Source organism: Bradyrhizobium sp. UFLA05-89, assembly GCF_059803475.1.
Genome location: NZ_JBANBA010000022.1, coordinates 1 through 98512, shown reverse-complemented (window position 1 = coordinate 98512; position 98512 = coordinate 1). Strand labels below are relative to the sequence as shown.

92 protein-coding genes and 3 pseudogenes are annotated in these 98512 nt (G+C 64.0%); 49 read left to right on the top strand and 46 right to left on the bottom strand.

From position 1 onward, the window contains the following. A partial coding sequence (locus SO139_RS14675; RefSeq protein WP_498540181.1) for a thiamine pyrophosphate-binding protein occupies positions 1-1621 on the top strand: 1621 nt, incomplete at its 5' end. Between the two features lie 92 nt (positions 1622-1713). Here the strand turns inward: SO139_RS14675 and SO139_RS14670 are convergent. Next, complete coding sequence (locus SO139_RS14670; protein ID WP_449377508.1) at positions 1714-3093, bottom strand: LLM class flavin-dependent oxidoreductase; 1380 nt, start codon at positions 3091-3093, stop codon at positions 1714-1716. 211 nt (positions 3094-3304) lie between these two features. Here SO139_RS14670 and SO139_RS14665 point away from each other — a divergent pair, with 211 nt between their 5' ends. From SO139_RS14665 to SO139_RS14640, 6 genes are all read left to right on the top strand, one after another. After that, the gene (locus tag SO139_RS14665; RefSeq protein WP_449377507.1) at positions 3305-4690 is read left to right on the top strand and encodes a M20 family metallopeptidase; all 1386 of its coding nucleotides are present in this window, start codon (positions 3305-3307) and stop codon (positions 4688-4690) included. A gap of 81 nt (positions 4691-4771) precedes the next feature. Next, positions 4772-5683, top strand: coding sequence for an amino acid ABC transporter substrate-binding protein (locus SO139_RS14660; protein ID WP_449377506.1), 912 nt, complete (start codon positions 4772-4774; stop codon positions 5681-5683). A gap of 113 nt (positions 5684-5796) precedes the next feature. Continuing rightward, positions 5797-6528 carry an amino acid ABC transporter permease gene (locus SO139_RS14655; RefSeq protein WP_449377505.1) on the top strand — a complete coding sequence of 244 codons (732 nt, stop codon included), beginning with the start codon at positions 5797-5799 and terminating at the stop codon, positions 6526-6528. Between the two features lie 2 nt (positions 6529-6530). After that, complete coding sequence (locus tag SO139_RS14650) at positions 6531-7223, top strand: amino acid ABC transporter permease (protein WP_449377504.1); 693 nt, start codon at positions 6531-6533, stop codon at positions 7221-7223. A gap of 190 nt (positions 7224-7413) precedes the next feature. Next, positions 7414-8145: an amino acid ABC transporter ATP-binding protein gene (locus tag SO139_RS14645; protein ID WP_449377503.1), complete on the top strand. Its 732-nt coding sequence runs from the start codon at positions 7414-7416 to the stop codon at positions 8143-8145. Between the two features lie 194 nt (positions 8146-8339). Beyond that, the gene (locus SO139_RS14640; protein WP_449377502.1) at positions 8340-9200 is read left to right on the top strand and encodes a D-amino-acid transaminase; all 861 of its coding nucleotides are present in this window, start codon (positions 8340-8342) and stop codon (positions 9198-9200) included. 140 nt (positions 9201-9340) lie between these two features. On the opposite strand, the gene SO139_RS14635 is transcribed toward SO139_RS14640, so the two are convergent. The 3 genes from SO139_RS14635 to SO139_RS14625 all read right to left on the bottom strand — a co-directional run bounded on the left by SO139_RS14635 (position 9341) and on the right by SO139_RS14625 (position 12704). Then, a complete protein-coding gene (locus tag SO139_RS14635; RefSeq protein WP_449377501.1) occupies positions 9341-9802 on the bottom strand; it encodes a carboxymuconolactone decarboxylase family protein in 462 nt (153 codons plus the stop codon). A 20-nt stretch (positions 9803-9822) separates the two neighbouring features. Beyond that, the gene (locus SO139_RS14630) at positions 9823-11439 is read right to left on the bottom strand and encodes an MDR family MFS transporter (protein ID WP_449377500.1); all 1617 of its coding nucleotides are present in this window, start codon (positions 11437-11439) and stop codon (positions 9823-9825) included. Between the two features lie 113 nt (positions 11440-11552). Beyond that, on the bottom strand, positions 11553-12704 hold the full coding sequence (locus SO139_RS14625; protein ID WP_449377499.1) for an HlyD family secretion protein: 1152 nt from the start codon (positions 12702-12704) through the stop codon (positions 11553-11555). Positions 12705-12844: 140 nt separating this feature from the next. Between SO139_RS14625 and SO139_RS14620 the strand changes: the two genes are divergently transcribed. Continuing rightward, entirely contained in the window at positions 12845-13753 is a 909-nt protein-coding gene (locus SO139_RS14620; RefSeq protein WP_449377498.1) for a LysR family transcriptional regulator, read from the top strand. Between the two features lie 59 nt (positions 13754-13812). After that, positions 13813-14541 carry a helix-turn-helix transcriptional regulator gene (locus tag SO139_RS14615; protein ID WP_449377497.1) on the top strand — a complete coding sequence of 243 codons (729 nt, stop codon included), beginning with the start codon at positions 13813-13815 and terminating at the stop codon, positions 14539-14541. 58 nt (positions 14542-14599) lie between these two features. Here the strand turns inward: SO139_RS14615 and iaaH are convergent, their stop codons facing one another. Both iaaH and SO139_RS14605 read right to left on the bottom strand, forming a co-directional pair. Further along, entirely contained in the window at positions 14600-16027 is a 1428-nt protein-coding gene (gene iaaH / locus SO139_RS14610; protein ID WP_449377582.1) for an indoleacetamide hydrolase, read from the bottom strand. Between the two features lie 178 nt (positions 16028-16205). Further along, positions 16206-19637, bottom strand: coding sequence for an indolepyruvate ferredoxin oxidoreductase family protein (locus tag SO139_RS14605; protein ID WP_449377496.1), 3432 nt, complete (start codon positions 19635-19637; stop codon positions 16206-16208). Positions 19638-19792: 155 nt separating this feature from the next. Here SO139_RS14605 and SO139_RS14600 point away from each other — a divergent pair, with 155 nt between their 5' ends. Beyond that, complete coding sequence (locus SO139_RS14600; RefSeq protein ID WP_449377495.1) at positions 19793-20248, top strand: Lrp/AsnC family transcriptional regulator; 456 nt, start codon at positions 19793-19795, stop codon at positions 20246-20248. Positions 20249-20393: 145 nt separating this feature from the next. Here the strand turns inward: SO139_RS14600 and SO139_RS14595 are convergent, their stop codons facing one another. Further along, positions 20394-21761 (bottom strand): LLM class flavin-dependent oxidoreductase, encoded by a 1368-nt coding sequence (locus tag SO139_RS14595; RefSeq protein ID WP_449377494.1) that lies wholly within the window; start codon positions 21759-21761, stop codon positions 20394-20396. Between the two features lie 21 nt (positions 21762-21782). Further along, positions 21783-21989, bottom strand: a complete 207-nt coding sequence (locus SO139_RS14590) for a hypothetical protein (protein WP_449377493.1) — start codon at positions 21987-21989, stop codon at positions 21783-21785. Between the two features lie 304 nt (positions 21990-22293). Between SO139_RS14590 and SO139_RS14585 the strand changes: the two are divergent. Continuing rightward, positions 22294-26397: pseudogene (locus tag SO139_RS14585) on the top strand (bifunctional diguanylate cyclase/phosphodiesterase). On the opposite strand, the gene SO139_RS14580 reads toward SO139_RS14585, so the two are convergent. From SO139_RS14580 to SO139_RS14565, 4 genes are all read right to left on the bottom strand, one after another. Then, complete coding sequence (locus tag SO139_RS14580; RefSeq protein ID WP_498540180.1) at positions 26371-26712, bottom strand: hypothetical protein; 342 nt, start codon at positions 26710-26712, stop codon at positions 26371-26373. The pseudogene SO139_RS14585 and the gene SO139_RS14580 overlap by 27 nt on opposite strands. 370 nt (positions 26713-27082) lie before the next feature. Beyond that, positions 27083-27889, bottom strand: coding sequence for a WecB/TagA/CpsF family glycosyltransferase (locus tag SO139_RS14575; protein WP_449377490.1), 807 nt, complete (start codon positions 27887-27889; stop codon positions 27083-27085). Next, positions 27882-30167: a GumC family protein gene (locus tag SO139_RS14570; RefSeq protein WP_449377489.1), complete on the bottom strand. Its 2286-nt coding sequence runs from the start codon at positions 30165-30167 to the stop codon at positions 27882-27884. The genes SO139_RS14575 and SO139_RS14570 overlap by 8 nt, the downstream gene beginning before the upstream one ends. Positions 30168-30488: 321 nt before the next feature. Continuing rightward, complete coding sequence (locus SO139_RS14565; protein WP_449377488.1) at positions 30489-31289, bottom strand: class I SAM-dependent methyltransferase; 801 nt, start codon at positions 31287-31289, stop codon at positions 30489-30491. A 424-nt stretch (positions 31290-31713) separates the two neighbouring features. Here SO139_RS14565 and SO139_RS14560 point away from each other — a divergent pair, with 424 nt between their 5' ends. After that, entirely contained in the window at positions 31714-32742 is a 1029-nt protein-coding gene (locus SO139_RS14560) for a glycosyltransferase family 2 protein (protein ID WP_449377487.1), read from the top strand. Positions 32743-32846: 104 nt separating this feature from the next. On the opposite strand, the gene SO139_RS14555 is transcribed toward SO139_RS14560, so the two are convergent. Next, complete coding sequence (locus SO139_RS14555; RefSeq protein WP_449377486.1) at positions 32847-33833, bottom strand: glycosyltransferase; 987 nt, start codon at positions 33831-33833, stop codon at positions 32847-32849. 244 nt (positions 33834-34077) lie between these two features. Between SO139_RS14555 and SO139_RS14550 the strand changes: the two genes are divergently transcribed. Beyond that, entirely contained in the window at positions 34078-35424 is a 1347-nt protein-coding gene (locus SO139_RS14550) for an O-antigen ligase family protein (RefSeq protein WP_449377485.1), read from the top strand. 170 nt (positions 35425-35594) lie between these two features. Then, entirely contained in the window at positions 35595-36740 is a 1146-nt protein-coding gene (locus SO139_RS14545; protein ID WP_449377484.1) for a GNAT family N-acetyltransferase, read from the top strand. 10 nt (positions 36741-36750) lie between these two features. On the opposite strand, the gene SO139_RS14540 is transcribed toward SO139_RS14545, so the two are convergent. From SO139_RS14540 to SO139_RS14525, 4 genes are all read right to left on the bottom strand, one after another. After that, complete coding sequence (locus SO139_RS14540) at positions 36751-36885, bottom strand: hypothetical protein (protein WP_449377483.1); 135 nt, start codon at positions 36883-36885, stop codon at positions 36751-36753. A 61-nt stretch (positions 36886-36946) separates the two neighbouring features. After that, positions 36947-37546 (bottom strand): NAD(P)H:quinone oxidoreductase, encoded by a 600-nt coding sequence (gene wrbA, locus SO139_RS14535; RefSeq protein WP_449377482.1) that lies wholly within the window; start codon positions 37544-37546, stop codon positions 36947-36949. A gap of 175 nt (positions 37547-37721) precedes the next feature. Then, positions 37722-38420, bottom strand: coding sequence for a pirin family protein (locus tag SO139_RS14530; RefSeq protein WP_449377481.1), 699 nt, complete (start codon positions 38418-38420; stop codon positions 37722-37724). 35 nt (positions 38421-38455) lie between these two features. Next, positions 38456-39208 (bottom strand): SDR family NAD(P)-dependent oxidoreductase, encoded by a 753-nt coding sequence (locus SO139_RS14525; RefSeq protein ID WP_449377480.1) that lies wholly within the window; start codon positions 39206-39208, stop codon positions 38456-38458. 117 nt (positions 39209-39325) lie between these two features. Here SO139_RS14525 and SO139_RS14520 point away from each other — a divergent pair, with 117 nt between their 5' ends. Both SO139_RS14520 and SO139_RS14515 read left to right on the top strand, forming a co-directional pair. Next, entirely contained in the window at positions 39326-40261 is a 936-nt protein-coding gene (locus SO139_RS14520) for a LysR family transcriptional regulator (protein ID WP_449377479.1), read from the top strand. Between the two features lie 194 nt (positions 40262-40455). Then, positions 40456-40978 (top strand): annotated as a pseudogene (locus SO139_RS14515) (REP-associated tyrosine transposase). 41 nt (positions 40979-41019) lie between these two features. On the opposite strand, the gene SO139_RS14510 reads toward SO139_RS14515, so the two are convergent. Continuing rightward, positions 41020-41277 (bottom strand): hypothetical protein, encoded by a 258-nt coding sequence (locus SO139_RS14510; RefSeq protein WP_449377581.1) that lies wholly within the window; start codon positions 41275-41277, stop codon positions 41020-41022. A 190-nt stretch (positions 41278-41467) separates the two neighbouring features. On the opposite strand from SO139_RS14510, the gene SO139_RS14505 reads away from it, so the two are divergent. After that, positions 41468-42454 (top strand): tripartite tricarboxylate transporter substrate binding protein, encoded by a 987-nt coding sequence (locus tag SO139_RS14505; protein ID WP_449377478.1) that lies wholly within the window; start codon positions 41468-41470, stop codon positions 42452-42454. A 96-nt stretch (positions 42455-42550) separates the two neighbouring features. Further along, a complete protein-coding gene (locus SO139_RS14500) occupies positions 42551-42904 on the top strand; it encodes a hypothetical protein (RefSeq protein WP_449377477.1) in 354 nt (117 codons plus the stop codon). Between the two features lie 191 nt (positions 42905-43095). On the opposite strand, the gene SO139_RS14495 is transcribed toward SO139_RS14500, so the two are convergent. The 3 genes from SO139_RS14495 to SO139_RS14485 are packed head-to-tail and all read right to left on the bottom strand — an operon-like array spanning position 43096 to position 45198. Further along, entirely contained in the window at positions 43096-43563 is a 468-nt protein-coding gene (locus tag SO139_RS14495; RefSeq protein WP_449377476.1) for a YbaK/EbsC family protein, read from the bottom strand. After that, a complete protein-coding gene (locus SO139_RS14490; RefSeq protein ID WP_449377475.1) occupies positions 43560-44300 on the bottom strand; it encodes a haloacid dehalogenase type II in 741 nt (246 codons plus the stop codon). The genes SO139_RS14495 and SO139_RS14490 overlap by 4 nt, the downstream gene beginning before the upstream one ends. A 13-nt stretch (positions 44301-44313) precedes the next feature. Beyond that, entirely contained in the window at positions 44314-45198 is an 885-nt protein-coding gene (locus SO139_RS14485) for an amidohydrolase family protein (protein WP_449377474.1), read from the bottom strand. 297 nt (positions 45199-45495) lie between these two features. On the opposite strand from SO139_RS14485, the gene ykgO reads away from it, so the two are divergent. The 3 genes from ykgO (at position 45496) to SO139_RS14470 (ending at position 46763) form a co-directional block, all read left to right on the top strand. Next, positions 45496-45621, top strand: coding sequence for a type B 50S ribosomal protein L36 (gene ykgO, locus SO139_RS14480; protein WP_006611362.1), 126 nt, complete (start codon positions 45496-45498; stop codon positions 45619-45621). Between the two features lie 106 nt (positions 45622-45727). Further along, a complete protein-coding gene (locus SO139_RS14475; RefSeq protein WP_449377473.1) occupies positions 45728-46369 on the top strand; it encodes a tetratricopeptide repeat protein in 642 nt (213 codons plus the stop codon). Positions 46370-46502: 133 nt separating this feature from the next. Then, on the top strand, positions 46503-46763 hold the full coding sequence (locus SO139_RS14470) for a hypothetical protein (protein ID WP_449377472.1): 261 nt from the start codon (positions 46503-46505) through the stop codon (positions 46761-46763). 6 nt (positions 46764-46769) lie between these two features. Here the strand turns inward: SO139_RS14470 and SO139_RS14465 are convergent, their stop codons facing one another. Then, on the bottom strand, positions 46770-46952 hold the full coding sequence (locus SO139_RS14465) for a hypothetical protein (protein WP_449377471.1): 183 nt from the start codon (positions 46950-46952) through the stop codon (positions 46770-46772). Positions 46953-47269: 317 nt separating this feature from the next. Between SO139_RS14465 and SO139_RS14460 the strand changes: the two genes are divergently transcribed. Then, positions 47270-48226: an alpha/beta fold hydrolase gene (locus SO139_RS14460; protein WP_449377470.1), complete on the top strand. Its 957-nt coding sequence runs from the start codon at positions 47270-47272 to the stop codon at positions 48224-48226. A gap of 21 nt (positions 48227-48247) precedes the next feature. Here the strand turns inward: SO139_RS14460 and cycA are convergent, their stop codons facing one another. Beyond that, positions 48248-48658, bottom strand: a complete 411-nt coding sequence (gene cycA, locus SO139_RS14455; RefSeq protein WP_449377469.1) for a cytochrome c-550 CycA — start codon at positions 48656-48658, stop codon at positions 48248-48250. Between the two features lie 228 nt (positions 48659-48886). Here cycA and SO139_RS14450 point away from each other — a divergent pair, with 228 nt between their 5' ends. Both SO139_RS14450 and SO139_RS14445 read left to right on the top strand, forming a co-directional pair. Then, positions 48887-50380: an FAD-linked oxidase C-terminal domain-containing protein gene (locus SO139_RS14450; RefSeq protein WP_449377468.1), complete on the top strand. Its 1494-nt coding sequence runs from the start codon at positions 48887-48889 to the stop codon at positions 50378-50380. A 29-nt stretch (positions 50381-50409) separates the two neighbouring features. After that, positions 50410-51573 carry an acyltransferase family protein gene (locus SO139_RS14445; protein WP_449377467.1) on the top strand — a complete coding sequence of 388 codons (1164 nt, stop codon included), beginning with the start codon at positions 50410-50412 and terminating at the stop codon, positions 51571-51573. Positions 51574-51598: 25 nt separating this feature from the next. Here the strand turns inward: SO139_RS14445 and SO139_RS14440 are convergent, their stop codons facing one another. Continuing rightward, a complete protein-coding gene (locus SO139_RS14440; protein WP_449377466.1) occupies positions 51599-51937 on the bottom strand; it encodes a putative quinol monooxygenase in 339 nt (112 codons plus the stop codon). A 210-nt stretch (positions 51938-52147) separates the two neighbouring features. Between SO139_RS14440 and SO139_RS14435 the strand changes: the two genes are divergently transcribed. The 4 genes from SO139_RS14435 (at position 52148) to SO139_RS14420 (ending at position 56597) form a co-directional block, all read left to right on the top strand. Beyond that, complete coding sequence (locus SO139_RS14435; protein ID WP_449377465.1) at positions 52148-53455, top strand: FAD-binding protein; 1308 nt, start codon at positions 52148-52150, stop codon at positions 53453-53455. Further along, positions 53452-54765: a glycolate oxidase subunit GlcF gene (glcF, locus tag SO139_RS14430; protein ID WP_449377464.1), complete on the top strand. Its 1314-nt coding sequence runs from the start codon at positions 53452-53454 to the stop codon at positions 54763-54765. Before SO139_RS14435 ends, glcF begins: the two co-directional genes overlap by 4 nt. Positions 54766-54853: 88 nt before the next feature. Further along, complete coding sequence (locus SO139_RS14425; RefSeq protein WP_449377463.1) at positions 54854-55201, top strand: hypothetical protein; 348 nt, start codon at positions 54854-54856, stop codon at positions 55199-55201. Between the two features lie 385 nt (positions 55202-55586). Beyond that, positions 55587-56597 (top strand): TorF family putative porin, encoded by a 1011-nt coding sequence (locus SO139_RS14420; RefSeq protein WP_449377462.1) that lies wholly within the window; start codon positions 55587-55589, stop codon positions 56595-56597. A 317-nt stretch (positions 56598-56914) separates the two neighbouring features. On the opposite strand, the gene SO139_RS14415 is transcribed toward SO139_RS14420, so the two are convergent. Beyond that, entirely contained in the window at positions 56915-58678 is a 1764-nt protein-coding gene (locus tag SO139_RS14415) for an ABC transporter ATP-binding protein/permease (protein WP_449377461.1), read from the bottom strand. Between the two features lie 294 nt (positions 58679-58972). Here SO139_RS14415 and SO139_RS14410 point away from each other — a divergent pair, with 294 nt between their 5' ends. Next, the gene (locus SO139_RS14410) at positions 58973-60637 is read left to right on the top strand and encodes an L-lactate permease (protein WP_449377460.1); all 1665 of its coding nucleotides are present in this window, start codon (positions 58973-58975) and stop codon (positions 60635-60637) included. A 133-nt stretch (positions 60638-60770) separates the two neighbouring features. Next, a complete protein-coding gene (locus SO139_RS14405) occupies positions 60771-61169 on the top strand; it encodes an META domain-containing protein (protein WP_449377459.1) in 399 nt (132 codons plus the stop codon). A 131-nt stretch (positions 61170-61300) separates the two neighbouring features. On the opposite strand, the gene SO139_RS14400 is transcribed toward SO139_RS14405, so the two are convergent. The 3 genes from SO139_RS14400 to SO139_RS14390 all read right to left on the bottom strand — a co-directional run bounded on the left by SO139_RS14400 (position 61301) and on the right by SO139_RS14390 (position 64741). Continuing rightward, the gene (locus tag SO139_RS14400; RefSeq protein WP_449377458.1) at positions 61301-62512 is read right to left on the bottom strand and encodes a hypothetical protein; all 1212 of its coding nucleotides are present in this window, start codon (positions 62510-62512) and stop codon (positions 61301-61303) included. 142 nt (positions 62513-62654) lie between these two features. Beyond that, on the bottom strand, positions 62655-64283 hold the full coding sequence (gene groL, locus SO139_RS14395; protein ID WP_498540179.1) for a chaperonin GroEL: 1629 nt from the start codon (positions 64281-64283) through the stop codon (positions 62655-62657). Between the two features lie 161 nt (positions 64284-64444). After that, positions 64445-64741: a co-chaperone GroES gene (locus tag SO139_RS14390; protein ID WP_449377456.1), complete on the bottom strand. Its 297-nt coding sequence runs from the start codon at positions 64739-64741 to the stop codon at positions 64445-64447. Between the two features lie 342 nt (positions 64742-65083). On the opposite strand from SO139_RS14390, the gene SO139_RS14385 reads away from it, so the two are divergent. After that, positions 65084-65605, top strand: a complete 522-nt coding sequence (locus SO139_RS14385; RefSeq protein ID WP_449377455.1) for a hypothetical protein — start codon at positions 65084-65086, stop codon at positions 65603-65605. Positions 65606-65844: 239 nt separating this feature from the next. Here SO139_RS14385 and dapA read toward each other — a convergent pair whose 3' ends face one another. From dapA to trxB, 3 genes are all read right to left on the bottom strand, one after another. Next, a complete protein-coding gene (gene dapA / locus SO139_RS14380; RefSeq protein WP_449377454.1) occupies positions 65845-66816 on the bottom strand; it encodes a 4-hydroxy-tetrahydrodipicolinate synthase in 972 nt (323 codons plus the stop codon). A 455-nt stretch (positions 66817-67271) separates the two neighbouring features. Continuing rightward, positions 67272-68195 (bottom strand): LysR family transcriptional regulator, encoded by a 924-nt coding sequence (locus tag SO139_RS14375; RefSeq protein WP_449377453.1) that lies wholly within the window; start codon positions 68193-68195, stop codon positions 67272-67274. Positions 68196-68200: 5 nt separating this feature from the next. Further along, a complete protein-coding gene (trxB, locus tag SO139_RS14370) occupies positions 68201-69166 on the bottom strand; it encodes a thioredoxin-disulfide reductase (protein ID WP_498540178.1) in 966 nt (321 codons plus the stop codon). 270 nt (positions 69167-69436) lie between these two features. Here trxB and SO139_RS14365 point away from each other — a divergent pair, with 270 nt between their 5' ends. Next, positions 69437-69916, top strand: coding sequence for an Lrp/AsnC family transcriptional regulator (locus SO139_RS14365; RefSeq protein ID WP_027525216.1), 480 nt, complete (start codon positions 69437-69439; stop codon positions 69914-69916). Between the two features lie 8 nt (positions 69917-69924). On the opposite strand, the gene SO139_RS14360 is transcribed toward SO139_RS14365, so the two are convergent. From SO139_RS14360 to SO139_RS14345, 4 genes are all read right to left on the bottom strand, one after another. Continuing rightward, positions 69925-70323, bottom strand: coding sequence for a DoxX family protein (locus SO139_RS14360; protein WP_449377451.1), 399 nt, complete (start codon positions 70321-70323; stop codon positions 69925-69927). A gap of 147 nt (positions 70324-70470) precedes the next feature. Further along, entirely contained in the window at positions 70471-70944 is a 474-nt protein-coding gene (greA, locus tag SO139_RS14355; protein WP_027525218.1) for a transcription elongation factor GreA, read from the bottom strand. A gap of 208 nt (positions 70945-71152) precedes the next feature. Then, entirely contained in the window at positions 71153-74617 is a 3465-nt protein-coding gene (gene carB, locus SO139_RS14350; RefSeq protein ID WP_498540177.1) for a carbamoyl-phosphate synthase large subunit, read from the bottom strand. A 140-nt stretch (positions 74618-74757) separates the two neighbouring features. Next, complete coding sequence (locus SO139_RS14345) at positions 74758-75927, bottom strand: MFS transporter (protein ID WP_498540176.1); 1170 nt, start codon at positions 75925-75927, stop codon at positions 74758-74760. A gap of 122 nt (positions 75928-76049) precedes the next feature. On the opposite strand from SO139_RS14345, the gene SO139_RS14340 reads away from it, so the two are divergent. Beyond that, on the top strand, positions 76050-76427 hold the full coding sequence (locus SO139_RS14340; protein ID WP_474798464.1) for an ArsR/SmtB family transcription factor: 378 nt from the start codon (positions 76050-76052) through the stop codon (positions 76425-76427). 356 nt (positions 76428-76783) lie between these two features. Here the strand turns inward: SO139_RS14340 and SO139_RS14335 are convergent, their stop codons facing one another. Then, complete coding sequence (locus SO139_RS14335; RefSeq protein ID WP_474798466.1) at positions 76784-77488, bottom strand: class I SAM-dependent methyltransferase; 705 nt, start codon at positions 77486-77488, stop codon at positions 76784-76786. A gap of 114 nt (positions 77489-77602) precedes the next feature. Between SO139_RS14335 and SO139_RS14330 the strand changes: the two genes are divergently transcribed. After that, positions 77603-78133, top strand: a complete 531-nt coding sequence (locus tag SO139_RS14330) for a Dps family protein (protein WP_449377446.1) — start codon at positions 77603-77605, stop codon at positions 78131-78133. A 7-nt stretch (positions 78134-78140) separates the two neighbouring features. On the opposite strand, the gene SO139_RS14325 is transcribed toward SO139_RS14330, so the two are convergent. Further along, positions 78141-78917, bottom strand: coding sequence for an outer membrane protein (locus tag SO139_RS14325; protein ID WP_474798468.1), 777 nt, complete (start codon positions 78915-78917; stop codon positions 78141-78143). Between the two features lie 176 nt (positions 78918-79093). On the opposite strand from SO139_RS14325, the gene SO139_RS14320 reads away from it, so the two are divergent. Next, on the top strand, positions 79094-79750 hold the full coding sequence (locus tag SO139_RS14320; RefSeq protein WP_474798470.1) for an AraC-like ligand-binding domain-containing protein: 657 nt from the start codon (positions 79094-79096) through the stop codon (positions 79748-79750). A 23-nt stretch (positions 79751-79773) separates the two neighbouring features. Beyond that, positions 79774-80085: a helix-turn-helix transcriptional regulator gene (locus SO139_RS14315; RefSeq protein ID WP_498540175.1), complete on the top strand. Its 312-nt coding sequence runs from the start codon at positions 79774-79776 to the stop codon at positions 80083-80085. Positions 80086-80143: 58 nt separating this feature from the next. Here SO139_RS14315 and SO139_RS14310 read toward each other — a convergent pair whose 3' ends face one another. From SO139_RS14310 to carA, 4 genes are all read right to left on the bottom strand, one after another. Continuing rightward, positions 80144-80596 carry a DUF6691 family protein gene (locus SO139_RS14310; RefSeq protein WP_449377443.1) on the bottom strand — a complete coding sequence of 151 codons (453 nt, stop codon included), beginning with the start codon at positions 80594-80596 and terminating at the stop codon, positions 80144-80146. A 9-nt stretch (positions 80597-80605) separates the two neighbouring features. Continuing rightward, positions 80606-81031, bottom strand: a complete 426-nt coding sequence (locus tag SO139_RS14305) for a YeeE/YedE family protein (protein ID WP_449377442.1) — start codon at positions 81029-81031, stop codon at positions 80606-80608. Between the two features lie 55 nt (positions 81032-81086). Beyond that, positions 81087-81611, bottom strand: coding sequence for a hypothetical protein (locus SO139_RS14300; RefSeq protein WP_474798475.1), 525 nt, complete (start codon positions 81609-81611; stop codon positions 81087-81089). A gap of 158 nt (positions 81612-81769) precedes the next feature. Beyond that, positions 81770-82960, bottom strand: a complete 1191-nt coding sequence (gene carA / locus SO139_RS14295; protein WP_474798477.1) for a glutamine-hydrolyzing carbamoyl-phosphate synthase small subunit — start codon at positions 82958-82960, stop codon at positions 81770-81772. Between the two features lie 235 nt (positions 82961-83195). Here carA and SO139_RS14290 point away from each other — a divergent pair, with 235 nt between their 5' ends. The 5 genes from SO139_RS14290 (at position 83196) to SO139_RS14270 (ending at position 86955) form a co-directional block, all read left to right on the top strand. Continuing rightward, positions 83196-83651 (top strand): GatB/YqeY domain-containing protein, encoded by a 456-nt coding sequence (locus SO139_RS14290; RefSeq protein WP_449377439.1) that lies wholly within the window; start codon positions 83196-83198, stop codon positions 83649-83651. A 135-nt stretch (positions 83652-83786) separates the two neighbouring features. Then, on the top strand, positions 83787-84932 hold the full coding sequence (locus SO139_RS14285; protein WP_449377580.1) for an epoxide hydrolase family protein: 1146 nt from the start codon (positions 83787-83789) through the stop codon (positions 84930-84932). A 26-nt stretch (positions 84933-84958) separates the two neighbouring features. Further along, positions 84959-85426, top strand: coding sequence for a MarR family winged helix-turn-helix transcriptional regulator (locus SO139_RS14280; protein WP_474798479.1), 468 nt, complete (start codon positions 84959-84961; stop codon positions 85424-85426). A 154-nt stretch (positions 85427-85580) separates the two neighbouring features. Next, complete coding sequence (locus SO139_RS14275) at positions 85581-86021, top strand: hypothetical protein (RefSeq protein WP_449377438.1); 441 nt, start codon at positions 85581-85583, stop codon at positions 86019-86021. Between the two features lie 160 nt (positions 86022-86181). Then, complete coding sequence (locus tag SO139_RS14270) at positions 86182-86955, top strand: DUF2189 domain-containing protein (protein WP_449377437.1); 774 nt, start codon at positions 86182-86184, stop codon at positions 86953-86955. A gap of 163 nt (positions 86956-87118) precedes the next feature. Here the strand turns inward: SO139_RS14270 and SO139_RS14265 are convergent, their stop codons facing one another. From SO139_RS14265 to SO139_RS14255, 3 genes are all read right to left on the bottom strand, one after another. Next, positions 87119-87631, bottom strand: a complete 513-nt coding sequence (locus SO139_RS14265; protein WP_449377436.1) for an SRPBCC family protein — start codon at positions 87629-87631, stop codon at positions 87119-87121. A gap of 73 nt (positions 87632-87704) precedes the next feature. Continuing rightward, the gene (locus tag SO139_RS14260) at positions 87705-88169 is read right to left on the bottom strand and encodes an SRPBCC family protein (protein WP_474798482.1); all 465 of its coding nucleotides are present in this window, start codon (positions 88167-88169) and stop codon (positions 87705-87707) included. Then, positions 88162-88476, bottom strand: a complete 315-nt coding sequence (locus SO139_RS14255) for an ArsR/SmtB family transcription factor (protein WP_449377578.1) — start codon at positions 88474-88476, stop codon at positions 88162-88164. Before SO139_RS14255 ends, SO139_RS14260 begins: the two co-directional genes overlap by 8 nt. A gap of 203 nt (positions 88477-88679) precedes the next feature. Between SO139_RS14255 and SO139_RS14250 the strand changes: the two genes are divergently transcribed. The 3 genes from SO139_RS14250 (at position 88680) to SO139_RS14240 (ending at position 91526) form a co-directional block, all read left to right on the top strand. Next, a complete protein-coding gene (locus tag SO139_RS14250; RefSeq protein WP_449377434.1) occupies positions 88680-90125 on the top strand; it encodes an LVIVD repeat-containing protein in 1446 nt (481 codons plus the stop codon). 2 nt (positions 90126-90127) lie between these two features. Beyond that, entirely contained in the window at positions 90128-90670 is a 543-nt protein-coding gene (locus tag SO139_RS14245; protein WP_474798485.1) for a hypothetical protein, read from the top strand. Positions 90671-90905: 235 nt separating this feature from the next. Continuing rightward, the gene (locus tag SO139_RS14240) at positions 90906-91526 is read left to right on the top strand and encodes a LysE family translocator (protein WP_084801570.1); all 621 of its coding nucleotides are present in this window, start codon (positions 90906-90908) and stop codon (positions 91524-91526) included. A 3-nt stretch (positions 91527-91529) separates the two neighbouring features. On the opposite strand, the gene SO139_RS14235 is transcribed toward SO139_RS14240, so the two are convergent. Next, on the bottom strand, positions 91530-92333 hold the full coding sequence (locus SO139_RS14235) for an N-formylglutamate amidohydrolase (protein ID WP_474798487.1): 804 nt from the start codon (positions 92331-92333) through the stop codon (positions 91530-91532). Positions 92334-92425: 92 nt separating this feature from the next. Here SO139_RS14235 and SO139_RS14230 point away from each other — a divergent pair, with 92 nt between their 5' ends. From SO139_RS14230 to SO139_RS14220, 3 genes are all read left to right on the top strand, one after another. After that, positions 92426-93337, top strand: a complete 912-nt coding sequence (locus tag SO139_RS14230) for a transglutaminase family protein (protein WP_474798489.1) — start codon at positions 92426-92428, stop codon at positions 93335-93337. Further along, positions 93338-94153, top strand: a complete 816-nt coding sequence (locus tag SO139_RS14225) for a transglutaminase-like domain-containing protein (protein ID WP_474798491.1) — start codon at positions 93338-93340, stop codon at positions 94151-94153. Positions 94154-94270: 117 nt separating this feature from the next. After that, on the top strand, positions 94271-94666 hold the full coding sequence (locus tag SO139_RS14220; RefSeq protein WP_474798493.1) for a gamma-glutamylcyclotransferase family protein: 396 nt from the start codon (positions 94271-94273) through the stop codon (positions 94664-94666). On the opposite strand, the pseudogene SO139_RS14215 reads toward SO139_RS14220, so the two are convergent. After that, positions 94663-95225 (bottom strand): annotated as a pseudogene (locus tag SO139_RS14215) (chlorite dismutase family protein). The gene SO139_RS14220 and the pseudogene SO139_RS14215 overlap by 4 nt on opposite strands. Positions 95226-95387: 162 nt before the next feature. Here SO139_RS14215 and dnaG point away from each other — a divergent pair. Both dnaG and SO139_RS14205 read left to right on the top strand, forming a co-directional pair. Beyond that, positions 95388-97394 (top strand): DNA primase, encoded by a 2007-nt coding sequence (gene dnaG, locus SO139_RS14210; protein WP_474798495.1) that lies wholly within the window; start codon positions 95388-95390, stop codon positions 97392-97394. Positions 97395-97771: 377 nt separating this feature from the next. Continuing rightward, a partial coding sequence (locus tag SO139_RS14205) for an RNA polymerase sigma factor region1.1 domain-containing protein (RefSeq protein WP_498540174.1) occupies positions 97772-98512 on the top strand: 741 nt, incomplete at its 3' end.

Below are 98512 nucleotides of genomic sequence, written 5' to 3'. Positions count from 1 at the left end.
GCTCAAGGACGAAGGCATCACGCATCTGTTCGGGAATCCCGGCACCACCGAATTGCCGATCATGCATGCGCTGAAGGACCATCTCGATCTCACCTATGTGATGGCGATGCAGGAAAGCCTGGTGGTTGCGATCGCCGACGGCTTCAGCCGCGCCTCCGGACAACTTGTCGCCTGCAACGTCCATGTCGCGCCCGGCCTCGGCAATGCCATGGGCTCGCTCTACAACGCGCAGTTCACGGGCACGCCGATGATTTTGACCGCAGGCCAGCAGGAGCAGGGGCATGGCCTGATGGAGCCGGTGCTTTATGGGCCTTTGGTGCGGATGGCCGAACCGTTGGTGAAATGGGCGGTCGAGGTGACGCGCCTGGAGGACCTGCCGCGCATCGTGCGCCGCGCCGCCAAGGTCGCGACCACGCCGCCGACCGGCCCCGTGTTTATCTCGTTGCCCGGCGACATCCTCAATAGCGAAGCGGGCATTGATCTTAGCCGTTCCACCCGCATCGATGCGCACACAAGGCCGTCTGATGAGGCGTTGAAGGCATTCGCCGCACGACTCCTGAAGGCCGAGCGTCCCGTCATCGTCACGATGGACGAGGTGGTCAAGAGCGACGCGCTGAAGGAAGCCGCCTCACTCGCGGAGCTCTTGGGGGCAGCCGCCTATCAATCGTCCACGGCCTATGGCGCGCATTTTCTCTCCGAGAGCCCGAGTTTCGTCGGTACGCTTGCGCGCCTCCAGAAGGTGGCGCGCGATACGCTTGCGTCTTACGATCTGCTCATCGCGCTGGGCGGCGATCCGTTGCGGATGTCGGTCTACAGCGAGGTCGACCCGCTGCCGGATGGACTATCCATCGTGCAGGTTGGTCTCGCCGATTGGGAGATCGCCAAGAATTTTGGCGCGGAGATCGCGCTCAAGGCTGACGTGAGGGAAACGCTGCGCGCGTTGATGCCGGTGCTCAAGGAAATGGGTGGCGCGGCGCTGGAGCGGCGCGCGAAAGAACGTCTCGCCGAACTTGCGCCGAAGAACTGGACCGCACGCCGCGCCGCGCTGGTCGAGCAGATCACGAAGGCGAGGGACCGCTCGCCTATCGACCCCGACTGGCTGACGTTGCAAATGGTCGAGGCGATGCCCGACAACGCCATCCTCGTGGATGAGGGCCTCACCTCCGGCCGCCAGATCGCGAGCCTGCGCCCGCATCGCGACCGCTACGGCTATCACGGCCTTGCCTCCGGCGGCATCGGCTGGGGCCTGCCGGCCTCCGTCGGCATCAGCCTGGCCAACCCAATGCGGCCTGTGGTCTGCTTCTCCGGCGATGGAAGCGCGATGTATTCGATCCAGTCGCTCTGGACCGCCGCCCACCACAAGCTGCCGTTGACGATCGTGATCGCCAACAATGGTGGCTACCGCATCATCAAGCAACGCCTGCTCGCCTTCCACGGCGATGACAATTACGTCGGCATGGATTTCGTCGACCCGCCGGTGGATTTTGCCGGGATCGCGCGGTCACTGGGATGCGAGGCGATCAGGGTGAACGATCCTGCCGAGTTGAAGTCCACGCTGTCGTCCGCCTTCAACCGCCCCGGCACCAAGCTGATCGAGGTGATGGTGGACGGGAAGGTGTAGGGTACGAGGCTTCCCCAATGTCGTCCTGGCGAAAGCCAGGACCCGCAATCGAGACAAAAATCTGAAAAACAACCCCATGCAAAGTAGCCAGCCTACCCTTTCCTCCCCACCCGATAACCCGCGGCCGGGTGCGGCGCGGTGAGCCGGGCGCGGCCTCCTCCGAACAGTTTTTCCCGCAGCGTGCCCTTCGCGTACTCCGCCTTGTAGCGGCCGCGCCGGGTCAGCTCCGGCACCAGCATGTCGGCGATATCCTCGAAATCGCCGGGCGAGATCGCAAACGCTACGTTCAGCCCGTCGACGTCGGTGGCCTCGAACCATTCCTCGATCCTGTCGGCGACCATCTCCGGCGTTCCCACCACGACCGGGCCGGCACCGCCGATGCCGACATGCTCGATGACGTTGCGCACGGTCCAGACGCGATCGGGATCGGCGCGGGTGACGTTGTCCATCGCGCTGCGGCCGGCATCGTTCTGCACGTGACGGACCTGCTGATCGAGCTCGTAGCCGGAAAAATCGACGCCGGTCCAACCGGACATCAGGGCCAGTGCGCCTTCGGGGCTGATGTGGCGGCGGTAGTCGGCGTATTTCTCCTTCGCCTCAGTCTCGGTCCGCCCGAGGATCAGCGTCATCATCGAGAACATCAGGATCTCGGCCGGGTTGCGCCCGAGCTCGGCCGCCGTCTGACGGATGGCAGCAACGCGCGGTGCGATCACCTTCGCGGATGGTCCGGACATGAACACGCATTCGGCATGCTGGGCCGCGAACTGCCGGCCGCGCGGCGAGGTGCCGGCCTGGTAGAGCACGGGCGTGCGTTGCGGCGACGGCTCGCTCAGATGAATCGTGTTGTTGAGCCGGAAATTCCTGCCCTCATGCGCGACGCGATGCACCTTTGCCGGATCGGTGAAGATGCCGCGCGCGCGGTCGCGCAGCACCGCATCATCCTCCCAGCTTCCTTCCCAGAGCTTGTAGACGACCTCCATATATTCGTCGGCAATGTCGTAGCGATCATCATGCGCGGTCTGCTTGTCCTTGCCGGCGGCGCGCGCCGCGCTGTCGAGATAGCCGGTGACGACGTTCCAGCCGATCCGCCCCTCGGTCAGATGGTCGAGCGTCGACATCCGCCGCGCGAAGGGATAGGGCGGCTCGAAGGAGAGGTTGGAGGTAACGCCAAAACCGAGATTCTGCGTCACCGCGGCCATCGCCGAGAGCAGCAGCAGCGGCTCGTTCGACGGCGTTTGCGCTGCGTTGCGTAGTGCGGCATCGGGGCTGTTGCCATAGACGTCATAGACGCCGAGCACGTCGGCCAGGAACAAGCCGTCGAAGCGGCCGCGCTCCAGCGTCTTCGCCAGATCGATCCAGTAGGGCAGGCGATTGTATTCGGCGGTGCGGTCGCGCGGATGGGTCCACAGGCCCGGCGATTGATGCGCGACGCAATTCATCGCAAAGGCGTTGAGCCGAATTTCTTTTGCCATGCTTGTCCCTCGGCGCCACTATACCTGGACTTGCCTCGATGCTATCGGTGCCGGGCAGTTGGCCAAGTTCTTGCATCCGGCTTGCTCTCGGCAAGGGCCAAATTCAAGAAGCTCCGGCCATTAGCAAGAGTCAATTGCCAACCCCCGCCACTTCCGAAAGACGGCGTATCCCGCTACGCTTGTTCCAAATCCAGGCTTGACAAAGAACGAAATGACCAGAGCCGACGCCATCGCCCGCGCCCGTGAGGATTTCTCATCCGGGGCGTTCCTCGCAGAGCTCGACCGCCGCGTCGCCTATCGCACCGAGAGCCAGAGCGCCTCGCGCGGCGCCGAGCTGCGTGCCTATCTGGAACAGGAGATGCAGCCTGCCTTTGCCGCGCTCGACTTCGCGAGCCGGCTGGTGGAATCGCCGAGCGGCAAGGCGCCGTTCCTGATTGCCGAGCATATCGAGAGCGCGTCCGCGCCGACCGTTCTGATCTATGGCCATGGCGACGTCGTCGACGGCATGGAGGGCGAGTGGCGCGACAATCGCGATCCCTGGCGCACGACGACATCAGGTATTCGCGTCTATGGACGCGGCACCGCCGACAACAAGGGCCAGCACAGCATCAACATGGCCGCACTTCGCGCGGTGCGCGCGGCACGCGGCGGCAAGCTCGGCTTCAACGCCAAATTCGTCGTCGAGATGGGCGAGGAGATCGGCTCGCCCGATCTCGGCAAGGTCTGCGATCTCAACCGCGAGGCGCTGAAGGCCGATCTCTTCATGGCCTCCGACGGGCCGCGCCTGTCGGCGGATCGCCCGACGCTGTTCCTCGGCTGCCGCGGCGGCATCCGCATCCACCTCGACGTCAACCTGCGCGATGGCGGAAATCACTCAGGCAATTGGGGTGGCGTGCTCGCCAACCCGGCGACGATCCTGGTGAACGCGATTTCCACGCTGGTCGACGGCCATGGCCGCCTCCAGCTCGAGGCCCTGAAGCCGCCGCGCCTCACGAACCAGATCCGCACCATCCTTGCTGACGTTAAAGTCGAGCCGACGGAAGACGAGCCTACGCTCGCCGAAAACTGGGGCGAGGACGGATTGTCGGCAGCGGAGCGGCTCTATGCCTGGAACACACTCGAAGTGCTGGCGATGTCGTCGGGCAACATCGAGAAGCCGGCAAATGCGATTCCCGGCCACGCCAACGCCGTGCTGCAACTGCGCTTCGTGGTCGGCACGAAGATCGACGGTATGATCGACGCGATCCGCGCCCATCTCGCCGCAAAGGGATTTCCGATGGTCGAGGTGCGGGCGGCGCAGAGCTTTGCCGCCTCGCGCACCGATTTCGACAGCCCCTGGATCAAATGGGCCGCGGACTCCGTGCAAGCGACGACCGGCAAAGCGCCGGCGATCCTGCCGAATTTCGGCGGCTCATTGCCGAACGACGTGTTCTCCGAGATTTTGGGCCTGCCGACGATCTGGGTGCCGCATTCCTATCCCGGCTGCTCCCAGCATGCGCCAAACGAGCACATCCTGATGCCATTGACAGAGGAGGCGCTGACCGTCATGGCCGGTCTGTTCTGGGACCTCGGGGAGCTACCCCGTCCGCTCGGCTAGGTGAAGGGCTCCGAAAGTCACATTCTAATCCGGCCCGATTTATGCAAGCATCCGGCCGCCATTCCGTAAGGGGAGAAAAAAGTGAAACATTTCCGTAACTTCGGCCTCGCGCTCGCCGCCACTATGGTCGTGAGCCAGGCCAGTGCCGAGGAGCTGACCGGCACGCTCAAGAACATCAAGGATACCGGGGCCATCACGCTTGGCTTCCGCGATTCCTCGATCCCGTTCTCCTATCTCGACGACAACCAGAAGCCCGTCGGGTTTGCGATGGACATCTGCTACAAGATCGTCGACGCCGTGAAGAAGGAGCTCAAGCTCGACAAGCTCGAGGTCAAGCTCAACCCGGTGACCTCGGCCACCCGCATTCCGCTGATGGCCAATGGCACCATCGACCTCGAATGCGGCTCGACCACCAACAATGCCGAGCGGCAGAAACAGGTCGCCTTCACCAACACCCACTTCCTGACCGCGAGCCGCTACGTCTACAAGAAGTCGAGCGGCCTCAAGTCGATCGACGATCTGAAGGGCAAGACGGTGGTCTCGACCGCCGGGACCACGAACATCAAGCAGCTCACCGAAGCCAACGTCGCGAAGGGCCTGGGCGCCAACATCATTCCGGCCAAGGACCACGCCGAAGCCTTCCTGATGGTGGAGACCGATCGCGCCGTCGCCTTCGTGATGGACGACATCCTGCTCGCAAGCCTCGTCGCCGGCTCGAAGAGCCCGGCCGATTATGAAGTCTCCAAGGACGCGTTCTCCAAGCCCGAGCCCTACGGCATCATGCTGCGCAAGGACGATGCTGCCTTCAAGAAGGTGGTGGATGCGGCGACCGCGGCGCTCTACACCAGCGGCGAGGGCCAGAAGATCTACGACAAGTGGTTCACCGCCAAAATCCCGCCGAAGGGCCTGAACCTCAACACGCCGATCTCGGCCGAATTGAAGAACGAGTTCGCCAAGCCGTCGGACTCGCCGAACCCGGACGACTATAAGTAAGCCTCGGTCCCAAGGGATCAGGAGCATTGTCCGGCCATTCTGGAGAGGGAATGGCCGGACATTTGCATAGACGCTAACAGTATCTGTGATTGTCGCGTTCGCGCGGGGGACTCGTGAACTACAACTGGAACTGGGGAATTTTCTTCCAGCCGAACCCGATGGGCACAGGCACCTATCTCGACATGCTGTTGTCGGGACTGGTGCTGACGCTCGAGACCGCGGTGCTGGCCTGGATCATCGCGCTGATCACCGGCTCGATCGTCGGCGTGATGCGCACGCTGCCGTCGAAGGCCGCCTACTGGTTCGGCTTTTGCTGGGTCGAGTTCTTCCGCAACATGCCGCTGCTGGTGCAGCTCTTCCTGTGGTTCTTCGTGCTGCCGGAAATGCTGCCGAAGGCCGCCGGTCTGTGGCTGAAGCAACTGCCGAACGCGCCGTTCTGGACGGCGGCGATCGGCGTCGGCCTGTTCATGTCGGCGCGCGTCGCCGTGCAATTGCAGGCCGGCATCGGCTCGCTGCCGCGCGGGCAGCGGATGGCGGCGACCGCGCTGGGCCTGACGACCGTGCAGGGCTATCGCTACGTGCTGCTGCCGATGGCGTTCCGCATCATCCTGCCGCCGCTGACCTCCGAGTTTCTCAACACCATCAAGAACACCGCGGTGGCCATCACCATCGGCCTGCTGGAATTGACCGGGCAGGCGCGCTCGATGCAGGAATTCTCGTTCCAGGTGTTCGAGGCCTTCACCGCCGCGACCATCCTCTATCTCCTCGTCAACGCCGTTGTCGTGACCGCAATGCGCTTCCTCGAGCGCTGGGTCGCGATCCCCGGCTACATCACGGGGAAATAGCGATGCTCGGCAATTTCGATTTCGACGTCATCCGCCGCGCGCTGCCCTATCTGTTCTACGAGGGCATGACGTTCACGCTGATGCTGACCGCGCTCGCCGCGCTCGGCGGCCTGGTCTTCGGCACGGCAATCGCATTGATGCGGCTGTCCGGCTACAAGCTGCTCGGCCGCATCGCCGGTCTCTATGTCGACTTCATGCGCTCGCTGCCGCTGGTGCTGGTCATCTTCTGGTTCTACTTCCTGGTGCCCTATATCGGGCAGTGGCTGACCGGCGCGCCGCGGCCGATCAAGGTCGGCGCGTTCGCCTCCTCGCTCATCACTTTCATCATGTTCGAGGCGGCGTATTTCTCCGAGATCATGCGCGCCGGCATTCAGTCGATCTCGCGCGGGCAGCCGGCCGCGGCGAACGCACTCGGCCTGACCTACGCGCAGACCATGCGCTACGTCGTGCTGCCGCAGGCGTTCCGCAACATGCTGCCCGTGCTGATCACGCAAACCATCGTGCTGTTCCAGGACACCTCGCTGGTCTACGTGCTCTCGATCACGGATTTCCTGGGCGCGGCGAGCAAGGTCGCGCAGCGCGACGGGCGTCTCGTCGAGATGTACCTGTTCGCCGCCGTCGTCTACTTCACCATCTCCTGCATTGCGTCCTTCGGCGTTCGTCGCCTGCAGTCGCGCATCGCCATCATCCGCTAGGTGGATTGTGAACCTGAGATTTCGAAATGCGGTGCCCCTCACCTCTCCCATAGGGAGAGGTCGGATCGCGTCAGCGATCCGGGTGAGGGGTTTCGCTCCATCGATAGACCTGAACCCTCACCCGACGCTGCGCGTCGACCTCTCCCTATGGGAGAGGTGATCCGCATTCGTTGATACGCTTGAGTCACACATGATCGAGATCAGTCACGTCGACAAATGGTACAGCACCTCGTTCCAGGTGCTGAAGGATTGCACCACCAATGTCGCCAAGGGCGAGGTGGTGGTCGTCTGCGGCCCTTCGGGCTCGGGCAAATCCACGCTGATCAAATGCGTCAATGCGCTGGAGCCCTTCCAGAAGGGCGATATCACGGTTGACGGCACCAAGGTCAATGATTCCAAGACCGATCTGCCAAAGCTCCGCTCGCGCGTCGGCATGGTGTTTCAGCACTTCGAGCTCTTCCCACACCTGAAGATCATCGACAATCTCTGCCTTGCGCAGGAGAAGGTGCTGGGGCGGGGTCACGACAAGTCGATGGCCAAGGGCATGCAGCTTCTGGAGCGCGTCGGCTTGAAGGAGCAGGCGCAGAAGTTTCCGGCGCAGCTCTCCGGCGGCCAGCAACAGCGTGTTGCCATCGCGCGCGCGCTCGCGATGGATCCCATCGCCATGCTGTTCGACGAGCCGACCTCCGCCCTCGATCCCGAGATGATCAGCGAGGTGCTGGACGTCATGGTCGACCTCGCCCGCGAAGGCATGACCATGATGGTCGTCACCCACGAAATGGGCTTTGCCCGCAAGGTCGCCAACCGCGTGATCTTCATGGACCGTGGCGAGATCGTCGAGGACGCCCCGAAGGACGACTTCTTCGGCAAGCCCAGAAGCGACCGCGCACAGAAGTTCTTGTCGAAGATTCTCTCTCACTAACTCCGTCTTCATCCCCATTGCGCAATGGGGATGGCCCGCACGGCCAGGCACGGAATCCATGACAGCGAGCGGTGGTTATGGATTCCGGGCTCATTTGCTTCGTCGCGCCCCGGAATGACAGTTGAGGGTTTATCGCCGCCCGCGAATTTCGTATAGGAGCAGGCAATTCCCGCATTCCCGACAGGAGACCTGCCTTGGACTCGATCGCCTACGTCAACGGCTCTTTCGTCCCGCTTTCGGAAGCCAAAATCTCCGTCCTCGATCGTGGCTTCCTGTTCGCCGACGGCATCTATGAGGTCGCTGCCGTGCTCGACGGCAAGCTGGTGGACAATGCCTCGCACCTGGCGCGCCTCGAACGCTCCGTCGGCGAGATCAAGCTCAAGCTGCCCGAGACGGTCGAGCGCATCACCGGGATCCAGAAGGAGCTCGTCGCACGCAACAAGCTTGCCAATGGCCTCGTCTATCTCGAAGTGACGCGCGGCGCCGACGCGGGGCGCGATTTCGCTTTCCCCAAGGGCGACGTCAAGCCGACGCTGGTCATGTTCGTGTCCGAGAAGGACATCGTCAATGCGGCCTCGGCCAAGACCGGCATCAACGTCATCACGGTGCCTGACATCCGCTGGGAACGGCGCGACATCAAGAGCGTGGCGCTGCTGGCGCAAGTCTTGGCAAAGCAGGCCGCCGCCGAAGCCGGCGCGGGTGAAGCCTGGATGCTCGAAGACGGCTTTGTCACCGAGGGCGGCTCGTCGTCGGCGTTCATCCTGACCCAGGACGACGTCATCGTGACGCGGCAGAATTCGAATTCCATCCTGCCCGGCTGCACCCGCAAGGCCGTGGTTGCACTCGCCGAAGAGCGCCAGCTCCGCGTCGAGGAGCGCGCCTTCACCGTCGCTGAAGCGCTCGCCGCCAAGGAAGCCTTCATCACCAGCGCCTCTCTCTTCGTGCAGCCGGTGGTCGCGATCGACGGCAAGCAGGTCGGCGGCGGCAAGCCTGGCCCGATGGCGACACGGCTGCGTGAGATCTACGTGGAGTTTGCGAAAGCGACGGGGGTTTAAGCCACATACTCAGCTATCGTAGGGTGGGCAAAGGCGCGCTTGCGCCGTGCCCACCATCTCTCCACGAGTGCGATAGAAGTGGTGGGCACGCTTCGCTTTGCCCACCCTACGAGAATTGCCCGTGAGGGGCGTCCCGCCCCTCACGCCACCGACGCCTTCACCTTCACGGGATGGATCGAACGGAACGAGATCGCGAGCCGGTTCCAGGCATTGATCGTCGCAATCAGCATGGTCAGGTTCACCGTCTCCTCCTCGGAGAACTGCGCGCGGACCTGCTCGTAGACGTCGTCGGGTGCGTGCGTCTCGGAGATCAGGGTCACCGACTCGGTCCAGGCCAGTGCCGCGCGCTCGCGATCGGTATAGAGCGGGGATTCGCGCCAGGCATTGAGCAGATAGATGCGCTGTTCGGTCTCGCCGCGCTTACGTGCGTCCTCGGTGTGCATGTTGATGCAAAAGGCGCAGCCGTTGATTTGCGAGGCGCGGATCTTGACGATCTCGATCAGCGATTTCTCGAGGCCCGTCGACTGGATCTGGGTCTCCAGCGCGTTCAGGGCCTTGATCGTGTCGGGGGCAGCCTGGAAGAAATTCATGCGCGGCTTCATGGTCGTTCTCCTTGGTTTGGTCAGTGGGCTCCGCCCGCCGAAACATGGCCGGGCTTCTTCAGGAAGAGGGAGGCGATCAGCGCGACGATCAGCGCCGCGCCGAGCAGGTAAAAGGTGTCGCTGAAGGCGAGGATGAAGGCCTGCTTCTGCACGACATGGCCGATCGCGACATAGGCGCGGTGCGCCGCATCGGTGCGATCGACGACGCCGTGATTGACGAAATACTGGGTCAGTTGTTCGAGCCGCGTCCGGGTCGCCTGCTCGAACATCGAGACCGACTGCATCAGCACGTTGGAGTGATACTGCTCGCGCTTGGTCAACACGGTCTGCAACAACGCGATGCCGACGGCGCCGCCGAGATTACGCATCATGTTGAACAGGCCGGAGGCCGAGCCCGCATTCTCCGGCTCGATGCCTGATGTCGCGACCGCCGACAGCGGCGTCAGGACCAGCGCCTGGCCGATCGCGCGGACAACATTGGGCCACAAGAGCTGATCGGCAGCGTAGTCGCTGGTCATGTAGATGTTCATGAAGTTGGAGGCCGCGAACAGAACGAAGCCGATTCCGATCACGATCCGCGCATCGAAGCGCTGCATCAGGCGCGGCACCAGCGGAATGAAGAGAAGCTGCGGCAGCCCGGTCCAGGCCAGCACCATGCCGATCTGCTCGGCATTGTAGCCCTGGATGCGTGACAAATATTGCGGCAGGATGAACACGGAACCGTAGAGCGCGATGCCGAGCAGGAAGTTCGCCAATATCGCGAAGCCGAAATTGCGGCGGACCAGGAGGCGCAAGTTCAGAAGCGGCTTGTCGACGCTCAGCTCGATGATGACGAACGCGGTCAGCGCAACCGCAGCGATGACGGACAGCTTGACGATGAAGGGCGAGCCGAACCAGTCGTCCTTGTTACCTTCCTCCAGTACGGTTTGAAGCGCGGAGAGGCCGATCGCCATGGTGATGATGCCGGCCCAGTCGCCGTCGCGCAGCAGCGCGAGCTTCATCGGCTGTGGTTCCAGCGCGTACCAGAGCATGCCGAGCATGATCGCACCGGGCACCAGGTTGACGTAGAAGATGTACTGCCAGCCCAGATTCTCGGTGAGATAGCCGCCGATGGTCGGGCCAATCGCCGGTGCAAAGGTCGCCGACAGCGCGAACAGCGCGAGCCCGACGGGCTGCTTGGCGCGCGGCAACAGCGTGATGATCAGCGTGAAGGCCATCGGGATCAGCACGCCGCCGGTGAAGCCCTGCACGGCGCGCAGCACGATCATCTGCGGCAGGTCCTGCGCCAGCGCGCAGGCGGCTGACAGGATCAGGAACAGCACCGCGTTGGTCAGCAGGTAGACGCGGATCGAAAACACCTGCGCGAGCCACCCGGAAAGCGGGATCACCACGATCTCGGCGATCAGATAGGAGGTCGAGATCCAGCCGCCATCGTCGATGCCGGCGCCGATCGCGCCCTGGATATCGGCGAGCGAGGCGTTGACGATCTGGATGTTCAGCACCGCCATGAAGGCGCCGAGGGTTGCGCCGATCACGGCGATCCAGGTTTTTGCAGAAACGGCCGGCGCGAGGGGCGCGGCTGGAACCGGAGTGGATGCAGTGGACGTAGCGGTGAGGGCGGGTTGGAGCGTGCTCATGGAAGCCTCGTCTCGTTTACTGAGACAGGATGCATTAGGCGGATGGTTTCGATAATCGCGGAAGTTTTGGAAGGATCGTCCGGCAGAGCTTGATAATCGGCGAAGAGGCGGCCTCAGCCGCCGTTCGCGCGCACGGTAGTGTCGGCGACGCGCTTGCCGATGTCACGCTCGGCCAGGACGGCCTGCTTGGTGTCGACGGTCGGAACCGCCGACATGCCCGGGCGTAACAGGCCGCTCAGGCTGTGGTCGTCGAGCACGATCTTCACCGGCACGCGCTGCACGATCTTGGTGAAGTTGCCGGTGGCGTTATCGGGTGGCAGCAGCGCGAATTCGAGGCCACTCGCCGGCGACAGGCTGTCGACATGGCCGCGCAGCGTCTGATTGCGGAAACTGTCGATTTGCAGTTCCACCGGCTGGCCTGCGCGCACGTGGGTGAGCTGCGTCTCCTTGAAGTTGGCGATGACATAGACCGCGTCGAGCGGCACCACCGCCATCAATTGCGTGCCGGCCTGCACGAGTTGGCCGACGCGCAGCGAGCGGGCACCGACCGTGCCGTCCACCGGCGCGGTGATCTCGGTGTAGGAGAGATTGAGCGAGGCCTGCTCCGCGACCGCGCGTGCGCGCTCGAGCTGCGCAACGGCCTTGGCGCGCTCGGTGGTGAGCACGTCGACCTTGCGCTGCGCCGCCAACAGTCCCGATTTGGCGTGCTGCAATTGCGCATCACTGGCGCGGAGCGCGGCATCGGTCTGCTGCGCGCGCTGGATCGTGCCGGACCCCGACTTCATCAGGTCGTCGTAGCGCGCACGCTCCTCCTGCGCGAATTTCAGGTTGGCCTCCGCCGCGGCGACATCGGCGGTGCTCTGTTCGATAATGGGCTGCTGCAGCGCGATCTGCGCATCGAGATTGCGCACCGAGGCCTCGCCGGCGGCGACGTCGGCGCGGGCTTGGTCGAGCGCAGCCCTGAAATCGCGATCGTCGATCCGGGCCAGCACCTGACCCGCTTTGACCTTCTCATTGTCGCCGACCAGCACCTGGGCGATGTAGCCGGAGACCTTCGGCGCGATGATCGTGGAGTCCGCCTTCACATAGGCGTCATCGGTGGATTCGAGATAGCGCCCGGTCGTCAGGTAGTCGTAGGCAAAATCGCCGGCCGCCGCGACGCCGAGCGCCAGAGCGAGCGCAATGGCTGCCCGCTTGATTGCCCGGCGCGAGGGACGAAGCCGGATTTTCGCAGTCGGTTCAGAAACATAAGCGGTGGTCGACATGGCACTCTCCGGATCTCCGGGCGTCCTCTCTGGGAAGCTCGCCCTCGTTGGCTGCCAATGTGCGCTGTCCCATCCGTTGTGATAATCCACGAAGAACTGGAAGCATTATCCAGCCGCAGCGGATAATCGGAGCCTCGATCATGGACCGCTTCACCAGCCTCACGGCCTTCGTCCGGGTGGTCGACAGCGGCGGTTTCTCAGCCGCCGCCCGCCGGCTCAACATGTCGACGACCATGGTGAGCAACCACGTCCAGGCGCTGGAGGACCGGCTCGGCGTGCGCCTCCTCAACCGCACGACGCGGAAAGTGAGTCTCACCGAGATCGGCCAGGCCTATTACGACCGCTCGACGCAGATCCTCGCCGATCTCGAACAGGCCGACGATATCGCAGGCGCGCTGCAATCGACGCCGCGCGGTACGCTGCGGATCCACTCCGCCACCCACATGGTGCCGTTCGTCGCGCCCGTGGTGGCCGAATTCCTGTCCGCCTATCCGGAGGTGAAGGTCGATTTGCGCATGGGCGAAGCCAATATCGATCTGATTGCGGAGGGATTTGATCTGGCGCTGCGCATGACGTCGCCGCCGGATTCAAGCCTGATCGTTCGCAGCCTTGCGACCTGGCGGCACGTGCTGTGCTGCTCGCACGCCTATATCGAGGCGCGCGGACGCGTGCAGCAGCTCGAGGAGCTAGCGGAGCACAATTGCGTGCGTCACCTGAACTATCCCTTCGACGAGTGGCGCTTTCTCGATCGCAAGGGAAACCCGGCATCGGTTCGCGTATCCGGCACTCTCATGACCAACAGCGGTGAGGCCTTGCGAACCGTTGCGCTGCAAGGCGCCGGCATTTGCCTGGCGGCGGGATTTTTGGTGCACGACGATCTCGAAGCCGGCCGCCTGGTTCGCCTGCTGCCGGAATTCCGGCCGATGGAGCTGTCGATGAACGCGGTCTATCCGCATCGCCATCATCTGTCGGCGAAGGTCAGGACCTTCATCGACATGCTCGTGCATCACAGCGCCGAGCAGCAGAAGCTGATCAATCCCTACGCCTGACGCGATTGATGGTGAAGCCGGTTCCCCTGCTCAGATTTGCCCGTTAGACTGGTGGCGCCATGTACGTCACCGCTGCAGAGAGCAGGGGCCTCGCGCGCATCTTCGGGCTGTTGTCCGAGGACATGGCGGAACGCGACGTCCGTGAAGCGGTCGGACATCATCTGCTCGAATTGCTGCAGGCAGATTACTACGCATCTTTCGTCTGGCAGGCCGCGACGAAGACTTTCGGCAAGGCCGTGTTCCTGCACATGGATCCGAAGAACCTTGCAAACTACGACGCCTATTACCAGTACCACGATCCCATCACCTTCAAGCTCCAGGCACGCCGTGAAGCAACTCTGGTGACGCAGGTGATGCCGCAACGCGACCTCATGCGCACGGAGTTCTTCAACGACTTCCTCGCCCGCGACGGTCTCCATTGGGGCGTCAACGCCTATACTTTTGCCGGCAATCGCAACATCGGCGATGTCAGGATCTGGCGCGGCCGTATGCGGGACAATTTCGACGTCCATACGCTGGAGTTGCTGCGGCTGATCGAGCCGGCATTCACGGGAGCGCTCGTCCGCGCAAACGGCGGCGCCGTGGAGGGCGGTGCATCACCGGTTCTCAAGCTCTCGGTTCGCGAGTTCGAAATCGCGCGCATGATCGGCGATGATCTCAGCGACAAGGAGATCGCCCACCGGCTCCAGGTCGAGGTGTCGACGGTCCGCACCTATCTGAAGCGCATCTTCGAGAAGCTCGGCGTGCGCCGCCGCAGCGGCGTCGCCAGCCTGCTGGCAAGGCACTAGCCTTAAGGCACTAGCCTCAAGCGCGATGACGATTCATCCTGATCCCATCGCGCTTTGATCAGTGCGTCGGCGCCGGCAGCCGCCCGAACACCTTCTCCATCGCCATTCCGATCGCGAGCAGCCGGCGGTCGCTTCCGGCGGGCCCATCGAGCTCGAGACCAACTGGCAGCTTGCTCGAAGCGCCCAGTGCGGCCGGAATCTGGATGCCGGGAACACCGGCATTGCTGCCGGGATCGGTGTTCTGGATGAAGAGCAGGAAATTAGGCAGGCTGCTGGAATCGGGGTTCGCCTCGATCGCGACTTCCGGCGTGGTCGGGAAGGCGATCGCATCGAGCCTGTTCTTCGCGAAGGTGTCGCGATAGAGCGCCTGGAGCGCCGGACGAGCTGTTTTCATAGCCGCGTCGTAGACCGGCTTGCCATCAACAACCGTGTTGTCGGGACCAGGCAATTTGTGCGGGATCACCAGGCCATCATAGGTGCCTTTTACATCGGGACTTGCAATTTCCTTGGCCAGCGCTTCGATGGTGATGCCGGTGCCGGTGTGCTTGAGATAGGCGACCATGTCTTCACTGGCCTCATAGATGGCCACGGGGAAACTCACTTTGCCGTTGAGCTCGGCGAGTTGTGGCATCTCGACATCGACCACGGTGACGCCCTGCGATTTGAGCTTGTCGATCGCCCCTTTGAAGGCGGCATCCGTATCGCCGTCGAGATTGGCCTGCATGGTTTTCACGACGCCGATACGCACCTGCTTCAGATCGGCGGGAGCGATCGCGCTGCCGCCGGCGATGACACGGTCGAGCGCCGCTACGTCCCTGATGGTTGCCGCCATCGGGCCCGCAGTGTCGCGGGTGTGGGAGATCGGCGCGATGCCCCCTTGCGGATAGCGTCCGACGGTCGGCCGCAGCGACGCACAGCCATTGAGCGCGCAGGGGATTCTGACCGATCCGCCGGTGTCGGTGCCGAGGCCTGCGGTCACGATCCGCGCACCGATCGCGGCGGCTGTTCCAGACGAGGAGCCGCCGGCGATCTTGCTGTTATCATAGACGTTGCGGACGCCGGGCTCGGCGCCGGTTTTGAAGCCCCCATTGTATCCGGAGATGCCGAAGGCCAGCTCGTGCATGTTGGTCTTGCCGATGATGATCGCGCCGGCTGCGCGCAGCCTCGCCGCGACGGCAGCGTCCTTCTTCGGCATGAAACTCTTCAGCGCCGGCGTGCCGGCACTGGAGGGCAGTCCGGCGACCTCGATATTGTCCTTGATCACGATGGGCACGCCGCCAAGCGGCTGGCACTGGCGCTTCCTGGGCCGCGCATCGAAGGCCTCCGCGGCCTTCATGGCGCCGGACTCGTCCAGCGTGATGAAAGCATTCAGATTGGGATTGGCCCTGGCGCGGGCAAGCGTTGCCGATGTCAGCGCCTTGCTCGTGACCTTGCCTGCGCAGATGTCCGCTGCGGCCTGGGTCATCGTCAGATGGTCGAGATCGATCGCTTGCTGTGCGAGCGCGGGCGCCGGCAGCACGGCGACAGACAGGATGAGGCTGGCGATGGTCGAATTCAGCGAAACAGTTCTGCGTTCCATGCGGCTCCCCGTCGGCGAAGGTGACCGCCGGAGCTTACCTCAGGCCGAGGACGGTGCCTGTCCTCATTTTTGTGGACGCCGCGCCTCAGGCTGCCCGGGCAGATGCCGGCTGCGCCAGCAAGGATGCGACCTCGGCCTTGACCTTCGTGGTTGCTGCATCCTTCACCGGCCCATAACCGCGAATGTCCATGGGGGCCTTGGCTATTGCCACAAGATCCGTCAGGGACGCAGTCTCGAGCTTGCCGAGCAACACGTCGATCGTTCTCTCGTACCAGGTGATCAGTTCCCGTTCCGCGCGCCGCTCGGCGGTGTAGCCGAACGGATCGAACGGTGTGCCGCGCAGTGTCTTCAGCCGTGCGAGCACGGCAAGCGGCATCTGGATCCACTGCCCGAAAGTGCGCTTGCGCGGCCGCCCGCGCGCGTCGCGCTTTGAGGGGAGGAAGGGCGGCGCCAGATGATAGTTGACCCTGAAATCGCCGTCGAACTCGCGCTTGAGCGTGTCCAGAAAGCCGGTCTGCATGTGCAGGCGTGCCACCTCGTATTCGTCTTTGTAGGCCATCAGCTTGAACAGGGACCGCGCGACCGCATCGGTCAGCGCCTCGCTGCCGAATCTCCTCTCAGCGCTGCGCACCTTTGCAATCATTGCCCGATAGCGCGCCGCATAGCTCGCGTCCTGATACGCAGTCAAAAATTCGGCACGACGGTCGATCACCTGATCGAGCGTCTCGGCGACGGGAGAGCCCTCCGGCCTCGAGAGAAAATCCGGATCGGCCGCGGCGATGCGGCCCCAGGCAAATGCCTGCTTGTTGCGCTCGACCGCGACGCCATTGAGCTCGATCGCGCGCAGCAAAGCTTGCGGCGAGACCGGCACTAGTCCGCGCTGCCAGGCAAATCCGAGCATGATGATGTTGGCGTAGACGGCATCGCCGAGCAGACGCTCGGCCAGCGCGTTTGCGTTGATGGTGCCGAGGTTGCCGTCGCCGATGACCTGGCGGATCGCGTGCAGGCGGGCGGGCGAGGCGAGATCGGCGTCGCGGAAGCGGACGACGTCGCCGGTCGGCATCTCCGCCGTGTTGATCGCGGCGCGCGTGCCGCGGCGATAAGTGCCGGAGGCCTTTGGTGAGGAGCTGACGACGAGATCGCAGCCGATCAGTGCGTCAGTGGCGCCCTGATCGATACGTACCTGATGCAGCGCCTCCGGGCTCGCGGCAAGACGGATGTAGCTGAGCACGGGGCCGAATTTCTGCGCAAAGCCGGTGAAATCCAGCACCGAGACGCCGCGGCGTTCGAGATGCGCGGCCATGCCGATCAGCGCGCCCACGGTGATCACGCCGGTGCCGCCGACGCCGGTCACCAGGAGATCGTAGGGCCGATCGAGCGACGTGGGGGCCGGCAGGGGAAGCGTCGCCGCGCGGCCGATCGCGTCGATATTGCTCGCGGTCTTCGCGCGACGCGCGGCGCCTTCGACGGTCACGAAACTCGGGCAGAAGCCGTTGAGACAGGAAAAATCCTTGTTACAGGCCGACAGGTTGATCTGGCGCTTGCGGCCGAACGGCGTCTCCTTCGGCTCGACGCTCAGGCAGTTGGACTCGACCGAACAGTCGCCGCAACCTTCGCAGACGAGATCGTTGATATAGGCAAAGCGTTTCGGATCGGCCATCTGACCGCGCTTGCGCCGGCGGCGCTTTTCGGTGGCGCAGGTCTGCTGATAGATCAGCACGGAGACCCCTTCGACCTCGCGCAACTCGCGTTGCACGGCGTCCATCTCCTCGCGCGGATGGATGGTCACGCCGTCAGGTAAATCCGCGGGCGAGAACCGCGCGGGATTGTCAGACACCAGCGCGATGCGCGAAACGCCCTCGGCGCGGACGCTGTGCGCGATCGCGTGCACGCTGACGGGGCCATCGACCGGCTGGCCGCCGGTCATCGCCACCGCGTCGTTGAACAGGATCTTGTAGGTGATGTTGGCTTTCGCGGCGATCGCCTGCCGGATCGCCATCGAGCCGGAGTGATAGTAGGTGCCTTCGCCGAGATTTTGGAACACGTGCTTGTGGCCGGTGAACCTTGACGAAGCCGCCCAGTTCACGCCTTCGCCGCCCATCTGGATCAGCGACGAGGTCTCGCGGTCCATCCAGCTCGCCATGAAATGGCAGCCGATGCCGGCCAGCGCCTTGGAGCCTTCGGGGACTTTGGTTGACGTATTGTGCGGGCAGCCCGAGCAGAAATAGGGCGTGCGCGTCGCGCCGCTGACGGTGATCACGCGCTCTGCCTCCGGCGACAGCGCGGCCGCACGCGCGGCGAGGTTCAACCCCGGAAACATCGGGTCGAGCCGCCGCGCCAAAACGCCCGCGAGCGCGCGTGGCGACAATTCGCCGATCCAGGAGATCAGCCGCGCCCCTCGCTCGTCATGCTTGCCGACCATGCGCTCGGGTTTCGAGCCAGGATAATCGTAAAAATACTCCTTGAACTGGCTCTCGATGATGCCGCGCTTCTCCTCGACCACCAGGATCTCGCGCTTGTCCTTCACGAACTCCATCGCGTCGTGCAGCGCCAGCGGCCAGACCATGCCGACCTTGTAGATGTCGATGCCGATGCTGCGGCATGCGCCCTCATCAAGGCCCATCAGGCGCAGCGCCTCCATCAGGTCGAGATGCGCCTTGCCGGTGGTAACGATGCCATAGGTCGCGTGCGGGATGTCGTAGATGTGCCGGTCGATCGGATTGGCCTTTGCGAAGGCATAGACCGCGTGCTTCTTCGCCTCCAGCCGCTCCTCGATCTGCGGCCCCGGCAGATCCGGCCAGCGATAGTGCAGCCCGCCCGGCGGCGGTGTGAAGTCCGGCGTGCGGAAGAGGCGCGGCGGACGCAGCGCCACCGAGGCGCCGGATTCCACGATCTCCGAGATCGCCTTGAAGCCGACCCACATGCCGGAGAAGCGGCTCAACGCGTAGCCATATTCGCCGAACTCCAGATATTCGCTGACGCTTGCCGGATGCAGCGTCGGCATGAACCAGCTCATGAAGGCGACGTCGGACTGGTGCGGCATCGAGGAGGAGACGCAACCGTGGTCGTCGCCGGCGACCACCAGCACGCCGCCGTGCGGCGAGGAGCCGTAGGCGTTGCCGTGCTTGAGCGCATCGCCGGAACGGTCGACGCCGGGGCCTTTGCCGTACCAGAGCCCGAACACGCCCTGCACCTCGCGCTCGGCTTGCGTCTCGACCTGCTGCGAGCCGAGCACCGCGGTCGCGGCGAGATCCTCGTTCACTGCGGGCAGGAACTCGATGCGATCTCTCTTCAGGCGATCCTTGATACGCCATAGCTCGAGGTCGACGCCGCCGAGCGGCGAGCCGCGATAGCCGGAGATGAAGCCGGCGGTGTTCAGCCCCGCTGCGCGATCGCGCCGGGCCTGATCGAGCGCGATGCGGACGATCGCTTGCGTGCCCGTGAGGAAGACGCGGCCGTCCTCGCGGTCGTAGCGGTCGGAAAGCTCGTAAGCATCGAGTGATGAAATGGCGTCCATGGCGGACCTCGCGCGGCGCCCCTGCCGGATAGCCGAAGGTTAGTCCCCGATGGCTGGTAGATCTTACCTATTCATCCCGAATGGAGGGCGATAATTGGTAAATTTTTGCGTTACATACTCACTTATGGTAGAGTTACCCGTATTAAGAGGCTCCCATGATCGAAGAACAGGACTCGCGGATTCTCGCTTATCTCCAGAAGGATGGCCGCGCCACCAACCAGCAGCTTGCCGATGAGATCGGCATGTCGACCTCGGCATGCTGGCGCCGGGTGCGCGCGCTGGAGGAGGCCGGAATCATCCAGGGCTATGCGGCGCTGGTCGCGCGCGAGCGGGCAGGATTTGCAATGTCCGCGGTCCTCCATGTCTCGCTGGAGCGGCACGATGCAAAATTCGTCGATGAGTTCGTCGCGCGGGTGACGAAGCGCCGCGAGGTTCTGGAGTGCTTTGCGACGACGGGCGATGCCGACTATCACCTGCGCGTCGCGGTGCAGGACATGGCCGCCTACAACAAATTCCTCGACGAGTTCATGTTCCGGATTCCCGGCATCCGCTACGTCCGCAGCAACGTGATCCTGAAGGAGATCAAGACCGGCGTGGCGCTGCCGTTCTGATCGGGCTCTCGTAGGGTGGGCAAAGCGAAGCGTGCCCACCTCTTCTGTCGAGATCGCGGAAGGATGGTGGGCACGCTTCGCTTTGCCCACCCTACGGCATCCTGCCAAGACTCCTCGCGAACGAAGCGATTGCCTTTCCTCGTTCTCATTCCGCGGCCACGCGCGGCTGGGTCTTCCACGCGCCAGCGGCCGGACGCTTCAGCCCGAGATTGTCCCTCAGCGTCTTGCCGCGATAGTCTTTCTGGAACAGGCTTCGTCGCTGCAGCTCCGGCACGACGTGACGGACGAAGTCCGCATACGAGCCCGGGACGCAGGTCGCGGCGATGACAAAGCCGTCGCAGCCGCGCTCGATGAACATCTCCTCGAACCTGTCGGCGATCTCCTTCGGCCCGCCGACGATCGCATCTTGGACGCCGCCGCGGCCGGAGAATGTGACGAAGTCGCGCGCGGTCGGGTTGCTCTTGCCCGACAGCTTCAGTACGCCGTCGCGGATGCCGAGGATCCCCTGCATGCTCTTCAGCTCGTCGGTCGTGAGTGGCTCGTCGAGTCCCTTCGAGGCGAAATCATAGTTGAGAGCTTCGGCGAGCAGCGACAGCGCGTCGATCTGGAGTGGCAGCTTGTTGATCAGCGCCATCTTGTCTTCGGCTTCCGCCTTGGTCGCCCCGCAGACCGGTGTGGTCAGATTGCAGAGGAACATCGCATCAGGATCGCGTCCAGCCTTGGCGGCCTCATTGCGCACGGCTGCGTATCCGTCCTTGGCGCTCGCGAGGCTTCGCGAGGCGGTGAAAATGACCTCACCCCATCGTCCGGCAAAGCGCTGCCCGCGGCCGGAGGCGCCGGCCTGGATGATCACGGGATGGCCCTGATCCGAGCGTGGCACGGTGAACGGCCCGCGCGATTTGAAGAACGGCCCCTTGTGATCGAGCCGCTTCACCTTCGCAGGATCGGCAAAGCGGCCGCTCGCCTTGTCCATGATCAGCGCGCCGTCTTCCCAGCTATCCCAATGGCCGAGCACGACCTCCATGAATTCGTCGGCGCGGTCGTAGCGAGCGTCGTGCTCGGGATGGGAGTCCCTGCCCATGTTGAGAGCCTCGCCGTCATTGAGCGAGGTGACGACATTCCAGCCCGCACGCCCGCCCGACATCAGGTCGAGGGTGGCAAAGCGGCGCGCGACGTCGAACGGCTCGTAATAGGTGGTCGAGCAGGTCGCGCCCAATCCGAGCCTGTCGGTGACCATGCCCATGGTGGTCAGCACGATCAGCGGATCCATCTTCACGCAGCGGATGCCATGTTCGACGGTGTGGGCGTGATCGTTGCCGTAACGGTCCGGCATCGCCAGGCGATCGTCGAAGAACGCCATGTGGAACTTGCCGGCTTCGAGAATACGCGCGATCTCCTGGTAGTAGTCTGCCGACATCGAATCCGAACGAGAGTCCGGATGCCGCCACGAGCTCGGCAGATTGGTGCAGTTCTGCGCCTGAAGGAAGCCGACCAGTACCATCTGCCGCGTCATGCCGCCTCCCTCCGTTGACCGTCAGGCGAGACCGAATTCGCTGTCGAGCTTGTTGTCGCGCGCCAGGTCGCGCAGCTTCTCCCACGTCGCGTCCTCGACCGCGATGCCGTCGCGCAGTCGTTCGACGCAGCCGGCGGCAACCGCATCGGCCTCCTCGACGGATGCGCCCGCAGCCCGAAGCAGAGCGGCGCTGACACGCGTGAGGCGGTCGGCCTTGACGATCGGCATGGTGTTCCCTCGATGCCCGCCCTTGGCGGGCGTTGGCTGTTGAGGGCCATCGTCTCAAAGCGCAGGCGCGATATCAATCTCCCGTAAACCAAATCAGGGCTGCAAATTGGTAAAGGAGCCGTGCGCGGATGCCGCTGCTGGCGCGAAAGGCCGCGTCCACCGTAGTTTTGCGAATAGTTTCGCGCCGTTCGTTCGCAGCTCGTTCACTCTGATTGCGGGTTTGCAAGCAGCAATAACGACCACTTAGGCGGTCGTCGCCGATAAAGTCCCGGGAAAACGGCAGGAATGCCCGGGAGTTGAGACCTTGCAGACGACCCTCGCGCGCACATTTGCAGCGTTGAGTGCCATCAACGAAGCCATCCTGTATGCGAAATCGCCGGACGAGCTGTACCAGAAGGTCTGCGACGCCGGGTTTTCGAGCGGGGATTTCTTGGCGGTCTCGGTGTTCCTGCTCGAGCCCGGTGGCCGGCGGCTGCGCTTTGCGGCCGGCCGCGGTGAGGACGTCCCCCGGCTGAGGTCGATCAACATCACCGTCGAGGAAGGAACGCCGGAAGGATCAGGCGTCGGTGGCGAGGCTTTCCGCACGCAGCGACTGTGCATCAGCAACGATTTTCTGAACGACGTGCGTTCGCTGGCCTGGCGCGAGGGTGCCGTCAAGGCCGGCGTTCGTGCGGCCGCGGCCTTGCCGCTGATATGTAACGGCAAGAGCGTCGGCGTGCTGTTCGCCACCCGCACCGAGGCCGGATCGCTCGACGAGCAGATGGTCTCGCTGTTCACGCGCATGTCCGCCAACATTTCCTATGCGCTCGAGAATCTCGAGCGCGAAACGGCACGCGTTCGCGGCGAAAAGGCGATGCGGCGGCTGAACCGCATGTTCAGCGCCATCAGCGCGACCAATGAAGCCATCCTGCGCGCCAAGACCGAGCTCGAGCTGTACCAGCTCGTATGCGACGCCTCGGTGCACAGCGCCAAGTCGATTGCGACCATCGTCCTGCTTCGCGAGTCGAATTCGCACTGGTTGAAGCCGGTGGCCGGAACGGGCGAGAATCTCGATCTCGTCACGCAGGCGCACTACTCGACAGATCCGGACAATCCGTTCGGCCGCGGCATTTCCGGCGAGGTGTTCCGGACGCAGAAGCCGGGCGTCGAGGACGATCTCGCCAGCCGCACCAAAGGAACGCCCTGGGAGCAGGTCAATGTCAATACCGGCAGCGCGGCTTGCGTCGCCGCGCCCCTGATCAAGCGCGGCGACAGCGTCGGCGTAGTGCTGTTCTTCATCAGCCGGTCCTGGGCGAAGGACCAGGAGATCGTCGGCCTGCTGCTGCGCATGGCGGAGAACGTATCCTTTGCGCTCGAGAATTTCGGCCGCGACGAGGAGAAGGCGCGGATTGCCGAAGAGGAAGAACGGCTGGCGCGGATGTATGCCGCGCTCAGTGCCACCAATGAGGCGATCATACGGGCACGGTCGCGCGCCGAGCTGTTCGATCTTGTGTGCGAGGCCTCGGTGCACGGCGCCAAGTTCGGCTCGACCACGATCGCACTCGCCGATCGCGACACCGAATTGCTGCGCGTCGTGGCCTGCGTCGGCCCGAATGCAGACGAGGTGCGGACCTTCAAATTCGCGATCTCGGAGCAGGTCCCGGAGGGAAGGGGGCTGACCGGGACCGCGTTCCGGACCGGAGCGGCTTGCGTCAGCAACGACCTTCTCGCCGACGATCGGATCAAGCCCTGGCACGAGAGCGCCCGCCGCATCGGCATCAAATCATCGGCCGCGCTGCCGCTGCTCAATGACAGCCGCACGGAAGGCGTCTTCCTCTTCAACTCGCTGTAGAAGGGCACGTTCACGCCCGAACTCGTCGAGCTCCTGGAGCGGCTCGCCAGGAACGTGTCGTTCGCACTGACAAATCTCGACCGCGCGGAGGAGAAGGCGCGTGCCGACAAGCAGCGCGACAGGCTAAGCGGCATGTTCGAGGCGCTGTGCGCGACGAACGAAGCCATCATGCGCGTCAAGACGCGCGAGGAGCTGTTCGAGGTGGCCTGCCAGGCCGCCGTCCTCGGCGGGATGTTCGCCTCGACCACCATCGGTCTCGTGGATCCCAAGCATGAAGTTCTCCGTGTCGTCGCTGCCAAGGGGCGCAAGCACGAGCGAATGCTCGGTCGCACCTGCGTCATCTCCGCCGATCATCCCGAAGGCCACGGCCTGATCGGCACGTCGGTGCGGACCCGGCGACCATGCGTGATGAACGACTATCTGAACGATCCGCGCTCCGAGCATTGGCGCACCAAGGCGAACGAGGACGGCACCCGCGCGGCGGCGAGCTTCCCGCTGCTGCGCGCGGGTCGCGAGCCGATCGGTGTCCTGCTGTTCCTTGCGCCCGAGGAAAACACATTCACGCCCGATCTCGTCGAGCTGCTCGAGCGCCTCGCGGAAAACGTCTCCTTCGCGCTGGACAATTTCGACCGCGCCGAAGAGAAAGCTCGTACCGAGGAGCAGAAGGAGCGCCTGACGCTCATGTTCGCGGCGCTGAGCGCGACCAATGAAGCGATCATGCGGGCGAAGTCCCGTGCCGAATTGTACGAGCTGGTCTGCCAAGCGGCGGTGCTCGGCGGCAAGTTCACCTCGACCACCATCGCACTTGCCAGTGCCGACAGCGACCAGCTCGAGATTGTGGCTACCGCCGGTCCCTCCTCCGGGACGACGCGGAACGTCAGGCTGTCCATCGACGCCGCGCGTCCCGAAGGCCGTGGCATGAGCGGAACGGCGTTCCGCACCCGGCAACCCTGCATCAGCAACGACTATCTGAACGACAGCCGGGTCGCCGCGTTCCATGCCATCGTTCGCAACGACCGAGCACGGTCGGGCGCCGCATTCCCGCTGATCGCACACGATCAGACCGTTGGCGTCATGATCTACATGTCAACCGAGCACGCGGCGTTCACCGGCGAGTTCGTCGAGCTGCTCCAGCGCCTCGCCGACAACGTTTCCTTCGCGATGGAGAATTTCGATCGTGCCGACGAGAAGAACAAGGCCGACGAGCGCATCGAATATCTGGCGTCCCATGACAGCCTGACCAACCTGCCGAATCGCGAGACGTTCAACGCGCTCTTGCGCGCGGCGATCGATACGGCGCAGCGTCACGAGCACCGGTTTGCCCTGTTGTTCATCGACCTGGACCGGTTCAAGGTCATCAACGATTCGCTCGGCCATGAGGCGGGCGACCTGTTGCTCCTCGAAGTCGCCGATCGGCTGCGCAGCGCGCTGCGGACGAGCGACGTGATTGCGCGGCTCGGCGGCGACGAGTTCGTGGTCATCCTCGACCAGTGCGGCGAGATCGACGACGTCCAGGGCATTGCAACCGGGCTCCTGACGGCCCTGGCGCGGCCGATGGAGCTTGCCGGTCACGAGTGCCACACCACGGCCTCGATCGGTATCGCGATGTACCCGGCCAACGGCGCCGACGCGCAGACGTTGACCAAGAATGCAGACATGGCGATGTACCTCGCCAAGGAAGACGGCAAGAACGGCTACCGTTTCTTCTCCAAGGAAGTGAAGACGCAGTCGATCGAGCGGCTTTCGCTGGAAAGCGCGCTGCGCCGGGCGCTGGAGCGCGAGCAGTTCGCGCTGAACTACCAGCCCAAGGTGGACATCGAGACCGGCCAGATCACCGGCGTCGAGGCGCTGCTCCGCTGGACGCATCCCGAGCTCGGCAGCATATCGCCGGCGCAGTTCATCCCGCTCGCCGAGGAGACCGGCCTGATCGTTCCGATCGGCCGTTGGGTGCTGAAGGAGGCCTGTGCGCAGGCCATGGCCTGGCAGCGGCGCGGCCTCTTGCCGCTGTCGATGGCGGTCAACCTGTCACCGCGGCAGTTCGCCGACGAGCACCTGTTGCAGGATGTCGACGAGGCGCTCGCGGCAAGCGGCATGTCGCCCGTGCTGCTCCAGCTCGAAGTCACCGAGAGCATGATGATGCGCAACGTCGGACGCGCATTGAAGGTACTCGACGCCGTCCAGAGCCGCGGCATTCGCCTCGCTATCGACGACTTCGGCACCGGCTATTCGTCGATGTCGCTGATGAAGCATTTTCCGATCGACACCATCAAGATCGACCGCTCCTTCGTGCGCGACCTGCCACATGACAGCGAGGACCAGGCGATCGCGCAGGCGATCATCAGCATGGGCAAGGCGCTTGGAATGACGGTGGTCGCCGAGGGCGTCGAGAATGCCGAGCAGGAGGCGTTCCTGCGGACCCATGGCTGTGACGAGATGCAGGGTTTTCTGATTGCCAAGCCGCTGCCGGCGCGGCAGATGGCCGAGCTGTTGCGACCCATGGCGCCGCCGCTCCAGCCCGGGCAGGGCGCAGACAGTGAGGCGCAGACCACGTCACGGCCGAAACGCGCTGTCGTCTGACGGCAGCGGGTGCAACTCGCGAATGGCGTGATCATCACCCTCGGACTTGCTTGGAAAATCCTGGGGCTCCGTCAGCGACGTCTGCTCGACGAACAGTGCGAGGATCGTGCGCGCGCCTTCGGCGAAGCTCGCACTTTCGCGCAAGCCAAGCGCGCAGCACAACGTGCCGCTCATCGGCTCGCTGTCGTCGACCACTGCCATGGCGGGCCCCCACCACCACGCCGGCGCCGGCGAGCGCTCCTCCTCGGGCACGGCGTGCCAGCGGACGAACTCCTCCATCACGCGCTCGAACTCCAGGCGTTGAGCCTGATGCATTGCTTGGTGCTCCCTGTTCCGCGCCCGAAAGCGGGCTGATCAGTTGAGGGCCCGGTGCCGGCCCTGCCGCGGTGAGAAAATCCGCTCGCGCAAATCTTCGCGAGCCATTCAAGCCGACCTCATCGTCGGCCCCGCGAGAAACAGGCGACTGGGCTTTTGCCAGTGCCGACCGCGATGGTGTGTTCTAGAGCATGATCCGGAAAAGTGTGAAGTTGTTGTTCGAATAGATCATGCTCAAACAATAACCTGAAGCGCGATGACGATTCATCCTGATCTCATGGCGCTTTGGCCGCCAAGACCGCCGCCGGGCAAGGTACGGGGTCTACGGATGCCCAACCCAGCTTAGCAGAAGCTTCGCCGTGCCGCCACGCTAGCGATTGAACGACTGCTTGCCGCTGAACAGGAGATAGAGCGCGCGGGGATTGGTGGTCAGATAGCGCCAGAGCAGACGCCGCGGCTCGAGCATTGTGCGCCAGGCCCATTCAAGCCCGATCGTCTGCATCCATTTCGGCGCGCGGCTGCGGCTGCCGGACAGGAAATTGAACAGGCCGCCGGCGGTCTTGATGACGCCGACATTGGTGAGATGTGGCGTGTACTCCTCGACGAAGGCCTGCTCGAAGGGGACGCCGAGCGCGACCCAGAGATAATCAGGTGCGAGCGCGTTGATCTCGTCGACCTTGGCCCGCAGCACATCGCCGCGCAGATAGCCATGGCTGTGTCCGACGATCTTCAGGTTCGGGTACATCTTCTGAACCCGGGCGACGGCAGCGGCGTTCTCGTCCTCGCTGGCCCCGAGCATGTAGAACGTCCGGCCGGCGGCTTCGGCCTTGCGGGCGACGACATGGAAGAGATCGGTGGTCGCGACGCGTTCGGGCAGCGGGAACCATGACTGCAGTTTGGAGGCCGCAACGAGCGGCTGGCCGTCGGCATTGATCAGGTCGGCGCCGCGGAACAGACGCTCGGTTTGCGGTTCGGTCGAGCAGCGCGCCAGCACTTCACCATTGGCGGAGGTCAGATACAGCGGGCGGCCGACGCGATGACGCGGGTCAGTCGCTTCGATCATGAAATCTGCGGTCGCTTCCAGGTCGAGCGCGGCCATGCGAAGACCACCGACGGTGATCCGTGGCACATCGGCGGTCGCGGTGCGTCCGACCAGATTGACGCGGCGCTCAAGCATATTGTTTGCCTCGCTGGCGCGATTGGGTCGCGGGATTGAGCTCGTTGAGGATGACGCCGACGAGCTTGCGTTCGGCACCGCCGAGCGCGGTAAGGATGTCTTCCATGGCATCGTTGATGTCGAGGTGGGTGGGCAGCACGGCCACCAGCGCATCGGCTGCGTCGAGCAGCTTGCGGTCATCGGCGGCGAGCGGAATCGCCGGCCCATCGAGAACAACGAGATCGGTGCCGCCTGCGGAACGTGCCTGCGCCACCGCCTTGCGGATGGCATCAGTGGCCTTGCCGGCATCGCCGTCGGCGACCGGCAGCACTGAAATGCCGTTCGCGGTCTTGATCTCGCGTGAAGCCTTGCTGCCGATCGAGAGCCAGCCGAACCGGACCGGCTCGCTCTCGCCGGGGCGGTTGATCTTGCTGGAGAGCTTGCGGTCCTGGTGATCGGTGTCGATCATCAGCACGCGCGAGCCGTCGCGGGCGGCGGCGAGCGCGAAGTTCAACGCGGCGACGCTGCGATCGCCCGTCGCGTCGGCGCCGACGATCGCAATCACCGGCATGGCCTTGCCTGCCGCATGCCGCGTCGCTGCGGCACGCATATCGCGCATCGCGTTGATCAGCGTCGTCAGCGGGAATCCGGGACGCAGCGTCGGCCAGCCCAGCCGGGTGAGGTCGACCGTATTGCCGACGGCGAGGATGGCGCCGAGCGTGCGCAGGACGTCGGCTTCCTGCAGGCGCGCGATCAGCGGCTTTTCGACCAGTGTCAGCGGTGGCGCCTGTGGCGTCGGGGCATCGTCGACCGATGCCTTGGGAGCCATCGGTGCTGCCGTGCGCTCGCGGCGGGTCGGCTCGGGCTCCGCCGCGCCGGCGGACAATTGCCTGGCGGCGACGAACCAGCCGGCGGCGGCGAACGAGCCGAACACGAAGCCGATCATGGCGAACAGGCTCATCCCCGGCGGGAACGAACGTCGCTGGGGCACCGTGGCCTCGCCGATCACGCGGGCGGCCGACGTGTTCAGGCTTTCCTGCTCTTCCGTCTCGCGCGAGCGCTTCAGGAAGGATTGATAGACGTCGCGGCTGGCCTCGGCCTCGCGCTCGAGCTCGCGCAGGCGCACCGCGGCCTGGCTGAGCTGCACGCTCTGTCGTTTCTGCGTTTCCAGCGCCCGGTTCAGCGAGGCCTCGTAGTCCCGCGCGCGCGTCAGGTCGTTTCTGGCGGCCTGGGCGAAGCGGTCGATTTCCTCGTTGATGGTGCGCTTGAGATCCTCGACCTGCTTCTCGGTCTGGCGCAGCGCCGGGTGCCGCGGCCCGAGCTCGGCGGTCTGCTCCGCGTATTTCTTGCGCGCATCGGCATATTGCGCGCGCAAATTGGCGATGGTCGGCGATTGCAGGGCCTCCGGAATGGCTCCGGCATCGGTCGCGGCGCGCCGGCTCGCCTCGATCTGGTCGTAGCGCGCCTGCGCGTCCAGTGTCGCCGCGCGTGCCGCGGCAAGCCGCTGGTTGCTGGCGGAAAGCTGCTGGTCGCTGATCAGCGTGTCCTGGGTGCCGACGAAATTGTTCTGCGCCTTGTAGGTCGCCAGCGTCGTCTCGGCCGTACGCAGCCGCTCGCGCAATTCCTTCAGCCGGCCGGACAGGTCGTTGGTGGCGCGCCGCGCCGCCAAAGCCTGCGAGTTGCGCGATTCCGTGAGATAGACGTTGGTCAGCGTATTGGCGAGCATCGCCGCCTTCGCCGGATCGGTCGACCAGACCTCGACGTCGACGATGAAGCTCTTCTCGGTCTTGCGGATCGTGATGTGCCGGTTCAGCGCTTCGAGAGCGCCAAGCTGAATTTCCCTGTTGTCGGCGGCGGAGGGAGCGCGGCCCTGGAGACCGATCAGGCCAAGCAGCGACGACATCAGGCTCCTGCCGTCGCCGCCGCCGAATTCGGGATCCTTGTCGAGATTGGCCTGCTGGATGACTCGCAAGAGCACGCTGTTGGAGGTGATCAGGCGCGCCTGGCTCTCCACAACCATGGACATGCCGGAAACGTCCTGGGCGCGCGGCGTCAGCTCGCGATCGACGAGTTGCAGCTCGCGCGGATCGACATAGAGCTGGGCGGTTGCGGTGTAGCGGGGCGTCAGGCTCTTGCCGACGGTGACGGCGAGGCTCGCGCCGATCAGACCAGCGGCTGCGATCGCGGCCTTGCGCTGCCAGAGCAGATGGACGAGCTCGAGCACGTTGAAGCCGGCCGATGGCGCGGGCTGCCCGACGTCTCGCTTCGATCGCTCTATCGGCTGGTCATAGTCAAGCATGATCCCCAGCTTTCACTCCAACTGCCGCAGGCTGAGGGGCTACTCTTCGGGTTACGCGATGCGCCCCTGATATAGGCGCTGAACAAACGCAACAGGGAAAATTAACCATACTCATTGAGGGACTATTCACCGAAATGGCAAACAAAGCGTTTAAGCGCATGCGAGCGCGTGGCGCGTCGTTGTGACGCTTCCAGCGCCGCAGTCCCCTGGAGATTAACGGATCGTTACCGTGCACGCCGTGGAGCATGCACGCGTCCGACGGCGCAGCCTTGCGGGCAGGGCCCGCATGTCGGAATTCCGGGAGCGCCGGCGTCATGATTCTCAGCGTTTCCGCAGGACGACGTGATAGTCGCCGTGTCGCACGTCGGTGCCGCGCGGCAGCAGGAAATTCAAGGCCGCGGCGCCGGCATCGACGAGAGCCGCGAACAGCGGCTTGCGCTTGCGCATCTCGGGATAGCGCGGGCTTTCGACCTCGCGGCGGTAGATCGTCTCGAGCCCGTTGGCGTCGGCAAACGCCTCGAGATTGGGAAGCGTCACCAGCGGATGGAAGAAGGTCGGGAACGGCGGCTCGCCGGGCTCGCCGGCATTCTTGATGCCGCGAACCTGGCGGTAGAACCAGACGTGGAACCAGTGCGGCGAATATTTGGTGACGACGCCGGACAGCGAGCGCGGATTGGGCGCGCCGATCAAGATCATGCCGCCATGGCTCAAGGCCTCGCAGAAATTCTTCAACGCGGCCTCGACGTCGGGCAGATGCTCGATCACGTTGTAGCAGATGACGAGATCGACACTCTCCGGCTTGAAGCGATAGGTCTGGACGTCGCCGAGGATCGCTTCCTGGGCATAATCGTTGTTGCGGATCTGGTCTTCGTCGATATCGACGACGGTGACGTGGCTGCGGCCCAGGATTTCCAGCGGCAGGAAGCTGCTCGAACCGCCGCCGGCCTCATAGATCGCGAGCTGGCCCGGCGGCAGCTCGCGGCGCAGGACGTCGTGAACGGCGAGCAGGCTGTCGCGCGCCTCGCCCGAGACGAGGTCGAGCAGGGCCTGGGTGTGTGCTGGCGGAGCGCTGGTATCGATGCGGGTCGCGGTCGCGAAGTCGATCGTGGCTTGTTTATTCATGTTCTTCAATCGCGCGGGTTCGTTTCAAATTACAGGGAATCTCTCGCACGCTCGAAGAGCAAATTCGATGCCGCTGGGGCGCCATTGGTTGCGGTGCTTACGGTTGGGTTAATGCGAAGTCCCGTTAACTACGGCATCGTCCGCCGCGTACTGCTGCTGCGTGTTGGATCGGAAATTGCAGGAGAAGTTCGACGCAGATTCGCAAGGAAAAGCGCGTGAGAGCGGTTATGTGGATGACGATTGGCTTGCAAGCGAGCCTGGATTCAGCGGCTTGGGCACTTGCGCCGCGCGCAATGGTCTTGTTCGGCATGAGGAGACGTCCCGCCGGACGGCGCCATATTGGGACATCTGTGTTTCGCGGCAAGTTTACTGTGCCGTCGTGGAGCAGGAGTTTTTCAACACATCTCGGTCATTCAACGATATCATGACCCTGCTCCCGACCGAGCTGTCCACGAGCCGCATCACGAGCGCCGTGCGCGACCCCAACCGGGAGATCGCCGCGAGCTCGCGCGTGCTCGACCTCTCGGTTGGCATCGTCGTCTGCATTCCCTGCTTTCGCCGCCCGCAGCATTTGCGCCTGACGCTGGAGTCGCTGGCGGCCCAGCGCACTGCGCGCTCGTTTGCGGTGGTCATGGTGGAGAACGACGCCGCCCGGCGCGAGAGCGCGCCGGTTGCCGCCGAGTACCTGGCTGCCGGAAAGCTTCAGGGCGTCTGCCTGGTCGAGAAGCGGCAGGGCAATTGTCAGGCGATCAACGCCGCCTTCGAGACCGCGCAGGCATTGTTTCCGCTCGCGATCCGTTTCCTGATGATCGACGACGACGAGATTGCCTCGCCCGACTGGCTCGAGCTGATGGTTCGTACCGCGGAAGCGACCGGCGCAGACGTGGTCGGCGGTCCGGTGCTGCCGCTCTTCGACGACGACAGCAAGCCATGGCTCGCGCGCCATCCCGCCTTCTGTCCGGCCTATGACTACAGCGGTGCCGTGCCGCTGATCTATGGCTGCGGCAACTGCCTGATCACGCGTTCGGTGTTCGATCGGCTCGGCAGTCCGGCCTTCGACCTCCGCTTCAACTTTCTCGGCGGCGGCGACTGCGATTTCTTCATGCGGTGCCGAAACGCCGGCATGACGTTCCACTGGACCGCGGAAGCCGTGATCACCGAGACGGTGTCGCAAAGCCGCACGAGCTTGGGGTGGATCGCAAAGCGTGGCCTGCGCATCGGAGCGATCAATTATCGGGTGCAATCCAAGGCGGCAACGACTGCGGCGGCGCGGGCGCGTGTCTTTGCGGCGATGCTCGGAAGACTGCCGCTGTCGCTGGTTCGCGCGGCGCGCTTGTCGTTCTCGACCAGAGCCGTCGTCGCGATGCATCCCGTGATGGTTGCGTTCGGCAGCGCGCTTGCCGCCCTCGGCATCGAACAGCGGCCTTACGAGGCCTCGAAGATCGTCTCCTGACGGCTAAAGCGCGATGAGGTTAGGATGAACCGTCATCGCGCTTTAGGTTGTTGTTTGCGCATGATCTTTCCGGAAAACCGCTTCACACTTTTCCGGATCATGCTTTAGATACCGAAGCGGGCGAGAATCAGCTTCGCGAGCGATCGCGGCAGCGCGGTGAGAGACCGCTGCCCAACCATGCGCATATAGCGCAGGGCATCACGATGGCGGCCGAAGCGGACCGCCTGGGTCGCCGCATATGTGATGAGATGGATCTCGGCGGCCTGCCGCAGGGCGGGCCGACTCTCCGGTGCGAGCTTGCCGAGGATCAGCTCGTCGGCAAAGACGCGCTCCACGGCCGGAAAGAAGTCGCGCGGCGAGCGCGTGGCTGCATTCATGGTGTTCGCGCTGTGGAGGCGATAGTCGAGGAGCAGCGCGGGCACGAACTGGAAGTCGCCGATCGCGGCCAGGCGGCACCAGCAATGCCAGTCCTCGCACAGGCTGAGCCGCTCGTCGAAACCGCCGGCCGTCCAGAACGCGTCAGTGCGCACCAGCATGATACCGCCGTTGACGATGAAATTGCCGCGTGCGAGCCGCGCGAGCACATCGCCTGACGGCTTGCTGCGCCCTTTTAGGAGGCCGCGCCGGCCGATCGGCCGCCCATCACTGTCGATCAGATCGTAGTCGCCATAGACGACAACGGCGGCGGGCGCGGCCTTCGCGGCTGCAACCAGCGTCGCCACCGCGCCGGAGCGCAGACGATCGTCGGCGTCGAGGAACAGCAGCCATCCTCCGCGCGCCGCTCGTGCGCCGAGATTTCGCGCCGCCGAGACGCCCGCGAGCTCGTTCGCGACAAGGTGCAGCCGGCTGTCGCGGATGGATCCGACGATGGCTGCGGTCTCGTCGCTCGAGCCGTCGTCGATGACGATGACCTCGCCGACATCGGCACTTTGCGCGAGCGCGCTGTCGATCGTCTCGCGGATATAGGCAGCGGCGTTCTTGGCGGGAATGACGATGGAGACGAAGTTGGCCGAGCGCGCAGTGGCACTGGCGCGCGCCTCGACGGACGGCGCGCCCAGCGGTGGATCAAGGATGGCGCCGGCGGTGGTCAATTGACGTCTCGTCGTCTGGAGCAGCGTTTTTAATGGTTCGTTAACCAGGCCGTATATCGGCGCCGGCGCCGCGCGATGGCGGCTTGGGTCGCCTTCGATGATAGCCAGATAAGCGTCAAAGCTTTGCAGCAAAGGCGGCTCGAGGCCGGCTTTTGCATATTAGCGTTAAGCGGCCGACGCGGAGGCGTGGCCGGGAAGCATGCTGGTTGACGAAAGGTTAGCACCGGTCGGCTAAGGGTGATCGATGGATCGCAGTGCCGCCGACATCACTGGCGTGGGGGCCCGGCCGCTCGGTCAGGGGCTGCGCGCGTTCGTCGCCGGGCTCAGCGTCCTCGAGGCCGCGCGCTGCGTCGTCGCGGTCGCAGCGTTGCTCCTGGTGCTGGTGACCCTGGAACCGTTCCCGGATTTGCGCAATGCCGACCTTGCCAACGCCGCCTCGGGTCGATTAGCGCTGTCCTACATTGCATTTGCGGGGTTGGCCGCAATCGCCGTGCTGCTGACTGCCGCACAGGATGGGCCGTCGCTCAAGACTCTCCTGACGCCGCTGCATCTCTGCTTCATCGGCTGGATGCTGATCAATCTGGTTTTCTCGGAGAACCGGGGCGTGTCCACGCAGCGTTTCGTGCTGACGGGAAGCGTGACTGCGCTCGCCATCCTGCTGCCGCTGCTGCCACCGACGCAGAAGAGCTTCAACCGATGTCTCGGGCTCGCGGCCCTCGTGCTGCTCGCCCTGTGCTATCTCGGCGTCATGCTGGCGCCGGAATTTGCGATGCATACGGCCGTCGACATCGCAGAGCCGCAGCTTGCCGGCGATTGGCGCGGTAGTTTCGGGCACAAGAACGTCGCATCGCCCGTGATGTCCATTCTGGTTTATCTCGGCATCTATCTTGCCGCGGGCGGATCGTTCGTCATGGGGCCCGCGATCGCAGTACTTGCCAGCGTGTTCCTGATCTTCACCGGCGGCAAGACCTCGTCAGCGCTCTGTCTTGTCATCTATCTTCTGGCATCGCTGGTTTATGTTACCCGCAGCCTCTGGCTGAAGCGGCTGATCTGCTTCGCGCCGCTGATCGTGATGAACCTGCTGACGGTTGGCAGCGTCGCAAGTCCCACTCTTGCGGCCCTCACGAGGCAGCTTCCGGTCGATCCGACCTTCACCGGCCGAAGCGACATCTGGGAGTTCGCGCTGGCGGCGGTGGCGGAAAAGCCCATCCTGGGTCATGGCTACGCGGCATTCTGGGACGACGTCAGCCAGCGCGAGACCGCCAAGGGTGCCGAGTGGGCCGTGACCGCGGCGCATAGTCACAATAGTTACCTCGACCTCGCGGTCACGATCGGCCTGCCGGGCCTCCTGCTCTGCATCCTCATTTTCGTTACCGCCCCGCTCAGGAATTTTCAGGTCGTCCAGGGCAACAGCCGCAGCCGCCCGCTGGCCAAGCTGTTCCTGACGATCTGGCTGTTCGGTCTTTACTTCGGGACGACCGAGACCTTCCTGTTCGATCGGATCAATCCCACCTGGTTCCTGTTCGTGCTCGCGGTCGCCGGTCTGCATTTCCTCGCCAGGTTCCAATGCTTGGACAAGGAGGACGCCTGAGCCGCCGACAGTTTGTCGCAGGATGGGCTCCGACGACGTCCCGTATCGGGACATGAACAGTTTTGCCCGACACAACGGTATCGGCTTAACGATAAGCAGCAACGTAACTTGTGGTTGGCGACAAAACGCTATTCATCTGGAAACGTTCAGCAACTGTATGCCCAGGGCGGATGGCGTTTCTCAGCGTCGAGCAACTAGACGGTCGGGTGACCAGCGCGTCCGAAATCGCGATCGATTTTGTGCGCGACTGGAAGCACGCCGCGTCACGCCTGGGTGCGGGCCACCGCACGGCGTTCCAGCACGGTGACTGGCTCGCGGCCTGGTACGACGCATTCCGCGACGTCTCTCCGCTGATCGCAATCATTTCCGATGCTGCAGCCGGCCAGGACATCGCGCTGGTGCCGATGATCAGCCGCAGCAAGGGTGGCATACGCATCGTCGAGTTCGCAGATCTCGGCGTGTCCGACAACAACGCGCCGATCCTGGCGCCAGGCGCCGCATGCGATGCCGCCGGCGCGCGCGCCATCGGCGATGCGCTGGTCAATGGCTTGCGCGCGTTGCCGGATCAGATCGATCTGTTGCGCCTGCAGAAGATGCCGGCCTTTGTGGGTGGCAAGCCGAACCCGCTGGTGTCGCTCGGCCGTGTCGGATCCTGTTCGCTCAATGGCAATCTGGTGCTGACGGGCGACGATTATTCGGACTACCGCACCTCGATCAAGCGCATGCAACTGCCGCGCTGCTGGCGCGTCTTCAGCCGTCACGCAGGCGCGCGTTTCGAGATCGCGAGCGATGTCGACCATGCGCTGAGATTGCTCGATGCGATGGACGTCCAGCAGCAGCAGCGCATGAAGCAGCTCGGAGTCAAGTTCGTCCTCAGCGACGAGAGCCACGCGAAATTCTATCGCGACGTGATCCGGCAGGGCGTTGCCGAGGGCTATGCGATCGTCTCTGCGCTGGTGTGCGACGAGGGCATCATCGCGACGTCGTTGGGCCTCAGATACGGCGCGACCTACTATCTGCTGCGCATCGGCAACGCTGGCAGGCCGTGGTCGGCCTGCTCGCCGGGCCTGCTCGTGACCGAATGCACGATGGCGGCCTTGCATGGAGAAGGCGTGCGCCGCTTCGATCTCAGCATCGGCAATCACGACTACAAGCGCCGCTTCGGCGCCGTGCCGCTTCCGCTGACCGACGTCAGCGTCGCGTTGTCCTGGCGCGGCGTGCCCTATGTGCTGCGCGATCATGCGGCCCAGGGCCTGCGCCGCCATCCACGGCTTGCCGCTCTTGCGAATCGCGCGATGGGCAAGACCCAGCGCTAGCCGAGGTGCTTCACCGTCCGGTGCACTCGGCGCAGTGCAGCCGGCCGCGCGAGGCGCGAAACAGGCTGCGGCAATACCAGCGCCGGGCCAGCGCCTCGACGGGCTTGCGGATCATCTGCGCCATCAGGAGAATTTCGAAAGCCATACGTTGCTCCTGCAAGCTGACATGGGGCGGCATCCGCAAGGAGAATGCCGCCCCGAAGGCATCAGCCATGCAGCTTGTTGGCGGTCTCCGCGATCACGCGCCCTTGATAGCGCGCGCCGGCGAGCTCATTGGCGCTGGGCTGGCGGCTGCCGTCGCCGCCGGTGATCGTGGTGGCTCCGTAGGGCGCGCCGCCCGTCACTTCGTCCAGCTTCATCTGGCCGGCAAAACCGTAGTTCAGGCCGACCACGACCATGCCGAAATGCAGGAGGTTGGTGATGATCGAGAACAGCGTCGTCTCCTGGCCGCCATGCTGCGTCGCGGTCGACGAGAAGGCGCCGCCGACCTTGCCGTGCAGTGCGCCCTTGGCCCAGAGGCCGCCGGCCTGGTCCAAAAAGTTTGCCATCTGCGAGGACATCCGGCCGAAGCGGGTGCCGGTGCCGACGATGATCGCGTCGTAATTCGCGAGGTCGTCGACCTTGGCGACCGGAGCGGCCTGGTCAACCTTGTAGTAGGAGGCTTTGGCGACCTCGGCCGGCACGAGCTCGGGCACGCGCTTGATGTCGACGGTCGCGCCAGTTTCGCGCGCGCCTTCGGCAACGGCATTGGCCATCGCTTCGATGTGACCGTAGGCGGAATAATAGAGGACGAGAACTTTAGCCATGGGTAGTCTCCGTTGAGTGATGGTGAGTTTGGAAATTCGTGTCATTGCCGGGCAAAAGCGCGAAGCGCGTCTTCGCGCCAGAAGTCCCGGCAATCCATCACCCCTCGAAGAGTCTTCCGAAGGTGATGGATGCCCGGGTCAAGCCCGGGCATGACGAGTTCGGAGTCCGAGCGCCTTACGCTGCATCGACGAGCACGAGCTCGGAATCCTCAAGCGCCGTGATCGTCAGGTTGGCTTCGTCGCGGATTGCGGCGCCGTCGCGTGCGTTGATGCGCACCCCATTGACCTCGACTGCGCCAGCGGCCGGCACGAGATAGAGGTGACGCGACTGCATCGGCTCGTATTGCGCGCTCTCGCCGGCCTTGAGCGTCGTGGCGAGCACCCGCGCGTTGGCGCGGATCGGCAGCGCTTCCTTGTCATCCTTGAAGCCGCTCGCGATGGTGACGAGCTTGCCGTTGCGGCTTGCCTTCGGAAACGGTTTTGACCCCCAGGTCGGCTGGCCGCCGCTTCCGACCGGCTCGATCCAGATCTGGAAGATCTTGGTCTTCGTCGGCTCGAGATTGTACTCGGAGTGGCGGATGCCGCTTCCGGCGCTCATCACCTGAACGTCGCCCGCTTCAGTGCGGCCCTCGTTGCCGAGGCTGTCCTGATGGGTGATCGCGCCTTCGCGCACATAGGTGATGATTTCCATGTTGGCATGGGGATGAGCGGGAAAGCCGGTATTCGGCGCGATCTCGTCATCGTTCCAGACGCGCAAGGCGCCGTGGCCCATGTTGTCGGGGTCGTAATGGCCAGCGAAGGAGAAATGATGCCTGGCCTTGAGCCAGCCGTGATCGGCGCTGCCGAGCTTTGCGAAGGGTCTGATTTCAATCATGTGCGTGGTTCCTTGCTTGAATTGTCCGCGTCCGATCAGGCGCCAAAGCCGCCGTCGACGTTGAGCACGGTGCCGGTGACGAAGGAGGCTTCCGGGCTCGCCAGGAAGACGACGCCGGCTGCGACTTCCTCGGGTCGGCCGAAGCGCTGCAGCGCGTGCTGCTTGCGCTGGGTCTCGGCGAACTCGCCGCCATCCTTCGGATTCATGTCGGTGTCGATCGAGCCGGGTTGCACCACGTTGACGGTGATGCCGCGCGGCCCCAAGTCGCGCGCTGCGCCCTTGGTGTAGCCGACCACCGCGGCCTTGGTCGCGACGTAGTCGGCAAGGCCGGGGAACGAGGCGCGGTCGGCGAGCATCGAGCCGACGGTGACGATGCGGCCGCCTTCACCCATGATTTGCGAAGCGGTGCGGATCGCCGCGATCACGCCATGTACGTTGACGGCATCGAGGCGCGCCAGTGCCGCGGTGTCGGCCTTGGCATCGTCGATGGCGCCGCCGGCGGCGACGCCGGCATTGTTGACGAGGATGTCGAGACGGCCGAACTCATTCGCGACGTCCTTCACGAGCTGTTCGACCTCAGCGACCGAGGCCTGGTCGGCCTTGAAGGCACGCGCCTTCACGCCCCTGGTCTTCAGTTCGGCGACGACGGCCTCGGCCTTGTCGGGCGAGGCGACGTAGCTGATGGCGACGTCGGCGCCTTCATCGGCGAGAGCGCGGGCGGAGGCCGCGCCGATGCCGCGCGAGCCGCCGGTGACGAGAGCAACCTTGCCTGAGAGCTTCTTGGTCATTGGATTTCTCCATTCCCTGAATGTCTGATGCCCCTTTGATATGCTTCCGCTTGTGGTATAGAAATAGAAACTGTCGAAACACATTGTTTCCATAAACGTGACTGACGGGGCGCTCCCATGGCAAAACTCCCGGATTTCGAGGCACTCGCGATCTTCGCAAAAGTCGTGGAATTACGGTCATTTGCGGCCGCCGCAGGCGAGCTTGCGATGTCGAAGGCGACCGTCTCCAAGGCGGTGACCCGGCTGGAGGAGCGGCTTGGCGCGCGGCTGTTCAATCGCACCTCGCGCCGGCTCGCGCTCACCGACGCCGGCCACAAGCTCGCCGATCGGGCGACGCGTCTGCTCGCCGACGGCGAGGCGGCGGAGAACGAGGCCTTGGCGCAATCCGTCGCGCCGCGCGGCCTCGTGCGCCTCGCGGTGCCCATGACCTTCGGCGTCAAAGCGGTCGCGCCGCTGTTGCCGGAGTTCTTCCAGACCTATCCGGAGGTCTCGGTCGACCTGCATTTGAGCGATGCCACCGTCGATCTGATCGGCGAGGGTTTTGATGCCGCACTGCGCATCGCGCGGCTGCCGGATTCCTCGCTGATCGCGCGGCGGCTCTTCACCATGCCGCGCTACACGGTCGCTGCGCCGTCATACCTCAAGCGCCACGGCCGGCCGACACATCCGATGCACCTCGCCGAGCACAAATGCTTCAGCTACGCCTATCTCACCACGCCGAACGTCTGGCATTACACCAACAGCGCGGGCGAGCAGGCGAGCGTGCGCCCGGCCGGACAATTGCGCGTCAACAATGGCGAGGCCGTGATGCCGGCGCTGCTCGCAGGGCTCGGCATTGCCGATCTTCCCGAATTCATCGTCGGTGAGGCCATCGCATCCGGTGAGGTCGAGGTGATCCTGAAGGACTGGAAGCAGGCCGAAGGCGCCGTGCATCTCGTCACCCCACCCGGCGGCCCGCGCCCTGCGCGTGTCGAGGTGCTTGCCGAGTTTCTTGCGGCGAAATTGCCGGGCACATGCAAGCGGCAGACGAAGAAGCGCGCGAAGGCGGGTTAGTTTCGGTGGGCACGCTTCGCTTTGCCCACCCTACTGCATCTTCGCCCGTGGTACCTTAGCCACATCACGCACAACCACGCGCAGGTTCGGCTTCAGCGTCTCTTGCAAGTCGTAGCTCTCTGGCGAACGAGCAATGATTCTCGTAGGGTGGGCAAAGCGAAGCGTGCCCACCACTTTCGGTGAGAGAGTTGCAAATGCCTCAGTATCGTCGAGCAACCGGCAAGGTATTCTTCTTCACTGTTGTTCTTGCCGATCGTTCGAGCACGTTACTGATTGATGAGATTGATCGTCTGAGGCGGGCCTACCGCACTGTTCAGCAGCGTCGCCCATTTGAGACCGTGGCAATCTGCATCTTGCCTGATCATGTGCATGCCATTTGGGAACTGCCAGAGGACGATGCCGACTTTTCGTCCCGATGGAATCTGGTCAAAGGCACCTTTTCGCGAGGCTTGGACTCACGGCCGAGTTCGGCAAGCAAGGTTGCCAAGCGCGAAAAAGGGATCTGGCAACGCCGCTATTGGGAGCACGCGATTCGAGACGAGGCGGATTTGGAACGGCATATTGACTACACCCACTTCAAATCCTGTGAAACATGGACCAGTTGCGCGAGTAGGCGATTGGTTGCCCAGCAGCTTCCATCGTTACGTCGCGCAAGGCATTCGCCCTCCCGATTGGGGAGGGAACGTGCGGGAAATCGCGGGAGATTTTGGCGAATGATGGTGGGCACGCTTCGCTTTGCCCACCCTACGACACTGCGCCTACGACGACTTCATCCCGTCGCTGGCGATCACCTGCAGGCTTGGCTTCAGCGTCTCTTTCAGCTGCGCCTTCAGCTCATGCACCCGCGGATCGCTCGATCGCGCGGCGCAGGCTGAGTATTGATTGACCGATAACACCAGCGCGCGCCGCGCCTCCGGCGTTCGTGTCAGATCCGGTTTTGCCAGCCGCAGCACAATGCCGGCGAGATTCACCAGCATCTCGTCCAGCGCACCATCGATCGTGCGAATCTCGTTCATCCCGTGGTCTCCCGCCAATTCAATCACGCGCGGCGGGATCCGTTCCTGCACTTTGAGATGCAGGGATAACAGTTCGCAAATGTTGCGCTGTGTCCGGCCTAAAATGCACAGATGCGGCACGGTGATACCTTTGTTCATTCGCATCGCCGCGCTACTCTGCTGGGAACAACAAAGACGGGGAGGGCTGGCTATGAACCGACGCGATCTCTTGCGCGCCGCGGCGTTTACACCGCTTGCACAGACAGCGCTGACGCGCGTCGCCTTTGCGCAAGCCTATCCCTCGCGCAACATCACCATGATCGTGCCGTTTCCGGCCGGCGGCCAGGCCGATCTCGCGGCGCGTCCCGTTGCGATGGCGCTCGAGCGCATCCTCGGCAAGTCGGTCATCGTCGACAATCGTGCTGGCGGCGCCGGCGGATCGGTCGGCAATGCGGCTGCCGCGCGCGCCGAGCCGGATGGACACACGCTGCTGATGACGCTGTCCTCGCTCGCGGTGCTGCCGGAAGCGGACCGGCTGTTCAACCGGCCCGTCGCCTACGAGGTCTCGCAGTTCACGCCGATCGCGCGCGTGCTCGCCGATCCAACGTTGCTTGCTGTGCCGGCATCGGCACCGTGGAAGACGGTGCAGGAGTTCGTCGACGATGCGAAGAAGCGTCCGGGGCAGATCACCTACGGCTCGTCGGGGCCTTACGGGACACTGCACGTCGCGATGGAGATGTTTGCCGTCAGCGCCGACATCAAGCTGCTGCATGTGCCGTTCCGCGGCGCCGGTCCAGCGCTGACCGCGATTCTAAGTGGCACGGTGCAGGCAATCGCGGCGGCGCCCGGCACGCTGAAGCCGCAGGTCGATGACGGCAAGCTGCGCGTGCTGGCGAACTGGGGTGCGCAGCGCATCGCGAGCTTTCCCGACATCCCGACCTTCAGGGAGATCGGCTTTGGAGATGTCGAGATGTACATCTGGGCCGGCCTGTTCGGGCAGAGCGCGCTGCCGCAGCCGATCGTCAGTCGTCTGCGCGAGGCGATGGAGCAGGTGATGAAGAGCGCGGATGTCCTCAAGACATTCGCGGCCTCGGGCAGTCTCGTCGCCTATCAGGACGCGCCCGAGTTTTCACAGTTCGTCGCGGCCGACAGCGCGCGGCTGATCGCAGCGGTCAAGAAGATCGGCAAGGTGGAATAGGTTCCGTTCCGGCTTTCACATTTTGTTGTTGGTCCAGAACCTTCGCGCGCCTCATTGATTGAGGAGCGTTTGAGAGAAAATGAGAAGGATCGAGACATGCGAACAGGGCCGATTGCGCTCGGTGTGGCGCTTGCGATCGGCGGCACGGTCGCCGCGAGCGCCGTCTCAGCTCAGGAATATCGCGGCACCATGGAACAACAGATGGCCTGCACGCCGGATGTCTGGCGCCTGTGCAGCGACCAGATTCCTGACGTGAACCGGATCGTCGCCTGCCTGCGGCACAACACGCCGCAGCTTTCCAGCGGATGCCGCGCGGTGTTTGAAACCAACAACCAGGCGCAGCCGCCACAAGTGCTGCCGCGCGGCCGGCCCGCACCGCCGCGCTACGACAATATGCCGCCGCCTCCTGCAGTCCCCCCGCCGCGGCCTTACTACGATGACAACTATTAAAGCCGATGAGATAAAGTGCGGTCGATCGCCTCGAATTCACCTCTCCCCAGCGGGGAGAGGTCGGATTGCGAAGCAATCCGGGTGAGGGCCGCAGCGTTCAGAGAGGCCGTAACCATTCACGCGGATCGCATCTGTCGCTGCGATCCGAGCTCTCCCTTCGGGAGAGGTGAACCGGCAAGCATTAGCGCGGCCTAAGGTCGGTGCTCGCAGACGTCGACCCATTCGGCGCCGACCAGCTCGGCCATGCGATCGGGTGCAATGCGCACCGCGCTGTGGGTTGAGCCCGCGGCCGGCACCACGACGTCGAATGCTTTCAGCGACACGTCGCAATAGATCGGCAGCGGCGCCTTCAGCCCGAACGGACAGACGCCGCCGACCTCGTGGCCAGTGATGTCGGCGACCTCTTCGAGCCCCAGCATCTTCGGCTTGCCGCCGAACTGCGCCTTCACCTTCTTATTGTCCATGCGCGAGGTGCCGCTGGCGACGATCAGGACGACGCGCTCGCCGATCCGCAAGGACAGCGTCTTGGCGATGCGGCCGGGCTCGACGCCATAGGCCTCGGCGGCGAGCGTCACCGTCGCCGAGCTGATCGGCGATTCGATCACGGTGATGTCTGGAGCTTTCTCGGCGAAGAAGTCGCGAACGGATTGAATGCTCATAGGCGGGCGGCAATCTCGGACAGTTCGGAAAGTGAGCGGACGCGATGATCCGGCGCAAGGCCCAGCTCGTCCATCTGGGTCCGGATCGCCTTGAACATCGTCAGCGGTGCCACGAGATCGCTTTCGACGCAAGCCAGTGCCATGGCTTCCGGTGTCACCCGCTCGATCCAGGCGACGTTCAGTCCGAACGCCTTGGCGCCGGCGACGTCCCACGGATTTGACGAGATGAACAGCACCTCGTCGGGCCTGGTGCCGAACACCTCGCTGATCAGCGCATAGGCCTGCGGGCTCGGCTTGAAGACCTTCTTCGCATCGACGCTGATCGTGGCGTCGAGCAGCTTGTCGAGACCGGAATTGTGCACCAGCGCGTCGAGCATGTCCGGGCTGCCGTTGGAGAGGATGGCGAGCTTGCGCGGCTTCAGCGCTGCAAGCGCGTCGGCCGCGTCCGGATAGAGCTCGAGATGCAGATATTTCGCGATCACGCGCTCGAAGGCGTCGCTCTCATAGGCGAGCCCAAGCACACGCAGCGTATAGGTAAGCGAGTCGCGCGTGACGGCGGCGAAATCCTGGTAGCGCTGCATCAGCGAGCGCAACCAGGTGTATTCGAGCTGCTTGATCCGCCACACCTGCGTGATGATCTCGCCGTAGCCCGGGAACGCATCCTCTGTGATCTCTGCGACCGACTGGATGTCGTAGAGCGTTCCGTAGGCGTCGAAGACGACGGCTTTGATCGTCACGCTGACCTCTTCGTTAGATCCCCAACAGCTTGCGCGCGTTAGCCTTGAGCACCTTCGGCCGGATCTCGTCGCGGATATCGATCTTGGCGAAGTCGGCCAGCCACCGGTCTGGTGTGATCACCGGCCAGTCCGAGCCGAACAGCATCTTATCCTGCAGGATCGAGTTGATATAGCGCACCAGGATCGGCGGGAAATATTTCGGCGACCAGCCGGACAGGTCGATATAGACGTTCGGCTTGTGGGTCGCGACCGACAGCGCTTCTTCCTGCCAGGGGAAGGAGGGGTGGGCGAGGATGATCTTGAGGTCGGGGAAGTCAGCCGCGACGTCGTCCATGTACATCGGGTTGGAATATTTCAGCCGCATTCCCATGCCGCCGGGCATGCCCGAGCCGACGCCGGTCTGGCCGGTGTGAAACAGCGCGATCGCGCCGCCATTGTTGATCTCTTCGTAGAGCGGGTAGGCCATGCGGTCGTTGGCGTAGAAGCCCTGCATGGTCGGGTGGAATTTGAAGCCGCGGACGCCGTATTCCTCGATCAGCTTGCGCGCCTCGCGCACGCCCAGCTTGCCCTTGTGCGGATCGATCGAGACGAAGGGAATGAGGACGTCGAGATGGTCGGAGGCGACCTCGAGCATCTCGTAATTGTTGTAGCGGCGGAAGCCGGTCTCGCGCTCGGCATCGACCGGGAAGATCACGGCGGCGATGTTCTTGGCGCGGTAGTAGGCCGCGGTCTCGGGCACAGTCGGCGGATGCTTGTTCGGCGACTTGAAGTATTCCGCCATCTGCGCCTGGAAATCGTCATAGCCGTCGTCGGGGTGGCAGCCGCAGGGCTCCTCCGCGTGGGTGTGGATGTCGATCGCGACGACGTCGTCGATATTTGGCAGCTTCAGCTTGGGCATTGGTTTCCTCCCGAAGGGTTGCCAAATTGATTATATCATATAACGAATTTGGCAAGGCGTCGCAGGAGGTATAGATTTGGGCCGATCCGGCCGCTTTCTACTTTGCATGGGATTGTTTTCAAGAATTTGGTGGGGCGGAACGGGGCAGTTAAGATTGACATCACCTCCCGCCATGCCTTAAGAACCGCCCCGTCCCGGGCGGTCAGTCCGCCAGCGGGAAAAATCTCATTTTGCCACATTCGCGCGTGCCGAAACGGTAGTGCCGAACACGGCCTTTCGAACGTTCAGGATTCTGCCATGAAGGTCCGTAACTCGCTGAAATCGCTGCGCGGTCGCCACCGCGCCAATCGCCTGGTCCGCCGCAAGGGCCGGGTCTATGTGATCAACAAGGTGCAGCGCCGCTTCAAGGCTCGCCAGGGCTAAGACCCTGCCGAGGGCCTCGCGCGCGGCCCCGCAAGACCACGGTCTCACACGACTTTGACGCCGTCCTTGCTTCCCAAGGGCGGCTTTGCGCGTTTAGACTTTCGCCATGGCAGTGAGATTCTTGTCCGCGCACTCCCTCCGTCTGGCCGCCCTTCTGGCCGCGCTGGCGGTCGTCGCCCCGGCTTTCGCACAGGATGACCCCTCAGGTCCGCCCGTGAAGCAGAAGAAGCTACCCGAGGCGCCGGCCAAGCTGCCCAAGGTCGACCGCACCAAGAATCTCGACTTCCTGTTCGGCGCGCTGAAGGCCGCGCCCGATGATATCAGCGCCAAGCATGTCGAGGCGCGGATCTGGGCGATCTGGCTCCAGACCCCCAGCGATACGGCAGCGCTCCTGATGACGCGGGCCAAGGCGGCCGTGGATGCGCAGAAGGTCGACGTCGCGATCAAGCTGCTCGATGCCGTCATCAAGCTTCGCCCCGACTATATCGAGGCCTGGAACCGGCGCGCCACGCTCTACTACATGCAAAACGACTATGGCCGGTCGCTCGCCGACATTCGCGAGGTACTGATCCGGGAGCCGAGGCATTTCGGCGCGCTCGCAGGTCTCGGCATGATCATGCAGGAGATCGGCGACGAGAAGCGTGCGCTCGATGCCTACCGCAAGGCGCTCGCCATCAATCCGCACCTCGACAAGATCCCCGATCAGGTCAAGTCACTGACCGAGAAGGTCGAAGGCCGGGATATCTAGCCCCAACTCGATGTTGTTTTGAGCGACTGCGGAGCGCGGCCATTAACCACGCGTCGAGTTGCCTCGCCGCGAGGGGATGTTTTTCCCGCGCCTTCGGGATTAGCTGCATGACAGCCACAAGTGGAGCCGTGCGATGAAACGCGTGATCCTTGCGGGTGCGTTGGTGCTGGCGTCCGCGACGGTCTGTCTTGCCGACGGGCTATTCTGGGTGGTGGGCAACCGTGCCACCGGCAAATGCGAGATCGTGACCAGCAATCCCGTCATCATCGGCGACATCTGGTTCGGCGACGGTCCCTACAAGTCCAAGGCCGACGCCAAGCTTGCGCGGTCGACGATCCGTGCCTGTCCGAGGCCAGATGCCGGCGAAGACAAGGATGACGACAGCGAGAACTAGGTTCACCTAATGCAGGATGTGGTCGCCGCGCTCGACGAGGCTCCGGTCCGCGGCAGCGGCATAGAGTTTTGCAAGCTCGGCTTCGAGATGCTCGTTGATCAGTAGCAGCGCCCGTACCGCGCCGCGCAGATCACCACTGCAGCTCGCGACGATCTCGTCGATCGCAGCATCTTTAGATCGCAGACTCATCGAAATACCTCCAATCCAAAACAGAACAATCTGCCGGTCTTTCCCGCGTTCCTGTGGATTGCGTGGAGGATCGGCGCCCGCCCGTGCTTAGAGGCGGAACCGACCGTGGCGATTATATGGAGGCGGCGATGACGGCTGCATGAAGCGGCCCGATTGGTGCCATGCGTTCAGGCCATCATTGATTTTGTTGATATTTTCCCAAATTGAATTCTATTGATATCCACAGGCAGGACGTACCCGCGCGCGCAAGCCGAAAAGAAACTGCCGGACGTTGAGACCGTAACTGCCATGTGCCCTGGATCGCCCGGACCATCTTCATGATCGTGTTTCTCGTCGTGACGGCGCTCGTAGCGCTTGTCGCCGTCACGCTGGTCGGCGTTTGGGCGGTCGAGCGCGCCTTCCCGCCGCAGGGCGAGATGATCGAGGTCGCCGGCGCAACGCTGCACGTCGTCGATCTCGGCCCGCGCGATGCTACCTTGCCGATCGTCATGCTGCATGGTGCGAGTTCGAATCTGGAGGTGATGCGGCGTCCGCTGGGCGATCTCCTCGCCGAAAACCATCGCGTGATCCTGATCGATCGCCCCGGCCACGGCTGGAGCACGCGGGCGCGACTCGAGGATTCGACGGCCGAGGTGCAGGCGCGGATGGTCGACGAGGCGCTTGCCAAGCTCGGCATCGATCGCGCGGTGTTCGTGGTGCATTCCTGGAGCGGTGCGCTCGGCGCGCGGCTTGCACTCGATCATGCCGGTCGTGTCGCAGGTCTCGTCATGCTTGCGCCGGTCACCCATCCCTGGCGCGGCGGCGTCGGGCGTTACAATGAGATCATCGCAATGCCGGTGATCGGTCCGCTGCTCGCCTACACCATCACGCTGCCGCTCGGCTATCTGCTTGCAACGCCCGGCGCGCGGAACGTCTTCCTGCCGCAGACGATGCCGGACGGCTTCGTGCAGGACTCCGCGACGCCGCTGCTGCTGCGCCCGCGCGAGTTCATCGCCAATGCCTATGATCTGGTGACGCTGAAGGCGTCGGTGGCCGCGCAAGCTCCGCGCTATGGCGAGATTTTTGCGCCGACCGTGGTTATCGCCGGCGAGCCCGACAAGACGGTATCCACCAATATCCACGCCCGCCCGTTCGCCGCGACCGTGCCGAATGCGAAGCTGATCGTGCTGCCCAATCTCGGCCACATGGTGCAGACCACGGAGCCGGACCTGGTGAAGACCGAGATCGAGGCGCTGATCGCCGCGATCATGGCCGAGAAGGCGGCCGCCGATTAGCGGCCGCCAAATCTCGCTGCGTTATTGCTTGACCTTGCCGTCCTTGTCGAACTGGGAGACGAAGGCCCAGAGATCGTTGATCTCCTTCTCGTTCTTGATGCCGGCGAACGCCATCTTGGTGCCGGGGATCTTGGCCTTCGGATCCTTGATATATTCCTTGAATACCGCCTCACCCCAGGTGATGCCGGAATTCTTGTTGGCGTCTGAATAATTGTAGTCCGGCGCGGTGCCGGATTTGCGGCCGTCGAGGCCGTTGAGCTCCGGTCCGACCTTGTTCTTCGCGCCTTCGCCGATCGCGTGGCAGGCGAGGCACTTGTTGAACGACGTCTTGCCGGCTGCGGCGTCCTGCGCCATGGCGGTGGAAGATATGGCGGTGGACGCTGCGGCAGTCATGGCGAGGGCAACCAGCGCGCCGAAAGTCAGTTTTGTCATAGGATGCTCTTCGTCTCTTCCCGGGGTCAGATTGAGTGTCGTGGTTTTGGCAGGTCCGGTGCAGGTGGACAAGCCGCGAAAGTTTGACAGGTTTCGCGATAGCAGACTTGCCCCAGAGAGAACTTGCGCTGCAACAAAGCAATGCGACCTTCGGAGGACCTACCCAAAGCCGGCAGGACATGATTGATTTGGCGGGACATTTTCCAGCGTCTGACGAAGGTTCGTAACATGGCCATCATGATGCCCGCATCCGACCAGGCCGTGCTGGCGCGTCGCAGCGAGATCGTCGCCGCCTTGCGCGCGATCGTCCCCGGCGAGGGCGTGATCGACAGCGCCGCCGAGATGCGGGTCTATGAGTCCGACGGGCTGACCGCTTATCGGCAGCCGCCGATGGTCGTGGTGCTGCCCGATACCACCGAGCAGGTCTCGCTGGTCCTGAAATATTGTGCCGAGCACGGTATCAAGGTGGTGCCGCGCGGGTCAGGCACCTCGCTGTCTGGCGGTGCGTTGCCGCTGGAAGACGGCGTGCTCTTGGGGCTCGGCAAGTTCAAGCGCATCCGCGAGATCGATTTCGACAACCGCGTCGTCGTCACCGAGCCCGGCGTCACCAACCTCGCGATCAGCCAGGCGGTCGCGCATGCTGGCTTCTATTACGCACCCGATCCCTCGTCGCAGATCGCCTGCTCGATTGGCGGCAACGTCGCTGAAAATTCCGGCGGCGTGCACTGCCTGAAATACGGCATGACCACCAACAACGTGCTCGGCTGCGAGTTCGTGCTGATGAGCGGCGAGATCCTGCGCATCGGCGGCAAGGCGGCGGAGAATCCAGGCTACGATCTGATGGGCGTGATCACGGGCTCGGAAGGCCTGCTCGGCGTCATCACCGAGATCACGGTGCGCATTCTGCAAAAGCCCGAGACGGGGCGCGCGCTGATGGTCGGGTTTGCGCAGGTCGAGGCGGCCGGCGAATGCGTGGCGCGGATCATCGGCGCCGGCATCATTCCCGGCGGCATGGAGATGATGGACAAGCCCGCGATCCACGCCGCCGAAGCCTTCGTCCATGCCGGCTATCCACTCGATGTGGAGGCGCTCCTGATCATCGAGCTCGACGGTCCCGGCGTCGAGGTCGACGAGTTGATCAAGCGCGTCGAGGCGATCGCGCAAGGCTGCGGCTCGACCACCTGCCAGATCTCGACTTCGGAGGCCGAGCGCAATCTGTTCTGGGCCGGCCGCAAGGCGGCGTTCCCCGCCGTCGGTCGGATCTCGCCCGACTATCTCTGCATGGACGGCACCATTCCGCGCGGCGCGCTGCCGAAGGCGCTGGCGCGCATCCGCGAGCTGTCGGAGAAATACCACCTCGGCTGCGCCAACGTGTTCCACGCCGGCGACGGTAATCTGCATCCCCTCATCCTCTACGATGCCAACAAGCCCGGGGAGATCGAGCGCGCCGAGTCGTTCGGCGCCGACATCTTGCGCGCCTGCGTCGAGTTCGGCGGCGTGCTCACCGGTGAGCACGGCGTCGGCATCGAGAAGCGCGACCTGATGCCGGATATGTTCAACGAGATCGACCTCAACCAGCAGCAGCGGCTGAAATGCGCCTTCGACGCGCAGGGCCTGCTCAATCCCGGAAAGGTGTTCCCGACCCTGCACCGCTGCGCCGAGCTCGGCCGCATGCATGTGCATGCGGGCAAGCTGGCGTTTCCGGACATTCCGCGGTTCTGAGGATCTGGCATGTCGGTCGAGGTGGCGGCATGGCGGACATTCCGGTAGGCGCGGCGACGACTGCACCTGCGGGGGCGCACGCCCAGTCACGGCTCCTGTTCATCGACAACATCCGCTGGTCGATGATCATCCTCGTGCTGAGCATGCACGCGGCCGACACCTACAGCCCGTTCGGCAATTGGTACTACATCGACCGGCAGGCGACCGGCTTTGGCACGGCGCTGTTCTTCGGCGTCTACCAGAGCTTCCTCCAGGCCTTCTTCATGGCGGTGCTGTTCTTCATCGCCGGTTATTTCGCCGCCGCATCCTGCGACCGGAAGGAATTTCCGATCTTCGCCCGCGACCGCTTCGTCCGGCTGGGCTTGCCGACCCTGCTCTACATGTTCGTGATCGGCCCGCTCACGCAGTATTTCCTGTCACGGACCTGGGGACGCGGCGGCTTCGGCCATCAGTGGCTGGTTCATCTCGGGGATGGCGAGTGGTTGTCCGAGACCGGCCCGATGTGGTTCTGCGCCGTCCTGCTCCTGTTCTCGGTTGCCTACGGCATGATCCGCCTGTCGGGCTGGCGAGAGCGCAACGTCGTGCTGCGTTGGCCGATGGTCGTCGCCTTCGTGATGGTGATGGCCGGGGCCACCTTTGCCGTGCGCATCGTCGTGCAGGCCGGCACCTCGGTGCTCAATGTTCATCCCGGTGACCTGCCGCAATACGTCCTGATGTTCGCGGTCGGAGCCTATGGCTATCGCGGTAACTGGATGACGGGACTTGCCGAGGGGGCCTGTCTGCGCTGGGGAGCGCTGGCGCTCATGCTCTCCGTTCCGCTGTTCGCGGCGCTGGTGCTGCTTGGCGGCGGCCTCGAGGGCGAGACGTCGCTCTATTCCGGCGGCTTCAATCTCGTCAGCGCGGGGAAGTGCCTGTGGGAGGCGCTCGTCTGTGTGGGCATGGGTCTTGTCATTCTGGCCATCTATCGCCGCCATTTCGACTGGCAGGGGCCGGTCGCCAAGTGGCTCTCGGACAATGCGTTCGGGGTCTACCTGATCCACCCGCCGATCCTGATCGGCTTCGCCATGCTCCTGCATGGGCTACCGCTCTTCGCACTCACGAAGGCACTGTTGCTGACGATGCTGGCGGCGGCCGGTAGCTTCGCCGTCTCAGCGCTGATCCTGCGGAGGTCGCCGCTGCGCGCGATCATCTAGTCGCGCGCAGCGTGCGAGGAGCTTCTTACATCAACGCGTATTGGGTGCGCTCGCGCTTTGCCAGCAATGGCAGCGCCTGTCCTGCGATATGGCTCTTGAAGTGCGCGCTGTCCTGATGCGCTCTGAAGGCGGCTTCGTCGCGGAACAGCTCGTAGAACAGGAACTGCGCCGGATTGTCCTTGGCGCGACTGATCAGGAACAGTTTCACGCCCGGCTCGCTTTGCGCCTGCGGGAGGAAGGTGCGCAGGATCTCGGCCACGTGGTCGGCCTCTTCAGCCCTGGCTTCCCATTGCGCCACGACCAGAAGACCCCCGCTACTGATCGCCTGGTGGATGGCTTGTTGGTTCATCGCCTGTTGGTTCATGTTGGAACTCCATTGGGGAGAGAACTGTTCGATCAATAGCGAAGTTTGGGCGATAATGTTTCGATGATGATCGAAGTGAGATCGTGCCTTGCAGGGTGGTGCAAACCGGCCCGCGCACCGCATGGTGAAAGGCTGCACCTTCTTTGGGATGAGGTGTGCGAGCCCCGCGCGAATTGATTTCCGACGCGAATTTCGCTACCGCCTTTTCCCGTGGATACGCTCAAGGTCAGAGACGCCAAAGACGTCGAAGAGGTGGTGCGCGCGGCGATTGCCAATGAGCAGCCGCTCGAGATCATCGGCCATGGCTCCAAGCGCGGCATCGGCCATGTGATGGCGACCAACGCCGTGCTCGACGTCTCCGCGCTAAACGCGATCACCTCCTATGAGCCCAACGAGCTGATCATCACGCTCCAGGCCGGCGCGCCGCTGGCCGACGTGCTGTCGCTGATCGATGCCAAGAGCCAGCAGTTCGCCTTCGAGCCGATGAACACCGCGCCCCTGCTCGGGACGCCCGGGCTCGGCACGATGCCCGGGCTCGGCACGATGCCCGGGCTCGGCACGATGCCCGGGCTCGGCACAATGCCCGGGCTCGGCACCATCGGTGGGATGATCGCGGCGGGCCTCGCCGGGCCACGCCGTATCAAGGCGGGGGCGGTGCGCGACCATCTGCTCGGCGCGCACGCCGTCTCGGGCTTCGGCGACAGCTTCAAGACCGGCGGCAAGGTGGTGAAGAACGTTACCGGCTACGACCTCTGCAAGCTGCTCGCCGGTTCCTGGGGCACACTGTCGGTCATGACCGAGGTGACGCTGAAGGTCATGCCGAAGCCGGAGAGCGAGCGGACGCTGCTGTTGCGCGGGCTGGATGACGGTAGCGCCAACAAGGCCATGACCGTGGCGCTCGGTTCGCCCTTCGACGTATCGGGCGCGGCGCATCTGCCGAAATCCGCTGTCCGGGAGAGAGCCGAAGGGCTCGGCGACGTCGCCACTCGAGGCGAGCCGCTTACCGTGCTGCGGCTGGAGGGCATCACCGCCTCGGCCGCTCACCGCGCGGTCGCGCTGCGCGAGACGCTCGCGCCATTCGGAACCGCCACCATCGTGGAGGATGGCGCCTCGGCCGCATTGTGGACTGCGATACGGGACGTGCTGCCGTTCGCGGCCGATGGCGCGCTTGGCGCCTGGCCGGTGTGGCGGATCGTGTGTCCGCCGGCCTCTGGCGCCGCGGTCGGCCGGCAGCTTGCGCAGGACACCGGCGGCGACGTGATCTACGACTGGGGTGGCGGGCTGATCTGGGCGGCGGTGCCGCCCAAGGACGATGCGCAAGCCGCCATCGTGCGCCGGCGCACGGAAGCCGTCGGCGGGCACGCCATGCTGGTCCGGGCACCTGAGGAGGTGCGGCGCAATGTGGACGTGTTCCATCCGCAAGCACCGGGTGTCGCCGCGCTCAGCGAGCGGGTTCGCGTCAGCTTCGATCCGAAGACCATCCTCAATCGCGGGCGGCTGAAGCGGGGCGCGGCATGAAGACCGAATTTTCGCTCACCCAGCTCGCCGATCCCGATATCGCGGAAGCAGACAAGATCCTGCGTGCCTGCGTGCATTGCGGCTTCTGCACCGCGACCTGTCCGACCTATGTGCTGCTCGGCGACGAGCTCGATAGCCCGCGCGGCCGCATCTACCTGATCAAGGAGATGCTGGAGAAGGACCAGGCGCCGACATCGGAGGTCGTCAAGCATGTCGACCGCTGCCTGTCGTGCCTTGCCTGCATGACCACGTGTCCGTCCGGGGTGAACTACATGCACCTGGTCGACCAGGCCCGCGTCCGGATCGAAGAGCGTTACGAGCGGCCGCTTGCCGAGCGTCTGCTCCGCACCGTGCTGGCGTTCGTCCTGCCTGACCCGCAGCGCTTTCGCGTCAGCATGTCGCTGGCGCGGCTTGCCCGGCCGCTCGCGGCTTTGCTGCCGACGCCGCGGCCGTCGGCTACGCCCGGCCTGACGCAGCGGATCAAGGCGATGCTGGCGCTCGCGCCAGGCCGGCTGCCGGCTCCGGGGCCCGCCGCGGGCAGCGTCTTTGCGCCGCTCGGCAAGAGGCGGGGGCGGGTGGCGCTGCTCCAGGGCTGCGCCCAGCAGGTGCTCGCGCCGCGGATCAACCAGGCCGCCATCAACCTGCTGACCCGCCACGGCATCGAGGTCGTGCTGGTCCGGGACGAGCAATGCTGCGGCGCTCTGACCCATCACCTCGGACGTGACGACGATGCGCTCGCGCGGGCGCGGGCGAACGTTGCGGCATGGCGTCGCGAGGCGGCAAAGGACGGTCTCGATGCCATCCTGGTGACGACGTCCGGCTGCGGCACGGTCATCAAGGACTACGGCTATCTGCTGCGCGAGGACCGCGAGCTCGCGAGCGATGCGGCCAACGTCTCCGCTCTCGCCAAGGACATCACGGAGTATGTCGCAGGTCTCGCGCTTCAGCCCTTGAGGCGACACGACGACATCGTCGTCGCCTATCATTCCGCTTGTTCACTGCAGCACGGGCAGAAAATCACTGGACTTCCGAAAGAATTGCTTTCCAAGAACGGATTCGTGGTGAAAGATATCCCAGAGAGCCATTTGTGTTGCGGTTCGGCGGGGACCTACAACATTCTCCAGCCCGACCTTGCGGGCAGGTTGCGCGATCGCAAGGTCGCCAACATCGCAAGCGTCAAGCCGGACATGATTGCCGCAGGCAATATCGGCTGCATGGTGCAGATTGCCAGCGGGACATCAGTGCCGGTCGTGCACACGATTGAGCTTCTCGATTGGGCGACGGGCGGCGCGCAGCCGGCATTGAACTAGTCGAATTAAGCTAGCCGACTGCGCCGCGCCCGGAGGTGGACGACTGAAGGCCCGATCGACATTGTTCGGCGGCAACAGGAGGATCACGATGGCGAAAGCGAAGAAGAAGAAAAGCAAGAAGGCCAAAAAGGCCAAGAAAGCCGTAGCGGCGAAGAAGACTGCGAAGAAGGCCGGCAAGAAGAAGTCGGCGAAGAAATCCGCCAAGAAGGCAGCGAAGAAGTCGGCAAAGAAAGCCGCACCGAAGAAGGCGGCCAAGAAGGCCGCGAAGAAATCCGCGAAGAAGGCGGCTCCCAAGAAGAGCGCGAAGAGGGCGGCTCCGGCTCCCAAGCCACCGGCCCCCGTGGAAGCTCCCGCCCCCGAGCCCGCGCCGGAAGCGAGCTGGGCGACTCCGTCGAGCGGCGATGGTCCGTCCGCAGCTGCTGACGGGCAGGGCTAGGCGCTCTTCCTGGCCTCAATTGCGAACCTGCAAGCAGGAAGGCCGCGGCACTGATGCTGCGGCCTTTTTGCATCGGCCGAAGCCAAGCCGAATCGCGGGGAGCCTACGCGTGGCGGCCAAGCCTCAGCCTGGCAATCTCCCCGTAGCATCACGTGGTCAGGGGCACCTCGGCTCGAAATCATTGTGTTCGAGATGCAACACACGCTGACAACCTTTCGTGAAATTGCCATTACGCCCAAAAAGTCGGCAGATGCCCGTGTTTTTTGCTTCACTGCTTGGGCGTCGCACTCCAGATTGCGGCTGTTACGAGAGTTTTTCAGTCAGGGTCGCATGCCCCGGGGGGCGCCGGGATCGGACTGGCCTTAGGAAGGTGATGGGGAACGAAATGAAGAAAGTGGCTTTGTTGGCAACGGCGCTGGCAATGGTGACGGGTTCGGCTCTGGCGGCAGATATGCCGGTGAAGGCTGTGAAGGCTCCTCCGCCGCCCGCCTTTGACCCGTGGGACGTCGCCTTCGGCGGCGGCATCATGAGCGATTACATCTTCCGCGGCATCACCCAGTCGAACCACAAGCCGTCGGTCACGGCTTATTTCGAGCCGCGCTACAACGTCACCAAGGACCTCCAGCTCTATGTCGGCGTCTCGGCCGAGAGCATCTCATTCCCGAACCGCGCCGCAGCAGAAGTCGACGTCTACGGCGGTATCCGCCCGACCTTCGGCGCGTTCGCGCTCGACATCGGTGTCTGGGGCTACCTGTATCCGGGCGGCACCTGCTATTTCGGCGCGCCCGGCATCGACTTCGCCGGCAACTTCCAGGGCGCCGAGTGCGCCGAGAAGGCCCTGCTCAATGCCAACGTGATCAAGAAGGACCTGAGCTTCTTCGAAGTCTATGGCAAGGGGACCTATACGGTGAACGACAACTGGGCGTTCGGCTTCACCGAGTACTACACTCCGAGCTACCTGAACTCGGGCGCCTGGGGCAACTACGCCTCGATCACCGGCAAGTACACCGCGCCCAGCACGATCTTTGGCTCGAGCGGCGTCGGCATGTACGTGTCGGGTGAGTTCGGCCGTCAATGGCTGGGCACCTCCGACAGCTTCTACGGCACGCTCGCGTTCCCGAACGGCATCAAATATGCCGACTACAACACCTGGAACGTCGGCATCGGCTTCACCTACAAGGTCTTCACGCTGGATCTGCGCTACTCCGACACCAACCTCTCCAAGGGTGACTGTAACGCCTTCACCAGCGACTGGTCGGCCCGCGGTAACATCACCGCCTCCACCGGTACCTTCGTGACCCCGATCAACCCGTCGGGCGTCGGCTCCAACTGGTGCGGCGCGGCCGGCATCGCCAAGCTGTCGTTCGACCTGACGGCGATGACCAACCTGAAGTAAGTTTCATCCCGAGACTGGCTGAAGGGGCGGCAGGACAAACCTGCCGCCCTTTTGCTTTTGTGGGGGCGTGAACGTCTCCCGTGGGCGCTACACGGATAACTGCGTCATGCCCGGGCCTGTCCCGGGCATCCACGTTCCTTGTGCCGTTAGGCAAGGCGTGGATGGCCGGGACATAGGCGAGCGGAAGCGACGCCGTCCTTCGGACGGCTATGCCCGGCCATGACGATATGGAAGCTTCAGCGCCTCAAGCTCTCACATCAATGCGATAGCCCTCTCCCGCAAGCGGGAGAGGGAGTGCACGGTCACTGTGGAAGCATTCAGCGCGCTTCGCTCGGCTCCGCCCAGGCCGGTGCGCCGACCCCGCCGAGCACGTGGATCTCGCCGTCCTGGACCAGCCTGACATGGCGGCTGTGGAAGGCATCGAGCGTCGAGCGGTGGCCGATCGACACGATCGTGGTCGACGGCAGCCTTTCCTCCATGAGGCGGTAGAGCAGGGCCTCGGACGGCTCATCGAGCGAGGCAGTCGCCTCGTCGAGGAACAGGTAATCCGGCGCATGCAGCAGCGCCCGTGCCACCCCTAACCGCTGCTGCTCGCCGAGCGACAGCGTCCTGTTCCAGTGCGCTTCCTCGTCGAGCTGCTCGGCAAGCCGCGGCATGCCGACCGCTCTCAGCGCGTCCTTGATCTTGTCGGGCGCAACCGTGCCGTGCTCGGCCGGGTAGATCACGGCGTCGCCGAGCGGGCCAATCGGGAAATAAGGCCGCTGCGGCAGCATCATCAGGCTGGATTTCCCGGGGATGGCGATCTTGCCAGTGCCGAACGGCCAGACCCCGGCGATGGCGCGGAACAGCGTCGACTTGCCCGAGCCCGACGGTCCCGTCACCAGCACGCGCTCGGGGTGCTGGATCGCAAAGGCGTTGGCTGCGACCAGCGGCTTGCCGTTCGGCAGCTTCACCAGCAACTGCTCGAGCGCGATGGCCTCGCTGCCCGTGGATGGCGTGACGCCGATGGTCGGCTCGTGCGCGGGGAGATTGGCGGCCGAGCTGACCGACATCTCGAAGCCGTCGAGACGGGCAACCACCGCGCGCCATTCGGCGAGCGAGCGGTAGGTCGTCACGAAGAACGACAGCGCGCGCTGCACGCTCGAGAAGGCCGAGCCGGTCTGCATCATGTCACCGAGCTGGATCTTCTTGGCGAAATAGGCCGGCGCCACCAACACGTAGGGAAAGATCACGGCAGCCTGCTGATAGCTCGCCGTGAACGCGGTGAGGCGCTTGGTGCGGCTCATGATCGCGTACCAGTTGCCGATCACGAAGCTGAAGCGGTGCAGGAGGCGTCCGCGCTCGGCGCTCTCGCCCTTGAGCAGCGCGATCTGTTCGGAATTCTCGCGCACCCGGACCAGGTTGAAGCGGAAGTCGGCTTCAAAGCGCTGCTGCTCGAAATTGAGATTGACCAGCGGCACACCAATCCAGTGCGTCAGGGCGGTGCCGAGGATCGCGTAGATCAGGGCACCCCAGCACAGATAGCCGGGGATCGCGAAGTCGCTGCCGAAGAGATGCAGGGGGGCGGCGTTGGAGAGGCCCCAAAGAATGATCACGAAGGAGAACAGCGTCACGATCGAGGACAGCAGGCCGACGCCGATGCTCAGGGTCTGCTCGACGAAATTCTTGACGTCGTCGGTGATGCGCTGGTCCGGATTGTCGGCGGCGTCGCCGGTGAGCTGCATGCGGTAGTGCGTGGCGTCATCGAGCCATTCGCCGAGATAGTGCCGCGTCAGCCATTGCCGCCAGCGGATCTGGAGCCATTGGTTCAGATAGAGCTGATAGACGGCCAGTGCGACGAAGGCCGAGGCGAGGCCGATGAAGATCCAGATCTCGCGCACGAAGCTGTCCAGATCATAGGCCTGGAGCGCACTGTAGAAACGGTTCTGCCACTGGTTCACGAGCACGTCGATCGCGACCAGCGCCAGCTCGATCGCGATCACTGCGGCGAGCAGGCCGCGGCCGGCCCATTTGTCCTCGGACCGGAAGTAGGGGATGGCGATTCGCCAAACGGTCGCGAGCGTCGCGCGGATGTTCTTCACAGATAGGGGTCTCCTGCGGGGTAGGCGCAAGCGCCTGATGCAACGGCGCAAATAAGCGCGCTTAGACTAAAGTTGCAAATCCGGCGATTTGCGTTGTCCGGGCCGGCAACCCTAGCATGGGCATAACGGCGCGGGGTGGGGGCCTTCGGAACTTCGCGAGCTTGTGAGCGGATGGGAACCGCCGCACTCGCGACATGACCGCCTCAGGCTCAGGGACTATCGCGACCCGCATCAAGCAGGTTCGGCTATCCACGCTGGCCGCCCTGCCGCACCAATGCGTGGGGGAGGACGAGCATGTGGAATCAAGTTTATAACCCACTGAACAATGCGGCGTTGTCGACCATCGCGGCGGCGGTCCCGGTGGTCTCGCTGTTGATCATGATCGCAAGCGGGCGCGTGAAAGCGCACATCGCGGCCGTGATTGCCGTCATCATCACCAACCTGATCACGATCGTCATCTTCACCATGCCGGTGAACATGTCGGTCCGCGCCTCCGCACTCGGCGTCGTCACCGGTTTCTTCCCGATCGGATGGATCGTCCTCAACGTCATCTTCCTCTACCAGGTGACGGTCACGACGGGGCGCTTCGAGCTGTTGAAGCGCGCGGTCGGCGGCGTCACCGAGGACCGGCGCCTGCAACTCCTGCTGGTCGCGTTCTCCTTCGGCGCCTTCTTCGAAGGCGCCTCGGGTTTCGGCACGCCTGTCGCGATCACCGGCGCCGTGCTGATCGGTCTCGGCTTCTCGCCGCTCGCCGCCTCCGGCCTGTCGCTGATCGCAAACACCGCGCCGGTCGCCTATGGCGCACTTGGCACGCCGATCCAGGGCCTTGCCTCCGTCACCGGACTTGATCCGTATATCCTCGGCGCGATGGTCGGACGGCAGTTGCCGTTCTTCTCGCTGATCGTGCCATTCTGGGTGGTCTGGGCGTTCGCGGGCTGGCGCGGCATGAAGGATATCTGGCCGGCGATCCTTGTCACCGGCGTGTCCTTCGCAATCCCGCAATTCGTGATCTCCAACTTCATCAATCCCTGGATCGTCGACATCGGGGCGTCGCTGATTTCGATGGGGGCGCTGATCCTGTTCCTGAAAGTGTGGCAACCCAAGCAGCTCTGGCTGTCGCCGGCGCTGCGCGGCCGCGATGAATCGGTGTCGGAAATGGGCAAGACTGCACCGCTCGACAAGACGCCGCTCACGCAGGCCGAGCTGTGGAGCGCGCTGTTGCCGTGGATCATCGTCTGCGTCGTGATGCTGATCTGGGGCAGTGGATGGTTCAAGTCCTGGGCGGACTCGTTGTTCGTCTGGAAGTATGCAGTTCCCGATCTCGACAAGATGATCAACAAGATGCCGCCGGTTGCGGCTGGCCCCACGCCGGAAGGTGCGGTGTTCAACTTTACCTATCTGTCCTTCACCGGCACGGGCATGCTGATCGCGGCGATCATCTCGGGCTTCCTGATGGGCGTCGGTCCCGGCCGGCTGCTGGTCGAATATGGCCGCACGATCCGGCTCTGCGCGATCTCGCTGATCACGATCTCGGCGATGCTCGCGATCGGCACGCTCACCCGCCTTTCGGGCGTCGACGCGACGCTCGGTCTCGCCTTTGCGGCGACTGGCGTGCTCTATCCCTTCTTCGGCACGCTGCTCGGCTGGTTGGGTGTCGCGCTGACGGGATCGGATACCGCCTCGAACATCCTGTTCGGCAACCTCCAGAAGATCACGTCGCAACAGATCGGATTGTCGCCCATCCTGATGGCGGCGGCGAACTCCTCCGGCGGCGTGATGGGCAAGATGATCGATGCGCAGTCGATCGTGGTCGCCTCCACCGCCACGCGGTGGTACGGCCACGAGGGCACGATCCTGCGCTTCGTGTTCTGGCACTCGATCGTGCTGGCCTGCTTGGTCGGCGTGCTCGTGACGCTCCAGGCCTACGTATGGCCGTTCACGGCGCTGGTGTTGAAGTAGCGCGACGCATTCTCAACGTAACGACATCCCCGCGGGAAAAACCCCGCGGGGATTTTGCGTGTGCGGCGAACCTTCTCAACGTCGTTCCCGTCTTATAGAAGGTGCGGCGGTTCAAGGACGGTCGAGAGGTCTCATGGTTTCGGTCAAGCAGATGGTGTGCGCGGCGGCCGCGGTGGTGCTGATGGCGGGCGCAAGCCACGCCGAGGACGGCTTTCCCTTCGGATCCGAGATGACGCTCGAAGCCTTGCCGCAGCAGGGCTCGAAGCGCATTCCCAACATCGAGATCGGCGACAATGGCGAGGTGGTGTTGGAGCTCTGGTGCAAGGGCGGCAAAGGTCAGTTCTCGGTCGCCGGCAACACGGTGATCTTCGTACCCGGCCAGATCCAGGACCGTTCCTGTCCGCCGGCCAAGGCCCAGGCCGATGACGACCTCGTCGCGGCGCTCGCCAGCGTCGAGACCTGGAAGCGCCAGGGTGACTTTCTCACGCTGATCGGCCCCAAGCCGCTGCGCTTCCGGATGAACGGGAATTAAACCAACTCGCTGTCGTGCCCCGGCTCGACCGGGGCACCCAGTACGCCGCGGCCCATCGATTCAATCACGACCGCCTCGGCGTACTGGATCGCCCGGTCAAGCCGGGCGATGACCAAGAGTTGGTGTACGGACTACTTCCACACCGACTTGTCGGCGTCCCAGCGCTGGCCCTTCAATTCCTTCGTCAGCGCCTCGATCGCGCCGTTGTCGTCGGTCTGATCGCCCTCTTCATCGGTGCCGGCTTCATCCGACAGGTTGAGCTTGGCGCCGGTGCTCTCGTCGGCCGTTGTGATCGCGGGGCTGCCGACCCAGAGCAGGAGGCGGTCGCTGCTGCCGGGCTTGTCGGTCGAGACCAGGCCCGCGACCTCGATCGTATCGGTGAGCTCGAGCGCTGGGAAATCCTGGTTCGGCCGCTTCAAGACGACCTTGAGCTTGCCGGTGACGGGGTCGAAGCTTTGCGAGACGGTTTTTGCCGTCAGCGTCCTCGCCAGCACGTTGGCGACGGTGCCGGCGAGCCGGTCCCGGCTGATCTTGTCGCCGTCGCGCCAGTCGGCGGCGGCGAAGCGGATGGTGCGGTCCATCTCCATCATGCCGGCGGTCCAGCCCACTGCGGTGACGCCCGGCATCGCCTTGAACTTGGCGAGCAGCGCAGCTGCCCGTTCCGGATCGACCGACATGTTGATGGTCTGCTCGCCGGCGCGCAGCGCGTCGCAGCCGACCGACAGGCTTGCCAGCGTCACCTCGACATCCTGGCCCTTCAGGCTCTTCAGGAAGTCGGTCGCCGCCTCTAACTTGACCTTGACCGCGATCGCTTCCGGCGAGACCTCGGTGAAATCCTTCGGCTGTGGCGTGATGCCGTCGTCGGAGGTCTGGTTGTCCAGAAACTCCTTCTCGCTGAGATCGGAATTGTCGGGCGAGGCGACCTCGGTCACGTTGCCGCCGATCGAGATCTGGCCACGGAATTCGAAGGTATCGCTGGTCGGCTTGCGCGTCAGCTTGACGGTGACCGGCGCCTTGTCGCCGAGACTCTGCGTCGTGCCCGACAAGAGCTGGCCGGCGACCGTGAGGTTGACGACGAAGCGGTCCTTGCGGTCGGAATTCTTCGCTGCGGGATAGCAGACGTCGAGCACGGCCGCGGTGACCGTCTTGCCCTGGCGGGTCTCCTTCAGGATCACATCGGCATTGCCGTCCATGAGCCCGTCGATCGAGGTGAAATAGCGCGTCTCGGTTCCACTGGGCGCGGCGGCCTTTGGCGACAGCTTCATCTGGGCGGACGCGACCTCAGGCGAAACTGCAAGCAATGCCGCCAAAAAACCAATCGAGCAGAACGAAAGCGCGCGCATCGACGAAACCCTCAAGAGATCAGAATCGGCGCCACCGTAGTGGGTTTTGGCCGGAGGTTGAATCGGAAAGCGCAGGCCATTCTGGGCAAAAAAGAAGGCCGCCCGGAGGCGGCCTTCGCGCGATTTTTTTGCTGCGACGGGCTCAGAAGCCCATGCCGCCGCCGGCCGGCATCGCGGGGGCTGCTTCCTTCTTCGGCAGCTCGGCGACCATGGCTTCGGTGGTCACCAGCAGGCCGGCCACGGAGGAGGCGTCCTGAAGCGCGGTGCGCACCACCTTGGCGGGGTCGATGATGCCCTTCTCGACCAGGTCGACGTACTGCTCGGTCTGGGCGTCGAAGCCGAAGGTCTCGGACTTGTTCTCCAGGATCTTGCCGACGACGACCGAGCCTTCGAGGCCGGCGTTCTCGGAGATCTGGCGGACCGGGGCTTCGAGCGCCTTCAGCACGATGTTGATGCCGGCCTGCACGTCGGCATTGGCGTTGGTGAGACGGCCCACCGCCTTCTTGGCGCGGAGCAGCGCGACGCCGCCGCCGGGGACGATGCCTTCCTGCACGGCCGCGCGGGTGGCGTTGAGCGCGTCCTCGACGCGGTCCTTCTTCTCCTTGACCTCGATCTCGGTCGCGCCGCCGACGCGGATCACCGCGACGCCGCCGGCGAGCTTGGCCAGACGCTCCTGGAGCTTTTCACGGTCGTAGTCCGAGGTGGTTTCCTCGATCTGGGCCTTGATCTGGCCGACGCGGGCCTCGATGTCCGGCTTCTTGCCGGCGCCGTTGACGATCGTGGTGTTCTCCTTGTCGATCACGACCTTCTTGGCGCGGCCGAGCATCTTCACCGTGACGTTCTCGAGCTTGATGCCAAGCTCTTCGGAGATCAGCTGGCCGCCGGTGAGGATCGCGAGGTCCTCGAGCATGGCCTTGCGGCGATCACCGAAGCCCGGGGCCTTGACGGCGGCAACCTTCAGGCCGCCGCGGAGACGGTTCACGACCAGCGTGGCCAACGCCTCACCCTCGACGTCCTCTGCGATGATGACGAGCGGCTTGCCGGACTGCACCACGGCTTCCAGCACCGGCAGCATGGCCTGCAGGCCCGAGAGCTTCTTCTCGTGCAAGAGGATGTAGGCGTCCTCGAGCTCGGCGGTCATCTTCTCGGCGTTGGTGACGAAGTAGGGCGACAGATAGCCGCGGTCGAACTTCATGCCCTCGACGATGTCGACTTCGGTGTCGAGCGACTTGTTCTCCTCGACGGTGATGACGCCCTCGTTGCCGACCTTCTGCATCGCCTGCGCGATCATCTTGCCGATGGCGGCATCGCCATTGGCCGAGATGGTGCCGACCTGGGCGACCTCGGACGAGGCGGCGACGGGCTTGGCGCGCTTCTCGATGTCCTTGATGACAGCCGCAACCGCGGTGTCGATGCCGCGCTTGAGGTCCATCGGGTTCATGCCGGCGGCAACCGCCTTGGCGCCTTCGCGCACGATGGCCTGAGCCAGCACGGTCGCGGTGGTGGTGCCGTCGCCAGCAAGGTCGTTGGTCTTGGAGGCGACCTCACGCACCATCTGGGCGCCCATGTTCTCGAACTTGTCCTCGAGCTCGATCTCCTTGGCGACGGTGACGCCGTCCTTGGTGATGCGGGGCGCGCCGAAGCTCTTCTCGATGACGACGTTGCGGCCCTTCGGGCCGAGCGTCACCTTGACGGCGTTGGCGAGAATGTCGACGCCGCGCAGCATGCGTTCGCGCGCGTCTCCGGAAAACTTGACGTCCTTGGCAGCCATTTTTTGCTCCTGGCATGATGTGGAAATGGGCCGCGCACCCTAATCGTCATTGCCGGGCTTGACCCGGCAATCCATCATCTTTCGAAGCAGGATGGATGCCCGGCTCAAGCCCGGGCATGACAAGAGGGAAGCGCGGCGGCGTTTGAAGGGACGTTGTGGCCTTAGGCCAGCACGCCCATGATGTCCGACTCCTTCATGATCAGGAGATCTTCATTGTCGATCTTGACCTCGGTGCCCGACCACTTGCCGAACAGCACGCGGTCGCCGACCTTGAGGTCGATCGGGATCAGCTTGCCCGCCTCGTCGCGGCCGCCGAGGCCGACGGCGACGATTTCGCCCTGGGACGGCTTCTCCTTGGCGGTGTCGGGAATGATGATGCCGCCCTTGGTCTTTTCCTCGGCATCGATACGTTTGACCACGACACGGTCATGCAGCGGACGAAATTTGGACTTAGCCATGACGTTTCCCTTTGGAAGCTCGCTTCGGAAGCGACGGAACTAGGAGAGGGGCCTGCGCCCCCGTCCGACCTCCGGATCGAATGCCGGGATCGAACGGCGCGCTTTAGCAATCGGGCTTCCCGAGTGCTAATAGTGCGCCCGGAAATATGGCTTGGCCGCGATCCTGTCAAGCAAAGGGTGGTTAAGCCATTGGTGAGACGGATATAGGATGTTGACGATCGAAACGAATTGGGGACGCTGGCGTATTCTACGACGTCATTGCCCCGGCAGCGGTTTTGCGCTTGGCTGCGGGAGGGGGCTGTCAGGCTCGTGTTTGGGGGGCGCTTTGCTCGGGGGAATGCCATGATCAGTTCAGCTCACGCGCGGACGGTTGCCAAGCTGGGCGCCGCCGCAGCCTTGGCGCTGCTGCTGGGTGCATGTGGCGGCGGCATGAGCCTGCCGTCGTTCTCATCGTCCTCGCCGGCGCCGGAGGCCGAGCCCGGCACTGGGCCGGAAATGCCGGCGTCGATCCGCGCCGACGAGATCGTCGGCCGCTGGGGCCTTGCCTCGTTCCAGAACCCGTCCGACCGCGCCCGCACCGAGGCTGCGGCCCGCGCGCAGTGCAAGAATCCCTATGTGATCGGCGCCGGATCGAGCGGCGGCGTGATCATGCACCTGGCCGACCAGGCGACGCCGCAGGAGCTGCGGCTGAAGGGCTCACCAAGCGGCAAGAACTATATCGGACCGGCCGGACCGACTCCCGGCGAGCAGGACCGCGAGATCGTCTCCTTCGACGGCCGCGTCATGGTCACCCGATTCATCGACAAGGACGCCGCCACCCGCTACGGCAACATGGTCTACGTCCGCTGCGCGCCGCGGGCGTGATCGAGATCGAGCCAAGCTTGTGATGCACCCTCTCCCGTGTGGGAGAGGGTAGCTTCGTGTGCGCAGGGCGAGGCGAAGAGACTGCGTCTTCCGCACGACCTCGCAGCCATCAGACCCATCCGCAGTGCCTCCGCTTGATGCCGTCAAGCCGCTCCAATGCCGATGTCACGACGTCTTCGGTCAGGCCGATATCACGGCGCAGCCAATCGGACATCGGATACGTCTCGACGCGTCCGTGCTCAGGTCTGCATGAAAGGCGTTGCCATGCGGCCGTCAGGGCGCGGAGCCACCGACGATTCCCCATAGGCGGATTTTTCCAACCTCCGCGCGATCTCGCTATCGAGCGCGGCGGCGAGTTCGCTTCCGACCTCGACCATCGGCAGGCGCACCTCCGGACTGTCGATGAGGCCGCATCGCCACAGCCAGTACTTTGCCGGCGCCGGACTCGGCTCGGCGAACAACAGCCGCGTCAACTCCGAAACCTCCTGCCAGCGCGCGAGCGCGGTGTCGGCATTGCCGCGCTTCAGCTCGGTATGAATCGCAGCAAAGGTTGCGGTCTCGATGTGGGCGGAGAGCAAGATGGCGCCATCCGCGCCGTCGCTCAGCGCTTCATGAGTGTGCGCGTCCTCGCCGGTCAGCACACGAAAGTGGTCCGGCTTGTCGCGGAGCAGCGCGATCGATTGCTCGCGGTTCGCGGAGCAATCCTTCAGGCCAACGATGTTCGGATGCTCGGCAAGGCGGAGCAGCGTCTGGTTGGTGAGATTGACCGAGGTGCGATAGGGAATGTTGTAGAGCACGATCGGCCAGGCAGCGTGATCGGCGAGCGCCTCGAAATGCGCACATAGGCCGCGCTGCGATGGCCGCAGGTAGTAGGGGCTCGCGATCAGATAACCGTCGATCGGCCAGTCCGCGGTTTCATCCAGGCTTTCCTTCAGCCGCGCGGTGTCCGCGCCGGAGAGGCCAAGAACGATCGGAACGCTGCGACGTTGCGCGGCGAGCTCCTCGCGCACGGTTGCGACGAGGCGCTCGAGCTCGGCGCCCTTCAGCGTCATGCCTTCACCGGAGGTCGCGCCGAGGATGAAGCCGTCGATGGCCTCGCACGCGTAGTGTCGCGCGAGCTGCCGGAGCGAGCGCTCGTCGAGATGGCCGTCGCGAAACGGCGTCACCAGAGGCAGCCAGAGGCCCTGCAATCGTTGTCTTAGGTCGGTCATGTTCCATCTCCTTCAGTTGAGGTCTGAGACGGAGGCACATGAAAAAACCCCGTCCAGACGGCGGGGTTTTTCGGGATCGCGACGACGAGAAGGTCTAGCGCGCGCAAATATCCCTTGGCCCCGGGTGGGGGGCTTTTTTCGAGGCGATCGCCTTCGAGAGGATTGCGCACGAATTCGTGATCATGGTGCGCAAATGATGCGTGGGATATGTGGAACTGTCAATACACGCGGAAAGCGAAGACCAAATTGGCAGAAAAAAAGCCGGACCCGAAGGGCCCGGCTTAGGTATTGGCCACGTGAGGCCGACACAATCACCTTCCAAGAGGGATTACTGAACTCCCGCGCCACTGGAGGAGGGGGACAAATGCGCAACGCGAAGGCTCAGCGTGCAAACAGTATGGGCTTGCCGAGCGCCCTGCAGCAACAGCCGAGGTCGCATGTCAGTCATGCGGAAATCAGGACGGCCAGCGTTGCGCCTTGCTCACCACGAAGTCGCGGAACACCTGCACGCGCGCGACCGTCTTCAACTCCTCGGGATAGACGAAATACGTATCGAGTTGAATCGAGTCCGATTCGCCGAACAGCTGCACGAGACGGCTGTTTTCTTCGACGAGATAATCCGGCAGCGCCGCAATCCCGAGGCCCTGCTGACACGCGCGCACGAGACCGAGGATGTTGTTGACCTTGAAGTAAGCCTCGCGCGGGCCCGAACCGTTACGCGCAGCTTCGACAAGCCAGTTGCGGTTCTGCAAATGCGGGGCGAAGTTGCCGTCGCTGAGCGTGATGATGCGGTGGGAGTCGAGCTCCTCCAGCGTACGCGGCGTACCGAAGCGCTTGATGTATTCCGGCGAGCAATAGGCGTGGAAGCCCATCGCAAAAAGCTTGCGCTGGATGAGATCCGGCTGCGTCGGCTTGCGGGTGCGGATCGCAACGTCAGCCTCGCGCATCGACAGGTCGAGCTCCTCGTCGGTGACGATCAGGGAGATGCGGATCTCCGGATAGAGCGAGGTGAACTCACCGAGCCGCGGGATCAGCCAGTTGATGCCGACGCCGGGCGTGGTCGTGATCTTGAGGTCGCCGCTCGGCCGCTCGCGGCTGTCGGTCAGTTTCGCGCGCGCCGCCTGGAGCTGCATGAACACGTCATGCGCGGTGCGGAACAACAGGTCGCCCTGCTCGGTGAGGATCAGGCCGCGGGCATGGCGGTGGAAGAGCGAGACCGAGAGCTCCTGCTCCAGCGCCGAGACCTGGCGTGACACCGCCGACTGCGACAGGCCGAGCTGCTCGCCCGCATGCGTGAAGCTGCCCGCTTCCGCTGCCGCGTGAAAGACCTTCAGCTTGTCCCAGTCCATATCGGTAAATCCGTCGCGTGTTCGAGGCATGGTCGTTATTCCGCTGCCGCGCGCTCGCTGGCGCGCAGGGCCAAGAAACGTTCGGCTTCGAGTGCGGCCATGCAGCCGAGGCCTGCGGCCGTGACGGCCTGGCGATAGGTTTCATCGGCGACGTCGCCGGCCGCGAACAGGCCGGGCACCGAGGTGGCGGTCGAGTTCGGGGCGACCTCGACATAGCCCGACGGTTTGAGTTTCACCTGGCCCTTCACGAGCTCGGTCGCCGGCGCGTGGCCGATGGCGATGAAGATGCCGTCGGCCTTCAGTTCCGTGAGCGCGCCGGTCTTGACGTTCTTCAGACGGACATGCGTGACCTTGTTCGGGTTCTCGGTGCCGCAGATCTCGTCGACAGCCGAGTCCCAGACCACCTTGATCTTCGGGTGCTTGAACAGACGCTCCTGCAGGATGCGCTCGGCGCGGAAGTGGTCGCGACGATGCACGATGGTGACCTGCGAGGCATGGTTGGTCAGGTACAACGCTTCCTCGACCGCGGTATTGCCGCCGCCGACGACCACGACTTCCTTGCCGCGGTAGAAGAAGCCGTCGCAGGTGGCGCAGGCCGACACGCCGCCGCCCTGGAATTTCCCTTCGGAGGGCAGCCCGAGCCAGCGCGCTTGCGCGCCTGTGGCGAGGATCACGGTGTCGGCGAGGTAGACGTCGCCGCTGTCGCAGGTAAGGCGGAACGGCTGCTGCGCGGTTTCCAGCTTGGTGACCAGGTCGGTGACGATCCTGGTGCCGACATGGACCGCCTGCTTCTCCATCTGCTCCATCAACCAGGGCCCCTGGATCACGTCGGCAAAGCCGGGATAGTTCTCGACGTCGGTCGTGATGGTGAGCTGGCCGCCCGGCTGGATGCCCTGGATCAGGATCGGCTCAAGCATCGCACGCGCGGCGTAGATCGCCGCGGTGTAGCCGGCGGGGCCGGAGCCGATGATGACGACCTTGGCATGGATGGGCGCGCGCATGTGGACCGGTGCCTCTCTCTTGGGGGAGTTGCAGCGCGGGCGCGGATAGTGCCTGGGAAGGCGCCGCGGAGGCGCTGAAATGTCAGTACTAATCTAAGCCTTCTGGCGAGCTATGCAAGAATTGCAGCCCATGTCGGCGGATTTTTCCCCCCGGGAACAAAAGATCGTTGCGCTGCACGCGCAATAAAATTGCGCATCTCGGTGGGACTGGGTATGAGGATTGCGACGAACCCACCCGATACCGCAGACAAGGCCAGGAGTTCCAATCACGTGTCGCGGAACCTAGACGAGATCGATCTCAAAATTCTCGCCGAAATCCAGGCCGACGGTCGAATCACCAATGTCGAACTGGCCAAGCGTGTCGGCATTTCGCCGCCGCCCTGCCTGCGGCGTGTCCGGGCGCTCGAGGAGGAGGGCTATATCCACGGCTATCGCGGGCTGCTCGATTCGCGAAAGCTCGGCTTCGACGTGACGGTGTTCGCTGCGGTTCATTTGTCGAGCCAGGCGGAGGCGGACTTGCGCGCCTTCGAGCAGTTCGTGCGCGCCGAACCGCTGGTGCGCGAATGCTGGATGCTGTCGGGCGAGGTCGATTTCATCCTGAAATGCGTCGCGCCGGACATGGCGACGTTCCAGGATTTCGTCACGCATCTCACCGCGGCTCCGCATGTGCGCAACGTCCGGACCTCATTGGTGCTGCACAATTCGAAATACGAAGCCGCCGTGCCGCTGGAGGTGAAGGGGCGGCGCTGAAGCGAGACTCATCCTCGCCGCATCGCATCCACGCTGATCGGACCGCCGCCGGCTGACGCAAGATAAAGGCAGGCAAAGCAGAACAGGATCGCCAGCGTCCCCTCATTGACGAGCGGGAAGAAGCTGTGCGGCAGATGCTCGATGAAATAGGCGAACGCCATCTCGCCCGACAGAATGAAGGCGACGAGGCGTGTGAAGAGGCCCAGCATCAACAGCCCGCCGAACACCAGTTCGATCATGCCGGCGATGCCCCAGAGCGACAGCGGCGTGACGTCGGCGAACATCTCGACGGGCGGAAACTTGAACAGTTTTGCCACGCCGAACTGGAACAGCAGAAGTCCGGTGATGAAGCGGAACAGGCTGAGCAGATAGGGCTGGCTCTGCGCGGCGATACGATCGACGTCCATCGTGTCCTCCCTTGATGCAGCCAAGAGAGCATGACGGAGGACGTCATCGTTCACAATCGCGGCCGTTCACAATCGCATAACGAGCGCGAGACAAAAAAGCCGCGCTGGCCGCGCGGCTTTTGCATTCGGTATCTATCGCGGCACGGGTTACCGCCACTCGACCTTGGTGATCTCGTAGGCCTTGGCGCCGCCTGGCGTGTTGACCTCGACGGAGGCGCCCTTCTTCTTGCCGATCAGCGCGCGGGCGAGCGGTGAGGTGATGGAGATGCGGCCCTTCTTGGCATCAGCCTCGACCTCGCCGACGATCTGCCACACCGTCTTCTTCTCGGTGTCCTCGTCGACCAACGTCACGGTGGCGCCAAACTTGATGGTATCGCCGGACAGTTTGGAGATGTCGATGATGTCGGCGCGCGCGAGCTTGTCCTCGAGCTCGGCGATGCGGCCCTCATTATGGGACTGCTCTTCCTTCGCGGCATGATATTCCGCGTTCTCCGACAGGTCTCCGTGTGAGCGCGCCTCGGCGATATGCTCGATGATCCGCGGACGATCCACGGACTGGCGATGCTTCAATTCTTCTCCGAGCGCGGCAAATCCGGCCGAAGTCATCGGAACCTTTTCCATCTCTTCTCTCGTCCTTCGGCCCCGCGCCCCCAAAAAAAGTGAGGCGCAGCAACCTTGATTCGTCGGTGATCCCGGGGCTGAACATGCGGCCACCGGAACGTTATGTGGGGCTGGCGCCGGAACAGAACAACCACATGGCCGGACAGTTCCTCCGGTCATTGTAGCTTCATTGCCAATCACTTAGCGAGGGTCTCGCCCCCGCTAACGATCAGGTTTCCGAAAAGTAGCTCTGCAGGGTACGAACCTCAAGGTCCCCGCCCAGATAAGCGCGGATGCCCTGCGCGGCCGCCACGGCCCCGGAAAGAGTGGTGTAATACGGCACTTTATGCAAGAGGGCCGCGCGCCGCAGCGAGCGGCTGTCGGCCAGCGCCTGCGGACCTTCCGTCGTGTTGAAGACCAGCTGGATGTCGCCATTGGTGATGGCGTCGACGATGTGCGGCCGGCCCTCCAGCACCTTGTTCACCTTCTCGGTCGGAATGCCCTGGTCGGCCAGGAAGCGCTGCGTGCCCGACGTCGCCAGCACCTTGAAGCCGACGGACTGCAACAGCCGCACCGCCTCTGCGATGCGGTTCTTGTCGCTGTCGCGCACCGAGACGAACACCGTGCCCTTGCGTGGCACGCGGGTGCCGCCGCCGAGCTGGCTCTTGGCGAACGCGACCTCGAAGGAGCGGTCGATGCCCATGACCTCGCCGGTCGAGCGCATCTCAGGGCCGAGCACCGTGTCGACGCCGGGGAAGCGCGCAAAGGGGAAGACCGACTCCTTGACGCCGACGTGCTTGAGCTGGGCCTTCTTCAGGTTGAAGTCGGCGAGCTTCTCGCCGGCCATGATGCGAGCGGCAATCTTGGCGACCGGCGTGCCGATCACCTTGGCGACGAACGGCACCGTGCGCGAGGCGCGCGGATTGACCTCGAGCACGTAGATCTCGCCGTCCTTGATGGCGTATTGCACGTTCATCAGGCCGACGACGTCGAGGCCGAGCGCGAGCTCGCGGGTCTGTCGCTTCAGCTCTTCGATCATCTTCGCATCGAGCGAGTAGGGCGGCAGCGTGCAGGCGGAGTCGCCGGAGTGGATGCCGGCTTCCTCGATGTGCTCCATGATGCCGACGATGAAGACGTCCTTGCCGTCGCAAAGGCAGTCGACATCGACCTCGGTGGCGTCGGAGAGGTAGCGGTCGAACAGCAGCGGGTTCTTGCCGAGCACGGTGTTGATCTGCCCGGTCTTGTCGTTCGGGTAGCGCGCCTTGACATCGGACGGCACGAGCTCGGGCAGCGTGCCGAGCAGATAGTCGTTGAGCTGGTTCTCCTCGCGGATGATCTGCATCGCGCGGCCGCCGAGCACGTACGACGGACGCACCACCAGCGGCAGCCCGAGATCGGCGGAGACGAGCCGCGCCTGCTCGACCGAATAGGCAATGCCGTTCTTCGGCTGCTTGAGACGAAGCTTGTCGAGCACGCGCTTGAAGCGGTCGCGGTCCTCGGCGAGATCGATGGCGTCGGGCGAGGTGCCGAGGATCGGCACTTCGGCGGCCTCCAGCGCACGCGCGAGCTTCAGCGGGGTCTGGCCGCCGAACTGCACGATCACGCCATGCAGCGTTCCCTTGCTGCGCTCGGTCGCAATGATCTCAAGCACGTCTTCGGCCGTAAGCGGCTCGAAATACAGCCGGTCGGCGGTGTCGTAGTCGGTCGACACCGTCTCCGGATTGCAGTTGACCATGATGGATTCGTAGCCGGCGTCATGCAGCGCGAAGCAGGCGTGACAGCAGCAGTAGTCGAACTCGATGCCCTGGCCGATGCGATTCGGGCCGCCGCCGAGGATGATGACCTTCTTGCGATCCGACGGCTCGCTTTCGTCCGCAACTGCGCCCGCGAACGGCGCCTCGTAGGTCGAATACATATAGGCGGTGGGCGAGGCGAACTCGGCGGCGCAGGTGTCGATGCGCTTGAACACCGGGCGGACGCCGAGCGCGTGGCGCTTTGCCGTAACGTCGGCTTCCGTGCTCTCCGAGAGCACCGCGAGTCGCGCGTCCGAGAAGCCCATGGCCTTCAGCGTGCGCATGCCGAAGGCATTTTGCGGCAGGCCGTTCTTGCGAACCTTGTCCTCCATGTCGACGATGCAGCGCATCTCGGCGAGGAACCAGGGGTCGATCTTGCAGGAGTTGAAGATCTCGTCGTTGGACCAGCCGAGCCGCATCGCCTGCGCGACCTGGAGCAGCCGGTTCGGCGTCGGCGTGCCGAGTGCGGCGCGGATTGCGTTCTTGTCGTCGCCCTGGCCGAGCCCTTCGATCTCGATCTCGTCGAGGCCGGTCAGCCCGGTCTCGAGCCCGCGCAGCGCCTTTTGCAGGCTTTCCTGGAAGGTGCGGCCGATCGCCATGACCTCGCCGACCGACTTCATCGAGGTCGTCAGCGTGTGGGAGGCGCCGGGGAATTTCTCGAAGGCGAAACGTGGGATCTTGGTCACGACGTAGTCGATGGTCGGCTCGAACGAGGCCGGCGTCGCGCCGCCGGTGATGTCGTTGGTGATCTCGTCCAGCGTGTAGCCGATCGCGAGCTTGGCTGCGACCTTGGCGATCGGGAAGCCCGTCGCCTTCGACGCCAACGCCGAAGAACGAGAAACACGCGGGTTCATCTCGATCACGACCATGCGGCCGTCGGCCGGGTTGATGCCGAACTGAACGTTCGAGCCGCCGGTCTCGACCCCGATCTCGCGCAGCACCGCCAGCGAGGCGTCGCGCATGATCTGGTATTCCTTGTCGGTCAGCGTCAGCGCCGGCGCCACCGTGATGGAGTCGCCGGTGTGCACGCCCATCGGATCGAAATTCTCGATCGAGCAGACGATGATGCAATTGTCCTTCTTGTCGCGCACCACCTCCATCTCGAACTCTTTCCAGCCGAGAACGGATTCCTCGATCAGGACCTCGTTGGTGGGGGACGCATCGAGGCCGCGCTCGATGATGTCGAGGAACTCTTCCTTGTTGTAGGCGATGCCGCCGCCGGTGCCGCCCAGCGTAAAGGAGGGCCGGATGATCGCGGGCAGTCCGATCTCGGACAGCGCCATCATCGCCTGGCCCAGCGCGTATTCCTGGTAGCGCTTGCGACGCTCGTTCTCGCCGAGCGTCCACTGCTGGTCGAGTTGTTCCAGCGCTGCGCCGGACAGCTTCTCGCGCTCGGCGAGATACTTGTCGCGGAAGGACTTCTTCAGCTCGGAGGCGTTGGCAAGCCGCGACTTCGGTGTCTGGAGCCCGATCTTCTCCATGGCATTGCGGAATAGCTGGCGATCCTCGGCCTTGTCGATGGCGTCAGCAGTCGCGCCGATCATCTCGATGTCGAACTTGTCGAGCGTGCCCTGCCGGCGCAGCGAGAGCGCGCAGTTCAGCGCGGTCTGGCCGCCCATGGTCGGCAGCAGCGCGAAGCCGCCGGGAATGACGTGACGTTCCTTCTCGATGATTTTTGCAACGATCTCAGGCGTGATCGGCTCGATATAGGTCGCATCGGCCAATTCCGGGTCGGTCATGATGGTGGCCGGATTGGAATTGACGAGGACGATGCGGTAGCCCTCTTCCTTCAGCGTCTTGCAGGCTTGGGTACCGGAATAGTCGAACTCGCAGGCCTGGCCAATCACGATGGGACCGGCGCCGATGATCAGGATGGTCGAGATGTCGGTTCGTTTGGGCATCACCGCTCGCGGGCTGGAATTTAGGCACAAAAAAAGGGCGCGCTGGTCGCGCGTCCCCTGAGCCGAGAGCGCGGGTTTCCCTCGCGCGCGGGTGGGTCTTAGACCAGTTTTCGGGGCGGCGAAACCCCGAAAAATGCCCATCAACCGGCAATTTTCACGGGTTTTGGCCGGGCCTGCCAACCCCGGGCGAGATGCACCAGAAGCGATGCCGCAACGCTCGATCCGCCGACCCAGCCGAGATCGGTCGGCGAGAGTGCCGCGAGCACCGCCCCGCCCAAGGCACCACCAATGGCGAAGCCGAGATACATGGCGGACGCGTTGAGCGAGAGCGCGATCATGGAGGCCTGCGGCTCGATCCGGATGATGCTGGCAACCTGCGCCGGGTAGAACGCCCAGCCCGAAATGCCCCAGAGGAAGATCGCGCCGAGCACCGCATAATGCGCCTGGTCCGGCATCAGCTTCAGCACCACCGAATGCAGGATCAGCGCCGTCGCCATGCCCGCGAGCCCGAGCGCTGCAGTGGTCAGCGTGCCGAGCCGGTCTGCTAGGATGCCGCCGAGCATGTTCCCGATCGCGGCCGCCCCGCCGAAAATCAGCAGCGCAAGGCTGATTTGCGACGCATCGAAGCCGAGGCCGCGCAACGGGACTGCGAAATAGGTGAACACGGTGAAGCCGCCGAGCGCCCATAAAATCGTGATCAGAAGGGCGATCAAGACATTGCTGTGACGCGCCACCGCCAGCCGATCGGCCAGCGAAGCCGTGTTTCGCGGCAGGCCCCGCGGCAGGCCGAACAGCAGGCCTGCAAGCGCGATGGCGCCGAGCAGGGCGACCATCGCAAAGGTCGCGCGCCAGCCGAACAGGCTGCCGATGAAATTGCCGAGGGGGACACCGACGACGGTCGCGACCGTGAGGCCCGAGGTGACGAGCGCGACCGCGCGTCCGCGGCGCTCAGGAGAGGCAACTGCGACAGAAACGCCGAGCGCGGTGGGCATGCAAAGGCCGGCGCCGAGCGCCATCAGCATCCGCGAGGCCAGCAGCGACGGGAAGCCGGTGGCGACCACCGCCAGCAGATTGCCGGCAATGAAGGTCGAGAGCGCCAGCGTCAGCACGGTGCGGCGGTCGATATTGTTCAAAGTCACCGCCAGGATCGGCGATCCCACGGCATAGGTAAGGGCGTACACGGTGACCAACTGCCCGGCCGCCGATACCGAGATCGACAGGTCCGTCGCGATGGTCGGCAAAAGTCCCGCAATAACAAAAGCTTCCGTCCCGATCGCAAACGCGGCAAGCGCCAGCCAGAAGATGCTCATGTCCCGATCTTCCTATTCTCAGTCCTAAGTTCAATGTTTATTGAACTATTCGCTGCCCCAATTCCGTTGTCAATTGGTTCAAGAACTATTGAGCAAATCGGCCGCATGGTTATAATCTTGCCATGAGCCGCACGCCCTTGCATCCCACGCGCGAGCAGATCGAACTGCCGATGGTTCTCGATTGCTTGAGCGATCCGATCCGGCTGGCGATCGTCTACCAGCTCGCACAGCAGGAACGTGTCAGCAGCGAACTGCGCTGCGGCGACTTCAGCGGCCTCGGGGCCAAGTCGAATCTCGCCTATCACTTCGCCAAGCTGCGTGAATGCGGGCTGATGCAGACCCGTGTGGTGGGGACCAGCCGATTCATGCGGCTGCGCCGCGAGGATCTGGCAGCGCGTTTCCCGGGCCTGCTCGATGCCGTGATCAACTCGGCCGCCAAGGATGCCGATCGGCTGCAGCTGCTCTCTGCGTGCGAAGTGGTCGACGCGGACCAAAATTGAGCCGATCGCGCGAGAGCGCCCAATTTGCCCGACGAGTCAAAGCCTTCGCAAAATCCAGCGAGGCATCGCTCGGCAGTCGCCGGCTACTGTGCATGGGGTTGTTTTCGAGATTTTGAGTTTGGCACGGTCCGTCGAAGCGTGCCCGCCTTCGCCCTTCGGGCTTCGTCGAGGCAACCTTCGCTACGATGGGGCTTGCCGAGCCGAAGCTGGCCGAGCCAGCGAAGGCTGGAGACCCGGCCTGGATTTGAACCAGGATAAAGAGCGATGCACCGCCCTCGCGTTGACGCTTCCGCCACCGGGCCGACCTGATCATTACCGATCGTAGTCGGGCAGGCCACCTCCACTCCTTGTTAACCCTAACTGCGTGCAAAGGGTGGGCGCGCGATGAAGGTCATGCGCCAACGGTTGTGACCGATATTGGCGTGCGCGCGCTGCACGGAAAACCCCGCCGCCGTAAGCTTGGCGGTGATCTCGTCCTCGCTGTAGCGCTGGAGTCCAATGCGCGAGCGCAGGTGGCGGTAGTCGGACAGCGCGGTCGAGACCAGTCCGACCAGGGCATCCTTCAGAAAGCCGTGGCGCGCGCCAAAGCTCAGCAGGGCTAGCACGTCTCTGAACATGCCGACCTCGGGCTGCAGGATATCGCCGAGCACCAGCTTGCCTGAAGGTTTCAGGAGCCGGCGGATCACAGAGAGCGCGGAGTCCAGCTCCGCCGGCGTCATGTATTGGACGACCGAGTTCATCACCACGAGGTCGATTGACTGCTCGGCCATCTTGCGCACGTCTTCAAGCGAGCGGACACGGATCTTGGTGTTCGGCGCAAAGCGCGCGATCAGCCGGCCACGCACGCCCGGCGCGGGCTCCGCCAGGATCAGCTTGCCGCAGGCATTCGCGACCTCGCTCGCCGACAGAGCCTCGCCGCAGGCATAGTCCAGCACCGTCGCGTCGGGCGAGGAGATATAGCCGATGATGTCCCGCGCGATGATCTGGAAGTGCAAATCGCGATGCAGCTTGCTGACATAGATCGTGTGCGTGGAGTCGTAGTAGTCGATCCAATCGTCCATGGTCTTCGAAGGTCCCGGCAAAGCGGTTCCCGGGGCAGGAACCGGCGCTGCTCGCCTGCGTTAGGGGTGCGACGACACGTCGTCAATGTCCGCGTCCTAACAGGAAGGTCTCCCGTGAGCAAAAAGCCAGATAACCACAAGATCTCATCCGATCTCGACACCCCGACCGATTTGGCATCCGCCTCGGTCGACAAGGTTTCGGAAGCGCTCAACGTGCTGCTTGCCGATGCCTTCGCGCTGTACCTGAAGACCAAGAATTTCCACTGGCACATCAGCGGCCGCCACTTCCGCGATTATCACCTGATGCTGGACGAGCAGTCGGATGCGATCTTCGCCACCACCGACCAACTCGCCGAGCGCGTCCGCAAGATCGGCGGCGCCACGCTGAAGTCGATCGGCCAGGTCGCCAAGCTCAAGACCATCAAGGACAACGACGAGGATTACGTCCCGCCCCGCGAGATGCTGCGCGAGCTGATGCAGGACAACAAGCACGTCGCAGCCGCCATGCGCAAAGCCCACGAGGTGTGCGACGAAGCCGGCGACGTCGCAAGCGCGAGCTTGCTCGAAGTCTTCATCGATGAGACCGAGCGCCGCACCTGGTTCCTGTTCGAGGCGAGCCGTCAGGAGGGCAGCAACGCGGCGTAAACCCCCGCTACGGCCCTAACGGACCGAAGCGGTAGTTGACGCCGAACATCGCGGTGTCGATCCGGCGGGTCAGCTGGATCGGCGTCGTGAAGCCAGTCGCCGCTCCGGTACCTTGCAGAGTGGGCGTCGTCGATCCGAAATCCAGATAGTTATACTCGGCGAACAGTGACCAGTTCGGCGCGAGCAGGTATTCGATCCCGCCTCCCGCCGTCCAGCTGGCGTGCGATCCGGCCCCCGCATATGGACTGGTGATGCCCATCCCGTTAACGGCATAGTCGACGGTCGATTGCGTCCAGGCGGCGCCGCCCTTGGCATAGATCAGGAGTTGCGGCTGAATGGCGTAGCCGATGCGTGCGGTCGCCGTTGCGAACCACGACATTCGCGAGCTGAGATCGTAGACATTGGGAAATAGCGGATGAGCCGGTCCGGGGACGAACTGATGGCTGCCTTTCAGGTCGGCGGCGTCGTACAGGCCCTGAACGCCGAACACCCAGCCGCCCGCCTGATAATCGCAACCGACCTGGCCGCCGCCGAGCGCGCCGCTGGTGCGCTCGCTACCGAGGTCGAGCGGCGATGCAAGGTGCGGCCTTACGTCGGTGAAGCTCGTACGGCCGGAGCCGCCGCCGACATTGGCGCCGACATAACAACCGGTCCAGCGGTAGGCGACACCGGCAGGCGCCTTGGTCACCAGCGCCCCCGGCGGCAGATCGGCAGAAAATGCCTCGGCCTCAACGCCAATGACGCCGGCCAGAACCAGCGCTGCGACCATACGATTTGCAATCATGCCCACCCCTTTTCATCCGCAAATGGATGCATGTCCGACATTAGGGGCGCGAGTGCCGCTCAGCTTGGACTGTGCGGCCCTGACAATACGGACCAGACGGCAACCAACGGATTGTTCGAACCAAATTCGGTTGGCTGTCGACCCAACGGAACAACCATCGATCGCAGGAGAGGGATTTGACGAATCCGGTGCCGTTCCGGCCCGTCCACATTTCGACGCTGGAGTTTCCTCAGGACAAGCGCCTCGCGATGTGGCGCGAGATCTACGGGCGCAATATCGGCAATTTCGACATCGAGCCGATTGGCAATAGGCCGTTCCACGCCGACGTAACGTTTCATTCGTTGCCGGGCGTCGGAATCGCCGTTGGCTCGCGCTCTGCGGCGCATTACCAGGTCACACGGGCGCTGGCGGGCAGGGGCAGGGATAGCATCGTTCTCTCGATGCTGCGCGGCGGATCGGCCACCGTCACGCAGTTCGGCAAGGAGACGGCCATTGGGGTCGGCAGCGCCTGTCTGCTGACCTCAACTGATGCCTCGACAAGCACCCTGCACTACCGCGGCAGCTTCATCACATTGGCGCTGTCGCGGCCGCTGATCGCAGCGATCGTCCCGCATTTCTCGTCGACGTTGGGCCGATCCATTCCGGCCGGCAATGCCGCACTTCGGCTGCTGGGCCGATATGTCGAACTGCTGCAGGCCAGCGGCGATCTCGTGTCGCCGCAACTTGCCGACAGTGTGTCCGCCCACATCACGGACCTCGCAGCGCTCGCGATCGGCGCGGGGGGGATCGCGCGGACGCCGCAAGGCGACGCAGCGAGGAGGACGTCCGCTTGAGCGCGATCCGGGCGGACATCACGTTGGCGCTCGGCCGCCACGACCTGTCGGCCAGCATGATCGCCGCAAACCAGGGAATTTCGCCGCGTCATTTGCGCAGGTTGTTCGAGCAGGCCGGCAGTTCGTTCTCGGCCTTCGTCCTTGCCCAACGATTGGCAATGGCCCTTCGCATGTTGACCGACCGGCGACATAAGCGACTGAGTATCACGCAGATCGCCTATGAGGCGGGTTTCAGCGACCTGTCTTATTTCAATCGGACGTTTCGCCGCCTCCACGGCGCGACGCCGTCCGATGTCCGCAAGGCCGCGATGTCGGTCTCGGATATCGAGAGGTAGCGACGCGTGGCTGATTGGTTCGTGGCATGACAGCCCGTGACGATTGCTCCGCTGTCTTTCACTCGTAGGATGGCGTTGCAAGCGTCGGCTGTCGCTCGGCGAGCATGCGTGCGGCGGCCATGCCGACCAGCATCCCGATCATGAACAGCATGGACGCGCGCGTGCCGTAGCCGAGTGCGACGAAGGCTGGGCCCGGACAGAAGCCGGCAAAGCCCCAGCCGATGCCGAAGATCGCCGGACCGGCGATGATGCGCTGGTCGAGATCGGCTTTCGTCGGCAGCTGAAAGCTGTCGGCGAGCAGCGGCCGCGGCCGCTTCAGTACCAGGCGGAAGCCGATGAAGGCGGTCGCGACCGCGCCAAGCATCACGAACATCAGGCTCGGATCCCACGTGCCATCAGCGATGGCTGCGAGATCGAGAAAGTTGAGGACCTTGGCTGGATTGGCCATGCCGGAAATCAGGAGCCCGCCGCCGAACACGAGACCGATGATGAACTGGATCAGGATCGACATGTGCGCGCCTCAGAACAGGTGCCGGACAACGAAGGTGGTCGCAACGCCCGTGGCCATGAAGGTGAGCGTCGCGACGATGGAGCGCACCGACAGCCGCGAGATGCCGCAAACGCCGTGGCCCGAGGTGCAGCCATTGCCCCAGACCGAGCCGAAGCCGACCAGGAAGCCTGCACTGGCGAGCATGATGCCGCCCGCCGCGATCGCCTGCGCCGGCAGCGCGCCGGTCCCGAGCTGCCAAAGCATGGGCGCGGCGACGAGACCGGCTAGGAACGCGAGGCGGCCCGCCCAGTCGCGATCGATCACCGGCGGCAACAGCCGCGCCGCGATGCCGCTGACGCCGGCGATCCGGCCGCTGACCGCCATCAGCATCACCGCGGAGAGACCGATCAGTACGCCGCCGATCAGCGCGGCGATCGGAGTGAAGGTCGTGGCCATGGGTGGTTCCTCGTCACAGCGCGAACAATCTAGGCGTAATTCTACGCCCGATCGCTCACCGCTGCCACAACCGCACCAGCGGCCCGTTCGCGCCCATCACCGGATCGGTCTTCGGCACCGTGACCACCGGAATCGTCTTCAGCGCCTTGGCATGCGCCTCCAGCGTCGGCCGCACCAGATCCATCGGCGGCCCCGGCGGATAGGCGCCGACCACGCAGAAATCGTTGCTCGCGGTGAGCCGCTGATGGCCCGTGCCGGCCGGCAGGATCGCAACGTCCCCGGCGGAAATCTCCAGCGCGCGACCGTGATCGCCGCCGAAGCGCACGCGGGCGTGGCCGCGCGCGACGCCGAGCACCTCATGCACGGTCGAATGATAGTGGAGATAATCGTAGACGCCGTTACGCCACGTGCCGCCCCAGCCGTTCTCCGCGAACAGGCCTTCGATGGTTTCCTCGGGGCGCTTCGGATCGAGCTTGACCGCGTCCTGATAGACCAGGAACGGCAGGATGTTGTTCGGTACGAGGCCGTCGTCTTCGAAGACGATCGCTAGCGGCTCGGCATTGTCGTGGACGGCGGACATGACGGGCTCCTGCATTGGGATAGCAGGGTTCAACGACCCGCGTGAATTGACGTTCCCTCGTCATTCCGGGCTCGCGCTTCGTGCGCCGAGGAATGGCGGAACAAAGATGCCCGGGACCAGCCCGGGCATGATGTCGTGGCAGCGATTGCGCGAAGGGCTTACGCCCGTTTTCTCTCGCGCATCAGATCGGCAAAGCGCTGGAACAGATAGTGCGAGTCGCGTGGGCCGGGTGAGGCCTCGGGGTGGTACTGCACCGAGAACACCGGCTTGCCGTCGAGCTGGATGCCGCAATTGGAGCCATCGAACAGCGACACGTGCGTCTGCGTCGCGCCCTTCGGCAGCGTCTTCTCGTCCACGGCAAAGCCGTGGTTCATCGAGGTGATCTCGACCTTACCCGTGGTCTCGTCTTTAACGGGATGGTTGGCGCCGTGATGGCCCTGATGCATCTTCTTGGTCTTGGCGCCGACGGCGAGGCCGAGCATCTGGTGCCCGAGGCAGATGCCGAACGTCGGCGTGCCCGATTTGATCACTTCCCGGATCACCGGCACGGCGTATTTGCCGGTCGCGGCCGGATCGCCCGGGCCGTTCGACAGGAATACGCCATCCGGCTTCATCGCCAGGATGTCTTCGGCCGATGTGGTCGCCGGCACAACAGTCACCTTGCAGCCGACTCCGGCGAGCAGGCGCAGGATGTTGCGCTTGATGCCGTAGTCGATGGCGACGACGTTGTACGCAGGATTGTCCAGGCGGCCGAAACCTTGATTCCATTCCCAGGGCGTCTCGTCCCAGGTGAAGCGCTGACCCGAGGTGACCAAGGGCACGAGGTCCATGCCCTCGAGGCCGGGCCATTCGCGCGCTTCTTCCTTCAGGCCGTGCAGGTCGAACTCGCCGTTCTTCGCGTGCGCGATCACGGCGTTCGGCATGCCCTTGCTGCGGATCAGCGCGGTCAGCGCGCGGGTGTCGATGCCGGACAGGCCGATGATGCCGCGCGCCTTCAGCCACTGGTCGAGATGGCGGGTGGCGCGGTAGTTCGAGGGATCGGTGATGGCGGTGCGCAGGATCACGCCGCGCGCGCCAGGCGTCGCGGCCATGTTCACCGTCTCGATGTCTTCCTCGTTGGTCCCGACATTGCCGATATGCGGGAAGGTGAAGGTGATGAGCTGCCCGGCATAGGACGGATCGGTCAAGATCTCCTCATAGCCGGTCATCGCGGTGTTGAAGCAGACCTCGCCGACGGCGTGTCCTTCGGCGCCGAGGCCAAAGCCTTCGAGCACCGTGCCATCGGCAAGCACGAGGAGCGCGGTCGGTTTATGGTCCGGCCAGGCGGGATCGTTTTCGGATTGTGTCATGAGCCCGCTACATAGTCCGGCGCGGCGCTGCCGTCAAAGCGGAGAAGCGCTGATTCACATGCGTTTTTGCATATTTGGCAGGCCCGCTCGGGCGGGAGCGGCGTCCGAACCGCAATTTTGCGCCAAATTGGCGCCGACTGGGGAAATAATGGACCGAAACCTCTCATCTTCCGGTCTGGCCTCCCCGGGGCGAACGGCCTAAATCAGGCGCGACACAATTGAAGGAACCAGGACCATGATGCGCGACGACATCAACGCTGCGGTGAAAGAGGCCATGAAGGCCAAGGACGAGCGCAAGCTCGGCACGCTGCGCATGGTCAATTCGACCATCAAGAACGCCGACATCGAGGCGCGCGGCAACGGCAAGCCGCCGCTTAGCGATGCCGAGTTGCTCGGCGTGCTCCAGAAGATGATCAAGCAGCGTCAGGAGGCGGTCGAACTTTATGAAAAAGGCGGCCGCGCAGAACTCGCCGCGCAGGAGCGCGAGGAGATCGCCGTCATCTCGGCCTATCTGCCCAAGCAGATGTCGGATGATGACGTGAAGAGGGCGATTTCCGATGCAATCGCCGAGACCGGCGCCGTCGGCATGAAGGACATGGGCAAGGTGATCGCCGCGTTGAAGGCGAAGTACACCGGGCAGATGGATTTCGCGAAGGCGAGTGGACTCGTGAAGGCGGCGCTGACTGGATAGGACCGTTATCCCGGGGCGACGCCAAGCGTCGAGCCCGGAATCCATCGTGCCACCGAATCCGTTGATCAATGGATTCCGGGTTCGCGCCAAGAGGCGCGCCCGGAATGATGAAAAAACTGGGGGAGGCAACCGATGATCAGCGCGATCAAGCCGTTTCGCATCGCTATCAGCGACGATATCCTCGCCGACCTCAGATCGCGCCTTGCGCGCACGCGGTGGCCAGAGGCGGAACTGGTCGACGATTGGAGCCAGGGTGCGCCGCTGACGTGGATCAAGGAGATCTGCGGGTACTGGGCCAACGATTATGACTGGCGTGCGCGGGAGGCAAAGCTCAATCGCTTCGATCAGTTCACCACCGAGATCGACGGGCTCGACATCCACTTTATCCATGCGCGCTCGAAAGAGCCGGCCGCGCTGCCGCTGATCATCACGCATGGCTGGCCTGGCTCGATCGTCGAATTCCAGAAGGTGATAGCGCCGTTGGTTGATCCCGCCGCACACGGCGGCAATCCGGCTGATGCTTTCCACGTGGTGTGCCCGTCGCTGCCGGGCTTCGGCTTCTCGGCGAAACCCAAGGCGACCGGCTGGGGCGTTGACCGCATCGCGGCGACCTGGGTGAAACTGATGGACCGCCTCGGGTACACACGTTACGGCGCGCAGGGCGGCGATTGGGGCTCGGCAGTGACGACTTCTCTCGGCGCGCAGGACGGTGAGCATTGCGCCGGCATCCACATCACGCTCGCCTTCAATTCGGCGCCGAAGGTCGAGGGCGAGCCGACGGCCGAGGAGAAGCGGGCGCTCGCCGGGCTGAAGCACTATGTCGATCTCGACGCCGGCTACGCGAAGCAGCAATCGACGCGGCCGCAGACGCTCGGCTATGGCCTCACGGATTCGCCAAGCGGGCAGGCGGCCTGGATCCTCGAAAAGTTCTGGGCCTGGACCGATTGCAACGGCCATCCCGAAAACATCTTCAGTAAGGACGAGCTGCTCGACAACGTCATGCTCTATTGGGCGACGGAAACGGCGACCTCCTCGGCGCGGCTCTATTGGGAGAGCTTTGGCAGGCGCCGCACGACGCCGGTCGTCAAGGTGCCGACGGGCGTTGCGGTGTTCCCCAAGGAGATCATCGCGCCCGTGCGCCGCTGGATGGAGCCCAATTTCCACAACATCACGCACTGGAGCGAGATGGAGAAGGGCGGCCATTTCGCCGCCTTCGAGCAACCGGACCTGTTCGTGCGCGACGTGCGAAAATTCTTCGCGACGGTGCGGATGCGGGGATGAACTCGTTCAATCGACGCAGTCAGATGATGCCAAAGATGTCTCATGCCGCGGGTCTTCACCGCGCTTCACTCGAGAAGCTGCACGATCTGGATGCGGCGCTTGAGCTCATGTATTACGGCTGGCGCGGAATGACGCTCCTGGCCGACGAGTATCTTGCGAAGCAGGGCCTGTCGCGCCCGCACCATCGTATCCTCTACGTGGTGGCCCGCCAGCCCGATATCGCAATCGGCTCGCTGATCGAGACGCTCGGCATTTCCAAGCAGGCCTTGAACCGGCCGCTCAAGCTGTTGATGGAGCGTAAGCTCCTGACCGCGAAGCGCTCGCCCGAGCAGCATCGCTCCAAACTGTTGCGCCTGACGCTGGCGGGGCAACGCATCGAGCAAAGGGCATCGGACCATGAGCGCAAGGTACTGCGCCAGGCGTTCGAGCGCGTCGGGGCGCCTGGTGCTGCCGCATGGATGGCTGTCATGGAGGCGATCGCCGACAGCAACTGATATCAAGTCAACTTAGTTGACATGAAAAGCGGCCTTTGCCAATCTCCTGGTCGCGAACCGGGGGAGGGCGGCGCCAAGAGCGGACAGACAATGGATCGCGCGGCCGCCGAAGAGTCTGTCGAGGCATGGGCGCGAATTGGTACGGAAAGTAACCATGCGATTTTCGGATTTCGTTCTGCTCTTCAACGCGCTCTGGTTCGGCGGTGCCTTCATCCAGTTCAGCATAGCGCAGCGCAATACACTGAAGATTCTCGTGCCGCGCGAGGAGCGGGGCAATCCGATCGCGCCGACCTTGTCGGCCAGCGTGGCGTTTTTGGGCGGGATCAATCTGCCGATCGGAATTCTTTCGCTCTATCTTGTCGTTCGGCCGCCGTTCTTCCAGCCGATCGAAGCGCAACTGGTCTTGTTCCTGTTCTTCGCCGCCTGCCACTTTAGCCAGTTCGCTTATAATCTTCCGGTCCTGATGCGCGGCGGTCGCGTCGGGGTAGCTTACTGGCCCGTGTTGAAGGGGCCGATGCTCAGGATCTTCGTCATCGACGCGGCGTTGTTCGTGGCCAATCTCGCTGTGGCGCTCCTGCTCGCGGCGCACCCCTGACCAAGGGCGAAGATCAAGCGGCACAGTGCCCGAAAGACAATTGCGGTATCTGCTGACCGCTCAACTCTCCCGTGCACGCTCTTCGAGAGCGGACTATCATTGGCGCCAAGAATACCGCGCGCGGCAAAGATCGCGCGAGGGGGATTCGCGGAGGAAGCCGATGTCCATCTCGGGCAAAGTCGATCCGGTGGTGCGCCCTGTGGCCGCGACCGACATCGCGGAGGCGCTGGCCGAAGGCCTGCGAGATTTTCAGGCGCTGCCGCTGTACGGGCTTTGCTTCGGCGTGCTCTATGCCGCCGGCGGCGTCGCCATCCTGCTCTGCCTCACCGCGTTCGGGCTGATCTATCTCGTCTATCCGCTTGCAGCAGGTTTTGCGCTGATCGGACCGTTCGTCGCCATCGGTCTTTACGAAGTCAGCCGGCGCCGCGAGCGAGGTGAGCCCGTTTCTTTCGGTGCGATCTGGTCGACGATACGCTCGCGCAGCGAGATCGGGTGGATGGCCTTCGTCACGCTGTTCATGTTTGTGGTCTGGATGTACCAGGTGCGGCTGTTGATCGCGCTGCTGCTCGGGCTGCACGCTTCCTTCTCGAGCTTGCAGGAATTCATGACGGTAGTGCTCACCACCAATGAGGGCCTGTTGTTCCTCGCCATTGGCAATGCGGTCGGTGCTGCGCTGTCGTTGATCCTGTTCTCGCTAACGGTGGTGTCGTTTCCGCTGCTGCTCGATCGCGATGTCGATTTCGTCACCGCGATGGTGACGAGCGTGCGTGCGGTCGTCACCAGCCCCTTGCCGATGATCGGCTGGGCCGCCGTGATCGTGATGCTCCTGATCGTGTCGGCGCTGCCGTACTTTCTTGGACTGGTCGTGACGCTGCCGGTGCTCGGACATGCGACCTGGCATCTCTACCGCCGCATCGTCGCGCCGGTGCCGTAGTCATGCTGTCGTCCTGGCGAACGCCAGGACCCATTACCCCAGGAAGGAGTCGTGGCGCGTCGTAACAACGAGTCTTCGCCAAATATCTCCCTGGGGTAATGGGTCCTGGATCAGCGCTCCGCTTTGCTTCGCTTGTCCAGGACGACGGCGGAGCTTGCGGCCACTACGGCGTCTTGATGCCCATCGCCTTCAGCGCGTCCAGCATTCGTTGCGGCGGGCCCATCTTGACCACCAGCGGCTTGCCGGTCTCGAGCAGGCTCTTGAGGCTCGACAGGATCGCGGGCCAGCCCTGCCGTCCGCCCGCAAGAATGTCGTCGCTGAGCGGCCGGTCGTGGCCTTCGCTCATGGTGAGCCGGACGGCGTCGCCGGCCTCTTCGATCTCGTAGGTGACGAGCGTCGGCCCGAGCTTCTCGATCAGTTCGGGCCAGTTGACGTTGAAGGTGACCGAGAGCTTTCGCGGCGGCTCGTATGCGAGGACCTCGCCGCTGATATGCAACGCGCCGTCCGGCGTGCGCACGGTGAACGCGCCGCCGAGCCGTGGCTCGACCTCGACCGCATTGCCGAAGAAATACATCCGGCTGAACTCGGCCGAGGTCAGCGCCTCCCACACTTTCTCAGGCGTGGATGCGATGTAAATGGTGTAGACCGTGAGCGGTTTGAACTGATCGATGTTCATTATTCAAATCCCTCGATGCCCACCGGCGGCGTGGTCCCGATATAAGTGACATAGACGAATTCGGGCCGCGGCATTACGCGGCGTCCTTCTTTGAATAACCTGGCGGCACGATCTCGATGGTGCGGCCGCTCTCGAGCAAGCTCTTCAGGTTCGACAGCACCATCGGCCAGCCGCCGGAGATGTCGCGCAGGGTCTTGCCGTCCTCACCGAGCTGGTCATGCGTGACCGTCAGCTTGACGACCTTGCCGCGAGGTTCGAGATCGAAGGTGACGCGCGAGATCCCTTCGCCCGCGGCTTCGGGCTTGCGATTGTGCCAGCTATAGGCGAGCCGCCTTGTTGGATCGAAGGTGATGACCTCGCCCTCCACCGTCGGATTGCCGTTGTTGGTGAAACGGTAGGGCGCGCCTTGCTTCCAGTCCGAGGTGATGCGATGGCCGAACCAGTAGCGTTCGGTGAAATCGCCATCGGTCAACGCCTGCCACAGCGCCTCGGGCGAGGTCTCGATGTAGGTCACGTACACATAACTCGGCTTACTCATCGCGCTTCTCCAGTTGACGTTTCAACTCGCTGAGCGCGGCGAGTTTCCCGCGCTCGAATTTCTTGATCCAGCGTTCGCCGATCTGATGGATCGGCACCGGGTTGAGGTAGTGCAGCTTCTCGCGGCCGTGCCTGAAGGTGGTGACCAGGTTGGCTTCTTCGAGAATGGCAAGGTGCTTGGTGACGGCCTGGCGCGTCATCTCCAGGCCCTCGCAGAGCTCGTTCAGCGTCTGGCCGTTTTTGGCGTGAAGCCTGTCCAAGAGCGACCGTCTCGAGGCGTCGGCCAGCGCTTTGAAGACCTCATCCATGGCGGGATAATAGGCAACCAAATAGTTGCATGTCAAGCGTCGTCATTCCGGGGCATCGCAGCGATGAACCCGGAATCTCGCAATTCCGGATAACCGCTGCATGGTTTCCGGAATCACTGCCTTGATCTCGAGATCATGTTTTCGGCACGGTCCCTGTGTTAGCGTTCTGTCTCAGCCAACGGAGATTGGTTCCGGGGGGAAACATGTTTCGTCGCGTCCAACTCGCTGCCTGCCTCGTCCTTTTTGCTTGCAGCACCGTCCACGCCCAGAAGCAGCAGATGATCGGCGCCCCGCCCGAAGCCTCCAACATGAAGCTGGTCGGGTATAACGACCTCCAGGCGCGCAGCGCCTATCAGCCGACCATTCATCACCAGGGCGATCGCTGGATCGCCTATATCGGACATCACGGCGGCACGGACGACGTGCCCAATCCCGTCAATCCGCTGACGGGTCAGGCCGAGCCGAACGGCACCTCGATCGTCGACGTCACGGACCCCGCGCATCCCAAGTATCTGCGCCATTTGCCGGGTCAGGAGGGCAAGTACGAATCCGGTGGCGCGCAGATGGTGCGGGTGTGCGACGGCAAGTCGTTGCCCAAGGGCGATGCCAATGCCGTCTACATGCTCCGCACCTTCGGCAGCGAGGCGCATGAGATCTGGAACGTCGCCGATCCCGCCAATCCTGTGCTCGTCACGCGCCTTGGCGGCCTGAAGGACACGCACAAGAGCTGGTGGGAATGCGACACCGGCATTGCCTATCTCGTCTCGGGTGCGCCGGACTGGCGCACGCGCCGCATGACACAGGTCTATGATCTCAGCGATCCCGCACATCCGCAAAAGGTCCGCGACTTCGGCTTGCCTGGCCAGGAGCCCGGCGCGACCGGCGCGGTGCCGACCGAATTGCACGGACCGATTTCGACCGGGCCCACGGGCAACCGCGTCTATTTCGGCTACGGCACCAATAAGGGCGGCATCTTGCAGATCGTCGATCGCGAGAAGCTCTTGAACGGCGGCAAGGAGCCGACGCCGGAGAACCTGCGCTATCCCGAAATCGCGCGCCTGCCGATGTCCGCCTTCAACGGCGCGCATACGACGTTCCCGATGCTCGACATGCCCGTCGCCGAGTTCGCCGAGGACAAGGACGGCAAGACGCGTGATATCGTGATGATCGTCGACGAGGCGATATTGAACGAATGCGGTGAGGCGCGGCAGATGGTGTGGTTCGCCGACGTTACGACCGAAGTGCGGCCGATGATCGTTTCGAGCTACACGGTGCCCGAGGCGAGCGGGCAGTTCTGCCAGCGCGGGGGCCGTTTCGGCTCACATTCGTCGAATGAGAGCATGGCGCCGGTCTACTACAAGAGGATGGCCTTCATTGCCTTCTTCAATGCCGGCGTACGCGCGCTCGATATCCGCGATCCCTACCACCCCAAGGAGGTCGGCTATTTCATCCCGGCGATCACACAGGCAACCGACAAGCGCTGCATCCCGATCGAAGGCGGCGAGCGCTGCAAGGTCGCGATCCAGACCAACAATGTCGAGACCGATGACCGCGGCTACATCTACATCGTCGATCGCGCCAACACCGGCCTGCACATTCTGGAGCTGACGGGCTCCGCACGCGCCGTCGCCGGCCTGCCGAAGAACTGACGATGCGGCGCGCGGCGATCATATTGGCCTCCGCAATCGCGCTCGGCGCGTCCGGGGTCGGCGCGTATCAACTCGCGCCGGTGCCGGCCGAGACATCGGTCCATTGGCGGGAGACCGCCTGGCCGTTCCCGCGTGATGGCTGGCCTGCGGGCCGTGCGTTTCGCTGCGGTGGGGCTTGCGCGGGCACCGAGCTCTACGTCCGCGCAAAGCTCGGCTTCTGCAATTGCGACCGTGGCGTCGTCGATGATGACGAGGTCGATCGCGTGGCCGATCTCGACTTGATCAACCCGCATTTTGCAGCGACAGCGCCGGGCGAAGCGGTGCGCGTCGGCAAGTTGTACGGCCGCGCCGGGCATTACGATCTCGACATGTCGGACGGTGCGCGCCATACGGCGATCGGCATTGCCCTGTCGCGTCGCTGCGATCTGCTGGTCGCGGTGGTGCAGGGCGCAGGCGAGGTGCGCGCGATGCAGCGCGCCGCGATTGAGTTCTTGGAGACGCAGGAGATGAAGCGATGGATGATTGCGGCACTGGACGGAAGGTGAGAGGCGCACGATCGTGCCGCTCGCACCGCCGTCATCACCCGCTTTCGCGAAAGCGGATGATCCAGTATTGTAGAGACGGTCACGGGATACGGAGGGGCCGCGGCGTACCGGATACCCCGCCTGCGCGGGGTATGACGGTGGCGTTTGTGGATTCTGCGTGCGACACACGTCGAGCTTTCGCCGCCGCACCAAACGTGCATTAATTCGACGACAACTCCCTCAGCGAGTCCGCCCCATGATGTCCTTGCAAGCCTATCTCGCCTTCGTCGCTGCCTGCATTGCGCTGGCGCTGTTGCCTGGTCCGATCGTCACGCTCGTCATCGCCAATGGCCTCAGGCATGGAACCCGGGCGGCGCTGACCAACGTTGCGGGCGCGCAGGCGGGGCTGGCGATCGTGATCGGCGTCGTCGCGATCGGGCTGACCTCACTGATGGCGACCATGGGCTACTGGTTCGACTGGGTACGCTTTGCCGGTGCCGCCTATCTGATCTGGCTCGGCATCAAGCTGATCTGGGCGCCGGTCGAGGGCGTCAAGGTCGACGAGCCGCCGGCGCCGCCGCGCGGCGGTTTCTTCCTGCAAGGCTTCTTGGTGCTGCTGTCGAACCCCAAGGTGCTGGTGTTTTTCGGCGCCTTCATTCCGCAGTTCATGGACATGAACCGCGATCACTTCCCGCAGGTCGCGCTGCTGGGTGCAACGTTTATGGTGACGGCAGCGATGACGGACGCGCTCTATGCCACGGCTGCCGGCCGCGCGCGAAAATTCTTCTCGGCGCGCCGCACGCGGATGATGTCGCGCGTCTCCGGCGGCTTCATGATCGGTGGCGGTATCTGGCTGGCGCTGACAAGGGCGAAGTGAGGGCTACACCAACCTCTCCGCCCGCAGCTCCGCTTCGACCTCGGCAAAAATCCTCGCCAGCCGTTCCGCCCATCGCTGCTGGCCGGATTGGTCCGTGATCAAATCCTGGCGGATCTCGATGCCGGTGTTCAGGAGGCCGCGGGCCTCGCCGTGGACGGGGATGGTGTAGTCGGTTAGGTCGCTCACCGCATAAGGCTCGTTGTCGCCGACGACGAGATCGCTCTCGCTGCGTAGATGTTTGAGCAGGAGGTGCGGCAGCACGGTGTCGCGGTGATAGAGCGTGCCGATGTGCCAGGGGCGCGCAACGCCGGCGTAGACCGGCGTGAAGCTGTGCAGCGCGACCAGCACGGTCGGGCGCTTTGCATGAACGCGCGCGTCGATCACCGCATTGATACGGCCGTGATAGGGATCGAAAATCTCGCGGCGTCGCGCCTCGCGCTCTCCTTCCGAAATCCCCTCATTGCGCGGGATCGCCGTTGCCTCCGAGATCACGGGGATCGAGCTTGCGACGCCCGGCGGGCGGTTGCAGTCGATCACGAGCCGCGAGTAGCGCTGTGCGATAAGGTGCGCATCAAGCATCCCAGCGAGCCGCTCGGCGACGCCGGCAATCCCGATGTCCCAGGCGATGTGTCGTGTCAGCTCGCTTTCGGCGACGCCGAGATCGCCGAGCGCGTGCGGCAGCGCGCGCCCGTAATGATCGCAAGTGAGCAGGAAGGGCGCGCCTCCTGCCGCATTCGTCTCGTGCACCGGCGGACTATCGCCTTTGCCGAGAAGCTGATTCGTCGTGCCGGCCGCCTCTAAAACCATCCTGATTGCCTATGGAAAATGCACCCCGCTCTTAAAATTGAGCAGCCAACGCTATAGATTAGCCGGTCCAGAATCACCATGATTGCCTAACGATGCCGCTGCTCACGATTCATCACAAGACCGAATATCGCTACAACCGCCCGGTGGCGTTCGGCGAGCATCGCATCATGCTGCGCCCGCGCGACAGTCATGATCTGCGCGTGCTCGACAGCCGGCTTCATATCTCGCCTCAGCCGATGTCGCTGCACTGGATCCACGACGTGTTCGGCAACTCGGTCGCGATCGCGAATTTCGACGAGCGCGCGGACGTCTTGACGTTCGACTGGCACGTCACCGTCGAGCACAATCCGGTCGAGGAGTTCGCGCTGACGCCGGACGATCCGGCCTATTTCTATCCCTTCGTCTATGACGACGAGGAATTCCCCGATCTCGGCCACTACATCACGCCGCAATATGCCGATGCCGACGGCGGGCTGTCGGAATGGGCGCGCAGCTTCCTCGACGAGGAGGCGCCGACGCCGACGTTCAAGATCCTGAGCGGCATGACGCACGGCATCCGCAAGGCCTTCAAGTATCGCAAGCGTCACGAGCAGGGCACGCAGCATCCGCTCGATACGCTGCAAAGGGGCACCGGCACCTGCCGCGACTATGCGCTGTTCATGATCGAGGCGCTGCGCCGGCTCGGCATCGCCGCGCGATTCGTATCCGGCTACATCTTCGTGCCGGAGGATCTCGAGACGCGCCATGTCGGCGGCGGCTCGACGCATGCCTGGGTGCAGGTGTACCTGCCGAGCGCGGGCTGGATCGAGTTCGACCCGACCAACGGCATCGTCGGCACGCGCGATCTGATCCGCGTCGCGGTGGCCCGCGATCCGCGCCAGGCGATCCCGCTGCATGGGGTCTATCTCGGCTCGGCCGAGGCGTTCGAGGCCATGGAGGTGAACATCAAGGTGGTCTCGGACGACCAAGAGACCGACGAAGAGCTGGAGCCAGAGGTATTGTAGATGGACATCAAGGTCGGCTTCGAGATTGCTTACGCTGCGCCACAGTCGACGCCGATGGTGATCATGCTCAACATCCACCCCTCGCGCCAGGCCGACATCGTCGGCAAGGAGACGGTGGTGGCCGAGCCAGATGTGCCGATCCGCTTCTATCATGACAGCTTTGGCAATGTTTGCGGCCGCCTGGTTGCACCCGCGGGTGGCGTCACGCTGAAAGGCAGCGCGCTGGTGCGCGACACCGGCCTGGCGGACGAGGTGATGCCGACCGCGCAGCAATTGCCGATCGAGCAGCTGCCCAACGAGCTGCTGCTCTATCTGATGCCGAGCCGCTATTGCGAGACCGACAAGCTCACCGACATCGCCTGGTCGCTGTTCGCCAAAAGTGAACCTGGTTGGAAGCGCGTCTGCGCGATCACCGAGTTCGTGCACCAGCACGTCACCTTCGGTTATGAGCACGCCCATCACATGAAGTCAGCGCACGACGTCTATGAAAGCCGTTCCGGCGTCTGTCGCGACTTTGCGCATCTCGCGGTCGCGTTCTGCCGCTGCATGGGCATTCCGGCGCGCTACTGCACCGGGTACATGGGCGACATCGGCATTCCGGCCGAGCCGTTCCCGATGGATTTTTCCGGTTGGTTTCAGGTCTATCTTTCTGGCAAGTGGCTCACCTTCGATGCCCGCCACAATGTCCCGCGCATCGGCCGCATCCTGATGGCGACGGGACGCGACGCTGCCGACGTCGCGCTGTCGACGAGCTTTGGCCGGATGGAGTTGAAGAAGTTCGAGGTGGTCAGCGATGAGGTGGTGAAGGCGGCGTGAGCCGTCGCGCCACCGTCGGTGATAGGCAATGCCTCCCAATGTCGTCCCGGCTTTCGCCAGGACGACATTGAGGGGGTGGCGCTGTTGTTCCGTAGAATTGACGGCTATAGACACCCCATGACCGATCGTCTCTTCGTCTACGGCACCTTGATGCGCGGCTTCGACCATCCGATGGCGCGGCTCTTGGCGGCGCATGCTGATTTCCTTGGGGATGCGACCTGCCGCGGCCGGCTCGTTCTCGTGAAGCATTATCCGGGGCTCCTGCTATCGGACACACCGTCCGACCTCGTGCACGGCGAACTCTTTCGCCTCCGCGCGCCTGACGAGTTGCTGCGCGAGCTCGACATGTATGAGGCCTGCGGCGAGGGCTTTCCCGAGCCGACCGAATATCTGCGCGCGCTCATCGACGTCACGCTCGCAGATGGCGCAACCGAGAACGCCTGGACCTACGTCTACAACTGGCCGGTCATGGACCTGCCCCGCATCGCGTCCGGCAGATTCCTCGAGGACTAGCCCGCCAGCACCTCGCGCACCACGCGCACGTCGACCTCGCGCTCGACGTAGGACCACTCTCGGTCGTGCGCAGCATTGCGACCAGCTCCTCGAACAGCGAGGCGTGTGCCGGTGCGAATTCGAACCAGGTCAGGAAGTCGAAGGGCTCGCCGAGATCGCGGCAGTGATAGAGCTGCCGCGCGACCGCCGGCAAAAAGCGCAGGCTGCTGGCGATATGGTGTGACTTGTCCTCGAAGATCCTGCGCCGCTCTTCGGCCGTGAGGTCCCACCAGGCCTGCGATTTGCGGATCGGGATCAGCGCGGCGCAAGTCGCCTCGGGGCGGCCGAGCCCGGCCTGCACCGCGACAAGCTGCTCCTTCTCGGCGCGCTCGGTGTAGCGGAGATAGCTTGCGACGCCGACCAGACGCCACGAATTGCGCGAGGGCACAAGCGGCAGCGCGGCCGCCTCGCTGTCGACCACCGACAGCGCCGGCATGAATGGCAGGGGATCACCCTTCACGGGTGAGATCGAGGTGACGCGCCAACCCCCGCTGTGGCCGCCTCGAAAGGTCGTGAACATCGGAGCATGGAAGCGCGGAACACTGCGGGGTTCAAGCGCGACGTGGCGGGAAAGCCCCTGTGAATATCCGGGAGAAACCCCACGACCGTCGTATTTCCGTGAGCCAGCCCTATATGCCTAGCCGGCTGGCACAGGGCCCCGACTCACGTCTAGAATCACCTTATGCGCTTCACGCCCCAATTCCTCGACGAGCTGCGTGCCCGGCTTTCGGTCTCCGAGGTCGTGGGCAAGCGCGTGAAGCTGAAGAAGGCGGGGCGCGAGTGGAAGGGGCTGTCGCCGTTCCAGCAGGAGAAGACGCCGTCCTTCTACGTCAACGACCAGAAGGGTTTTTACCACGACTTCTCCTCCGGCAAGCACGGCGACATCATCAACTTCGTGATGGAGACCGACGGCCTGCCGTTCGGCGAAGCGGTCGAGCGGCTTGCCAACATGGCGGGCCTGCCGCTGCCGGCGGCAACCCCGGATGCCGCGCGGCATGAGCAGCGGCGCCGGACACTGCATGACGTCATGGAGCTCGCCGCAAAGTTCTTTGCCGAGACGCTGGCCTCCCGCCTCGGCGCCAAGGCGCGGGGCTATCTCGCCGATCGCGCCGTCTCGCCTGCGACGCAGTTGCAATTCCGCCTCGGCTATGCGCCGCCACCACCCGAGCGCTTCGCGTTGAAGGAGTATCTCGGCAAGCAGGGCGTTTCCGTCGACGACATGGTCGAGACCGGCCTGCTCGTGGCAGGCAACGATATCCCCGTGCCGTACGACCGCTTCCGCGATCGCGTGATGTTTCCAATCACGGACTTGCGCGGCCGCGTCATCGCCTTCGGCGGGCGGGCGCTGGAGAAGGACGTCCCGGCCAAATACCTGAATTCGCCGGAGACGCCGCTCTTTCACAAGGGCGACAATCTCTACAACCACGCCACCGCGCGGAAAGCTGCGCATGACGGTGCGGCGCTGATCGTGGTCGAAGGCTATGTCGACGTCATCGCCATGGTCACCGCGGGCTTTGCAGGCAGTGTCGCCCCGCTCGGCACCGCGCTGACCGAAAGCCAGCTCGCTCTGCTCTGGAAGATGGCGGACGAGCCGATCCTTTGCTTCGATGGCGACAAGGCCGGGCAGAAGGCGGCCTATCGTGCTGCGGACCTCGCCTTGCCATTCCTCGCGCCCGGAAAGAGCCTGCGCTTCGCGCTGCTGCCGGAGGGGCAGGACCCAGACGATCTGGTGCGCTCCGGCGGCCGCGGCGCGGTCGAGGAAGTGATCGCGGCGGCGCGCCCGCTTGCGGACGTGATCTGGTCGCGCGAACTCGAAGGCGGCAGCTTTGTCACGCCCGAGCGCCGCGCTGCGCTGGAGGCGCGCATCAATGAACTCAGCAACGGCATCCGCGACGAGGTCGTGCGCCGCTATTATCGCCAGGATCTGGCCGAGCGCCTCCAGCGCACCTTTGCGCCTGAAGGCGGTGGCCGCGGCGGCTTCGCCGGTCGCGGTAATTTCCGCTCGCAACCCGGCCGCTCCTTCCAGCCTCGCGGCGGGAGCGGTGCGAATCGATTCGCCGGCCAGGGGCGCCGCGGCGGCCCGATTCCCACCTCGCTCCCCTCCGGCCCCTACCAGGCGGCGAGCCCGCAGCTTGCGGCAAGCCCGATCATGCGAGGACAGCGCAGCGCAATCTCCCGGCGGGAAGCGCTGATCCTGCAAAGCCTGATCAACCACCCCTGGCTGCTGCACGACCATCTGGAGGAGGTGGCCGCGCTGGAGCTTGCCCACCCCGAGGCCCACAAGCTCCGCGCCGGTATTATCGCGGCCTTCGCCAACGACCATCACCACAGCCCGGACCCCTCGGAGCAGGCCGAGAAGATGCGTGCCGACCTCGATCGGAGTGGATTTTCTCCGCTACTTCAAAGGGTTGAGCGAGCCATCACGACCCAGGCCGTGTTCGGGGCCCGTGAGGGCGCGGCGCGGGATGACGTTCTTGCCACATGGAATCAGCTCGTCGCCTTGCATCGGCAGTGGCATTCACTACTTAGGGAGCTGAAGGATGCCGAGCTGGCCTTGGGGGAAGACCCCAGCGAGGCCAATTTGGCGTGGCTGCGTGACGTCAAGGCCAGGATGGCCGAGGTCGACGGTACCGAGGCCCTGATCGAGGGTTTTGGCGAGCTGTCGGGCCGGTTTCAGAAGAGCGTGTGAAACGAAGAATCATGCGGACGGCCGGGGCCGGAACCGCAAAAAGACTCGCCAAATCCAAGGTTTGGCGGCAGAAACAGGGTTAATCGAGGCTTAACGGTCTTGTAGCACTTTGGCCAACAGGCGGCCGCAGGCAAAACAGACGCGTCAGGAATAAATCCGCGCATTCGCTGTTGGCACTCTACCTGCATTCGCCGGCGACAAAGGTGCTTACGAAGCGTTAGGCAAATCCGGCGAGAGAAGTTCTGGGGTGGCGATAGAGGTTTGCGCCGCCCTTTCCGTGTCGAGATCTGACGAAGCGAGAGCGTCGAAACAAGTTCAAGTGAATTCAGGCAGGCGCCGTGCGAGCCGCCTGTATGAAGCGCGTTTAGGAGCAATGGATGGCCACCAAGGCAAAGACGCTGCAGGCGAAGGACAAGGAAAAGGACGACAAGGCAGCGGACGCTCCGGAGAAGGATTCCCAGGACGCGCCCTCGCCGTTGCTCGACCTGTCCGACGCGGCAGTGAAGAAGATGATCAAGCAGGCCAAGAAGCGCGGCTTCGTGACCTTTGATCAACTTAACGAAGTCTTGCCGTCCGACCAGACCTCGCCCGAGCAGATCGAGGACATCATGTCCATGCTCTCGGACATGGGCATCAACGTCACCGAAGCCGACGACAGCGAAGGCGAGGAGGACAAGGACGAGGGCGGCGAGGACGAGACCGACAACGAGCTCGTCGAGGTCACCCAGAAGGCCGTCACCGAGGTCAAGAAGAGCGAGCCGGGCGAGCGCACCGACGATCCCGTGCGCATGTATCTGCGCGAGATGGGCACGGTCGAATTGCTCTCGCGTGAGGGCGAAATCGCAATTGCAAAACGCATCGAGGCCGGCCGCGAGGCGATGATCGCTGGCCTCTGCGAAAGCCCGCTGACCTTCCAGGCCATCATCATCTGGCGCGACGAGCTCAACGAAGGCAAGATCTTCCTCCGCGACATCATCGATCTCGAAGCGACCTATGCCGGCCCGGATGCCAAGGGCGGCATGAACACCGCGATGATCGGCGGTCCCGCCGGGGAGAACGGCGAAGCGCCGGCCGAGGGCGGCGAAGCTGCTGTGACGACTGCCGCTGCGCCTGCGCAT

Bases quoted from the DNA above. Each gene is read 5' to 3' on its own strand.
- SO139_RS14670 (WP_449377508.1), bottom strand. From the start codon at position 3,093: ATGGCAAAAGAAATTCGGCTCAACGCCTTTGCGATGAATTGCGTCGCG.
- SO139_RS14665 (WP_449377507.1), top strand. From the start codon at position 3,305: ATGACCAGAGCCGACGCCATCGCCCGCGCCCGTGAGGATTTCTCATCC.
- SO139_RS14650 (WP_449377504.1), top strand. From the start codon at position 6,531: ATGCTCGGCAATTTCGATTTCGACGTCATCCGCCGCGCGCTGCCCTAT.
- SO139_RS14645 (WP_449377503.1), top strand. From the start codon at position 7,414: ATGATCGAGATCAGTCACGTCGACAAATGGTACAGCACCTCGTTCCAG.
- SO139_RS14635 (WP_449377501.1), bottom strand. From the start codon at position 9,802: ATGAAGCCGCGCATGAATTTCTTCCAGGCTGCCCCCGACACGATCAAG.
- SO139_RS14630 (WP_449377500.1), bottom strand. From the start codon at position 11,439: ATGAGCACGCTCCAACCCGCCCTCACCGCTACGTCCACTGCATCCACT.
- SO139_RS14625 (WP_449377499.1), bottom strand. From the start codon at position 12,704: ATGTCGACCACCGCTTATGTTTCTGAACCGACTGCGAAAATCCGGCTT.
- SO139_RS14620 (WP_449377498.1), top strand. From the start codon at position 12,845: ATGGACCGCTTCACCAGCCTCACGGCCTTCGTCCGGGTGGTCGACAGC.
- SO139_RS14615 (WP_449377497.1), top strand. From the start codon at position 13,813: ATGTACGTCACCGCTGCAGAGAGCAGGGGCCTCGCGCGCATCTTCGGG.
- SO139_RS14605 (WP_449377496.1), bottom strand. From the start codon at position 19,637: ATGGACGCCATTTCATCACTCGATGCTTACGAGCTTTCCGACCGCTAC.
- SO139_RS14600 (WP_449377495.1), top strand. From the start codon at position 19,793: ATGATCGAAGAACAGGACTCGCGGATTCTCGCTTATCTCCAGAAGGAT.
- SO139_RS14595 (WP_449377494.1), bottom strand. From the start codon at position 21,761: ATGACGCGGCAGATGGTACTGGTCGGCTTCCTTCAGGCGCAGAACTGC.
- SO139_RS14590 (WP_449377493.1), bottom strand. From the start codon at position 21,989: ATGCCGATCGTCAAGGCCGACCGCCTCACGCGTGTCAGCGCCGCTCTG.
- SO139_RS14580 (WP_498540180.1), bottom strand. From the start codon at position 26,712: ATGCATCAGGCTCAACGCCTGGAGTTCGAGCGCGTGATGGAGGAGTTC.
- SO139_RS14575 (WP_449377490.1), bottom strand. From the start codon at position 27,889: ATGCTTGAGCGCCGCGTCAATCTGGTCGGACGCACCGCGACCGCCGAT.
- SO139_RS14570 (WP_449377489.1), bottom strand. From the start codon at position 30,167: ATGCTTGACTATGACCAGCCGATAGAGCGATCGAAGCGAGACGTCGGG.
- SO139_RS14565 (WP_449377488.1), bottom strand. From the start codon at position 31,289: ATGAATAAACAAGCCACGATCGACTTCGCGACCGCGACCCGCATCGAT.
- SO139_RS14560 (WP_449377487.1), top strand. From the start codon at position 31,714: ATGACCCTGCTCCCGACCGAGCTGTCCACGAGCCGCATCACGAGCGCC.
- SO139_RS14550 (WP_449377485.1), top strand. From the start codon at position 34,078: ATGGATCGCAGTGCCGCCGACATCACTGGCGTGGGGGCCCGGCCGCTC.
- SO139_RS14545 (WP_449377484.1), top strand. From the start codon at position 35,595: ATGGCGTTTCTCAGCGTCGAGCAACTAGACGGTCGGGTGACCAGCGCG.
- SO139_RS14540 (WP_449377483.1), bottom strand. From the start codon at position 36,885: ATGGCTTTCGAAATTCTCCTGATGGCGCAGATGATCCGCAAGCCCGTC.
- wrbA (WP_449377482.1), bottom strand. From the start codon at position 37,546: ATGGCTAAAGTTCTCGTCCTCTATTATTCCGCCTACGGTCACATCGAA.
- SO139_RS14530 (WP_449377481.1), bottom strand. From the start codon at position 38,420: ATGATTGAAATCAGACCCTTCGCAAAGCTCGGCAGCGCCGATCACGGC.
- SO139_RS14525 (WP_449377480.1), bottom strand. From the start codon at position 39,208: ATGACCAAGAAGCTCTCAGGCAAGGTTGCTCTCGTCACCGGCGGCTCG.
- SO139_RS14520 (WP_449377479.1), top strand. From the start codon at position 39,326: ATGGCAAAACTCCCGGATTTCGAGGCACTCGCGATCTTCGCAAAAGTC.
- SO139_RS14510 (WP_449377581.1), bottom strand. From the start codon at position 41,277: ATGAACGAGATTCGCACGATCGATGGTGCGCTGGACGAGATGCTGGTG.
- SO139_RS14505 (WP_449377478.1), top strand. From the start codon at position 41,468: ATGAACCGACGCGATCTCTTGCGCGCCGCGGCGTTTACACCGCTTGCA.
- SO139_RS14500 (WP_449377477.1), top strand. From the start codon at position 42,551: ATGCGAACAGGGCCGATTGCGCTCGGTGTGGCGCTTGCGATCGGCGGC.
- SO139_RS14495 (WP_449377476.1), bottom strand. From the start codon at position 43,563: ATGAGCATTCAATCCGTTCGCGACTTCTTCGCCGAGAAAGCTCCAGAC.
- SO139_RS14485 (WP_449377474.1), bottom strand. From the start codon at position 45,198: ATGCCCAAGCTGAAGCTGCCAAATATCGACGACGTCGTCGCGATCGAC.
- ykgO (WP_006611362.1), top strand. From the start codon at position 45,496: ATGAAGGTCCGTAACTCGCTGAAATCGCTGCGCGGTCGCCACCGCGCC.
- SO139_RS14475 (WP_449377473.1), top strand. From the start codon at position 45,728: ATGGCAGTGAGATTCTTGTCCGCGCACTCCCTCCGTCTGGCCGCCCTT.
- SO139_RS14470 (WP_449377472.1), top strand. From the start codon at position 46,503: ATGAAACGCGTGATCCTTGCGGGTGCGTTGGTGCTGGCGTCCGCGACG.
- SO139_RS14465 (WP_449377471.1), bottom strand. From the start codon at position 46,952: ATGAGTCTGCGATCTAAAGATGCTGCGATCGACGAGATCGTCGCGAGC.
- SO139_RS14460 (WP_449377470.1), top strand. From the start codon at position 47,270: ATGATCGTGTTTCTCGTCGTGACGGCGCTCGTAGCGCTTGTCGCCGTC.
- cycA (WP_449377469.1), bottom strand. From the start codon at position 48,658: ATGACAAAACTGACTTTCGGCGCGCTGGTTGCCCTCGCCATGACTGCC.
- SO139_RS14450 (WP_449377468.1), top strand. From the start codon at position 48,887: ATGGCCATCATGATGCCCGCATCCGACCAGGCCGTGCTGGCGCGTCGC.
- SO139_RS14445 (WP_449377467.1), top strand. From the start codon at position 50,410: ATGGCGGACATTCCGGTAGGCGCGGCGACGACTGCACCTGCGGGGGCG.
- SO139_RS14440 (WP_449377466.1), bottom strand. From the start codon at position 51,937: ATGAACCAACAGGCGATGAACCAACAAGCCATCCACCAGGCGATCAGT.
- glcF (WP_449377464.1), top strand. From the start codon at position 53,452: ATGAAGACCGAATTTTCGCTCACCCAGCTCGCCGATCCCGATATCGCG.
- SO139_RS14425 (WP_449377463.1), top strand. From the start codon at position 54,854: ATGGCGAAAGCGAAGAAGAAGAAAAGCAAGAAGGCCAAAAAGGCCAAG.
- SO139_RS14420 (WP_449377462.1), top strand. From the start codon at position 55,587: ATGAAGAAAGTGGCTTTGTTGGCAACGGCGCTGGCAATGGTGACGGGT.
- SO139_RS14410 (WP_449377460.1), top strand. From the start codon at position 58,973: ATGTGGAATCAAGTTTATAACCCACTGAACAATGCGGCGTTGTCGACC.
- SO139_RS14405 (WP_449377459.1), top strand. From the start codon at position 60,771: ATGGTTTCGGTCAAGCAGATGGTGTGCGCGGCGGCCGCGGTGGTGCTG.
- SO139_RS14400 (WP_449377458.1), bottom strand. From the start codon at position 62,512: ATGCGCGCGCTTTCGTTCTGCTCGATTGGTTTTTTGGCGGCATTGCTT.
- groL (WP_498540179.1), bottom strand. From the start codon at position 64,283: ATGGCTGCCAAGGACGTCAAGTTTTCCGGAGACGCGCGCGAACGCATG.
- SO139_RS14390 (WP_449377456.1), bottom strand. From the start codon at position 64,741: ATGGCTAAGTCCAAATTTCGTCCGCTGCATGACCGTGTCGTGGTCAAA.
- SO139_RS14385 (WP_449377455.1), top strand. From the start codon at position 65,084: ATGATCAGTTCAGCTCACGCGCGGACGGTTGCCAAGCTGGGCGCCGCC.
- dapA (WP_449377454.1), bottom strand. From the start codon at position 66,816: ATGACCGACCTAAGACAACGATTGCAGGGCCTCTGGCTGCCTCTGGTG.
- SO139_RS14375 (WP_449377453.1), bottom strand. From the start codon at position 68,195: ATGCCTCGAACACGCGACGGATTTACCGATATGGACTGGGACAAGCTG.
- trxB (WP_498540178.1), bottom strand. From the start codon at position 69,166: ATGCGCGCGCCCATCCATGCCAAGGTCGTCATCATCGGCTCCGGCCCC.
- SO139_RS14360 (WP_449377451.1), bottom strand. From the start codon at position 70,323: ATGGACGTCGATCGTATCGCCGCGCAGAGCCAGCCCTATCTGCTCAGC.
- greA (WP_027525218.1), bottom strand. From the start codon at position 70,944: ATGGAAAAGGTTCCGATGACTTCGGCCGGATTTGCCGCGCTCGGAGAA.
- carB (WP_498540177.1), bottom strand. From the start codon at position 74,617: ATGCCCAAACGAACCGACATCTCGACCATCCTGATCATCGGCGCCGGT.
- SO139_RS14345 (WP_498540176.1), bottom strand. From the start codon at position 75,927: ATGAGCATCTTCTGGCTGGCGCTTGCCGCGTTTGCGATCGGGACGGAA.
- SO139_RS14340 (WP_474798464.1), top strand. From the start codon at position 76,050: ATGAGCCGCACGCCCTTGCATCCCACGCGCGAGCAGATCGAACTGCCG.
- SO139_RS14335 (WP_474798466.1), bottom strand. From the start codon at position 77,488: ATGGACGATTGGATCGACTACTACGACTCCACGCACACGATCTATGTC.
- SO139_RS14325 (WP_474798468.1), bottom strand. From the start codon at position 78,917: ATGATTGCAAATCGTATGGTCGCAGCGCTGGTTCTGGCCGGCGTCATT.
- SO139_RS14310 (WP_449377443.1), bottom strand. From the start codon at position 80,596: ATGTCGATCCTGATCCAGTTCATCATCGGTCTCGTGTTCGGCGGCGGG.
- SO139_RS14305 (WP_449377442.1), bottom strand. From the start codon at position 81,031: ATGGCCACGACCTTCACTCCGATCGCCGCGCTGATCGGCGGCGTACTG.
- SO139_RS14300 (WP_474798475.1), bottom strand. From the start codon at position 81,611: ATGTCCGCCGTCCACGACAATGCCGAGCCGCTAGCGATCGTCTTCGAA.
- carA (WP_474798477.1), bottom strand. From the start codon at position 82,960: ATGACACAATCCGAAAACGATCCCGCCTGGCCGGACCATAAACCGACC.
- SO139_RS14290 (WP_449377439.1), top strand. From the start codon at position 83,196: ATGATGCGCGACGACATCAACGCTGCGGTGAAAGAGGCCATGAAGGCC.
- SO139_RS14280 (WP_474798479.1), top strand. From the start codon at position 84,959: ATGCCAAAGATGTCTCATGCCGCGGGTCTTCACCGCGCTTCACTCGAG.
- SO139_RS14275 (WP_449377438.1), top strand. From the start codon at position 85,581: ATGCGATTTTCGGATTTCGTTCTGCTCTTCAACGCGCTCTGGTTCGGC.
- SO139_RS14270 (WP_449377437.1), top strand. From the start codon at position 86,182: ATGTCCATCTCGGGCAAAGTCGATCCGGTGGTGCGCCCTGTGGCCGCG.
- SO139_RS14265 (WP_449377436.1), bottom strand. From the start codon at position 87,631: ATGAACATCGATCAGTTCAAACCGCTCACGGTCTACACCATTTACATC.
- SO139_RS14260 (WP_474798482.1), bottom strand. From the start codon at position 88,169: ATGAGTAAGCCGAGTTATGTGTACGTGACCTACATCGAGACCTCGCCC.
- SO139_RS14255 (WP_449377578.1), bottom strand. From the start codon at position 88,476: ATGGATGAGGTCTTCAAAGCGCTGGCCGACGCCTCGAGACGGTCGCTC.
- SO139_RS14250 (WP_449377434.1), top strand. From the start codon at position 88,680: ATGTTTCGTCGCGTCCAACTCGCTGCCTGCCTCGTCCTTTTTGCTTGC.
- SO139_RS14245 (WP_474798485.1), top strand. From the start codon at position 90,128: ATGCGGCGCGCGGCGATCATATTGGCCTCCGCAATCGCGCTCGGCGCG.
- SO139_RS14240 (WP_084801570.1), top strand. From the start codon at position 90,906: ATGATGTCCTTGCAAGCCTATCTCGCCTTCGTCGCTGCCTGCATTGCG.
- SO139_RS14235 (WP_474798487.1), bottom strand. From the start codon at position 92,333: ATGGTTTTAGAGGCGGCCGGCACGACGAATCAGCTTCTCGGCAAAGGC.
- SO139_RS14230 (WP_474798489.1), top strand. From the start codon at position 92,426: ATGCCGCTGCTCACGATTCATCACAAGACCGAATATCGCTACAACCGC.
- SO139_RS14225 (WP_474798491.1), top strand. From the start codon at position 93,338: ATGGACATCAAGGTCGGCTTCGAGATTGCTTACGCTGCGCCACAGTCG.
- SO139_RS14220 (WP_474798493.1), top strand. From the start codon at position 94,271: ATGACCGATCGTCTCTTCGTCTACGGCACCTTGATGCGCGGCTTCGAC.
- dnaG (WP_474798495.1), top strand. From the start codon at position 95,388: ATGCGCTTCACGCCCCAATTCCTCGACGAGCTGCGTGCCCGGCTTTCG.